Raw genomic sequence first — 115343 nt, forward strand, 5'->3', positions numbered from 1 at the left:
TCAGGTTGGCATAAGCTCCTTTTTCGTAGAACAAAGGCGTGTCGCCATCAAAAATGGATTGGTGCACGTGCATGCCGCTGCCGTTGTCTCCGAAAATAGGTTTTGGCATAAAAGTTGCTGTTTTACCATATTGACGAGCGGTATTGTGCACGATGTACTTGTAAACCAGCAGGTTGTCTGCGGTTTTCTTCAGTGTATCAAAACGGAAGTTGATTTCTGCCTGACCTGCAGTTGCCACTTCATGGTGATGACGTTCAACGCGAAGTCCAGCTTCGTTCAGAAGACGACACATTTCGCTGCGGATGTCCTGCTGTGTATCGACAGGAGCTACCGGAACATAACCGCCTTTCACTCGAACCTTAAAGCCCAGGTTGCCCCCATCTTCCTTACGGTTGGTGTTCCAGGCTCCTTCTTCGGACTCCACATAGTAGCTGGAGCTGTTCATGCCGCTTTCGTAACGGACATCATCGAACAAGAAAAACTCGGATTCCGGTGCGAAGAATGCAGCTGTTCCCACGCCGCTGTCCTGCAGAAACTGTTCGGCACGATCAGCGATACAGCGTGGATCACGCTCGTAAGCTTCACCGTCCGGTGTTTGAATATTGCTCATGATATTTAATGTAGGATGCGCGGTAAATGGATCCACATAGCAGGATTCCGGATCCGGCATCATAACCATGTCTGATTCTTCGATTCCGCGGAAGCCCGGAATGGACGATCCGTCAAAAGCTACACCGTTAACGAATGTTTCGCTGTCCACTTCAGATGCCGGCAGGGTAATATGGTGCACCCGACCCGACAAATCAACAAAACGGAAATCCACCCACTCAATGTTATGCTCTTCAATCGTTTTTAACACGTTTTCTACCGACATGTCTCTTCCTCCCAATACCCGAACATTAGGCTATGAATACCTTATGAATGTTCATGATTTTTCGTTATCTTTTCAGCTATTATATTCCGTCATTACGTACAGCGTCAATACTCATGTCAGGTATTTTTCTGCATTTGTGTTATATAACATAACATATGGACTATCTTGCTACTCCGACAAAAAAAGACTTCTTTCGCATCCGAAAGAAGTCCTCTTATTCGCCAATCAAATGGTTTTTCAATTCGATAAAAGTGTCGGTTTATGCTTATACTCGGGCAAATTCCGAAGCCGGTGCTTTGGAAGTGTTGAAGCTCTTACCGACAATCGGAGCCAGTTTCTCCAGGTCTTTAAGCAGGGCAGCGAACTGGTCCGGGAAAAGGGATTGCACACCATCACCGGTCATGGAATTATCCGGATCTGTATGCATCTCGATAATGAGTCCATCGGCTCCTGCTGCCACAGAAGCTTTCGACATTGGCTCCACCAGCTCACGGCGTCCTGTGCCATGACTTGGATCCGAGATGACCGGCAGATGGCTCAACTGCTGCAGCACCGGAATGGCTGACAGATCAAGAGTATTACGTGTGTACGACTCGAATGTTCGTATTCCCCGCTCACAGAGCATTACATTTGGATTCCCTCCTGCCAAAATGTACTCCGCAGCGTTCAGAAATTCATCATACGTGGAACTGAATCCCCGTTTTAACAGCACCGGCTTGCCGCATGTTCCCAGCTTGCGCAGCAGATCAAAGTTCTGCATATTGCGTGTCCCCACCTGAAGAATATCTGCGTACTCCGCACAAATGTCTACATATTCCGGTGTCATGACTTCTGTGATGGTGAGCAGTCCATGCTTCTGACCCGCCTCAGCCATCATAATCAGACCTTCCACACCAACCCCTTGGAAGCTGTATGGTCCTGTCCGCGGTTTGAAAGCTCCACCACGCAGCACCTGTCCGCCTGCCGCTTTAACCAGTTTGGCGATCTCATCTATCTGCTCTGCGGATTCTACCGCACATGGACCGCCCATCACGACGAGATTCCCTCCTCCGATCCGGGTGCCCTTGATATCAATAATCGTATCGTCAGGATGAAAATCCCGGCTTGCCAGCTTGTAGGATTTCGATATCTTGACGACATTCTCAACACCCTTCATCTGACGCAGATGTTCTGCCAGTTTTGGATTCACACTGCCGATCAGACCAATGACAGTCCGGTCAGCACCTTTTGAGATGTGCGCCTGCAGTCCTTCTTTCTCGATCTCGGCAATTATTAGAGCCTTCTGCTCCTCTGGAATTTGATTTGATGTGATAACGATCATGTGTATCCCTCTTTCCTTCTCATTTTGTGCAATCTAAACTTTCGCGCTTAAGCGCTTGTACGCTTTTAAGCTTTTATGCTTTTAATCGTTAAAGTAACTATACGAAAAAAAACTCTGTTCGTCAAGCCCAAATGAAATTGAGCCGCGACAGAGCATAAAGTTATTCAGCAATTACGCATTTCAATTACGCATTGAAGCTTTGTAATCTGCTATAAGCGTTATCTTTCTTTTACAGGATTTCTCTTCACACAAGGGATCAAAATGGATACTGTTGTACCGATGCCCGGCCGGCTGAATACCGTGACACCATATGGTGAGCCATAATGCAGGTGAATCCGTTGATCTACATTGCGAATACCATAGCCTGCGTTTTCCAGCTCTCCTGCACGCAGGGGTGTGCGGATTTTTCCTGGAGGAAAACCGACTCCATCATCGATAATTCTGAATTCCACCCCTTCCGGCGTTACGGCACCGGTAACCCGGATATGAATGCGGTCCCCAGTCCACGCATGTTCCAGCACATTTTCAATAAACGGCTGCAGGATCAATTTCACACTTTCATACTTTACGATTTCCGGAGAAATATCATAATTGACCTGCATGCGTTCACCATACTTGGTTTTCTGAATATCAATGTAGGCCTGAGCCTGTTCCAGCTCATTCAGCAGAGGGATCACGTTCCGCCCCTCATTCAGGGAAAGGCGGTAAAACTTCGCCAAATCCAATACCATACGCTGAAGCTTGTCCAATTCTCCGAATTTGGCCAGACGACTGATCGAGGACAGCGTATTATATAGAAAATGAGGGTTGATCTGGGCATGCAGGGAATCCAGTTCAGCCTGTTTTTTCTGCAGATCCGCAAAATACACCTCCTGAATCAGCCTGCCGATATTGGCCCCCATTTCATTAAGCGCCTGCGCGATTTTGACAAACTCATCGTTTCCTTTAAAGTAGATGCGCTTATGGAACTCTCCTTCCTGGAAAGAGTCCACCACCTTGACGATCTTATACACCCGTCTCCCGAAATAGCGTGACACGATAATACTCATGAATAAAATAACGACAATGCATGCCAGGCAGATCAAGAGCGTAAGATTGCGTACTTTCACGGAATTCTGCTCCAGCAGATTCGCAGGAACGACCGCGACCAGCTCCATGTCCAGCCCCTGCAGACCTTCCCGGATGACAAGATCCTTATGTTTGCCTCCGTCTCCTGTCTCCCCGGGCGTTGTTAACGGCCCCGACACTAACGGCAGGCCTTCGTTCTCCGCACTGGAGGAAATGATGATTCCGCCGTCCGGATCGGAAATACGGATCGTGGTTCCATCCCCTATTTTTTGAAAATCCACACTGTCAAATAAATCATGTAAGGATACCGTCACCCTCATAAATCCGATTTCATCATGCGGTACCTGAATTCCACCGATATCCACCAGTCGCCGCAGCAAAGAAATCCTGCCGTACTCCACATCATCCTCGACCTGCTTCCACTGCATGGTGGTTCCATAGACTTCCTGTTCGGGATAGCTGCGGTACCACTCTTTGCCGGTCAGCCGGTGATACTGATAAATATCATATAACCTGGATTTGGTCGCCAGCGGGTCTGTTCCCTCGTATATATTGTAGGTCTCCCGAAACGTGGTGTTCTTCAGATAAACAGACAGCCACATCCGCCGGTTAGCCGTTTCCACGGCCGTCTGGAATTTCGGGAACAGTACGTTCTGTGTTGCTTCGTAGCTGGCCCAGCCTTCCTCATAATGACGAAGCGTGCGTGCCAGCATATCATCAAAATACAGCATATCCGAGATGCGTTTGGTATCCTCCAGCTTGAAGGCGATGTTGTTCTTCATTTGGGACAATGTCCCCTGAATGATGCTGCGTGTCTGATCACGAATGGACTTCACATACACCTGATTGGCCAGATTGCCGACCAGCATAACCGGAATGACGATAAAAATACAGTATGACAGCATCAGCTTGAATCCAAAAGGAAGCCGGATCCCGTTCATGAATGTCTTCTCCTGTATTCCAGTGGTGTCATGCCATACGTCTCCTTGAACTGTCTGCTGAAATACGGTAAATACTGATAACCGCTTTGGGCGGCAATCTCATATATTTTCATTTTTGTGCCGGTCAGCAAGCTTTTTGCTTTCTCCATCTTCAAGCCGATCACATAATCACTGAAATTCTGGCCGGTTTCTTCTTTAAACAGAACACCAAGATAGTTCGGTGAAAACGAAAAGCGGTTGGCCACATCCCGGAGGGTAACGCTTTCGTGAAGCCGCTGCGTGACATCTTCAATGATTTCGTGGATCAGACGGCCATTCTTGGATATTTTGCGGTTATGAAGCTGCTCCGATATTTCAAACACCTTGCGCCGCAGCCAGGAAAAAATCTCATCCATCGTTTCGAATTGAAGCAGCACATCCAGCTTGGTAAACGTGAGGCCCAGCATGTTAAACAGATCCTCCTGCATCGTATGAAGATGCTCATCCAGCTTTAACAAGATATAGATGGAAAAGTTACGGACGGTGAACTTCGAACGCATGCCCGACACCAAATGAAACATCTCTTCCAGCTCATCATGGATGGAAACCAGATCATAGCTGGTCATGGCCTGCAGCAGGGCATCCAGGCGAATGTCCAGTGTCTCCGCATTTTGCATATCTTCACGGGGAACTTCACTGAAAGAAATCCACCTCCCCTTCCCCTGAAACATTTTATGTTCCAGCGCTGCAGCCGCCTGCTCATAAGAGAAATGGAGCTCTTCCAGTCGATAAGCCGGGTTCCCTGCACCTACCGTGACCGTGAACGGAAACTCCGCCTGAAGCTGCTGAAGCAGCTCCGAAGTATCTTCACGCCCGGTTTCGGCATTCAGCAGCAGTGCAGTACGCTGGTGGTTGATTTTGCAAAAATGATGCAGCCCTTCTTCCAGCAGCAGGGTTTGCAGCCGTGCATGATAACGGTCGATCCACTCACGCTTCTCGCTTTCTCCAACATGATGAAGATGAACGGCTGCATCATCCAGCTCAAAGATCGCGGCACAGACAGGCCATTCAATTTCCTGGAAACGATATTCTTTATTCAGCACATCGCGAGGTACCGATGGATATGGGTTCTCCAGCAGCTGCAGCAAATATTGATGCTTCACCATTGGAATGATTTTCTGATAGGCCTGTTCCGTTTCCTCTCGCTGCCGAAGATGATCCAGCTTTTGCTTCACTTTATTCAAGGCTTCGATCAGCTCATGGTCATCCATCGGTTTCAGGACATAACTGCAGGCATCCAGTGCCATGGCCTGTTTCACATAACTGAAATCCTGGTATCCGCTTACAAATATAATTTGAAGATTCTCCTGGAGCGCTAATCCCTTTTGCGCCAGCTCCAGGCCCGACATATTCGGCATCCGGATGTCTGACACGAGAACATGAACAGGTTCCCGCTCCAGCACCTCACAGGCTGAAAACCCGTTATTCACGGTATCCACAACGGTCATTCCCAGCTCTTCCCACGGGATAAACTGTTTCATGCCTTCAAGATCCAATATTTCATCGTCCGCCAGCAATACTTTATACACGGAAGTCCCCCCGGAAAAAACCCAAAGGTATACTGCCAGATGGCAGTATACCCTGATGGTTTATGAGTGTATTTAATTGCCCTGCATTTTCTGCAGATTTTCCTGCCACTTTACCGTTTTATATTCCAGCAGCTTGCTGTAGCCCGCTGACTGCGCATCATTCTCCGCCTTGTCGAGAATCGCATTGACCTCGGCGTCATTTTTTGCATACAGCGCTTTCGCTCTGGACTCCAGGAAGATATCTTCTACACGCTGACGGATAATCCCTTCTTCACTGTCAGGCATCGGATCCAGATTGATGAACGGTGTGCCGTCTCCCTGCGTTTTCCATGTAATTTCATACTGCCAGTGTGTCGCCCAGTTCCGCTGTTCAACCGGCAGTGTACTTTCGAATTTGGCTTTGGCTTGGTCGACATATACGGTGTTGCCGTTCCAGATGAGGTTGATCGTAGCATTCTGCAGCTCTACGAGACCTTCTGCATCGGACGTATATTTATCTGTGAATTTCGGTGTTTTTCCATCTTCCTCTACACCATCCCAGTATCCGCCCTCAGGTCCCCACATCATGATCCGCTGACCTTCCGGTCCTGTATACCAATCCAGGAATGCAAAGATCGCTTCAGGATCCTTCGCAGCCTTGGTGATTACACTGACATTCCAGCCAAGCTGCGTATAAGTTCCCGCCATAATTTTGCTAGGGTCAAGTCCTGGTTTGTGGATAGGCATTACCATGAAGTATCCTGCATCCGGATCGTTTTCACTCAGCTGGATGTGGCCGAGCTGTCCCAATTCAGTAGGGCTTGCGGAGGCCAGTACCGCCACACGGCCGGATACTACCTTTTCTTTCACCTGATCGGCTGTCTGTGTCATCGCATCCTGAGACATCAGCTTCTCTCTGAACAGCTTGGCAGCATACTGCATGGATTCCCGGTAAGCCGGATCTGTAAAAATGGAATTCAGCTTGTCACCCTCAGGTACACCGCGGATGCCAACATAGCTGTTCAGCACATCTTCACCAAATGCGGTGTACAGTACGTTCAGTCCCTGGCCGTCTTTAGCCAAATGAGGCTCAAACGGAACCACATTCGGGTATTTCTCCTTCACCATGCTGAGATAATTGTACATATCTTCGGTTGTCTCCAGCTTAGGAGAACCCAGTTCCGTATAAATTTTCTTGTTCACAACATATCCGGCATTACCGTTTGGCTGGCTGGTGTACCAGTTCGGGAATTGATACAGCTTGCCGTCTTCCGAGCGCAGCAGATTGATCCCGGCTTCGCCCAGCCATTCTTTCAAGTTCGGATATTTATCGAGATAATCATCAAATGGAACCAGCATGCCGGCTTGACGAAGCTTCTCTACATCCGGTCCACGTTCCATCCACATCACATCCGGCAGGGAGCCTGAGGCGATCATTGTGTTTAATTTCTGGGCTGCATTGCCGCCGCTGTGTACAGGGGTGATGTTGACCTTTTTATTTTCTTTAATCCACTTGCTGGACTCATCTGCACCCCAGTTGGGCATGGTGTACCAGTCATAGTTGCCATAGAAGGAAAAATCCAACTGCTTTTCACCTAAAACAAACTGACTGCTGGTGCTTTCACCTGCTTTTCCGTCATCCCCGGGCTTTTCAGGGTCGGCTGTACTGCCGGAACCGCCAGATCCGCCGGAGCATCCCGTCAGCATCAGAACACCTGCAAGCAGGACAGTAAGGGAGGATCTCCAAACTTTTTTTCTAAGCATTGTATTAATCCCCTTTCGATATTTCAGCATGATATATGTGGAGGCCGCAAAGGGCCTTCGACATCGGTTTCGCGCGAGTGCCGCCGCAGTCTACTCTTTCAAAGAGCCGACCAGAACACCTTTTACAAAATACTTTTGTACAAATGGATACACCAGAATAATTGGCAGGGTAGCAATCATCATCGTCGCCATAGAAAGCGATTTGGAGGATACGGTCTGCATTTTTGCCAGCTGGCCTTGAGCGGCCGAATCCAGGTTGGCCATCTGATCAGAAACGATATTGGTATTCAGGATTTGCTTCAGCATGGTCTGAATCGGCAGGAGGTTCTCATTGTTAATATAAATACTCGGCAGGAACCAGTCATTCCAGTGTCCGACCGCGGTAAACAGGGACAAAGTTGCAATGACGGGACCGGACAGCGGCAGAATAATGCGAAAGAATGTGCCCCAGTTGCCGCAGCCGTCGATTTTGGCCGATTCTTCAAGTCCTGCCGGCAGTCCGCTGAAAAAGGTACGGAAGATGATCATATTCCACACACTGATGAGTCCAGGAATGATGAACACCCAGAAGGAATCCATCAGGCCCAATCCCCGAATCAGCAGGAAGCTTGGAATCAGGCCGCCGCTGAAATACATGGTGATGATACACATAATCATGTAATATTTGCGGCCGATCAGTTCGCGCTTCGTCATCCCGTATGCGAACAGCGACGTCGTCACGATCGACAGGAACGTACCGATGACAGTACGAAGCACTGAGATGTAAAAACCGTTTAGAAGCCGGGTATCATTCAAGACGACGCCATAGTTTTCCAGTGTGAATTCCCGCGGCCAGAAGGTGATCCCACCCAGTGCCGTGTCCGAACCGGTATTAAAGGAAATGACGGCCGAATTCCAAAAAGGATAAAATGTTGTAAAAGCAAGTAATGTCAGAAAAATATAGATAAAAACAACCATAATTTTATCGCCATACCCTAACCGAACCACATGCATCCGCTCCTTTCACTAGAGTGAGGTCTCCTACCATAAGCTGTTGCCGGATCGGCGGGCGATATAATTGGCGATCGTCAGCAGTCCTACACTAATTACCGCTTTAAATAATCCTACTGCTGTTGCATAAGAAAAGCGGGTATTCTGAATTCCGATTCGGTAAACATACGTATCAATGACATCCGACACTTCCCTCAGAACCGGATTGACACCCAGCAGGAGGATATCCTCAAATCCGGCTGTCAGCAGATTGCCGATGGCCAGGATCATAAAGATGACCACGACAGGCATGATGGATGGCAGCGTAATCGTAAAAATCTGCCTGAATTTGCTTGCACCGTCCATATCCGCCGCTTCATACATATGGGGATCCACCCCGGCAATGGCGGCCAGATAGACAATGGAACCAAAACCGATTTCCTTCCATACGCCTGTCGTTACGAGAATGGTCCAGAAATACTCCGGAATAGAGAGGAACCCCAGCGGCTCGTCAATGAGCGATAGCTTCTGCATCAGGATGTTGAGGCTTCCGTTGTCTGTGGACAGCATGGACATCACGAATCCCGCAACGATTACCCAGGAGAGAAAGTGAGGTAAATAGCTGACCGTCTGTACAATTCGCTTAAAGGCCATTCCCCGAATCTCATTCAGCATCAGAGCTAACAGAATCGGTGCCGGAAATCCGATCAGAAATTTCAGCAGGCTGATCACGATCGTATTTCTCATCACCGTATAAAATTCAGGGGATTCAAAAAACATCTTAAAATGCTTCAAACCCACCCAAGGGCTCTCTGCCATTCCCCCGAAGATGTTGTAGTCCTGGAAAGCCATGAGCACCCCGTACATCGGGATGTAGCTGAAGACAAAGATCATCGCCAGTGCCGGCAGAACCATCAGCTGGATGTCCCACTGTCTCGCAAAGCGTGTAATCAAGCTGCCTGATTTTTTCGGCTTGGCGGCAGGTTTGGATTCAACCGAAATTTGTGACATAACCACCCTCCCTTGCTGAACAAGAATTATCTCTGTTTTGATAACTTCATTGTATCGAAGGAGGCTTTTCCAAACCATTTGCCTGAGCAACGAAAAATGATACTATTCAACCAAAATTAAAACGCTTTCAATTACAATTTAAGAAAAAGCATCAAAAGTGAGATGCCAAAAGACGCTCCGCGTACGAAACGTTCCTCCCCTCGCTGTTCCCCCCCCAAATCAAAAAGGTCGAAGACAGCGACTCCTATTGGAGAGTCTGCCTTCGACCTTTTATATGCCTTATAAATGCCAAATGACGTGATACTTTTATCCGCTCGTCGTGCCGGACTTGGACTTTACCGGCGGAAGCAGCTTGCTCATCTTGACCGTCCGTTTGATCTCCCATGTCTCCGGCTGATCGTGTTCGTATTGTTCCAGATACGATATCACTTCCTTGGTAATCGGCGTCGGTGTTGATGCGCCCGAAGTGACGGCGACCTTGCCAATACCCTCCAGCCATTCCCGCTTCAGCTCAGTAATATCACTGATCCGGTGAGACGGAACGCCAGCGATTTCCTCCGACACCTGAGCCAGGCGATTGGAGTTATTGCTGCGCGGATCACCTACAACGATGACGAGATCCGCCTGACCAGCCTGTTCCGCTACCGCTTCCTGTCTTACCTGGGTAGCGAGACAGATCTCATTATGAATTTCTGCTCCCGGAAATTTCTCCAGCAGCCGTTTCATAATGTCCTTAATATCCCACTGGCTCATCGTCGTCTGATTGGTGATGATGATCCGTTCTGCGGAAATATGCAGTTTCTCAATCTCTTCCATCTTCTCAATCAGATGAACATGCTCCGGAGCGACACCGATGGCACCCTCCGGCTCAGGATGATTCTTCTTGCCGATATAAATGACCTCATATCCGTCCGCCACCTTCTCGCGAATGAGATCATGCGTTTTGGTTACATCCGGACAAGTTGCATCCAGTGTTGTAAGTCCTTTGTCCCTGGCCAGTTTGCGAACTTCCGGCGAAACCCCATGGGCCGTAAAAATGACAGTGCCCTGCTCTACCTGGTTCAAAATCTCCATCCGGTTCGGTCCGTCCAGTGTGATGATGCCTTCATCTTCAAACGATTGTGTAACATGACTGTTATGCACAATCATGCCCAATATATAGATAGGCCGGGGAAGATCCAGATTCTGCGCCGCTTGACGAGCCAGCACCATCGCATCCACGACGCCGTAACAATAACCTCGCGGCGATATTTTGATCACTTCCATGGTCCTCACCTGCTTTCTGTCGACTTAATGACACTCCCTTGTATTATACCGTTATTCCAGCGGCGGGGCAAAGATGGCTGGCAGCCACACAATAAACGTACTGCCCTCCCCAAGCTTGGTAACGACCTCCACCGAGCCTTCATGAACATCGATGATCCATTTGGCAATAGATAGTCCAAGTCCGGTGCCCTCCGTCGCCCCGCGGGACTGATCAGCACGGTAAAAGCGCTCGAATATATGCGGTACTTCATCCTTCGCCATGCCGATTCCCGTATCTGCGATACGAATGCCGACCTGTCCCCGGTACAGGATCACATCCAGACGGACCTCACCATCAGGAGTATACTTAAAGGCGTTTTCGATGAAAATGAACAGCATTTGCTGTAAATAATCACGGTTTCCTTCCACGTAAACACCATTGAGTGATGAGAGATCGCCCGGCAGCCACGCTGCTGTCTTCGGGAGGAATTGGGCTTTGCGGATGACCTCGCCGAGCAGCGGCTCCAGCGCAACGGGAAGCTTCTCGAAGGTCTGCCCCGTATCTGCTCTCGCTAATGAAAGCATATCCGCTACCAAGCGTGTCATCCTTTTGGCTTCGTCGGAAATATCGCCGACCGCCTCAGCGGACATCTCGCGAATGGTATGCTCATCCAGGTCCGGCCGCTCCGATGGCGGTGAAGTCCAGATTTTGTGCAGCAGATCCACATTCCCGCGAATTGTCGTCAGCGGCGTCCGGAGCTCATGGGAGGCATCCGATACGAATCTTCGCTGTGCAGCATAAGCATCCTCAAGCTCCTTGTAGAAGTTTTCCGTTCTCGACAGCATGCCGTTAAATGTATCGATGAGCCTACCTATTTCGTCTTGGGGGCCATCATATTCTATACGGACGCTGAGATCCGTGCCCTTCTGAATCAGATTCGCAGCATCCGCTACCTTCTCGATCGGCTTCATGGATTTTCTGGCCAGAAACAGCCCCAGGGTCGAAGCAATGATCAGCGTTGCCAACGTTCCCATAATTAGAATTGACTGCAGGCGATCCAGCGTCTTTTCTGCGGTACCAGTGTAAGCTCCTACCTGAAGCCATCCATATACCTGACCTGTTTTCTGGGCGAATACATAGTCCTGATAGACCAAAAAGGGATTTCCACCTACACTAATTGTTTTAAATCCGCGGTAGCTTTCACTGATCTCAAAAGAGGGAACCTCGAATTCCAACCCCCGGAGTTTCATATTATCAGACCGCCAGGTTTTTTGATTATGGTACGTATATGACTGCACATAAAAGTCCGCTTCTTCCATACGTTGTGCCGATGAGCGGTCCGGTGTAAACCCCAGACTACCGTCTTCATTGATGGATTGAACAGGTCGAATTTTATTGTACTGCTGCTGAATGCGGGATTTCAGTTCATCATACGTATACAAATGCACAAATCCGTAGACAGCCAGGCTGAACGCAAGCAAAGTAATGCATAAAATACCGGAGTACCACGCCGTAAGCCGCCAGCGGATCGACATATCAGCGTTCTCCTCTAAGGATGTAACCTGCTCCGCGAATCGTCTGAATCAGTCGCTTGCCTCCGTGCTCTTCTGTCTTCTGCCGCAGCATCGCAATATATACCTCAAGCACATTGGATTCTCCGCTGTAGTCGTACCCCCAGATCTTGTCCATGATCAGGTCACGGGACAGGACCCGTTTCGGGTTGAGCAGAAACAGATGCAGCAGCTCGAACTCCTTGGCCGTCAGCTCCAGCCGGCTCCCATCCCTCACGACTTCTCTTGCATCCACGTCCATGGTTAAATCCTCGAAGGTCAGCTTCTGGCTGTTATGTTCCTCACCATTATTGCGGCGAAGAAGTACCCGGACTCTCGCCAAGAGCTCCTCCAGGGCAAAGGGTTTGACCAGATAATCGTCTGCTCCTGTATCAAGTCCCTTCACACGATTTTCAAGCTCATCCTTCGCGGTAAGCATCAGGACCGGTATCCGGCTGCCGCCTTCTCTCAGCCGCCGCAGTGCTTCAAATCCATCCACATGAGGCATCATGACGTCTAGAATGACAACATCCGGTTCCTCGTTCAGAATCATCTTCAAGCCTTCCGCTCCGTTAGATGCTGTATGTACTTCATAACCTTCAAAGGCCAGTCCTCTGCGAAGCATCGAAATAATCTTCTCATCATCATCTACAATCAAAATACGTGAACGCATCATCCATCACCTCTGCATTTGTTCATGATTCACTCTCATTATATCTATCCATTCACAAACAGCACAAGCGGAAGGGAGCTGTCCCTTCCGCTTGTCTTTGACTGCTGATTACTGCTGCTCTGTCAAATCAAAATCGTTCCGGTCTCCAATGGTCACAGGCAGATCCAGGGTATTGCCATTACGGACCACATTCAGCGTGATTTTATCGCCGACCTTCTTGGACTGAATATATTCAATCAATTCAGCTGCCGTTGCGAATTTTTGACCCTCTGCGCCTATAATGATATCGTACTGACGCAGATCGGCTTCATATGCCGGGGAACGAAATACGACGCTGCTGACATACGAACCTTCTGTAACATCTGTACCCAGCTGCTGGGATACCTGAGGGGTCAGGGTCCCAAGGCTGGCACCGATGAATGGTATCGGCTCTTTCGGCACTTCCTTGTTATTCTTCAGATAATCCAGCACTTCATTGATCGTCTTCGCCGGGATCGCAAAACCGATACCTTGAGCCTCTGCACTAACTGCCACATTCATCCCGATGACTTCGCCTTTCAGGTTAAGCAGCGGGCCCCCGGAGTTACCAGGATTAATAGATGCATCTGTCTGCAGAAGATGCTCATAGTTCCGGTCAGCCTGACCATTCTGTCCGGAAATATCAATTTGACGTTCTTTAGAGCTCAATACACCGGCTGTTACTGTGTGGTCAAAACCGTGAGGATTACCGATGGCAACCAGCCATTCGCCCACTTCCAGGCTGTCGGAATCACCGAGCGCTACCATTGGAAAGTCATTATCGCCTTCAATTTTCAGTACGGCCAGATCAAGCTCATAGCTGGATCCTAAAAGCTTGGCTTCATACGGCTTTTTTGTGCCTTGTACGGTAACTTGAATGACATCCGCTCCATTGATGACATGTTCATTCGTCAGAATGTAGCCAGACTTGTCAAAAATAAATCCTGATCCGATACCGGATGGCTGCAGCTGCGAGGAATCTGCACTGCCACCGCTGTTTCCGCGATTGCTGCCATTTCCTTGAGGTCCGGACCCATCACCAAAAAAGTAACGGAAGATATCATCATCCATACTCCGGCTGCCCTGTCTTTGACTGCCGCTGCTGTTCACCAGGGTTTCAATCAAAACCACTGCAGGACTCGCATTGTCTACTACAGAAGCCACGTCACCCGGGTCAGTAGGAATCTGCGCTGCAGCCGTAGAAGCGCTGCCGTCATTGTTCGCTGGTGCTACGGCTGGAGCCACATCATTACTGGCAGCCTGAGAACTCATCGGCTGCTCCGGAGTGAACAGGTTCGTACGGTCAGCCGCAAACATACTCCCTGTAATAAATACCATACCTGCGAGGAATGAGAGAAGCACCGTCTTCACAGAACTTCTTGGCTTCCGGCTGTAATTCCAATTCCCTTTCCCTTTGGAACTGGACGAGCGCTCAGGATAATTTCCTCCATCCTTGGCATCACTGCCCTGGGAACGTGTAGTTCCGGAATAAGCGGAGGAAGGAACCGGCTTTACCGGCTCAGGGGCCGTAACTTCAACCTCCTGGGGGTTACGGCGTACATAATGACTGCTCTGGTTGTCTTCTTTTTTCTCGTCATCTAATGATTTAAAAGGTCCGTAGGAATAGTAGGAAGATGAATTAGAGGCGGGATCTGATTGCTGCTCATGCTCATGATTCGACTCATGATTCCGTTCGTTATTCCGTTCTGGGTTCAGCTCGTCTTCATTGTGTCCGAACCGGTTTCTTTGATCGTCCATGACTTTACCTCCTATGAAATCACCGCCTTGGAAGCGGTGGCTGTGTTATTAACTGTTCTTATTGTGTACTATAAACCTTAATAACACCTTAAAAACAATTAAAAGGAAGATAAAACATGCTCACGAATCAAAAGATCGTAGAATCGCGGTTTTACGCCTTAACCCACCCTTTCCGGTGGGCAAAGATGGCAAGCTGGGTCCGGTCATCGAGCTCACATTTCATCAGCAGGTTGCTGACATGCGTTTTCACGGTTTTGATGCTGATATGCAGCTCTTCACCAATCTCCTTGTTGTTTTTACCCTCAGCGATCAGGAGCAATACTTCCTTCTCTCTTTCGGTTAATCCCGCCTGATCGTCCTGCACCATATGCTGGCGGATTCCCCGGGTCAGCGCTTCCGAAACCTCTTTTGTCATCACAGGCATCCCCCGGCAGGCACCCTGCAGGGCATAAATCAGCTCATCGGCAGACACGGTCTTCAGCACATAGCTTACCGCTCCTGCCTCGATACATTCCATGACCCTTTCATCTTCCAGAAAGCTGGTCAGAATCACAATCTTCTGATCAGGAAACTCTGACATGACAGCACGGGTCGATTCGGCACCGTTCATCACAGGCATCATCAGATCCATAAGGATGAGGTCCGGAAGGTCTTCTGGTTCCCTGCTGCGCAGAAATTCCAGGGCCTCCATTCCATTCGCCGCCTCACCGATCACTTCAAATGAAGGTTCGAGTGACAGGTATGTTTTAAGGCCCATCCGCACCATATCATGGTCATCAACGAGCAGTATTTTCACAGCTTTCATCTTAATAATCCTCCTTCAGGATCAGCATCATGATTTTCCTCAAAAAGAGGGATATGTACCCTTACGGTGGTGCCAGCACCGCGGCGGCTGATGATATTAACCTGGCCTCCAAGCTTGTCGGCCCGCTCTCGCATCGTGCTCAAACCATATGAACCGTGCTTTTGGATGCCTTCATCAAACCCTTGGCCGTCATCACTGATACTGAGCACCACCCGCTTCTGTTCTTCCCGAAGTGAGAGACTGATGAGTCCTGCTCCTGCATGCTTCACGATATTGGCCACCGCTTCCTGTATAATGAGGAACAGCTGATGTTCAATTGCATCGGATACACCGTCATGAAGCTCCACATCCTTGATCCCTTTCAGCCCGTTCTGCCGGCAATAATCCGGAAACCAGCGTTCCAGCGCTTCCGAAAGGGTTTTACCCTCCAGCTCAACCGGGCGAAGCTGGGCAATCAGTGCCCTCATCTGCTTCTGGGCAGTATGGGACATCGAAACAAGCTGCTCCAGAACCACCTCTCCCTGCTCCGGATTTTTCTTCAGCATACCCGACAAGGATGATGCCGACATATGTATGGCAAACAGCTGCTGGCTCACGGTGTCATGCAGATCCCTGGCCATCCGGCGCCGTTCTTCCAACACAGCGGCTTCGGCTGCAAATTCCTTCTCCAGCACTTCCTGCTCTCCCAGACGCTGAAGAAGCTTCATCTTTTTCTCGATCGCTTCCGTCATCCCGTTGAATTCCGAATACACACCGGCAAAAGACTCATCCTCCGCCTTCGGCATCCGCACCGTCAGGTTTCCTTTTGCGACTTGGAGCATATTCAGATGGAGCAGATCGAGCGGGCGCTGAATCCGCTGTGCCGCAATATATCCGGCAATGCCGGTAAACAGAAGGATACCGGCTGTGTAAACCCACCACAGCCGGTTATCTTGAATGGTCAGGTATCCGCCTTCGCTTGCAGCATAGAGGAAAAGGGCAACAACGACTCCAATTGTGAGGAAGTACATCATAATGACCCATTTGGTATTTTTGAGAAAACTCATATCCTTTAACCTACCTTATTCACTTTGACATCACCGATGAACACACTGACGTTAATCCGGATTTTCTTGCCGGCTTCCCTGAAGTCCGGACTTTCCAGACCTGCGCTGCTCATAAATCCGCTTCTTTCCTGGCCGAGGACAGACATATCACCAATAAACGAACTGGTCGATACATGGACGCCGACATCCAGATCATTAGGCACAAAAATTTTGACGTCTCCAATAAAAGCAGAAATATTAATCTTGGTTTCTCCATACGGGATCTGGGCACGGGTTAAATCCAGCACGGTATCTCCGATGAATTGGGATACATTTGTCGGCTTCAGTGCAAAATAATCTTTCCCGAAATGCACATCTCCGATAAAAACCGATTTATTCATCGTATTCCCGCGGCTGTTCTCCCCATCATGCATATGACCTTTCCAATGGCTATGGCTGCTGTTCACGTGTGAAGGCGGCTCCAGCTCACGGTTCTCATCCTCCCATGCCGTACTCTCGGTCTTGGTACCAAACCTTTGCTCAAATACCTCATCCAGCGATGATTCCAGCTTTCCTGGTTTGGGAGCCGGCGGTGGTGTTTGAAAGTGCTCATCCCGATGATCCTCATAATCCATATAGCCAGACTCTGAAGGTTCATTATGACGGCTCTGTTTCGGTTTGAAAATAACATACAGTCCGCAGCAGATCAACACAGCCGGTACCGCCAGCTTGATCATGTCCCCGAGCGAAAACCAGAACAGGTTCAGGTTGCGTCCTAGAAAGAACACACCAATCATGAGCGGAATAAGCGACCCGAAAAAAGCCCCTCCGTTTCTCGTATTACTCATCATTCCCTGTAAACCCGCCCAGATTAGAATCACCGGCCAAAATGTAGAAATCAGGGTGCCCAGACTAATATTCAAAAACCCCAATTCATTCAGTATGAAAAAAGCTCCGATTCCGATCAGCAGCATCCCTGCCGACAGCTGATTCCATGTTTTTCTACTCATTATTCATCCCAAGCCTTTCTGTATCTTTCTTATGTACTCAGTTTATATCAGGTACATCTTGTGTAACAGCTTCGGCGGAATGATTATGATCTCGGTCCAGAGACTGATCTTCTGTAAAATAAAGGGTGTTCCAATACAAAAAAACTGTCCCGGACAGATTTCTCTGCGCAAGGACAGTCTCTTGATGAAACATCATATGATGCTGATGCTTAGCGGTTAGTTTTGTTGGTGTTGTTTTGACCCAGCTCGGCAAACTCCGCATCAAACTTCTCGTTTGGTGTTTTGAAGTTTTCCTGTACTTTTTGTGCACCTTGTTGGGACACTTTTGTGCTGAGGTTTTCTTGACCGAACTCCTCATTGAATTTCTCGTTTGGCGTTTGGAAGTTCTCCTGCACTTTTTTCTTGTTAGCCATTTCCTGTTCACCTCCCTGTGTTCTACATACCTCATCCTCTTCAGGGACTGCTCCCCGAGAGATAGTATGTGATGGACAGGCCGGCATTATTCGAAGCGAGAAATGACGTTTTGTCTATATCGCTTTTTCCAGCACGGACGATGGAAGATAACGGTAGGTAGCGATCGCTTCTCCAACCCGGTTCAGCATCTCTTTGGTACATTGACCAGATCCTCGGCGGATGACCTGTACCTCCACCTCTTTTTTGCCCCATTCTTTAAACACCTGCTGGGTTGTAGCAAAGTAAAGATCGATCTTGGAACCTTTAATGGCGGAGCCGGTATCTGCGACGATCCCATAGCCATATCCCGGAATATACAAGATACTGCCCAGAGGAAATACACTTGGATCTGCGGCAATGGTTGATACCGTGTCCCTGTCGCGCTGAACCTTCACACCGGAAAAGGTAATGCCGTACTGGGGATGTCCCGGTCTTTTGCCTGTGGATTCATAGCCAGCCGTATATCCGGTTGCCATCACTTTCATGGTTGAAAGCACCTGATCTTCCCTGGGGGCTGATACCGGCACCGAAGGATCATTAACCGGCTCTTCCGGGCGTTCTTCCTGAAGCGCATTCTGATTTTCGGCGTCAAGCTGCACCAAATATGGTTCAAGCTCTCTCATGCCGACAGGCTGAAATGCATATAACCGTGAAACTTCAAAGAAGTAGCTGCCCTCAACGATCTCTTCCGAAGTCTCTGAACGAGTATCGTCAGGACGGGAATAAGCTGTCGTATTTATGACGCTGTACGAATCAGACGAGATGGAAATCCATCTCGATGCCTCAACATGCCCGGCATGTCCAGCAATGCTCCCGATTAACAGTACGCTGCAGACAAAAAAGAAAAACCTCTGCCATGTTTTCCATTCATTCATGTGAATACCTCCCCCTTACTAGCGAGGGTTCCCACACAAAAGCTGAAATATACATTCATGACAGAGGTACAATATAAACTGAAGTTAAAAGTTTCCGTTCTGGATGGCTGCGGTGGCAAGTGTTCTTACGAACGCTGTTGTAATTAAACGGATCGGGACGTCATTTCCTCCCGCAGCCTGCCGATCACTTCATCCAGCGGTTGAGCACCCAGATCGCCTTCTCCGCGCTTGCGCACCGAGACAGCTCCTGCATTCTTCTCATTCTCACCAACGATGAACATATACGGAATTTTCTCCAGCTGGGCTTCACGAATTTTGTAACCCAGCTTTTCATTCCGCAGATCTGCATCGACAGACAATCCGGCAAGCTGCAGCTTGTCAGTCACTTCCTTGGCGTAGTCATCAAACGCAGTTGATACCGGAATGACCTTCACCCCAACCGGAGACAGCCACAACGGAAGTGCACCCGCAAAATTTTCAAGCAGGAATGCAGTGAAACGCTCCATGGTGCCGAGAATTCCGCGGTGAATAACGACGGGACGGTGCTTCTGTCCATCTTCGCCGACATACTCCAGCTCAAACCGCTCTGGAAGGAGGAAGTCCAGCTGCACAGTCGACAAAGTTTCTTCCTTGCCCAGTGCCGTTTTCACCTGAACGTCCAGCTTTGGTCCGTAGAATGCGGCTTCGCCATCTGCTTCGTAGAACGGCATATCCAGGCTTTCCACAACTTCACGCAGCATGCGCTGGGACATCTCCCACATCTCATCATTCTGGAAATATTTCTCGGTATCCTGTGGATCACGGTATGATAGACGGAAACGGTAATCATGGATGCCGAAGTCTTTATATACGGTCATGATCAGCTGGATGACACGGGCGAATTCTTCCTTGATCTGGTCCGGACGGCAGAAGATATGCGAATCGTTCAGTGTCATGGCACGAACGCGGTGCAGGCCGGTCAGGGCCCCGGACATCTCATAACGGTGCTGCATCCCCAGCTCTGCAATCCGTACTGGCAGATCACGGTAGCTGTGCATACTGCTCTTATACACCATCATATGATGCGGGCAGTTCATCGGACGAAGAACCAGTTCTTCATTGTCCATGACCATTTTTGGAAACATATCTTCTTGATAATGCTCCCAGTGGCCGGAGGTTTTATAAAGCTCTACATTACCAAGCACTGGAGTGTACACATGCTGGTAGCCGAGACGCTCTTCCATATCCACAATATACCGTTCCAGGGTGCGGCGCAGCTTCGCTCCGTTCGGCAGCCAGATCGGCAGGCCTTGACCTACCAGCTGGGAGAACGTGAACATTTCCAGCTCTTTGCCGAGCTTGCGGTGATCGCGTTTCTTCGCCTCTTCAAGCAGACGAAGATGCTCATCCAGCTGGGCTTTTTTGATAAACGCTGTTCCATATACACGCTGAAGCATTTTATTCTTGCTGTCTCCGCGCCAGTAAGCTCCGGCCACATTCATCAGCTTGAACACTTTAATTTTGCTTGTTGAAGGAAGATGCGGTCCGCGGCACAGGTCAAAAAATTCACCCTGCTCATAGATCGTAATCACACTATCTTCAGGCAGTGCCTCGATGAGTTCAACCTTGTAGGGATCTCCCAAGTCGCCGAAGATGGACAGCGCCTCTTGGCGGCTGACTTCCTTACGGACGATCGGCAGGTTCTCGTTGACAATCCGCTCCATTTCCTTCTCGATCTTCTGAAGATCCTCCGGATTCAGTGCTTCTTCCAGATCCATATCATAATAGAATCCGTCTTCAATGACCGGACCGACACCCAGCTTAACAGACTTCTCGCCAAAGAGTCGTTTGGTTGCCTGAGCCAGCAAATGCGCGGTGCTGTGACGCATGACTTCCAGTCCTTCAGGTGAGTCAAGGGTCACAATTTCCACCAAAGCGCCTTCTTCAAGCGGGGTCGCCAGATCGACGACGATCCCGTTTAACTTGCCGGCAGCAGCGTTCTTGCGCAGTCCGCTGCTAATGGAAGTCGCCACATCTTCGATGCTGCTTCCTTCTGCATATTCCCGGACCGAACCGTCCGGCAGTTTAATCCCGATAGCCATACTGCATTCCTCCATAAAAGTGGTGTGGGCTCTCTAAAGAACGAGCCAAAACTTGCTTCACGTCTTCCATCACTTTTGCAGGACAACAGAAAAAACCCGTCCCGCAAAGGGACGAGTACTGTACTCGTGGTTCCACCCTAGTTCAATCCATCCGGTTAACGGATGAGATCCTTCATTGGCATGATGTAACGGTCATGAACCGGCGCAGCCTACTTTCACCAGGACACACAGAGTGGGCATGGTGGTTCGACAACACAGCTACAAAGGGGTAAATCTGCAGTGTCACCGGAGGAAATTGCAGCCTTGTTTCCTCTCTCTGAGCGGTGCGGAAATCTGCCTAGATTCATGTCTTTGTCCAAGCTTTTAACATAACGTGATTAACAGTTATTATAATCCGGGCTTGCGGATACCGTCAAGATACTGCTGCCCATACCTCCGAGAAAGTGACTGCACTCCGCGCAGCAGCAGCAAATTTCTGCCCGCTGATCAAAGATGTGCGATAGTGTCAGGATGACCGGAAGCTCCGGCTCACGGGTATGAATGACCATTTTCGCAGGAGAGACGGAAATCAGCGTACTGACGACCATATCCTCAATTTGCATATCCTGATCGATTTTCTCCATCACCAACTCATCATGTTCATGTTTTTCTATCGGCTTCAGGTTCCCGTCCAGCAGGATGAAATCCTCCCCGCCTTTATGAATGACATGAACGAGCGGCATCAACGGCTCTTGAAAATAAACAAAGTATTTCAAAAGGCTCACAAACTCTTCGTACTGCTGATCCAGCATAAATTCATCCACCGCATATTCGGCCATTTCCCGCAGTTCCTGCTTATATCCATGCATGCGGAATGTCATCCATCCATCCAAATTCAGCTCAGAGCTTTCGATGAAACATGCTGCGATGCTGTCCGTCAGCTCTTTCCTCCGGCGCCTATGGAACTCAGCTGAAGCACCGTCTTCCTTCTCAAGCAGAAGAAGAAACCACTGCAGCACACGCTCCAGCTCCTCTTCATCCTGAAATTGAAACTCCGCAACAAGCAGCCTGGCTGCAAGCTCCTGTTCCTTCTCCTCCATAATGTAAGCTGCCACGGCTTCTGATATTTCATGACGCAGCAGTTCCGGGGTAACTCCCCAGGACGTTAAAGGCAGTTTACCGGAGCAAGTCCACACTATCCGGTCTCCAGAAGCGCTGAATTTAAATTTCAACGGCTTACACCTTTTATGTAGCTCCTTCTGCTTGTCTGACAGAATGCGATGAAAACACTCTTGCTCACTGCGTGTTTGTGTGTTGACCGTTATGCTGAACAGCTCCATGGAATCGCTCCTTTCGGGTTCCCTGTTTCAGTATATGGGAAGCTCGAAGGGGATATACGGAACTGCTTTTTGGAAAAAGAAGTTAGACTACGATGAAGCTGCGATGTATCTGTCAAAATCACTTGTCTTGCGCAAATTTCCGATCCCTGGTGCTGTAGAGCAAGCATATGATTTAATTGGCTATTCATGGTGAATAGACTGAAGTAAAAGTTACCTTTCTCGGTTGCTGCGATGGCAAGTGTTCTTCCGACCGCTGTTGCCTCCAAAATGCTTGGAATTATAATCTATGGTGGCATTTTGGAGGCAAAGCATATGCTTCCGATGCTAGCTTTCCTTTGGAAAGCTTTTAAGCGGACGCTACCTTCTTTATAATCTTGGGGTGGCTATGCACGAAGCAGCGGAGGGGACGAACCGATTACGGACAAGCGGAGCGGTCGCCTTTGTGGTCTAATTTCTACATTAAACAAAAATTCATTCAGGAAATTAGAGCGCAAGAGCGATGGGAGGAACGATTCGTACCTGCAGCGTCTAAGCAGCAAAAAGGCCGCCCCTCAAGATCCAATATCTTTTGGGACAGCCCCAGCTTCAAAAGAAACTTAATTTTGCATCACGAAGTCACGGTCGATCGACGTATTGTCTTCAAACACACGCAAAATATCATAGCGCGTATTACGCTGTGCCGGGATTCGTCCGGCTTCGCGAATCATTTGCAGGATCATTTCGATGTTTACTTTATATACAGCTCCTGCAGCCGAAACCACGTTCTCTTCCATCATGGTGCTGCCAAAATCATTACAGCCATAGGACAGTGACAGCTTGCCAATTTCAGGACCCATGGTTACCCAAGATGACTGAAGATTCGGTACATTGTCAATGGCCAGACGACCGATCGCAACCGTCTTAAGGTAGGCTTCAGGCGTCTCCCGCTCCCTCTTCAGGTTGGTGTTATCCGGCTGGAATGTAAACGGAATAAAGGCAAGAAATCCTTTGGAATCCCATCCGTTCTGAATGCACTCATCCTGAGCGTCACGAACCCGGTGAAGATGAAGCGCGCGCTCCTCCATCGTTTCTCCCAAACCGATGACCATGGTGGCGGTCGTGTTCATGCCAAGCTTGTGGGCCGTCTGCATAACGTCCATCCACTGGCGCCAGCTGCCCTTGAGCCTGCTTACTTTGGAACGGATGCGGTCATCCAGAATTTCTGCACCTCCGCCCGGCAGTGAATCCAGGCCAGCGTCACGAAGCGCTCTGACCACTTCTTCCAGCGGCAGGCCGGATACCTCAACCATCTTCATAATCTCCGCCGGTGAGAAGCTGTGCATCGTAATATTCGGGAAACGCTGCTTGATTTTGCGCAGTAAATCGGTATAGTAGCTGAACGGAAGGTTGGGGTTGGTTCCCCCTTGCATCAAAATTTCCGTGCCCATCACATCTTCGGTCTCCTGAATTTTCTGAAGGATGGTTTCATCTGACAGCACGTATCCTTCCTCATGGCCCGGTCTGCGGTAAAATGCGCAGAACCGGCAGTACACATCACACACATTCGTATAGTTAACATTTCGCCCGATCACAAACGTGGTGACAGGATCCGGAAAAAGTCTTTTTGTCATAACGTCGGCTGCATGACCGATTTTTTCAATTTCTTCACTTTCAAACAGCCTTACCGTGTCTTCCACCTGAAGACGCTCTCCCCGCAGCGCTTTATCCAGAATAGAGTCAACTGTACTCATATGTAGGTCCTCCCTTATTCCAATTGAAACTGATCATATCATCATCTAGAAATAACATTGCAACTCCATCGTACCACATCAAGGCATCAAAAACGACATCCCGTCACCATACCGGAATGCCGTTTATGTCATATTTATGGACGTGCTGCCAGCGCCTGATCCAGATCCGCAATCAGATCATCGATATCCTCGAGACCGACGGAGAAGCGAAGAAGTCCATCTGTAATTCCACGCTCGTGGCGCACTTTTTCACCCATGGCTGCATGTGACATCATCGCCGGGTAGGACAGGATGCTCTCTACAGCGCCCAGACTTACAGCGACCAGCGGCAGCTTCACGGCGTTCAGCACTTCTTTTGCACGCTGTCCTGAACCCACATCAAAAGAAACAACCGCACCATATCCACTGCTCTGCTTCTCATGAATTTCGCGACCCGGATGGTGCAGAAGCCCGGGATAATATACGCCCTCAATATCGCTGCGTCCGCTCAGCCAGGCAGCCAGCTTCGCCGCACTCTGTTCACTGTGAGCCATGCGGGCACCCAGGGTCTTCATACCGCGCATTAACAGCCAGGAGTCCTGGACACCCAGAACGGTACCCAGCCCGTTCTGAAGCTGCTTTAAGGCATCACCCAGTTCCTTGGTCCGGGCCACCGCGAGGCCTGCCAGCACATCGCTGTGTCCACCCAGAAATTTCGTCGCACTATGAAGCACAATATCGACACCGAGTTCAATCGGACGCTGATAGAGCGGCGTCATGAACGTATTGTCCAGGATCGTCAGCAGTTCCTTCTCCCGTGCCCATTCACATACTCCGCCAATGTCCGTGATTTTCAGGGTCGGATTGGACGGGGTTTCCATATAAACCGCTTTGGTATTGGCTTTATAAGCCGATTTGACCTGGTCCAGATCGGTCATATCTACAAATGTGCATTCCATGCCCATCCGGTTCAATATGCTTGTCAGCAGACGATATGTACCGCCATATACATCCTCAGTCACAATGATATGATCGCCCGAAGACAGAAGCATAAATGTGCTCGAAATGGCTGCCATGCCGGAGGCATAAGCGAATCCTCTTATCCCGCCTTCAAGAAGGGCGATATAATCCTCCAGCACCTGACGGGTCGGGTTGCCGGAGCGAGAATAGTCATGCAAGGGCGGGTTGAATACATCTTCATGGTGAAAGGTGGACGCCTGGTACAGCGGCACACTGGAAGCACCGGTCGCTTTGTCAATTTCGCCGCCGAAATGAAGCAGACGGGTCTCAAATTTCAGATTGTCTTCACTCATGATGACTGACCTCCTTCAATCTCCGCAGCGGCAGCCGCGAGCGCCTGATCCAGGTCAGCAATCAAATCCTCTTCATGCTCAATACCTACAGAAAAGCGCAGCAGGCGTTCATCTACACCAATGGCATCCCGGATCTCCAGTGGAATATCCGCATGAGTTTGTACGGCCGGATACGTCATGAGCGATTCCACACCGCCAAGGCTCTCCGCAAACGCGATCAGCTTGATATGGCGCAGGATCGGCTCCACATAGCGGGCATCTTTCAATTTGAATGAGAATATCCCCGTGTTGCCGCTGGACTGCTTAGATTGGATATCATAGCCGGGATGATCCGGCAAGCCCGGATAGAACACCTGGTCCACCGCAGGATGCTCTTTCAGAAAAGCAGCGACAGCTGTAGCATTGCTTTCATGACGCTCCATCCGCAGGGCAAGTGTCTTCATGCCGCGCATCAATTGATAGGAATCGGACGGACTGAGCACCGCACCGATCGAATTGTGCAGAAAAGCGATCTTCTCGGAAAGCTCCTGGCCTTTGGTGACGATCAATCCTGCCAGTACATCATTGTGTCCGCCCAGATATTTCGTCGCACTGTGTACGACCAGATCCGCCCCCAGCTCAATCGGACGCTGGAAGAACGGTGTCAGCAGCGTATTGTCAACGATGGACAGCAAACCGTGATGGTGAGCCCATGTGCTGACAGCCTCGATATCGGTGATCATCATCAGAGGATTGGTCGGCGTCTCGATAAATACTGCCTTCGTATTCGGCTTGCGGGACTGCTCCAGGGCATCCAGATCATTCGTATCCACATAGGTCGCACTGACACCGAAACGTGACAATATCGTTTCCAGCAGCCGGTAAGTTCCCCCATAAAGATCAAGAGATACGATCAGATGATCCCCCTGGCTGAACAGGGCGAATACGGTTTGCAGTGCTGCCATGCCGGAACTGCAGGCAAAGCCTGCATCCCCGGATTCCAGACGTGCGGCAGCCTCTTCCAATACCTGTCTCGTCGGATTTTTCGTTCTGATATAGTCAAAGCCGGTGCTCTGTCCCAGCTTCGGGTGACGGAACGCTGTCGCTTGGTATATCGGATAATTAATAGCACCTGTGACCGGCTCCTCTACGGATCCAATCTGGGCAAGACGGCTTTCAATTCGAAGTTTATGGTTCTCCATTATTCTCTAATTGCTCCTCTCCTGGTACCTTGTATTATGCTGCATGTCTTAAGTCTGCGGTCCAATATCATAAGGTGTCGCTTGATATACATAGTAGTTCAGCCAGTTTGAGAATAATAAATTGGCATGAGCCCGCCAGATGGCCGGCGGCTGCCTTGAAGGATCGTCTGCGGGATAATAATGCCGGGGAAGATCCACATCCATCCCTTTCGACGCATCCCGCTCATATTCCCAGCGCAGGGTGTCTGCATCATACTCCGAATGGCCAGTCACAAAAATTTGCCGTCCGTCCTTGGAGGCAACGAGATAGATGCCTGCTTCCTCGGATTCTGACAGAATCTCAAGATCGGACGATTTCAGGATATCTTCCCGGCGCACTTCGGTATGACGTGAATGCGGTGCATGAAACACCTCATCAAATCCGCGCAGCAGCTGAACAGGTGAATCGCTGATCGTATGTGGAAACACGCCAAAACATTTTTGCGGCAGACTATGTTTCGGCACCCCGTAATGATAATAAAGCCCTGCTTGTGAAGCCCAACAGATATGCAGTGTGGAAGTCACGTTATCCTTGCTCCACTCAAAAATCTCAGTCAGCTCTTGCCAATAATTCACGGCTTCAAAATCCATTTGCTCGACCGGCGCGCCGGTAATAATCAACCCGTCAAATCGGCGGTGCTTCACTTCATCAAACGTTTTATAGAAAGCCTCCAGATGCTCGGCAGATGTGTTCTTCGATGTATGAGATCCTGGATGCAGAAGCACGACGTCTACCTGCAGCGGGGAGTTCCCGATAAGACGCAGCAGCTGTGTTTCGGTCGTTTCCTTGGTAGGCATGAGGTTTAAAATGGCGATCCGCAGCGGCCGTATGTCCTGTTGAAAGGCATGGCTTTCATCCATGACAAAAATATTTTCTCCTGACAGTACTTCCTTGGCTGGCAGGGAATCTGGGATTTTAATCGGCATAATAGGTTCCTCCTTTAAAAAAATAAACAAAAAGACCCTTCTCAAAGACTGAGAAAGGTCATGTGTACGTGTACATATACGTATGCTATGATTCTCTCTCATCTGTCAGACTGCAGTGGATCGTATTAAAGATCACTATACATTCTGCAAGAATTAGCACCGTGCGATACTGCCGCCGGTTGCCGGGTTTCATCGGGCTAGTCCCTCCACCTGCTCTTGATAAGATTGACGCAATATGAAATTTTCATTCTATTCCTGATACTTACTTTAAATCATTCCCTTTTTCCCGTCAAGACGCTTTTGGGCGGAATGCTGTGAACCATTTCATATAATATTCATACCCTGTACACATAGGGCTTCATCCCAAGAATTCAGCCTTGAAAGGTCATAACCCCGGCGTTATACTAGACAAGTGCTAAATTCGATACATGAAAGAGGTGACATGAAAAATGGACGGTGACCCGGGCCATAAGTTGGAAGTCAGTGATGCAAAACCGCATAGGATTGGGATCAGCTTACCGGCCGGGGATGCCGTTATTTTTCATGTTTCTCTTTAACATACCCCGCTGTAAGCTGATACCTGTGCCTTGTTCAATGACCGCTGCAGAAGCGGTTTCGTGAAAAGGAGTGATATCAGATGAAAATCCGGATGGTTAACGAAGGGGTTTTTACTCCTGTCGAGGATATCCAAACCACACTTACAGCACCTGCTGAAGGCTTCTACTGGATCGACGCCGATCTTGAGGATCTGGCCGAGCTTCAGCCATTATTTTCCCTCCATGATCTGGCTGTCGAAGACTGCCTGACCGAGGAAGAACAGCGCCCCAAGATTGAAATTTATGAAAGCCATTATTTTATTGTAGTAAACAGTATCCGGTTTGATGATGAAGAGATCTTTATGCGGGCACTGAATATATTCCTGGGAAGACATTTTATCATTACAGTAACGAAACAGAAAATCAACGAGCTGCGTGCCATCAAACCTCTTCTTTGGGAAGAAGAGGTGGGTACGCCTGACAAATTTCTATATATTCTGATTGACCTTGTCACAGACAATTACTTCACAGTAGGTGACAGGATCGAAGTTCGTATCGAACAGTTAGAGGAAGACATCCTCATGCGTACCAAGAAATCACATCTGAATGAAATTGTCGGTCTGCGGAGTGAAATTTTATGGCTCAAACGGGTGCTGGGTCCTCAAAAAGACGTGATTCATACCCTCAATAAGAAAGACCTTCGGCTTATCGATGACCAGCTGCAGAAGTACTTTAGCGACATTTATGAAAATGCTGTAAAAATCTCAGAGATTTTCGAAACCTACCGCGACCTCATGGGCAACTTGCGTGAAGCTTATCAATCCAGTATCGCTATACGTGCGAACGAAACCATGAGTATCTTTACCGTCATCACCACCATCTTTATGCCGCTGACCGTTATTACAGGAATCTATGGTATGAACTTCGACTTTATGCCAGAGCTGCACTGGAAATATTCCTATTATGTCGTGCTGGGTGTCATGGTGTTTGTCGGTTTCGGCATGTATTATTTGTTTCGGAAAAAAGAATGGCTGTAGCACGAACTTAAACGGGTGCCCTTATCTCATACAGAGAAGGCACCCGTTTTTGTCATATGTCGATCTGCCGCTGGTTACACCGCCTGCTTCTGCTCCCCTTGCTCCCGGCGAAACCGGATCCGGATCAGCCGAAGCCGCTCATACAGCTCTTCCTGTGCAGCTTCTACTGCAGTTTCTCCGCCATATACCCGCTGCAGCACCGGTTTGAGGAAGGTATCCCCCAGTTCCTCGTACGACTGCCAGATGCTGTTCTGCTCACTTTCCGGCATGTTCACAAGCTCGCTTTGGATCAGCACCTCCGTGTCGTATCCTTCCTTCTCCAGGTCTTCAAGTGCTTCCACCACCGCGCGGCGTGTAAGCCCGGTCCTGCTGCTTAATTCTTCAATGCTCAGCCCTTCGGAAATTCCGGCAAGCAGCAGCCGGCTCATTCTGTAATGCTCCAGCTCCTGTTTGTACTTCTGTTCCTTTTGTTTATACTGCCACGTCATGAATTCTTCTTCCCCCAGAACGCGATCCACCCAATCCAGAGGAAACTGAAAGCTTCTCGTGACTTTTCCGGTCAGCTCCAGCCATTCTTCTCCGTGCTCCTCTGCTTTGCTGCTCCCGATCCCTGGCAGCTGCAGCAGCTCTTCCCGGGTATGCGGGACAAATGCACTGATCATCCGCAGCACGCGGTTGCTGGCAATAAAGTACGGAGCCTTTCTTCCGGCGGCTGCCTTCTTTCTTCGCCAGGAACACAGCTCGCTGTACAAATCATCCGAGCTATGCAGCTCACTGTAGCACTGCAGCTTCAGCGCATGCTGATTCCGTCCCTTTATTTCATCACTCTCGTGAAATACCCCCTCGATCACCGGCCGGTAGCCCGCTCCCAGCTTCTGAGCCAATCCATGACGGTATACACACAGCAATTCCTGCCAGGATCCGCCCTCATACCATGATTCGTCCTGCAGATCGCCCTCTTCTCCCGTCTCCCGCCATCCCAGCTGCCAGATTCCCTCTTCTTCGCCGATCCATACCTGTGCTGCTCCGCCGTCGCCGCTTCCTGTCCGGCTCATCTGATTCATAAATACAATCTGCATATCCCTTGGCCTCCTGCCATCCATCATTTCAGCATAACGCAAAAAAAAAGCACCCTTCTTCGCCTTGGCGCAAGAAAGGTGCTTCCCTATCATTTCACGTTATCCTGTTACTCCCTATCATATCCATAATTTGTAACGAGGTCAATCCATTTTGTCATAAACTATATAGGATGACTATTTTACGTTATAATGATTCGGTAAACTATCATCAGGGAGTGATTAAATCCATGAAGTCTGATAACCGTCAGCTTGATTTTTTATCCGACAGCACCGAATCCACCTCTACCCGTTTCGTCACTTTTATCGGACCATCCCTGAAGCGCTTTGACCTGGCCGTCACTTCAACCGAAAGCTTTTATGGCAAAAAAATTGTGACAGACCTGCAGTTTGGACGATCCGCTATTCTTGCAGATGATGATTTAGAGGAAGAAGGCTACCTGGAACGGACATTCAGGCTGGAACCCGAGGAAGCCGACGATCTTCGCAATTTTCTGGGTATGGTGCTCGGCAGTCCACACTTTACAGACTAATCCGGCTCACCATATCTACTAATACCGTTTACAGCGCCTGCCTGATGACCGATTTGTAATACAGAACGGACAGCAGACCAAAGATCGAATAAAGCGCAGCATATAACAGCATGACCATGATCATCGGTGTCCACAGCTCGGTACCAAAGAAGAACCAGCCGGATCGGACCGCGAAATAACTGTGGACCAGGCCGACCACCAGAGGAATGCCGAAATTCAATACCTGCTTCAACTGAATGCCTGCAAGCAGATCTCCCCGTGTGTAGCCCAGCTTCCGGAGAATGGTATAATTCGGCTTCTCTTCCTCACTCTCATCCATCTGCTTAAAATATAGAATGCATCCGGAAGTAATGAGAAATGCCAGCCCCAGAAAAGCGACGATAAACATAATTAGTCCCATGTTGTTTCTTTGATCAGAAATGAGATCCTGCTGAGACATGTAGTCATTTCGGCTTGCAAAGCCCAGTTCTGCAAAAACTTCATTTGCTTCCTTCAAGGCATTGGAGTCGGAAATATCTATGCCGCCATAAAAGGAGGACTTCTTCTGAATGTCCGGATTTATATCCTGCTTCAGCTGCTCATAGACCGTCTTATCAACGATGGCTGTCGGCAGCCCTCCATTCGTGAAATAGAAGGACACGACGGATTCGCTCCGGCTCCCCGTTAAGGAAAGATCCACATCGCCCCCAGCCATTTTAAATTTAAGCTCACCTTTCTCTTTCAATCCCATAAACTCACTGAGTATACTGCTCGAGCCTGTAAATATGGTCTCTTTCGGGTCGACATCGACATCAGGCAGGGCAGCCTCACTGACTACGGAAATCATCATACTGTTCTTGTCCTGCTGCGATGATGCCAGCTTCGCACTTATAATGTCCGATGCATCGACATCCACCTGTATTACTTCCCTGACTACCTCACGATAAGAAATGCCCTGCTGCTCAAGCTTCTGCAGAAAGGCTTGAAGATCTCCTTCTTCTGTGATCGAAAAATGGTTCGGCACCTGCTGCACTGCAGATTTTTCAGCAGAATAATACGAGATGTAGCTCAGCGACAGGAGGCCGATGGCCAGTGCCGAAACCGTAGTGATGACGGTCAGCAGCAGCGCGTTCGATTTCATTCGGAACATGATGGAGGAAAGCGAGAGTACCCCTTTTAAAGAAAGGTAGCCGCCCTTTTTCCGGCGAATGAGATTGAAGATAAAGCTGACGGAGGCTTTATAGAATAGATAGGTTCCAAGTATAACAGAGCCCAGAATCGCGATCATGACGAGGAACAGCTCATTCATATCCGTGAAATCACCGCTGAACAGCCGGGTCGATAAATAATACCCCAGCACGATCAGAGCGATCCCAAGCAGTCCGATGACCATCTCACCTATCGAAACCTTTTTAACTCTGGACTCTGAGACTGACATGGTCCGGAACAGGGACAGAATGCTTTGACGTTTGATAAAGATCCAGTTCATCAGCATAATCATCATATAGATCACGGCGAAGACGATGACGGTCTGTATTAAAGCTTCTGGGGAAAAGGACAGGACTGCTTGAGCCTCCACCTCCGTAATCTTGAACAAGACCATCGTAATAAGACGGGAGGCTGAAAAGCCTGCAAAAATCCCGGCGATCATGGATCCAAAATAGAGAATCAGATTCTCACACGTCAGGATCCCGAAGATCTTCCCTTTGGTCAGGCCGATCAGCTGAAACAGCCCGATCTCCTTGCTGCGCCGCTTGATAAATATCGTATTGGCATACAGCAGAAAAATAGATACGATCGCGACCAGCAGCACGGATGCCGCTCCTATGGCGGCCCCGCCTCTACTCGAGCTTTCGACCTCGTTCAAAGCAGGATCATACTGCAGGGTAACAAAAGCGAAATACAGCGCTACACTGAAAATAAGTGCAAATACGTAGAGATAATAGTTCCTCAGATTTTTTTTCAGATTACGATAGATCAAGTGGGACAGCTTCATGACCGCACACCACCCAGCACACCTTGTGTTCTCATAATATCGTTAAAGAAATCCTCCCTGGATTGATCTCCCTTATTCAGCTGTGTATACATCTGGCCATCCTTGATGAATACGACGCGGGAGCAGTAGCTTGCTGCCACCGGATCATGCGTAACCATGATGATGGTAGATGTCAGCTTATGATTCAGTTCACTGAGCTTGTTCAGCAGATCTGAAGCAGATTTGGAGTCCAGTGCGCCTGTCGGCTCGTCGGCAAAGATAATGCTGGGATCATGAATAAAAGCTCTCGCTGCAGACGTCCGCTGCTTCTGGCCGCCTGAAATTTCATTCGGATATTTGTGCTGCAGCTCAGCAATGCCGAGCTCCTCGGCCACACGACGGAATTTTTCATCGGCTTCTTTTTTCGATACCTTCTTGATGGAAAGCGGAAGCAGAATATTCTCCTTTACTGTCAATGTATCCAGCAGATTATATTCCTGAAATATAAATCCCAGATGATGTTTGCGGAACTCGGCCAATTCCTTCTCCTTCATAGAGGTAAACTCTTTACCTTCAATGCGGATGTTTCCGCGGCTAACCTTGTCGATGGATGAGAGCACATTGAGCAGTGTCGTTTTTCCGGAGCCCGAGGCGCCCATGATGCTCACAAATTCCCCTTTTTCCACATGAAAATCAATAGCTTTGAGTACTTCCTGTTTATTCAACTTACTGCCATAGGTTTTATAAATTTTACTGGCTTCAAGAATATTCAAGATCATTCACTCCTTTGTATAAAACCATCATAACGGACAATGCTGCCGCGTTCCTTCGATTCTCATAACAAAACCAAAAAGCATGTGACATTTTCGTCACACGCCCTGAATATGATGGAATGAATTTTTGGCCGGGAATGTCAAAGTGAAGGCAGTGCCTTCTCCTGGAGTGGACTTTACGTCGATGTTGATGTGCAGGGGCTGAGCCGCTTTCGATACGAGATATAGTCCCATACCTGTAGAGGCGTGGTTCTGATGGTCCAGTGTAGAAGTAAAGCCACGCTCGAATATTCTTGGCAGGTCTCTTGCCGGAATCCCGCGTCCGTGATCACGAATTTCCAATACCGTCCTTTCGCCCACGCAGCGGCTTTGAATCACAATGTCACTCTCTTGGCTGTACTTGACTGCATTCGTGAGCAGCTGCCTGATCATAAATCCAAGCCATTTGGCATCGGTAAGCACCTGCTGGGCATCCAGCGACAACTCAAATCCAATCCCTTTTTGCATACACCAGGACTGCAGGGATTTAATTTCACCGTGAATGATGAATGTCAGACTGGCGGACTCAATATAGAGATCATTGCTCATAAAAGGAAGGCGCTTCTGATGCAGCTGCTGGTCCAGCAGAAGGTGGATACGGAGCCATTCATAGTTCAGTGCGCCTTTCAGCTTTTCATCTTCTACCCGCCCGATCATCAGCTGCATGGTGGTCAGCGGAGTTTTCACTTCGTGAATCCAGGACAGCAGATCGTCTTTTTCCAGCTCCAGCGCCGTCATTCGCTCCGACGACTCCCGGGTAAATGCTTCCGCCATGTCCTTTACTGTTTTATCAACGATTGCTTCAAAGGGAGACCCCGCTTCCGGTAATGCCTCTGCACCTTCTGCTGTATCCCAGGACTCCAGCTGTTTGTAGAATCCTGTTTCCACATGGTAACGCCAGATCAGAAAGCCTGCAAAGAGCAGACTGGACAAGAAAATCATATACACCAGTGACCCCAGCGGAACCGTAGTGTCCAGATAGGCAATGAGCAAAGTAAACAACTGCAGCAGTACAAAAAAAGCGATCCAGCTTTTTTTCTCTCTCAGATATTTCTTGGCCATGCTATACCTCTTCTACGGCCATATAACCCTGACCTACCTTGGTTTCAATAAAAGCATCCAGCCCCAAAGGCTCCAGCTTCTTGCGAAGGCGGTTCAGATTCACGGTCAGCGTATTATCACTGACAAAATGTTCGTTGTCCCACAGGCTTTCGATCAGCTTCTCCCGGGAAACAATGGTATTCTTCCGCTCCATGAGCAGCTTGAGGATCAGCATTTCATTTTTGGTGAGCTCAGCCGTGCCGGAAGAGGAGGATATCATATTCTTCCCATACTCAATGGCCGCGCCCTGCCAAGTCCGAATCTCAGTCTGTTCGGTGCTGTAATTGTACACGCGGCGCAGGATCGCCTGAATTTTGGCAATCAGCACATCAAAATGAAAAGGCTTCTGCACAAAATCATCTGCACCAAGCTGCATCGACATGACCATATCGGTGGGGTGATCTCTGGACGACAGGAATAAAATCGGGACATTGGAACAGGAGCGGATCATCCGGCACCAGTGAAAGCCATCGAATTTCGGCAGTTGAATATCAATAATGACCAAATCCGGCTTGACGGCTGAAAACTGCTCCATTACGGCTCCAAAATTCTCAATCCCATGCACTTCATAAGACCATTGGGTCAGCCGCTCCTGCACTTCATTGAAAAGGGCCATATCATCTTCGATGAACAGAATTTTAAATATGTTCTTCAACAGAAAACCACCTCTCACGGAAAAAGGTGCCGCCACAGGTTTATAAACCATGGGGACACCTCCTATGTATGGTGCTTGCGGCTTTCGAGATCACTCTTTCTACCGCAATTTGCAAAGCCAGGGTCAGGCTTCTTCTGCTGCCAGCTTACCAAGCGCAAGGGCACCGCACAGGCCGGCATTATCACCGAGTTGAGGCGGCACGATATATTGTTCAATGCCTTCGCTCAGGCTCGGATGCGGCACATAACCGTTCAAGAGCTCCTGCAGTTTGGTGCGAACAAGCGGGAACAGCTGCGGCTGCTTCATAACACCGCCGCCCATAACAATGCGCTGTGGTGAAAGAATGAGCACATAGTTCATCAGCGCCTGAGCCAGGTAATACGCCTCCATGTCCCACGCGGGATGATCCGGTGTCAGCTCCGCACCGGCTGTGCCCCAGCGTTTACCGAGCGATGGACCGGCAGCAAGTCCTTCCAGACAGTCCTTGTGATAAGGACAGGTTCCTTCGTACTTGTCATCAGGGTGCCGGCGTACCAGGATATGACCCATTTCAGGATGGGACAAGCCGTGTACCAGCTTTCCGCCAACAACCGCTCCCGCGCCAACCCCTGTTCCGATCGTAATATACAGGCAGCTATCGAGCCCTTGAGCCGCACCCAGCGTATATTCTCCCAATGCTGCTCCGTTCACATCTGTATCAAAACCTACAGGCACGTCAAAACGTCCTTTCAATGCGTTGACCACATTGAAATTGCTCCAGTAAGGTTTCGGTGTCGTTGTAATTGAACCGTATGTAGGACTTCCAATGACAGGATCAATCGGACCGAAGAAACCCGCACCAATCGCTTCTACGCCTTTGCCCTCAAAAAATTGAAACACCTGAGCCATGGTCTCCTCAGGCGTCGTGGTCGGAAAGCTGGTACGTTCAATAACAGTACCATCCTCCGTACCGATTCCGCATACAAATTTTGTGCCTCCTGCTTCAATTGCTCCCAGTTTCATTCAGCTCATCCTCTCTCTTGTTGTTTCTTGAGACTCGCTGCTCACAGTACGGCTGCGGCTCCCATTAAATGACTCAGGCTCTTCATCTCCAGCTCTTCCAGCTTGGCATGCACGGTATCCAGATTAATCTCCAGTGCGCATAGATGGATCTCGCATTCCAGCGGAACCTCGCAGTGTATCTCGGCCAAGCTGCGTGACAAGTGAAGCATGTCCAGATCGCTTTCAATCTTGGTTCGCACTCCTTTGGCGAGAGACTCCATATTATTCAGAATACCTTCAATGGTTTCATACTGCTGAATCAGCTTCACTGCTGTCTTCTCGCCGATCCCGCGCACACCGGGATAATTGTCGCTTGTATCCCCCATGAGCCCTTTAACATCAATGATCTGGCGCGGTGTCAGACCTTTTTCCTCATACAGGGTTTCCGGCGTATACTTCATATAATTGCCATGACCTTTTTTCATAATGATAACGGATGTGCGTTCACTAACCAGCTGAAGCAGATCATGGTCTCCCGAGAGAACCATCACATCCATCTGCTGACTGAAGCGGCAGGCCAAGGTTCCAATACAGTCATCGGCCTCAAAACCCTCCACGCCCAGGTTCGGGATTCCCAAGCATTCTGTAACTTCACGAACTAGTGAAAACTGCGGCACCAGGTCAAGAGGGGCTTCGGCACGATTACCTTTATAGGCTGCAAACTGGTCACTTCGGAAGGTTTTTGAAGGCATATCCCAGCAGCATGCCACATGTGTAGGCTGAAACTGATCTATAGCATCCCATAAATATCTAAGAAAACCGTATACGGCATTGGTAGGCAGTCCCGCTTTAGTTCTGCGGATGTAGCCGCTCGCTGCCGTGGCATAATAGGCACGGAACAGAAGAGCCATACCATCAACAAGCATCAGGGACGGTTGCGGCGGTTGATTCATGATTGACATTCCCTCCTGTCTCATTTTAAATACAGCTCTTCTATTATAGCATATTCCGCATTTTCATAGTGCAGGCGGTGGACATTTAAGCTTTCCAGTTCTCAGCAAATACATCTTCCTTAAAGCCAACGGTCACACTTGATCCATCCGTAACCACGGGACGCTTGATCAGCATGCCGTTAGAGGAAAGCAGCTGGATTTTCTCATCCTCTGTCATATCACCAAGTTTATCTTTCAGATTCATCTGCTTATATACCTCACCGCTGGTATTGAAAAATTTCTTGATATCCAGGCCGCTTTTTGCAATCAAATCTGATAGTTCTGCCGGGGTTGGCGGCTCTTCCTTGATGTGACGGAGCGTCAGATCATGTCCTTCCTGCTGAAGCCATTTCACCGCTTTCTTACATGTGCCGCAGGCAGGGTAGTGATACACTTGTAACTGACTCATACTGCACTCTCCTTAAAATAATTATGCGAGATTCTGATTCTGCAGCCACTCCCTCAAATGACTCATGTCCGAGGGCAGGGGCGCTTCAAATGTCATCGATCGGTTCAATATAGGATGGAACAGCGTCAGCCGCTCTGCATGCAGAGCCTGACGCTGAATATGTGCATCTATGTCCATAACGCTATCAGCATACTCAGCATGCTGCAGCGTCTGGCTGTACATCTTGTCACCTATCAGGGCATGTCCCAAGTGACTCATGTGCACCCGGATCTGATGTGTTCTTCCGGTTTCCAGCTTCAGCTCCACCAGAGAAGCCAAGGAATCATACGTTTCCCGCACACGATATCGGGTCAATGACGGGTAACCTGACGGGGTCACGATCCGGCGGTGGGTATCCACAGGATCCCGGTCAATCGGCAGATCTATATCACCGGAAGCCGGTAAAGGAATGCCGTGCACGAGTGCTAAGTACCGCTTGTCCACAACACCTGCAATCATCTGCTCGGAAATGTGCTGATGGATATACGGATTCTTCGCGATACAAAGTACACCGCTGGTTTCCTGATCAAGCCGATGCACCGCTCTGAACCGGTATTTCCATCCCTGAGCTGCCCAGTAATAGACCACCCCGTTGGCCAGCGTGTCTGTGTAATGGCCGTGAGTAGGATGAACAACACTGCCTGCGGGTTTATTCAATACCAGCAGATGCTCGTCTTCAAACAAGATTGGCAAATCCATCGGCTGCGGCAAAATATCCTCCGAAGTTTCCTGCTCCATGCGAATGTCGACGATGTCTCCTTGCTTCACCTTCACGCTGATATAAACCCTGCTGCCGTTCAGATGGATACCCTGCTCCGTCATTTTTAAGCGGGAGAGCAGCTTTCGGGATACGCCCATCCGCTTCTGGAGGATTGTCTTCAGCAGCATCCCGTCATCCTCTTCCTGTACGGTATAGGTAATAGGAGAGTAATACTGTGTCATAAACCGATTACCTGAACACTTTACCGCTGCGAACATATTCCACATCCGGCACACCACTGCGGACATTTGATGTTCTCGCTGTGACAAACAAATAATCCGAGAGACGGTTTAAATATCGGGTAACTTCGCTGTTAATTTCGGTTGTACGCGCGAGAGACACCGTCAACCGCTCCGCACGCCGGCACACTGTACGGCAAATATGCAAAGCAGATGCAAGCTGGCTTCCGCCCGGCAGAATAAATCGCTCCAGCGGCGGATTTTCCTCTTCAAAGTCATCCATCCATTTCTCCAGCCGTTCCACCAGTGCTGCACTTACTTTATAAGACTCCTCTTTCGGTCTGGCGTAAGCCAGATCGGATCCGCAGTCGAATAATTCATGCTGAATTTCAACTAGCTGCCCCGCCAGCTCCTCCCACTTCATTTCCTGGGCGAGAAAAACGGCCTGACCGAAAAAACTGTTCAGTTCATCAATTGTGCCATATGCTTCAATACGAAGATCATCCTTAGGGACCCGGCCGCCGATAATTGAAGTTTCGCCTGAATCTCCGGTTCTGGTATACACTTTCATTCTGTAAACCTCCATTAAGCGTTCCTCTATCCCTCACCCGGGAGGTCCGGAACGACATGCATTATGGTCCCACTATAACATATCTTTGCTTTCAGATGAATGATGGCATTGCATCCCCGTTATGGACGCAAAGAAGACCCCGAGGGATCGGGGTCTTCTTGTCTCAGCCAACCTTTACTTCTTCCTGGGCTGGGCTCTCATATATTCGTTGATCTTCAAATCTAGGAGACTGCTGATTTCGATCACTATTTCAGAAGTAAATGACTGTTCCTGTAGAAATATCTGTTCCATCTTCCGGCGGAGCTGATGAATTTCTTCTTCCAGGGAAATGTCCTGCGGAGCCGATTTCGCATGTTCAACGGTCCATTTATCATGATCCGAATGTTCAGCCGCAAATTCACCGTTGTATGGCGATAAATCGTAATCACAGAACATATGCTTCCCCTCCTTGGAATAGTTTAATTCTCTCCCGAAATAAAATTATATCATAGTTCCTAGTAATGAAAAGCAATTTTTTTGCTAATTCAAGGAAAAGGAAGAACATTCTTCTTATGAAGTCAATTTTTCAACGAATTTGCCCATACGGTCCAGCGCTTCATCCAGCTGTGCGATGGAAGTCGCATAGGAACAACGGATAAACCCTTCGCCCCCTTGACCGAATGCGGAACCAGGGACGGCAGCAACCTTGGCTTCTGTAAGCAGCCGCTGTGCGAATTCATCCGATGTCAGCCCTGTAGATTTGATACTTGGGAAAGCATAAAATGCTCCCTGCGGTTCATGGCACTCCAGTCCGATATCACACAGCCCCTGAACGATCAGACGTCGGCGCTGATTATAGGAATCGACCATCCGGTCCTTTTCACCCAGACCGTTCTTCAACGCCTCCAGCGCTGCCACCTGGCCCATAGCAGGTGCACACATCACTGTATATTGATGGATTTTTAACATGGCGCTGATGAGATCGGGATGAGCACAGGCATAGCCCATACGCCAGCCAGTCATCGCAAATGCCTTGGAAAAACCGCTGACGAGAATCGTCCGGTCCTTCATGCCTGGCATATAAGGAAAGCTGACATGTTTACCGTCATAGGTCAGCTCGGCATAGATTTCATCAGAGATGACGATCAGATCATGGCGTTCCACCACTTCCGCAATCGGAAGCCAATCCTCATACGTCATCGTAGCTCCTGTCGGGTTGCTCGGATAACACAGAATCAAAATTTTGGACTTGGGTGTAATCTTCGCTTCCAGTGCTTCTGCAGTCAGCTTGAAATGATGCTCAGCCGTTGTTTCAATGCCTACCGGAACCCCCCCGGTAATCGAGGTGATCGGCGAATAGGAGATATAGCACGGTTCAGGCACCAGAATTTCATCGCCTGGCTGGATCAGAGCCCGCAGAGCGAGATCAATCGCTTCACTGCCCCCCACGGTGACCAATATTTCATCCTTGGGATCATAAGATACCTGGAAGCTGCTGCTCAAATAACGGGAGATTTCCTCTCTCAGTTCCGGCATACCCGCATTTGATGTATATCCGGTAAACCCGCGTTCCAAAGAATATACGCAAGCTTCCCGAACATGCCAAGGTGTTACAAAATCGGGCTCACCTACGCCCAATGTAATGATGTCCTTGTTTCCGCTGACCAGATCAAAAAACTTGCGAATTCCCGAAGGCTGAATATCTCTGACACTCGGAGCCAGATAGGAGCTCATGGACTTCTTGTTGTTATCGGTAAGACGATCCTGGTTCACTATCATATACACTCTTCCTTTACGGCGAGATCAGGAGACGATTGTCTTCTTGACGTTCTTCGAATATAATCCCGTCTTGTTTATATTTTTTAAGAATAAAATTCGTTTTGGTCGATAGGACCGATTCAATCGGAGATAGTTTCTCGGATACAAAGTTAGCTACTTCCCTCAGGCTCCGGCCTTCCACTTCAACCAGCAGATCATAAGCACCGGACATCAGATATACCGATTTGACCTGAGGGAATAAATAGATGCGTTCCGCAATTCCTTCAAAGCCTCTCCCGCGTTCAGGTGTAATCTGTACTTCGATCTGTGCATACACCTTTTCTTCTTCTACCTTACCCCAATTCACGACAGTCGCGTATTTCACAATCACATGATCCTTCTCCAGCTGCGTGATGGCCTCCTTCACATCTTCTTCACCCACACCCAGCAGGGTCGACAAAAGAGCAGGAGTCCTTCTCGCATCCTCTTTTAACAGGTCAAGCACCTTTAATTTAAATTCGCTTAATTCTTCCATTGTTGAATCCTCCAGCGCTGATTTCAGGCAAGACGGCCAAAAGCCGGGTTCCCCGTAAAGAGATTAATACCTATATTACAATAATTTTCGCCCTCTGTGCAAAGAAAAAACCGATGGCAGCAGGCAAACGCCTGGAGCCATCGGTTGTGCATCTGCTTCGCAAGTCAGCCAGCTGGGTACAATTGACTAATGACCCGGCTGGACGTTGGTTGGGTGCTCGGAAGTATTCGGGATATGTGAATAGGACTCAATTCCCGAAGTCTTCTGAGCCGTAAACTCACGTGTTTTCTGACTGGTCTTCTGCATCTCATTCAGCTGCTTATCCACATCGGCTTTCATGGCGTAAGGAACTGCAGCCGGATACTGCTTCTGTTTTTCAATCAGCTGGTACATTTCACCCTGCATCTTCAGCGTCTCAGACGCCAAATCTGTAAACATACGGCGGATTGAAGGGCAGGATGCTTCTGTGGTCGCTGTCGTGTACTCGCGTGAAGCACGTTTTAATTCATTCAGAATGCTGTTCAGCAAATCCTCTTCCGGCAGGAAGGTACTCCCGTTTTGAGATGCCATCATATGAGGTTCCTCCTTATTCATGTTGTTCAAGTTTAATGAGATGGTTGTGCCAAATTTTGATGGCTCTGCAGTGATTGGACGAGTGTATCCATATGATGCTCATGCTTGTGCATGAAACCGATCAGCGCCTGCTGGACTGCAGGATTGGACACCGATGCTGCAGTAGCTGCACAATGCTTGGCGAGCGAGCTTTCATTGGAAATACAGTCCACGATATAGTCAAGTTCTTTGGAAGTCAGCGGCTGCATTTGTGAATTGTACATCATTTGATTTCCCCCTTCCGGTTTAGGTGACTTGCATAGTATGGCTAGAACCGGCTTACTCTATGTGACTAAAATGTTCTCTTGTATGAGAACCTGTTCATCAGGTAAATCCTTTAATTTATATTAACGAGAGAAGGTGGCAGCATGAAGCTGACCGGAGGTCCCAACCCTTGGGCATCACAAACGACAGAGGAATATGCATCCTATCCGGTGCTGGAAGGCAGCAAGTCATGCGACGTTCTTGTGATCGGCGGCGGAATCAGTGGTGCACTGGTTTCTTATATTTTGAGTAAACAAGGCACAGATGTCATATTGTTGGAAAAAAATACAGTCGGCAGCGGAAGTACTTCCGCCAGCACCGGTCTGCTGCAATTTATGAATGACGATTCCCTGACAGATCTCATCGGTCGGTTTGGCGAGGAGAGAGCCAGTAAATTTTACAGCTTGTGCGCACAGGCCGTGGACCGCCTTGCTTCCGTTGCCGCAGAGCTTCCGGATGACATCGGATTCCGCCGCCGGAGCAGCATGTACTATGCCAGCACCGAACAGGATGTTCAGATGCTGCGTACGGAGTATGACAATCTGATCCGTTACGGCTTTGATGTCGAGTTCTGGGATCAGAAGCAGATCAGTGCCCGGTTTCCATTCTCTAAACCTGCCGCACTTTACAGCCGTAAGGATGCCGAGGTTAATCCTTATCATATGGTGAAGGCACTGCTGGCCCGCAGTCATGCCGAGCATGGACTTCAAATTTATGAGCACAGTAAAGTTACAGGCGTAGACTATGTAAACGCCGGCGCTGTTGCATTGACCGAAAACGGTGAGATCAAAGCCAAAACTGTCATCTGGGCTATGGGTTACGAAACCCAGGACTGGAAACAGGACGAGGCAGCTGTGCTGGAGTACTCCTATGCCATCATGACACCTCCTGTTCCCGATTTATCTTCCTGGCATGAGCAGGCCATGATCTGGGAGACGGAAAGACCATACCTATATTTAAGAACCACACCCGATAACCGGATTATAGCCGGCGGCCTGGATGAACCCTTGTCAAAAGGCGGGCTGACCGCAGACATTACAACCGCTCGCAGCCAGCAGCTGCTGGATGAAGTGCGGGCACTCTTTCCAGGGTTAGGAGATATTACTGCTGAATACAGCTGGTCCGGCATCTTCGGCTCAACCCGGGACGGCATGCCGCTGATCGGCCGCCATCCCGAGTTCCCAAACAGCTACTTTATTGAAGGTTATGGAGGCAATGGAACGGTGTACAGCATGATTGCTGCAGATCTGATGGCTCAGGCCGTATCGGGACATGAACCGGAAGAGCTGTCGTGGTTCCCCCTGACACGTTCGCATTTCAAAGACACCGCTATATAAAATGAGGTTACCAACTACACACAGGTCCACTTCGATTGAGAACCATCTTCCGATCGCTGTTATCCCCGGATTTTTTGTATATATCTCTATAAGGGTAAATTCGGGGATGGCGTTTGCTTCCGACGTAAGCTTTCCGAAGGAAAGCTTTGAGGCGACCGCTTCGCTTCTCCAGATTGGTTCTCAATCTGCGTTAAACATGTAAATTTTATATTCAAACTCTATAGTTGATATTAAAAAAATGTTTCTATAAATTTTATTACGTTCATTTTATGTATATTAAAATCAAAAAAAGCTAGTTCCTGCACTCCACAGGAACTAGCTTTTTTAAGTTCTATACTTCAACGGAACAAAAGATAACCCTTCTTTAGCGGAGGTGACAAGTGATTCTGGAGAAGCGACAGCGGCCGCCTTTGCCTCCAAAATGCTACCGAAGTTTATAATTCAAGCATTTTGGAGGCAACAGCGGTCGGAAGAACACTTGCCATCGCAGCTACCGGAATGGTTACTTTTAGCTTCCGTTTATGATGATTCCGTCAATCCCTTGATCAGACGCTGGCGGTCATCGTCACATAGCGTATACTGTACCTGAAAACAGCCGGAGCAGACATAGACTTGATATTGAAATGGCGGCTTCAGCAGCGGAGCCTGGAGATGCGGTGGATGAACCGGATTGAAACCTTCTCCTGTCACCACCTGCTGTCCTGCCAGGAGCATATATTCCTTACAGTGCATGCATTCCGGCACTTCTTCCTGATGATCCAATGCTTTCTCGACGGATTCCTCATAGGCCATCAGGTCATAGTCTTCTCCGTACTGCTCCAATACCTCAACACCCGGATCCCGAGTCTTTTCTCCTCCCCAGAACGGCTGGTTCAGACCCGCTGGATCTTGAAATATATCGGAAGAATCCTCATCAGGATCAGGCAATTCATCTCCCACTACATCTTCATCTTCTTCATCGTCAAGCCCCACACTGATGGTGCGATATCCCTTTAACTCGTTCTCACAATGCGGGCAGTGTTCTTCAGGTCCGATCTCTTCATCCCACACGATCTCGCTTTGACACCAGGGACATATAGTCGGTTCTGTCACAAGTATTCATCCTTTCCAAATGGACCCGTGGCGTACGACGGTTTCCATGCCTTTAATTCATCATCAAGTATACAATACCCGACACCATAAAAATCAAGGCGGCGGCGAACAGCACACGAGGTAAATATTTCATCCTTCAAGGTCCTCCAATCAGATTATACTGGCCCCGATCACATAAGAAAGGGACACCGTAATGATCATTACGATCAGCCCGACTGCCCGGTTATCCTTGCCAATCTCTTCATCTACAGAAAAAACAGGTGTCATAAATTCCACCATGAGATAAGCAGCCAGCAGCAGAATAAAACCGATAAACGACCACTTCATCATGCCGTACACCGTCGTATTGTGTTCAATACAAAAACGGATAATGTTGCAGATGCCGAAGATTTTCCCGCCGGTTACCATCGCAACAGAAACATTCCCTTTTCGGATTTCGTCCCAGCATTTATATTTCGTAACCCACTCAAAGCACGATAAAAAAACAATTAACGCTAAAATGGCAACCGAGAAATAGCCCACCAGTGCACCCACAGGGTGATCCAGCATTGCATCAATGGCTTCCATCATCCAGAGGCTTCCTCCCCGTCATTCATGTACTCCCCGAGGAAGTACATTCGTCGTAATGCATTCATCCAGTTGTATACGGTTCAAAAGACAGCAAGGTTCCATTTTAGTACATTTCATCATTATTTCAGTTCTGCGATCGTGACCCCGTTACCGCCTTCGCCGTAATTTCCAAGACGGTAGCTTTTCACATGCCGATGCTTTCTCAAGTACTCCTGAATGCCGGTACGTAAAATACCTGTGCCTTTGCCGTGAATGATGTATACCTGGCCCAGATTGCCCAAAAAGGCTTCGTCGATAAACCGGTCTACCGCGATCAGTGCTTCCTCCAGGTTTTCGCCTCTCAAATCCAGCTCGCTCCGTGTGTTAGCATCACGTGTACGCTTTAGAACGGTTGCTGTACGCTGCTGTGGTTTGGATGCAGAGGACTTGGGAGAAGAAACAAGCTCCAGATCATCCAGAGATACCTTCATTTTCATGATGCCGAGCTGAACAAGCGCCTCTTTCGTACCTGCCAATTCTACAACATGCCCCTTCTGGTTCAAGCTGTACACCATGACCTCATCTCCCGCGCCAATGCTGCGTTTCTCGCTCGCGCTGCGCTTTCCAGCTGTCTTTTTCTTTTGCTCAGGTTCTGCTTCATCCAGCCGCTTTCGAGCAGCAATCAATTTGTGTTCCTTGACAGAGGCTCCTTCTTCTTGGGCAAGCTTACGCAGATCAGATATGATATCTTCCGCTTCGGAACGAGCCTTGTCCACCAGCTTCTTGGCTTCCAGACGCGCTTTATCCACCAGCTTGTCACGCTGTTCTTCCAGTTTCGCCAGCTCACGGTCATGACGGGAGCGCAGGTCCTCCATTTCCTTTCGGACGGATTCCGCCTTTTCTCGTTCGACTTCAGCTTCATGCCGGTTCTCCTCGAGGGAAGCAATCATATGCTCAATACGCTGATCTTCTTCCTTCACCTCTCCGCGTGCAAACTCCAGGATACCTCCCTGAAGCCCAAGCCGTTCTGCAATCGCAAATGCGTTGCTTCGTCCTGGTACACCCACCAGCAGCCGGTATGTCGGACTCAGTGTAGTGATATCAAACTCCATGCTTGCATTGATCAGCCCTTTACGTTCATAAGCATAGGCTTTCAATTCAGAATAGTGTGTCGTGGCAATCATCCGGCAGCCTGTCCGGTGGATATGCTCCAGAATGGCAATCGCCAGGGCTGACCCCTCGGCAGGATCGGTACCGGCACCCACTTCGTCCAGAAGCACCAAACTTTTCGGTGTCATGCTGCCCAAAATTCGAATAATGTTCGTCATGTGGCTGGAGAACGTACTTAAGCTCTGCTCTATGCTCTGCTCATCACCGATATCTGCATAAATAGCATCAAACACGCACATTTGACTGCCTTCCTCAGCCGGAATAAACAGACCTGACATCGCCATCAGATTCAGCAGTCCGATCGTTTTCAAGGTAACCGTCTTGCCCCCTGTATTTGGTCCTGTCACGATGATGGATGTGTAGGTGTTGCCCAGTTCCACATTTAAGGGAACGACCTGGTCTGCCGGAATGAGCGGATGACGGCCTTTTTTGAGCTTCAGATATCCGCGGTCATTCATGCGAGGCAGGGTGGATTTGGTTACATGAGCCAGACGGGCTTTGGCAAAAATAAAGTCCAGCTGTCCGCAGACATCCACATCATAAGAAAGCAGCTCCTCCTGCTCACCCACCAGAGCGGTCAGCTTTTGCAGGATGATTTCAATTTCGCGTTCTTCCTTCATTCGGGTCTCGCGCAGCTTGTTATTCATAGCCACAATGGATTCCGGTTCAATAAACAAGGTGGCTCCGGATCCGGACTGGTCATGTACAATACCGCCGAAATAGGAACGATACTCTGCTTTAACCGGAATAACAAACCGGTCGCCCCGAATGGTGATCAACTGATCCTGCAGCATTTTTGCTACAGATTGTGAGCGTATCATGGCATCCAGTTTCTCACGGATTCTTACTTCTCCTCCGCGAAGCTCACGCCGGATTTGAGACAGCTCTGAACTTGCTGAATCCATAACCTCTGCGCTGTCATCGATACATGCTTTAATGGCGTCTTCCAAAGGCTTCTGTTCCGAGATCAGCTCGCTGAGGTGGAACAGGATTTCTATAGGCTCGTCTTCGTGAATTTGTGCCAGAAACCTCTTCAAGCGCCGTGAACCGAATGTGGTGTTCGCCACCGCAAGCAGTTCATGCGGATTCAGCGTCCCGCCGATCCGGGCTCTTTTCAGGGCATCATTGATATCTGTAATTCCGCGAAAGGGCGGGCTTCCCTTCAACCGGTCTACCGTGTACGCCTGATCTGTGGCTGAAAGAAGATGCTTGACGTCCTCCAGGGAAACATTCGGAAGCAGCTGCTCCGCTGCTTTTCTGCCCATCGTCGTTTGAGTATATCCAGCAAGTGTATTTAAAATTTTTCTATATTCCAATGTGTGTAATATCTTGTCGTCCAAGAAGTCACAACTCCTCTCGTTCATGCTTTATTATTATATCGAAGAACGCACATTTCCGCTATTTCCAGGCTTCTTTACCGTGAAAACCTTCCACTCATATCTCCCCACACTCCAGAGCAAAATAACTAACGGCTGATCAGTTTAGAAAAAAGGAGGATGTATCGTCTTGTCCATTCTCGGGCATGTTGTACGTTTTATCGTTTCTGCCCTGGTTTTGTGGATTGTCGGGTGGATTGTTCCACAGTTTAGTGTTGGCGGATTCGGCAGTGCTCTGGTGCTGGCTCTCGTGATCGCTCTGCTCGGCTGGGTGATTGAAAGTGTTTTTAAAACCCGGGTAACTCCGTTTGGACGCGGCATTGTCGGATTTCTGGTGAGCGCATTGGTTATATATCTGTCATCTTTCATTGTGAACGGTGTACAGGTAACGATCCTGGGTGCGCTTCTTGCTGCTCTGGTTATCGGCATCATTGACCTGTTTATCCCGCTTGCTGCACCTTTTGATCAGAAAAGACACGAAAGAACCTAGATAAAGTCAGCCGGCCGCCTTGGGTCTCTATGCTTCATGCAGAATGGAGCTGGCCGGCTTCTTTGCTGTTGAGCAACTCTCTCTGTGATGTTCACCAATTCTACATAATGAAATAGAGGCACAATCACTAGTTTTGCGTTATTATAGATACGACCCATTTTACAAATATTGATAGGAGAGATGGATAGTATGAAAAAATCGCTCGCTTTAGTTGTATCCCTTATGCTGCTTTTCGTTCTGGCAGCATGCGGCGAAGATAATAACAGCGCTTCACCTGAAAGCGGCACAGGCGTAACCGAAACGGGTGTAGCACCGGAAGCTGAGCTCGTCATCAGCGCTACGGACTTCAAATTTGATCAGCAGGAATACACGTTGAAAAAAGGTGTCCCTGTAGAGATTCAATTCAAGAATGAGCAAGGCAACCATGGTGTCATGATCCCGGCCCTGGGTGTACAGCTCGACCGCAACAAAAATTCCGTAGTAGTGACCCCGGACAAAGCCGGTGAGTTTGAAATGTCCTGCTCGATCATGTGCGGACCCGGCCACTCTAAAATGACATCCAAGCTGATTGTGGAGGAATAATCTCCTCACCAGCACAAAAACCTCCAGCTGTTACGATGGATTCCATCGAAGCTGGGGGTTTTCTGTATGCCCATCTTTAAATGTCAGGGAGCTGACCGAAAGATCAGGGTCAGCCCTGATCCTGTTCGATCAGCTCGATCCATTCATTATACTCTACCTGCAGCTTGGCATATTCATCCTGCAGTTTCCGGTGTTCTTCCTCCAGCTTGGCCGTGCGCTCATTGTGAATCTCCTGCTGGGTTTGGAGCAGACGGTACTGGTGAACGGTAACTTCATACTGTTCACCCAGCTCGGAAAGCTGCTGGGATACTTCCTTGTTCTCTACTTCAAGCTGCTCCTGCGCTTGTTTAGAGGAAGCGATCTGCTGCCGCCATGCTCCCAGCTCTTCGGTCAGCTGCTCTTCCTGCTGTTCCCACTGCTCCCTGGCCTGAGAGATAACTTCATACTTTTCCTGCCACTGCCTAATTTCTTCTTCAGCCCTTTGGAGCTTGTCTCCCAGATGGTGTTCGCGTCCTTCATGGTCCGCCGAGGTCTTGCGAAGCTGCTCCAGCTGCAGAGATACGGTATCGTATTCTTCTTCCAGCATTTCATACAGCTTCCGTGTTTCTTCTTCCTGAGCATGTGCTTCTGCTCTGGCTTTCTCCACCTGTTCAAGCTGGAGCTGAATATCCTGCAATTCCTGCTCCGCTGTATGACGGCCTGATCCTTGCCGTTCCAGTTCTTCCTTCAGGGTGCTGATCTCTTCACGGATCCGAAGCACTTCCTCTTCATGAGCATCTGATGATTCCATTGCCTGTGACATCCGATGCTCCATATTCCGAAGCTCTTCTTTCCGTTCCTCGGCAAGACTCTTCCAGGTTTCCAGTTCATTTACGGTCTGCTCCAGGTCTTCATGGAGCTTCCTTGAATGTTCATTACCGTCCGCCACCAGGCGCTGCAGACGCCGGCGTTCCTCTTCCGACTTCACCGCTTCCTGCTTCAAGCGGTCTCTTTCCTGGATCAGCTGCTCTGTTTGATTCCTAGCTGCATGGATCTGACTCTTCACCGACTGAAGCTCTTTAGAAGCCGCCTCCAGGTCGGTGCGGGTCTTCTCCAGATTTCGCTTCAGACCGTTGTTCTCCTCTTTCAAAGAAGAAAGTTCCTTCTCACTGTGTTCAGCAAGGGATTGAAACCTTTGTGCAGAGCTTTTCTGCTCAGACAGTTTCTTCTCCAGCGTTTGAACTGCAGTTATATGCCGGGCTTCCTGTTCGGAAGTTGACTGCTTGTGCTGCTTCTCCATCCCCTGTACCGTCTGGCTGTGCTCTGTCTTCAGCTTCTGAACAGCCTCATCATGCTTTTGCTGCATTTCGTGCTCTGCATGGGTATGGCCTGCTTCCAACTCCTGAATTTTCTCGGAGTAGGTTTTCTCCATCTCAAGCAGGGTACGGGACTGACCCTCTTCCAGCTGTTCGACATTCCCGGTGTGCTCCAGCTCCATCAGTTCCACAGTTTCCGCGTGCTCCTGTTTCATGCGTTCCACGGTTTCGGTGTACTCCTGCTTCATCTTCGTGAGCGTTTGTGCATGATTCTCTTTCAGCTGATGGATCTCTTTCTGATAGCGCTGCTCCAGTCCCTCCAGGGCCTGAGCATGTTTCTGTTCCAGACCTTTGATCATTTCGGCCTGCTTCTGCTCAGACTGCTGAATTTGGCGCTTGTATCCGGTCTCCGTCTGTTCAGAAGTTTGCTTATGGTTTTTCTGGATCGTCTGAAGCTGCTGTTCATGCTGACGCTTCAGATCATCTACAGTCTGCTTATGCTTCTTCTCCCATTCCTGGGTTTTACGATTCAGCTGGTCCTGCAAACTCTGTTTCTCTTTCAAAAGCTCAGCCGCACGCTGTGATTCTTTCTGCAGCAGCTCTTTACTGCGCTGTGTCTCGGCAGTCAGGTTATCCTTAACCGCTGCCAGCTCAGATGCCAGCTCGCTTTGCTCCTTCAGCTGTCCTTCCAGACTGCCTGTCTGTTCTTCAAAACGCTGCTGCTGCTCCAGAAGAACATTCTGAATACGGGCCACTTCAGAACGGAGCTCGCTCCGCTCTGAAGTCAGGAGCTTTACTTCATGCTGGAATTGCTGCATCTGAACGGCTTCCTCGGCCATTTGTACAGCAGCCAGGACGGCAATGCGAGGGGTATCCAAACGGGAATGATTTTTGGAAATCGATCGCATTCTCTCATCTACATAATTGGCAACTTGTTTCATGTAATCATTGCTGCTGCCCATAAGTTTATAGGAAGTGCCGTAGATTTCTACGGTAACACGATTTCGGTCAGGTGTAGTCACAGTTGTGCCCTCCTTGTATGGTGTGTTGATTCTAAGATGTCTTCTTGCGGTCATTACGCTTCTCACTATTATATATGATTATATCGAAGAACGCCTGTCGAGACGAACTTACCGTTCATTGACCGCATCAAAGCATGTATGTTGTCGTGAAAAAGTCCCTTTTCACGTGGAATAGATTACGTAAAGAAAAACCGCATCGAATGGTAATTCGATGCGGCTTCATATAATTCCTGCTATTTTCTTAATTCTGCGCCAAAAGATTGCTCCAGGGCCTGTACGGCTTGATCTACCGCAATTCCGACCTCTTCATCGGTCAGTGTACGTTCCTGGTGCCGGAAGGTGAGCGATACGGCAACACTCTTCTTTCCTTCGCCAAGCTTGCTTCCTGTAAATACATCAAACACCTGTACCTTCTTCAGCAGATCACCTGCATGCTCACGGATGGATGCAGTTAATTCACCAGCCTCCACCGCTTCATTTACTACAATGGCCAGATCACGTTCCATACCGGGGAACCTCGGCAGATCCTGGTATGCCACGCTGCTGTCAGTCAGCTCATACAAAGGATCTAGGAGCAGCTCGGCCACATACGTGTCTTCCACATCCTGTTCCTGCTGCAGCTGAGGATGAACCTGGCCGAGTGTACCCAGTTTAACCTGACCGCTATCCAGATTAACATAGACGGATGCTGAACGGCCCGGGTGGAAATCCGCCGGCTGATCGGCCTTATACTCCACGGTGCTTGGGGCAATCCCCAAATATTGAAAGATGGATTCAACAGCACCTTTGAGATCGAAGAAGTCGGCCTTCTCCGGCTGCACATTCCACTGCTTGCTGCCGCGTCGGCCGCTCAGCAGCATACCGAGTACAGGCTGTTCCTTCGGCTGAATCGTCAGCTGCTCCTCATTGCTGTGAAAAAGGTTGCCAATCTCGAACAAAGCTAGGTCGGGCTGTTTACGGTTCGTATTGTAGGATGCAATATCAAGCAGCTGCGGGATCAGGCTGGTACGCAGCACGCTGCGATCCTCACTCATCGGCATCGCGAGCCGGACTTGATTACTTTCACCTGCAAGGGAAGCAAACTTTTCCGCCTGACGTGGATGAATGAACGAATAGCCCAAAACTTCCTGCCATCCCCCATGGGTTAACAAACGGCGCAGGGCACGACGGATCAGCTGTGGCTTGCTAAGCGTACCCGGTGTCGTTTTTCCTTGAATGGCGGTTGTTGGAATATTGTCGTACCCGTAGAGACGGGCAATCTCTTCAAGCAGATCCACATCCAGCGTAATATCACCGCGGCGGGTAGGAACCTCCACTTCAATCAGGCCTTCGCCAGCGTCACCACAAGAGAAGTGCAGACGTGCAAACAGGGTTTTCACTTCAAGCTGGGAAAGATCGGTTCCCAGTATGCGGTTAACCTTGGGCAGAGACAGCGTGATGATCTTCTTCTCAGCTTCTGCTGAACCAGCCTGCACAATGCCCTCATGGACCGTACCCCCTGCATATTCAGATATCAGGCCTGCCGCCCGATTCAGGGCAGGAATGACAGCAGCCGGATCGACTTCCTTCTCAAAGCGGGAGCTGGCTTCTGAGCGGAGACCCAGCTGCCTGGAAGTTTTGCGTACCGTTCCTCCATCAAATTTTGCCGATTCCAGAACAATGTTTACGGTTTGGTCCGTGACCTCGGAATCCAGACCGCCCATAACACCTGCGAGTGCAGCCGGTCCATTCTCTGCAGCGATAATCAGCATATGCGGCTCCAGGTTTCGCTCCTGTCCGTCCAGTGTTACCATTTTTTCTCCTTCACGGGCTAAACGGACCGTCAAGCTGCCTCCCGGAAGACGGTCTGCGTCAAAAGCGTGAAGAGGCTGTCCATATTCCAGCATACAGTAGTTCGTAATATCGACGATATTATTGATAGGTCTAACGCCGGCCGCTATCAGACGGTTCTGGATCCACAGCGGTGAGGATTCAATCCGCACACCGGTAATATAGCGGGCGCTGTAGTGAGAACACTGCTCTTCCGCTGCAATGGATACCGAAATATAATTTGATGCCGAGTCGCTCACTTCTACCAGACTTTCCTCCGGTTTCGGAAGCGTTAGCTCCCGGCCGAGAATGGCGCTGACTTCATAAGCCGTGCCCAGCATGCTGAGACAGTCCGAGCGGTTTGGTGTAAGATCCAGTTCCAGAACCTCGTCATTCAAACCAAGCACATCTGTAACCGGCACACCGATTTCTGTATTCTCAGGCAGAACGAGGATGCCCTCCTGCAGCTCTTTGGGCAGCAGCTTGTCGTTCATTCCCAGCTCTTTGGCAGAACAGATCATACCTTGGGATACCACACCGCGAAGCTTCGCTTTTTTGATATCCAGTCCTCCTGGCAGCTTCGCACCAACCATAGCAACAGGAACAATCTGTCCGGCATCCACGTTTTTTGCTCCGCAAACGATTTGCAAATCCTCGCCTTGACCTGCATCCACTGTACATACATTCAGTTTATCGGCATCGGGATGTTTTTCCTTATGTTTTACATATCCGGTAACGACATGGTGAACGCCCTGATTTCGATTTTCGATAATGTCGATTTCGATACCAGCCGATGTAATGCGTTCAGCCAGCTCTTTTGCCGTGATGCCTTCCAGAGAAATATATTGGGACAACCATTCGGTTGATACTCTCATAAGTATTTCACTTCCTTTTCAGATATCGGTTAGATCCGTGCAAATTGTTTCAGGAATGACAAATCATTGTTGTAGAAATGGCGGATATCATCCACACCATACTTCAACATCGCGATCCGCTCCACACCCATGCCGAATGCAAATCCGCTGCAGCTTTCAGCATCGTATCCGCCCATCTCCAGCACCTTTGGATGCACCATGCCGCAGCCCAAAATTTCAAGCCAGCCTGTCTGTTTGCATACCCGGCAGCCGCTGCCGCCGCATTTTACACAAGACACATCGACTTCTGCACTGGGCTCTGTGAACGGAAAAAAGCTCGGACGAAGCCGAATCTGCGTATTCACGCCGAACATTTCACGCACGAACTGCAGCAGCGTACCTTTCAGGTCACTCATTCGTATGCCTTCACCGATCACCAAACCTTCGATCTGATGGAATTGGAAAGAGTGTGTAGCATCATCATCATCCCGGCGGAATACTCGTCCAGGGCAGATGATTTTGACCGGGGTTTCACCTTTCATCGCAAGCATCGTGCGTGCCTGCACCGGAGAGGTTTGTGTCCGCATCAGCAGATCGTCTGTCAAATAGAAAGAATCCTGCATATCCCGGGCCGGATGATTCTTCGGCAGGTTCAATGCTTCAAAGTTGAAATAATCGGTCTCTACCTCCGGTCCTTCAGCTACACGGTAACCGAGACCGATAAAAATATCTTCAATATCCTGAATCACACGGCTGAGCGGATGAACAGAGCCCTGTGTAAGCGGCCGGCCCGGCAGGGTTACATCTACCTTTTCAGCACGAAGACGTTCTTCCGTCTCCTTGCGCTGGAACTCTTCCTGCTTTGAAGTAATGACTTCTTCAATCGCACCGCGAACTTCGTTACCTACCTGGCCGATGATCGGACGCTCTTCCGCACTAAGTCCGCCCATCCCTCTCAAAATCTCGGTCAAAGCCCCTTTTTTGCCTAAATATTTAACGCGAAGATCATTCAGGGCTGCGGGATCCGCAACCTCCTGAAGCTGACCCAGCGCCTCTGCTTTCAATGCCATCAATTTGTCTTTCATAGCTTCAAACGCCTCCTTGCATAATGTAATGAACAGCTTCTGTATACAGCCAACAAAAAAAGGCCTTTTCTCCCGTAAGGGACGAAAAGACCGTGGTACCACCCTTGTTAACCTATGCCGCATGGACTGTAGGTCCACTGCAAACACAAGGTTCACTCTAAACCGACGTAACGAGTCGGTACACGTTATCTCCTAATGTCCTGCCCTGTTCACAGGTGTTCAGAGAACTGCTCCGGAGCGAACTTCGGCAGCCTGATTCCATAAAGACACTCTCAATCTAACGGTGTCTCCTCCCTGTACAGAAGCACTGCTTACTCTTCTCCATCCATGCATTTTCATAATATGAACAAATGATCTTGTATCATTATATTCATTATTGACCGAGATGACAAGATCATACGCTGTAAATCATGTTCTTAGGCTGTACAGCTTGCCTACTCCTGCCCCAAGCTTTGGAGTTCTTCGCGGAGAGCCCGAATTTCCCTGATCACTTCATCTTCCAGTCCCATCTCCCCGGGTTCTACATACAGAAGTTCCTGAATCCGGTACTCAAGTTCCATCCTGCGGTTCTCCTGATCTGTATCCTCCCGAATGACGCCCCTTCTCGCTGCATACTCTTCTTCCTCCTGCACGCTGCCTTCGAACCAGACGGGCGGGCCGTCCGGATTTAATGTTAATAATCGATTGGCCACCTTTCGGACAAGGTACCGGTCATGCGATACGAGGATAACGGCTCCCGGAAAAGCCCCCAGCACTTCTTCAATCACTTCCCTTGTATCCACATCCAAATAGTTAGTTGGTTCATCCAGAACGAGCAAATGGGCCCCGCTGAAATACAGCTTCAAAAATGCAGCCCTGCATCGCTCTCCCATACTCAAATTTTTGATCTTCTTAAACACGTCATCCCGACTGAACAGAAAGCTGCCCAGCAGCGTCCGGGCCCGGCTCTGGGTCATATCCGGAAGCCCCAGTAGACTGTCCAGCAGGCTCGTTTCGGGATCCAGGTTATCGAGCTCTTGGGAGAAATATCCGATATTTAGTGCCGGATGAGTAACAATTCTTCCTTGCGAAGGGTGCAGCATCCCCATAAGCAGCTTTAACAGCGTGGTCTTTCCGGTCCCGTTCGGCCCCCGGACCGCCAGCCGGTCTCCGCGATTCACCTGTAGATCCAGATCCTCAAACAGTACGCGGTGCCCGTAACCAAACGTCATTCCCTCTGCACGCAGAAGGGTTAGGGCGCCAAACTCCTCTGCGGTAAGCTTCATATTCAATCGGCGCGGATCCTTCGGCTTTCGAACGGCTTCCGCTTCCAGACGCTCCAATGCCTTTTCTTTTGCATGATATCGCGAGATGTTCTTCTTGGCCTTGGCTTTATAAAAGCTGGCCGTGATTTTCACATCATGGTCTCCCGCTGAGCTGTGCGCTTTATGGAACCACTCCCTGTAATTTCGAATCGACTCCTCCAGCGCCTTCCGGGCCAGCTCCTGCTTTCGGTACAGGCCCTCCTGTTCCCGCCGTTCCCTTTCCTTCTCTTCCCGGTAACGTGTATATCCGCCCATGTACCGCCGTGCTCCTTCTTGAGTCAGCTCACATACCGAGGTTGCAGTACGGTCGATAAACTCACGGTCATGGGATACGAAAAGCACGGTTCCCTTGTAGGAGGACAGCCAATTCTCAAGCCACTGCAGACTTTCTCCGTCCAAGTGATTCGTCGGCTCATCCAGCAGCAGAAATTTCGGCTTAGATACAAGTAATGATGCCAGCATCGCCTTTGTTTTCTGGCCTCCACTCAAGTTCCGGAACGGAATGTCCCACAGATCCGGGCCAATGCCCATTTGGGTCAGGTATTTTTCGAGATCCGTTTCCCATACAAAACCGCCTTCGTTCTCATAGGCATCCAGCAGCTGCCCATATTTCTCAAGGAGCTGTTCACCTGCTGCACCATCTTCAGGCTTCATGTTCTGCTCCATTTCTTGAAGCTTCATCTTCAGACCCCAGCGTGATTCACTGCTGCTTCTTCCGGCCGCTTCTATGACAGGTTCAGCCTTCCATAGCGGCTCCTGTTTGAGCCACCCCCATTCCGACCGGGAAAGATGTACATCGATTTGGCCTGCTGCCAGCTCTTTTTCACCGGTGATGACGGAAAGTAGTGTCGATTTGCCGCAGCCATTCCGGCCAAGCAGTGCAATTCGCTCTCCTGCCGCCACATCAAGGCCGACCTGTTCAAACAAAATCCTTCCATCCCATTCAACTTGAATATCCTTTGCCGTTAAAATCATGGTCATATTTCATCATCCTTTTCTATCGTAAAATCCACGAAAAAAGCCGCAGACGACAGTCTGCGGCGGATGAGCGGAAATATATGGCGGATTTCCTGTAACCATGATTGATTTCAAGTCCAATAGAGAGACCGCATCGAGGTCCCATTCACAGCTAAAGCTTATCTCTATCAGAATGCAAGTTAAATCATCAACCCCATGTTCAGGCACACCAAATCTTCCCCTCTACCGCCGTAGAGAAAGCCTCTGCTATCACTTCTACAGTGTTCGCTTTGCTTTAGAAAGACAGGTGTTCTTACTTCATCGGATGACGTTACCTCACATTCCTAGAATGAATTTCTTCCTCATTATACCAGAAGCTGTTCCCCAATGCCAAGTGCTAGAGCTTTTCGCCAGTAATGACCAGCTGTTCCAATATCAAAGATCGCAAGTCCCATCGGATTGAAAAAGACCGTTTCCTGCTGACCTGCCTGATTCAGCAGTCCGCGGCAGACGGCATCTGCCAGTGTGCCGACATCCTTTTTTTGAAGATCATGCTGTAAATGAAGCTGCTCTATATCTGTATTTTCCCGGCACACTTCATCCCAATCATCTACAATCAGGGTCTTTAAATGAGCTACGCTCTCCGGAAGATAATCCCTTAAAGATACTCCAAGCAGCAGCATGCCATCCCTCGGCTTCTCATCAATATACCTTTGGGAAGACACCGTACAGGTAGCCAGAATATTCACATGGTGATAGACCTCTCTCCAATCCTGCGCCACCACCGTTTTTGAACGAAGGTGATCTGGCACTGTGGAAAGCTCCACTCCCCTCAGATCATACAGGTAGATCTTATGAAGCTTCTCTCCCAGCAGAGCCGCACACATGTCCAGATGCAGCCGGCCGATGGGTCCCCAACCAATGATACCTAGGCTTATCTGTTCCGGCTGTCGTGCCTCCATAAAGGCCTGAACCATTAGTCCGCTGACCGCAGCGGTCCGCAGACCGCTAAGCAGACCGCTGTTAAAAAAGGCAAGCGGCTGGCCTGTGTCGGTGTCATTCAGTATGACTGTATTGTGTGCACGTGGAAGTCCTTTGAGATAATTCTCCGGGAAACTCGCGATCCATTTGATTCCAGCCAGCTCCGTGCTGCCGCCAACATAAGCAGGCATGGCAATAATCCGGTTCTGAGGCTCTCTAAACCGCAGGTATGGCTTGATAGGATGGACACAGTCTCCGGCATCATCAGTATAAAGAACGCCCCTGACGGTCTCCGTCAGAGTATGCCAATCCGTTCCGATCTTCCGGATGTGATCATCATTCAAATACAGCATTATGAATCCTCCCCCTGCAAACGGGGATTAAAGCCAAGCACCCGCTGCACCCATTCGTCACTATACACCGTATCCAGATACCTTTCCCCGCGGTCAGGCAGGATAGCGCAGCAAACGGCATTTTGAGGAATAGCGCCTTTCATCCGCAGGATCGATGTAATCACACCACCGGATGAAGCACCCGCCATAATGGCCTCTTTCCCAATCAACAAACGGCATCCTTCCACACAGTCACGGTCCGAGACATATTGAACAGCATCTGCCATATCCGGACGGAATAATCCGGGTACCAGAGCCGCACCCAGGCCCGGAAACTGCCGCGCACCCTTAGCCCCGCCAAAAATCACGCTTCCCGCTGCATCTACAGCAATCACCTTGGTGTTCCATTTGCGGGCCTTAATATAATCCGCACAGCCACGGATCGTACCACAGGAACTGACACCGACGAATAAATAGTCGATATGTCCCAAGGCATCTCCAATTTCCTTCATGGTCATCTCCGTATGGGCCAGGCTGTTATCCAAATTGCCGTATTGATTGGTCCAATAAGCATTCGGAATTTGAGCCACCAGCTCCCGGACTCTGGAAATTCGTGCAGGCAAAAATTCCCCTGTCGCAGGATCCGGCTGCGATACCAGTTCGATCTCACCATGGTAGCTTCGAATAATCCGCTTGTGCTGCTCGGTTGTCCGGGGATCTACCACACAGATAAAGCGAAGTCCTAATGAACGGCACAGCTGTGCCAGGCTAATAGCCAAATTACCTGAGCTGGATTCAATTATAACGCTGTTCTCTGTAACTTCCCCGCGACGAATCGCTTCTCTAAGCAGATACAGCGCAGGCCGGTCCTTCGCACTGCCGCCGGGATTCATTCCCTCCAGCTTGGCATAAACCTTAAACGGTTCATCATAAAAAATCCGGGATAATCTGACTAACGGCGTACCGCCGATGGTATCTGCAATTCCACCCTCCAGTTTCATCTACGATCCCTCGATTTTGTCATAATAGATTTTTTTCTGTTTGACACTGCTTCGCTGGGATTCATCTTCAAAATCTCCCTGCTCTACTGTGATCCTCCCGATAATTCCCGAGCGCACCATTGCACCGATTTCAGGGATCCGTTCCTCAAGCTCCGCACGAACGGCTTGCAGGACAGACTCTGAAATATCGTGCTGTTCCAAAGCGACAGCCTGATGGGAACGGTATACCTTCACCTTCAGTCCCTGGAGATCCATGTGAACACGGACACTCACCTGCCCAAGGTGGCGGTATACAACATCCTCAATATCGTAAATGCTGATTTTCTCCCCATGCTTCAAATCCGGTCCAATCCGCTTGACAATACTCTGGAAGCTCATCTGTTTCCTGCCGTTCACAATAATCGGACGCAGATCCCGAACCACATCATACGTAACATATCGGATGGCAGGAAAAGCTTCTCTTACCGTAGAGGTTAATACAAGAATTTGTTCTCCGTCAGGCAGTGCCTCGATGCCTTCGCCAAGTTCTTCTGTTCCTATTCCTTCGGCGGTTAATCCCTCAGTCAGCAGATAACGTCCATGTTCGTGGGAGAAATAGGCCATCGTCCCAATCTCAATAGAGCCGTACGTATCGGTGATGGATGCTGCAGAAATATTCAGCTGTTCAGCTGCTCTGGCGATCCAGCCTGCCGGAGCAATTTCACCCACCAGAATGACATGCCGGATACCGTAAGCAGACGGATCAGGTGATGCAAGCAGAATCCGCTCCAAAATGGAAGGCATGGTGTACAAGACATCCGGCTGGAAACGGTGGAGCTTCTCTAAGTGCTGCTCAATCGGTAGCTTGAATGAAATGGACTCTGCTTCCATACCAAGCTGTCGGAACACATCAACGGCAGTCGCTTCTGCGTGACCTGTACCCATATCTGCAAGAGCCCTGCGATAATGACCTGAACCCAAAATATGCCGATATACATCCAGTTTGATTCTCACATACTCCTCTTCGTCAGACGGTGTATAATAGATCGATTTTCGCCGGCCTGAACTCGTACCGGAAGTACGATACTCGAAACATCCGCTCACCTTTCCAAGCGGGTTATCAGCCGTGTAGTAATGCGTCTCTAACACGCCGGAGGTAACGAGAGGGAGCCGGGAAAGCCTGAGATTTTCTTTTTCCAAATCCACACCCGCCCACCGGGTATACCAGGGACAGCCTGGGGCGACTTTAGCAATCGCTTGTTTAAGTTCTTCAGGCGAAATCACTGCGGATCCTCCCTTCTTTGACGAGACTCTTTTGCCGTTTCCAAATCAGCATATGCGAGATGCCGGTGCTCCGTTTGGTACAGCAGACCAAGTTGAAGCTGTCTAACGGCTCCAGACCAGCCCTGCATGCCAATGTCCCAAGGTTTAATAAGATGCTTTCTCCTCGTTCCAGTAGGCTTGGGACCACACCACCCCTCCTCTACAGCCATATAATAGACTGCTAGGACTACAGCAACCTGCGAGGAAGGATGGATATTACCTTGGCCAATAAGCCTTTAGGCGGAAAGATGAACAAGACAACTTTAATGCGCGGTAATCGCATGCTTGCAAGCCATATCCCGCAAACCAGACGCTTGAAACGTTCTGTGTTCTACAACATGCTTCATCGTTACGGCATGGTTTATGTCAAACCGGATCGGGGGTCACAAGGCAAAGGAGTTATCCGTGTAGAACGGCTGAGACGCGGCTACCGATATCAGTACGGCACGGGTGTGCATACCTTCAGAAACTTCAACAGACTGTACAGATCCTTAAGCAGATACTTCAGCCTCAGACCGTATCTTGTTCAGCGGGGGATCCACGTACTGCGGTACAATGGACGCCCGTTTGATTTTCGGGTGATGATTCAACGGAATCCCAGCCGGAGATGGGAATGCACAGGTACTTTCGGACGTCTGGCCCATCCGAGAAAGGCAGTGACGAACGGCAGCCAAGGCGGCACGATCTATGCTCCCTCCGTGCTGCTTCGTCCGTTTGCTGGAAGACGGTGGACACCTCGACTGCTGCGTAACATGAACCGAATGGCTCATGTTACCGCTGCGCGGCTGAGTGCAAGAAAGTCCTCGCTGAATGAGCTGGGGCTCGACATCTGTTTTGACCGAAGACTTAAACCATGGATTCTGGAAGTGAACACCGTACCAGACCCTAAACCGTTTATGCTGCTGTCCAACCGCCGCATTATTCGCAAGATTGTGGCCTACGGGCGTGCATATGGCAGACACTATAACCTGAAGGTAACTAAAGCCCGAAGGGCATAAGATACGCTGTTCTTGTGCTGCCTCTAACCAAAAACAGGCCCGCCGATGGAATCGGCGGGCCTTTAACGGCAAAAAGAAAAGCCCTTGATATTTCAAGGGCCTTTCAGTAAAGCGGGTGATGGGAATCGAACCCACGCTACCAGCTTGGAAGGCTGGAGTTCTACCATTGAACTACACCCGCATAATATACAATCGGGACGACACGATTTGAACATGCGACCCCCTGGTCCCAAACCAGGTGCTCTACCAAGCTGAGCTACGTCCCGTTAGCAAAAATGCTGTCTTAACGACAAAAATAAATATACCATGCACATGAAAGGAATGCAACAGATTTTTTAAGGAAGATCATTCCAAAGCAAAACCCTGACCGCATTGCGCGGATCAGGGTCTCTTAGATGTTGATGATTTACTTATCGAATGTTACTTCCGGTGTGGTCAGCTTGTCGTAAAAATCAACGGATTTGTCCTTATCTGCAGAAGCACGAAGCGCCATCGCAGAACGAGGATGCTCATCCAAAGTCCCCGTAATCATATAAGGAATAATGTAGCCCCACTCCTCTTTCTCACGAACAGGAATCATGAAGCGCTCAATGATATCAAGCACGGGACGAAGCTGATACTTCGTACCCTTCAGATGAGTGACCAGCAGTTCTGTCGGGCAGTTGCCAGCCGCACGGCCCATTCCATATACCGAAGCATCCAGCAGTTCAACACCCAGCTCTGCGGCAACGAGTGTATTGGAGAACGCCAGCTGCATATTATTGTGGGTATGCACACCCAGACGCTTGTTCGGAAGATGGGTTTTAAACTTGTTCACCAGGTAATCAATATCTTTATGGTCCAGACTGCCATAGGAGTCCACAATATACACGAAGTCTACGACACTGTCCTTAATCATTTCAAAAGCTTCGAGCAGCTCGTTCTCCATAACATTGGATAAAGCCATAATGTTGATTGTCGTCTCATACCCGCGGTCATGGAAGGTTTGAACCAGATCAAGTGCTTTGTCTACATCCTTGATGTAGCAGGCAACCCGGATCAGATCCAGCATGCTTTCTTCACGCGGCATAATGTCATCCACTTCAACACGGCCAATATCCACCAGTGCCGACAGTTTAGTTTTTCCTTTCTGTGGAATCACTTCGCGAAGGAAGTCATCATCCAGAAAACGCCAAGGTCCTGCCTGGTCTGCTCCTTTAAGCAGTTTTGGTGAGTTTTTATACCCGATTTCCATATATTCCACGCCTGCCTCATTCAGGCCGGCATATAGATTTTGAACAAATTCCACGCTGAAATCCCAGTTGTTTACCAGTCCGCCATCACGGATGGTACAATCTACAATTTTGGTATGACTACTTTTCATCCAAGCTAAACTCCCTTCACCCCGGTTTTTCTCTCCATCATACTTGAACGCCTTGCGAAAAGTAAAGAAAAAAAGTCCGCAGATCGCGGACCTTCTCCTTTGCAGGCTATATTAGCTGCTTTACATTTCCTGAGTCCGAATCCATTCCGTAATCGTACGGACCATGACGCCGGTTCCTCCTTTGGGATTTACTCCTCGCTCTTTGGACATATAGGCAGTTCCGGCGATATCCAGATGAATCCATGGAAGACCATCCGCAAATGTCCCAATAAATAACCCTCCGGTAATGGCACCTGCCATTCGGCCTGTAGAATTTTTTACATCTGCCACGTCGCTTTTCAGCATTTCCCAATATTCCGGATAGGAAGGCAAAGGCCATACTTTTTCCCCGGCTCTGCGGGAAGAAGAGATCAGCTCCTGCATAAATACATCATCATTCGTTACTGCTCCTGTCGCTACATCGCCCAAAGCTACGCCTACTGCTCCTGTCAATGTCGCTACATCAATGATGCGGTTTGCTCCAAGCTCTTTCGCGTAAGACATCCCGTCTGCCAGGACCACTCTTCCTTCCGCATCCGTATTTAGTACCTCGATGGTGCGGCCGCTCATGGTGGTTACAATATCACCCGGTTTAAATGCTCTGCCGTCAGGCATGTTCTCTGCCGATGGCACGACCATCACAACATTGACCTTGGGACGCAGCTGCCCCAGCGCCTCCATGACGCCCAGAACGGCTGCAGAACCGCCCATATCACAGATCATCTCTTCCATACCCGGAGCTCTTTTCAGCGACACACCGCCTGTATCAAACGTAATTCCTTTTCCAACCAGCCCGATGACGTCCTCCCAATGATCCGTTCCCTGGTATTTGATCACAATCATCCGGGGAGGGTTTACGCTGCCTTTGCCCACGGCCAGAACCCCGCCCATCCCTTTCTGCTCCATCATATGCTCATCCAGGATTTCAGTCTCCATCCCGTGACGTTCTGCGAGTGCGGAAGCCGCCGAGGCCAGCGCATCTGGGGTTAGTCTGTTACCAGGCAGGTTGACCAAATCACGGGCAAGTATAACTGCATCCCCTGTTGCCTGTCCCCAGCCGGCTCCCTCCTCCCATGCTGCGTTAAACCCTGACTCATGTACAGAGCTGTCAACGATATAGATCACCTCTTGCAGCTGCTTTTTGTCCGCCCCGTCTCTTTTGTACTCTTTAGCCCGATAAGCTCCCAGCACAAATCCTTCACAAAGGGCTTGTGCACAGACACGAACATCCTGCTCCAAGGTAAATTGCTGCATAGTGGACGGAATATCCATAGATAGACTCTGGGCTCCAATTTTGATTGCTGCCTTTGCAGCTTGGGCTGCGATCAAACGGAGTTCTTCGGATGACATCGGTCCATCTGTTCTCCCCATCAGTATGTAGGTTGTCAGGGAGTCTGCCGTTTGAAGCGGCAGGATATAGCTTTTGCCCGGAGCGGCTGTAAAGAGCCCTTTGTCCATCAAATTTCTTATTACCGGGTCCAATGCTGCACTTACCCCGCCATCCTGAATATCCTTTTTGCCCACCAGCAGCACATGTGCATCACTACTTGATTCATTCCATTGTTCTTTAGTCTGTAATGTCCATCTCATTGCTGTCCCTCCATCTTGTCTTACATCGATTTATAGAATGATTATAGAACGACCATTACCCGTTTCTGCTTACTTCGCAACATGAATGAGTGGAAGCGTTATCATAAAGGTTGTCCCGGCACCGACCTGGCTTTCCACACCAATTGTACCTCCGTGGTTTCGGATAATCCGGTAACTAACCGATAAACCTAGACCCGTACCACCCTCTTTTGTTGTAAAAAAAGGATTGAAAAGATGATTCAGTGTATGCTGATCCATGCCGCCTCCATTGTCGGAAATTGTGATATTGACCTGTTCTCCAATCCGGCTGGCGCTGATCTCAATACGCCCCTGTCCATCATGATCATGTTTGCCGTCAATCGCATCCAGTGCATTTTTAACCAGATTTAATATCACCTGCTTGATCTGCTTCACATCCACAGAAATACTGCAGGCTTCCTCCACTTCACCAGCGCGCAGTTCAATCTGACACCCCTTCATCAGAGCTTCGCTTTCAGTAAGAAGCACAACCTCCTTCAGGAGGGAGCGTACAGGAATAAGTGTGGTTTGAGGTGCTGAGGGCTTCGATGAATTCAGAAATTCGTAGATAATATCATTCGCGCGATCAATTTCCATCAAAATAATTCGGACATACTCGTCCTTTCCCAAATGGATCAAATGAGGCCGAAGGAGTTGAATAAATCCCCGAATCGAGGTGAGCGGGTTACGTATTTCATGAGCGATCGAAGCTGAAATTTTCCCTAACATCGCCAGTTTGTCATTTTGGTATGCCGTTTGTTCGATTTGTTTGAACTCCGACACATCTTTTACACTGATGAGAAAATCACCTTCCATCTGATCGCCGTAAGTCATAGTAATGAGCCAGGATCGTCCGTACTCGTCCACTAGTTCATGAAATTTCTTCCGGTGGAAGACTGTCTCTCTGAAAATCCGTATAATTTTCTTCTTTTTGAAGCGTGTAATTCCCGGGTGGCGCAGCAGCTGAGTCAGCGTACAACCCGTTACGGATTTCCGGGGTACTCCCAGCAGCCTGGACATCTGAACATTAACAAAAGCCAGAACCCCATCGCTGTCAAAGAGGATGATCCCGCTGTCCAGATTCTCTAAAATGTTCTCGTACTTGTTTCTCACAAGCTGCTTATGATGAACAAGCCGCATATCCTGCAGCCCGGCTCGATGGATTTCACTCAGCAAGACGGCTCCCCCCTTTCTCCTTAAGATGAAATCGCCGAAACATTAAGGACATGGCAACAAAGAATGGACATTCCATGAACAGAGAGCAGAACCTCCCAGTACATTGGTATTTTCTCCATGATAGTCATGTTGTGGAAGAAACGTCAATCGGAGATACTGTCGAAATAGATCAGATGCTAAAAAAACCTAGCAGACTCAGCTGGATCTTTTTATCCTGCTAAGGAATAATGTCAAATTGTAAAAAGCAGCTGTTCATTATAAATCTCCACAAAAAAAGCCCCAGGCAGGGGCTTGGTAATGTTATGCTTTCTGCTGAAGCTGCACTCTACGCTGACTCATGACTGCAAGCCGCCGCTTTAATTCTCTCTGCCACTTCTCATCATCCATCCACTTAGCGACCGCTAGGAGATCCAGGGACATGTCAATCTGACTCTGAACAACTTCTAGGGCATCTTCGGATTCCCGATTGACCACATTCTCAAAAATAGTCTCTTCATCTTCCATTACATAATCCTGAAAATCCACATGAGAAGCACCGTCTCCGTGTGCGTATTCGGCTAATATCTCGTATTCATTCTCTACACGATGATGCACTTCTACACGGTGGCATACCGGACAAAATAACAGGGGAACATTATGCACCTGGGTCCGATAATGTTTCAAAGAACCTTTTGTACCCACCATACTAGCTCCACAGCAAAAACTCATATTGTCCACCCTCCCCTGTCTCTATTCATTCACATGTTTTGATAATTGTATTCGCTTTCACGCTCTATGATTCCTTCAATTTTGCATCGAATTGTTAATTTTGAGTCTTTTGTCCCGGATTTATTATTAAAGTACTACTTATTTATCTTTATTATTCAAAGTGCTTGTATATATATCAACCGTCAATTCAAGAAGTTAAACATATAACGGAAACGAAAAAGCTCCCGTTCCCTGCATCGGTCTGCAGGGAGTGAGAGCTTCCAGTTTTAACAAAATTCAGTCTTACAGGTTTGTGTCGCCTGGCTTCCAGTTCATTGCACACAATCCGCCGGATTGCAGGGCTTGAAGAACACGAAGCGTCTCTTCTACACTGCGGCCCACGTCATTGTGGTTCACGACTTGATACTTCAGTTCGCCTTCTGGATCGATGATAAACAGGCCGCGCAAAGCTACCCCTTCTTCTTCGATCAGAACGCCATAATCACGAGCAACATTCTTTGTGATATCGGAAGCCAGCGGGAAGTTCAAAGTACCCAGTCCGCTTGCATCCTTGGAAGCATTAATCCAAGCTTTATGACTGTGAACAGAATCTACGCTTACGCCCAGAACTTCAGTGTCCAAAGTTTTAAATTGATCATATGCATCGCTCAAAGCTGTAATTTCAGTTGGACAAACAAACGTGAAATCCAGCGGATAGAAGAAGAATACCAGCCACTTGCCGCGGTAGTCGGACAGGCTGACCTTACCAAAATCTTTGCCGTCTCCGGATACAGTTTCCATTGTAAAATCCGGTGCTGCTTTACCAACTAAACGTTCTGCCATGCTTGATTTCCTCCTTAAGGTACATAAGCAAAATACTTATATATCGTAGAATTATGTTCCGGTGAACATTTCCTCTATGATGTTATCATCGGGGCTTGGCAAAGTCAAGATTGTAGACATTATTTTTTTATAATAATTATAATTAAGCGTTTTTATTAAGATTTCCGAATGGCTTTCGCGATCAGATCGCCCATTTCCGTTGTGCTGAGTGCCTTGCTCTTATCTGCTGCGATATCGGATGTACGGTGTCCTGCATCCAGAACCTCAGCTACTGCACGTTCAATTGCATCCGCTGCTTCAGCATAACCGAAGGTCAGTCGATACATCAGGGCTACAGATAATATGGTTGCAATCGGATTCGCCAGACCTTGTCCTGCAATATCAGGTGCAGATCCGTGAACCGGCTCGTACAATCCATAGCTGCCTTCACCCATCGATGCTGATGCCAGCATACCAATGGATCCTGTCAGCATAGCCGCCTCATCACTCAAAATATCTCCAAACATGTTCTCCGTGACAATGACGTCAAAGCTGGACGGACGGCGCAGCAGCTGCATCGCACAGTTATCGACCAGCACATGCTCAAGTTCAATATCCGGATATTCCGGAGCAATTCTGTTCACCGTTTCACGCCACAGACGGGAAGTTTCAAGCACGTTAGCTTTATCTACGGAAGCCAGTTTCTTACGGCGTTTGCCGGCAATTTCGAAAGCTTGGCGCACGATACGCTCTACTTCAGACACATTGTATACACAAGTATCTACAGCTTCTTCGCCTCCAGCACCTTCGCGTCTAAATTTCTCACCGAAGTATATACCGCCAGTAAGCTCACGAACAACCATCAAATCTGTACCTTCCAGAACTTCCGGCTTCAGCGTAGAGGCATCTTTAAGGCAGTCAAAGATCACGGCAGGACGCAGGTTGGAGAACAATCCAAGCTCCTTACGGATGCCGAGCAATCCGGTCTCCGGACGAAGTTCTTTCGAATTATTGTCCCATTTCGGGCCGCCTACAGCCCCTAACAGTACAGCATCTGCACTTTTGCAGACCTGCAGGGTTTCCTCCGGAAGCGGAGTCCCTTTCTCATCAATAGCAATGCCGCCGAACAGCGCATGTTCCATTGTAAAGGAATAACCGAATACCTCTTCGGTAACTTTGATAATTTTCTGTGCTTCAGCCACAACCTCCGGACCGATTCCGTCACCGGATATTACTGCTATTTTTTTCGTTTCAGACATTCTTATTCCACTCCTTCATTATGTACATCGTCCGCTATCATTCTAATTATTGTTGTAACATACCTGATCCAATATGACCAAGATATAGAATCTATGAACTTTATAAGATTTACCTATAACTCGACCATGCCGCACAACATTTGCTTAGATGAACAACCTTCACTACAATAGAAGAGGCAGGACTTACCAAAAATGATAAGGAGTTGATTGTAATCATGCAGTATGCTTCCCTAGGTAAATCAGGTATGAAAGTAAGCCGGTTGTGTTTGGGCACGATGAACTTCGGACCGGAAACCGATGAACAGGAATCTTTCCGCATTATGGATGCCGCTGTGGATGCGGGTATTAACTTCTTTGATACGGCCAATGTGTATGGCTGGGGCGAAAACTCCGGATTAACAGAGAGCATTATTGGCAGATGGTTTAAACAAGGCGGCGGGCGGCGTGAAAAAGTCGTGCTGGCTACTAAAATGTACGGTTCCATGAGTGATCCTCTGGACGGTCCCAATGACCAGGCAGGCCTCTCTTCGTATAAAGTCCGGCGTCATCTTGACGCTTCACTAAAGCGCTTGCAAACTGATCACATCGAGCTGTATCAAATGCATCACAGTGACTTATCCGTGACCTGGGACGAAATGTGGGGCGCTTTTGAGGTAGGGATCGCTCAAGGAAAGATCGGGTATGTCGGTTCAAGTAACTTTGCCGGCTGGCAGATTGCTGCCGCACAGGCGGAAGCGAAGAACAGACATTTTCTCGGACTGATATCCGAACAGCATAAATACAGTCTGAACTGCCGGCTGCCAGAGCTTGAAGTGCTCCCTGCAGCACAGCATTTCGGGCTGGGTGTCATTCCTTGGAGTCCGCTGGATGGCGGACTGCTCGGACGCAATGCCCTGAAGAAAATAGAGGGGACACGAAGCGGCGGAAACAGTGATCGTATCGAAAAGCACCGTCAGCAGCTGGAGCAGTTCGCTTCGCTGTGCCAGGAGCTGGGTGAACCACAGGATGTCGTTGCCCTGGCTTGGGTTGCCTCCAATCCGGCAGTGACCGCTCCGATTATCGGACCTCGTACCCTGGAACAGCTGGAAGGATCTCTTCGCTGCCTGGAAGTAACGATGGACGAGTCTGTCATGAAACGACTTGATGAAATCTTCCCTGGGCCGGGCGGAAGTGCTCCTAAGGCATACGCCTGGTAAGCACAAATCTCTAGACTGGAATCTTTATTACCGCATAAAAAAGGAGGTGCTGCCGTTCATTGGCAGCACCTCCTTCTTATGTGTATTTACAGTGTAACACGATCGCGTTTCCCAAACGTCTTGCGCTTCTCGATCAACTGGTTCACGGCATCCACATATGCCCGGGCACTGGCTTCAAGAATGTCTGTGCTCAGTCCGCGTCCTTGTGCACTCACATCATTCTGTGTCAGCAGCACATGAACTTCTCCTTGGGCATCCTTGCCTTGGGATACTGATTTAATCGAGTAGTCCGACAAGGTGACTTCTTCAGATGTCACTTTGTCGATCGCGTTATAGATGGCATCAACAGAACCGTTGCCTTCCGCCTCTTCCTCAATCGTTCCGCTATCGGTTTCCACAGTTACACGCGCGGTTGGCGTCGCTTCATTACCGAAGGTCACGAACATCGTTTTGAGGCGAAACACTTCCGGCGTATCAACGAGCTTCTCTTCCAGCAGCGCAAGAAGATCTTCATCCGAAACTTCTTTCTTCTTGTCAGCAAGCACCTTGAATTTCACAAAAGCCTCATTCACCTGTACTTCGCTGAGCTCATACCCTAATTCAAGCAGCTTCTCGCGAAACGCATGGCGTCCGGAATGTTTCCCGAGTACCAGCTTGCTCTCCTTCAGGCCGATAGATTCCGGAGTCATAATCTCATAGGTGGTTTTCTCTTTCAGCATCCCATCCTGATGAATGCCCGATTCATGAGCAAACGCATTCGCACCTACAACGGCTTTGTTGCCAGGCACTACCATACCGGTCAGTTTGCTCACCAGACGGCTGGAACGCGCAATCTCAGTAAGTACTAATCCGGTTTTGGCCTGGAAGAAGTCCTGACGGGTTTCCAGAGCCATCGCCACTTCCTCGATAGCTGTGTTGCCCGCACGCTCGCCGATGCCATTCACGGTTCCTTCGATTTGATCCGCCCCGTTCAGAATGGCGGCCAGCGTGTTCGCTGTAGCCATTCCCAGGTCATTATGACAGTGGGCACTGAGCTGCACCTTTTCAATATCAGGCACATTTTCTTTCAAATACTTGAAGATCGCTCCATATTCTGCCGGGTTCAAGTAACCTACTGTATCAGGAATATTGACCACCTTCGCGCCTTCGCGCACGGCCATACCGACCACTTCGGCCATAAAGTCGAGCTCTGTCCGGCCAGCATCCTCCAGCGAGAACTCGATCTTGGAAAAATACTTTTTCGCGTATCGAATAGCAGCCTGAGCGGTTTCCAGTACCTGCTCCTTCTCCATCCGAAGCTTAAACTTGCGATGAATGGGTGAAGTGGCCAGAAACACATGAATACACGGATCCTGTGCACCTTGGAGAGCTTCGCGGACCGCATCGATATCATGTTCTCTGGAACGGGATAAACCGATCACTGTGACGTCCTTTACAGCTCTTGCTACGGCATTCACCGCGGCAAGGTCTCCTGGCGAAGCTGCCGGAAAGCCTGCCTCCATGCGATCGATTCCCAGCCTTTCCAGCTGGTGGGCAATTTCTACCTTCTCGCGGGTGTTCAGGTTTACGCCGGGTGACTGCTCTCCATCCCGCAGCGTTGTGTCAAAAACATAAATCTTACGCATGCTGACACCTCCTTGAAGTTCTTTGGCTTGATATAGTTCCGGCGGCAGGAACCATAAGGTCCCTAACCGCCGGAGTGTGAATATTTAATTCAGTATACGCTCTTACTTCTTGATCCAATGCATCATTTCGCGCAGCTGTGAACCGACAACCTCTACTGGATGCTCGGATTCGTTACGACGGGTAGCCGTCAGGAAAGCGCGGTTGGATTGATTCTCCAGAATGAAGTCACGTGCGAACTTACCTTGCTGAATATCGGACAATACTTCTTTCATCGCTTTCTTCGTTTCGTCCGTTACAATGCGAGGTCCAGTTACATAGTCACCGTACTCGGCTGTGTTACTGATGGAGTCACGCATGGAAGCAAGACCACCCTCATAGATCATATCCACGATCAGCTTCAGTTCATGCAGACACTCGAAGTAGGCCATTTCAGGTGCATATCCAGCTTCGGTCAATGTTTCAAATCCTGCTTTAATCAAAGCGGAAACCCCGCCGCACAGTACAGCCTGCTCACCGAACAGATCGGTTTCGGTTTCTTCACGGAACGAAGTTTCAATAACGCCTGCACGAGTACAGCCGATCCCTTTAGCATAAGCAAGACCGATAGCTTTAGCTTGTCCAGTAGCATCTTTTTCGATTGCGATCAAACCCGGAACGCCGAAGCCTTCCACATATGTACGGCGTACCATGTGGCCCGGAGATTTAGGAGCAACCAGCAGTACATCATTTTCTTTTGGAGCCACGATTTGTCCAAAATGAACGTTGAAACCGTGGGAGAACATCAGTGCAGCACCTTTTTTCAGGTTAGGCTCGATGTCGTTCTTGTATACAGAAGCTTGTGTTTCATCCGGCATGAGGATTTGAACAACGTCTGCCTGCTGAACAGCTTCTGCTACAGACAGTACTTCGAATCCATCGTTCTTTGCGTTATCAAAAGATTTACCTTCACGAAGTCCGATAACGACACGGAGTCCGCTGTCACGAAGGTTCTGAGCCTGGGCATGGCCCTGGCTGCCATAACCGATCACTGCGATCGTCTTGTCTTTCAGTACATTCAGTTCTGCGTCTTGCTCATAGTAAGTCGTAATTGCCATTGTATAAATCCTCCTTTGATATAAAGCCCCTTCATGAATGAGCGGGTATTTCAAAAGGCCGATGCGATCTGTGGGCCATGACCTTTTCAAACACCCGCTCAGCATGCGGGTACCTGACGTTCCATACTACCTGAAGTTATAAAATATGAGCCTTAGGCGTTTCCGCGGATCATGGCGGTTACACCAGTCCGGGACAGCTCCTGAATGCCGTATGGCTTCAGAAGTTCGATTATAGCATCAATTTTGCCGGTATCTCCAACCGATTGTACCATCATGCTTGAAGCTCCAATGTCAACAACGGAAGCGCGGAAGGTCTCAACGACACCCAATATTTCCGGTCTCGCTGAAGGCTCGGCCTTTACTTTAATCAGGGCGAGTTCTCTGGCTACCATCGGCTTGGAACTGAGGTTAATGACTTTGATCACATCGATCAGCTTGTACAGCTGCTTCTCGATCTGCTCCAGTGTGGTGTCATTTCCTGTCGTCACGATAACCATCCGGGACAACCCGGCTTCTTCCGACTGTCCCACTGTAATACTTTCAATATTAAAGCCTCTGCGTCCAAACAGTCCGGAGACCCGCTGGAGGACACCGGGCTGATCATTAACAAGTACGGCAATAGTACGTTTATAATCACTCATGTTACGCATCCCCCATCAGCATTTGGTCAATCGTGGACCCTTGCGTTACCATCGGATACACGTTCTCGCCCTTCTCCACTACAAAGTCGATGAGGACAGGTCCAGGTGTATCCATCGCTTCTGCCCAAGCGCTGCGGGCTTCTTCTTTGGTCGTTGCACGAAGTCCCTTGACGCCATAAGCTTCTGCCAGCTTGACGAAATCCGGGCTGCCGGCCAGGTCAATGTGGCTGTATCGATTCTCGTAAATCAATTCCTGCCACTGGCGGACCATACCGAGAACCTGGTTATTGATGACGACAATTTTCACAGGAATGTTATTGATCGCGCAGATCGCCAGCTCCTGGGAGCACATCTGCATCCCGCCGTCTCCGTTAACCGATATGACCAGGCGGTCTGGATTGGCTGTCTGGGCACCGATCGCAGCCGGGAAACCGAATCCCATCGTTCCAAGCCCACCGGAGGTGATCCATGAACGCGGCTGATTGAACTTGTAGTATTGGGCAGCCCACATCTGATGCTGTCCTACATCCGTCGTTACAATCGCTTCGCCTTTGGTGGTTTCGTTCAGCATCTCGATAACCCACTGCGGTTTCAGCACTTCTTCGGAATCAGTATATCTGTAAGGATATTCAGCCTTCCATTTAGTCACCTGATCTCTCCAAGCATCCGCCTTTCCAGCCTTCGGTGCACTCGGGATCAGCATTTCAAGAACGGTTTTCACATCTCCCACGATCGGGATGTCAGTAGGAACGTTCTTGCCGATCTCTGCAGGATCAATATCGATATGAACGATCTTGGCATGCGGTGCAAAACCGTCTAACTTCCCGGTTACCCGGTCATCGAACCTGGCACCGATATTGATCAGCAGATCGCTTTGCTGGATAGCATGATTGGACGTGTACGTTCCATGCATCCCAGGCATTCCTGTCCACAGGTCATGGCCGCTTGGGAAAGCACCGAGTCCCAGCAGTGTAGTCGTGATGGGAATCTGGGTCTGATTTACAAATTCGAACAAAGCTTCATGGGCACCGGAGTAGATAACACCGCCGCCGGCAAGAATTAATGGACGCTCGGCATCCTCAATCGCCCGGCAAAGCTTATCCAGCTGCAGACGATTTGGAACCGTCCGCGGATTGTAGCCTCGAAGCTGAACGCCTGCGGCCGGCTGGAACAGTTCCTTCGCCGCTGAAACATCCTTCGGTATATCGATCAGGACAGGACCTTTACGGCCGGTAGAAGCGATATGAAAGGCTTCGTGGATGACCCGAGGCAAATCCTTAACATCACGCACCAGGTAGCTGTGCTTCGTAATCGGCATCGTAATCCCGGTAATATCCGCTTCTTGAAAAGCATCTGTTCCGATCAGAGTTGTTGCTACATTACCCGTAATAACGACCATAGGCACCGAGTCCATGTAGGCCGTTGCAATTCCTGTCACCAGATTCGTTGCACCAGGACCTGATGTGGCAATACATACGCCGACTTTGCCGCTGGCCCGTGCATATCCGTCTGCCGCATGAATCGCACCTTGCTCATGCCGTGTCAGGACGTGCTTGAAATCCTCAAATCCGTACATGGCGTCGTAGATATATAATACTGCCCCGCCGGGGTAGCCAAAGACACATTCGACACCTTCCAAAAGAAGGCTCCGAAGCAGAATTTCCGATCCGGTAATCACTTCGGGCTTCATCCATTTCTCTCGTAATTGCTCTGTAGACCGCACTTCTGGAGTTTGCGCGCTCATCAGTCATCCTCCTCTCAAACATTGCCTATCTTGGCATTAAAGCAACAAAAAAACCTTTCATCCCACACTGCGGAATATGACCGCGTGAGGGACGAAAGGTTTAGCTTCCGTGGTACCACCCATATTTGCTCTACATCTCGCAATGCAAAGCCTCAGCAGGTATGAAGAACTCAAAAAGAGGCCTTCAATATCTGAAGTTCGTAACGTGAACTAAACGATTTCCCCTAATAGACGCTAACCCTTTAATACACTGAAGTCAAGGATTAACATTTTTCAGGAAAACAGCTCCGAGGTGAGCTCGTATAAAAGGGGTTTTGGTGGAGGTTGCAGCTGATCCGTCCACTCTCTGAGCAAAAGAGCCCTTTAAACTTCGTCCTCATCATTGCAGATAGAAATTATTTCGTTAAAATGTTTAGAAACATTATATGATTCATTGATTCAAGAAGTCAACCATTTTATTTTACTTGCTGCGTCAGCTTTAGCATTTCAGACGTTTTTTATACAGCTTTCTTCGCCGGACACCCCTCTTTAAGCTGCTGCATACAATAATGCATTCATCTTTAATGGCAGTGAAGGGAGGAGCCGCGATGATTCGCTACCGCCGGCCCGGACTGGATGATCCCGTCATCCTTCAGCTCATCGAAACCCAGCTTGTCCCTCTTTCCACGCTCAGTCCAATGGAATTGGACAGCATTCGGAAGGAGATGCCGGCCCGATTAAGGCGAGGGGTAACGCTGATCGCATCAAACGGTGCCGAGGATGCACCTGTGGGTTTTATACATTTCATGATGCACGGTGAGTTGGTGTATATTGATATGCTGGCCGTTGCACCCGCTGTACAGCGAAAGCGCTGGGGAGCCTCCCTGATGGCTCAAGCAGAAGTTTTCGCCCGTTCTCGCGGATGCACCCGGGCCAAAGTGATGGTGGATTCCAGCAATAAGAAAGGGTTGTTGTTTTACCGGAAACTGGGCTATAACACGCTGCGGTTCATTACAACAAATCATTGTTTTGAAATGGAGAAGCTGTTGTTATAACACTTACCAGAAAAACCCGCCGTAAGGAGGGTAGCCGCCGAAACCAGGTCCGTAACCGGGTCCGAATCCAGGTCCGAATCCAGGTCCATATCCAGGTCCGTATCCTCCGCCAAACCCATACGGTCCGTAGGCAAAAGGAGCCGTACCGATGGCCAGCAGATCGAACAGTACAAGAGGAGCCAGAGCTTTGGTTTTCACACGTTTACCTTTTATTCCTTCCAGGATCAGCCGGTCTCCCGAAATTCTGATAAGCTTGCCTTTGACTACGGATCCGTCTTTTTTATAAGCGATAATCTGTTTGCCCACATATTTATTTGCCTCGTGCTTACTTACAGGCTTATGCATGTTATCCCTCCTCGGGTAATATAAATCCAGTCTATTCCTGCGAGAAGGGGCTTGCTTGTTCCATCGCCCTGTAAAAGGCAATACAGGCTGATGTAGATTAAATTACGAAAAAAACCGCTCCGGATCCGGAGCGGTTTTTTATATAAGGGCTATAAATTAAGCATTCATTTTTTCTTTGGCTACAGAAGCCAAAGAGTTGAATGCATTCAGATCGTTCACAGCCAGGTCAGCCAGCATTTTGCGGTTAATATCCACGCCTGCAAGCTTCAAACCAAACATCAATTTGCTGTAGGACAGGCCATTTTGGCGAGCAGCCGCGTTGATACGAACGATCCACAGTCTGCGGAAGTTACGTTTCGTCTGACGACGGTCACGGTATGCGTATACCAGGGATTTCATAACCTGTTCTTTAGCTGTTTTAAAAATACGGTGTTTAGAACCGAAATAACCTTTTGCCAATTTCAATACTTTTTTATGTCTGCGACGAACCACAAAGCCGCCTTTAACTCGTGCCATATTTAAGAACCTCCCAATGAATGTTGTTTACTATTTCAGATTAGCCAGACCTTGCTTCAAACGCTTTACATCACCAGGTGCCATAACCGGACTGGTACCGAGAACGCGCTTCGCACGCTTGGATTTGTGGGACAGCAGGTGGTTTTTGTAAGCTTTATAGCGTTTTACTTTACCTGTACCTGTAATTTTGAAGCGGCCTTTCAGGCTGCTGTGTGTTTTCATTTTAGGCATTGTACTTCTTCCTCCTCTGAATGTCTCTTAGGCTTTAGGAGCCAAGATCATGATCATGCTGCGGCCTTCCAGCTTCGGCTGGCGCTCTACGACGCAGAGCTCGGCCACTTCCGTTTTCACGCGCTCGAGAATCTTCTGGCCAATGTTGGCATGCGTGATTTCACGGCCGCGGAAACGAACGGAACATTTCACCTTGTCGCCTTCATTTAAGAATTTCACGACATTGCGAAGCTTGGTCTGATAATCATGCTCCTCAATATTCGCACGGAACCACACTTCCTTCAGATCTACAATCTTCTGATTCTTGCGCGCTTCCTTCTCTTTCTTCTGCTGCTCATAGCGGAATTTACCATAATCCATGATGCGGCAGACCGGCGGTTTTGCTTGAGGGGCTACGTTGACCAAATCAAGATTAAGGTCGATCGCCATCTGCAGCGCTTCCCGGATCGGTTTGATTCCGATTTGTTCACCTTCTGCGCCAACCAAACGTACTTCTCTCGCCCGAATTTCGTCGTTGATCATATGTTCCTTACTAATGTTTCTCCACCTCCGATTGTTTACAAAGAATAATACTTGTCATAAGACAAAAATAAAGGGATGTCGGTTTATCTACCGGCATCCCAATTGATACACATTTTAATGTGAACACGAATGTTCTCAAGTTATTGTGATCATACCAGCCAACCTTTGTCGGACAGGTGAGAAGCGCCGCTTCTGCTTGTAATCAGTATTCTGTTTAGCACACTAGAATAGTCTACCACGGCTGAAAGGGCGTTGTCAACAGTAAAACTAAAACTACAGCTTATCCCTGTTTGCTCTGTACTTCCTCCAGGCGTACCACACGGGTATGCTGGGTGTGGCTCCACTGCTTGTTGTTTTGTGTAAAGAACGCATATACGGTAATCGGATACCAGGAAAGCAGGTAAACCGGAAACAGCACCAGGTATGCATACACTTTTTTGAAGGTAACCTTCTCCAGAATCAACGCCATCAGGAAGGTGAAGATATTTGCGGCGATTGCTGTGAAGCTTAGCCATACCGGCAGTTTACCATACAGATTGGCAATGTTCGGTCCTTCAAAGAAGGCTGTGTCGATAAAGAGCACTGCGGTGAGAATAAAAGTCAGCAGGACGATATATACGTTGGCTCCGTACAGAGCAAGGTCCAGCTTGACGAGACTGCGTTCCTTGAACGCCCGCCACAGCAATGGGAAGAAGTATCTTCTCGCCACCGTGAAATGGCCCTGCATCCACCGCAGACGCTGTCTGGCCGAGGCCTTGAATGTCAGAGGCTTCTCGTCAAACACTTTAGCGTCATAATTGAACCTCGGATTCACCCCGCGCATGACACTGCGCATCGTGAACTCCAAATCCTCAACCAGGCTGGTTGCTCCCCATCCAATCTCTTTAAGCAGATTGGTTTCAAAGCACATCCCCGTACCGCCCAGAAAGTTCGCCATGTTCAAATTGTGACGGGAATTCTGCCACAGGCGGTTGATATACCAGTAAGAAACGCCGTAAGCAGCGGTAATCCAGGAATCTTCCGGATTTTTCGTATCGATGTAACCTTGGATGACCTTCGCACCAGAACAGAGGTCGTTATTCATCTCTGTAAGGAATTCAGGATCCGCCAGGTTGTCGGCATCAAACATGACAACAGCATCAAACTGCCGCGGCATAGCCCACAGTTCCTTCAGCATCCACTCAATGGCATAACCCTTACCGCGTAAATTCTGATTACTGCGGACACAAGCATGCATTCCGTGACTGCGAACAATGTCAGCTGTCTTATCTGTGCAGTTATCGCAGATAACAAACACTTCGTACAGTTCCTTTGGATAATTCAGCTGTTTCAGGTTTTCCATCAGCGCTCCAACGACTTGTTCCTCATTGTGCGCTGCCACCAATACGGCGAATGATTTAGTCGGTTCGTATTGTTTCTTTTTCTTTTTCTTGTAAAGACCAAAAATAGAGAATGCAAACTGGTACACACCAATCGCAGCAAGCAAAACTTGAAGCGCGATAAAAATGGCGTCTGTCATAATTCTCTGCTACCCCCTTTTTCTACCCTGAGAATATTTTTTTATTATCTCTGTTCTTTGTTGAAGCTTATGACCCTGTCTTCTTTTGTTTGCATGAGCTGCTGTGGTTGCCATACGTCATATCGATTTTCCACACTTTACAGTACTTTGTCAAAAGCGCCAAAACCTCTAATTCACGATATTTCCCGTCAAAAAGGGCTTTGCGTGCTTTCAGCAGGCCACCAAGCTTTCATTCAGGCAGCATTAGTTTCTATTTTCATCTGTTTTCTTACTTTTTATTTCACCGGCACATTATTTTTCTTTAAGAAAGTTGTCCGCCCCTTTTCTTTAAACGCATGATGGGGTCAAAAAGTTTACCTTTTTAACTCATAGGGTTCAAATTTTTATAAACTTTTTGCTGCTCATTTGAATCATTGTAGCTATAACTTTTGTCCAAGTCAAAAGACTCCCGGCCCTTCTTTACGCCAAATTTCGCGCATCTGCCCAAGTCCAGCGAATCAAAACATACTGTTTTCTCAAGTTTCCTGTTAACTAAAACCGGCCACAAAACGAGACTAAAGTCCCCGCTCACAAGATATAAATCCCGGTAAAAGCATTTACATGTGAATTTCTTCGCGATCAAGGGTATTTTATAGAGAACAGGCATCCAACACGGAAATATCAAATATCATCATACTGCAGCGGGACAGGTGAACGAACGTGGCTAAACAAAGAGTTTTGCTGTTATCAGAAGGATTTGGCGCTGGCCATACGCAAGCGGCTTATGCACTCTCGAGCAGTTTGCGTCAGCTGTCACCTGACATTCAGACCCGGGTTATGGAGCTGGGCAGCTTTCTCAATCCCAAGGTAGCTCCCCTGATTATTTCTGCCTACCGGAAGACACTGGCTTCACAGCCTCGGCTGATTGGTTATATGTACCGGCATCAAAAATCGTTTAACCGTTTCACAACACTGGCTCTTCACCGCATTTTTTATACGAGCACCCGCGATGTGGTGAGACAGCTCAAACCGGATATCATCGTATGTACGCATTTCATCCCTAATGCGGTCATATCGCGGTTGAAACGGCTTGGTCTTACAGTCCCCCTATGCACCGTTATTACAGATTATGATGCCCATGATACTTGGATCAGCCCGGAAGTGGACCGCTACTTTGTATCAACTCCCGAGGTCAAACGGAAGCTTCAAGGACGAGGTGTGTCCCAAGCGAAAATTCAGGTTACTGGCATTCCGATCCACCCGGATTTTTGGAAAAGGCCCGGTAAAGATGACATACGGCGTCAGTTCGGGTTATCTTCTCTCCCCACGGTTTTGGTTATGGGAGGCGGATGGGGATTGATGAACGACCAGGTTGTCCATGAATACCTGACCCGGTGGGCGGACAAGATCCAGATTATTTTTTGCCTGGGCAGCAATGATGAAGCCCGGCGGAAAATGGAGTCCAAAATGTGTTTTAAACATGCGAATGTTCATATATTGGGCTTTAGCCATGAGGTCGACAAGCTGATGGAAGTATCCGATCTCTTAATTACAAAACCTGGCGGCATGACCTGCACTGAGGGTCTTGCCAAAGGCATTCCCATGCTGTTTCATCATCCGCTGCCAGGACAGGAAGAGGAGAACTTTCAATATTTTACGGCTCAAGGCCTGGGAGAGCCAATTACTTCTCTCGAAGTGCTGGGAATCTGGATGAACCGGCTTCTCCACGAATATGATCAGGTGCTCCGGCAGCGGACTGAAAATTTGAATGCCATCCATAAATATCATCCGATGGAAAGTGCAGTGAGCATTATCGAAATGCTGCAGCAGCGAATGCAACACCTGTAGGTATACCTGAGAGAACCTGCGTCGGGTGCATCCATAAAAAAAAGCAGCTCGCCCGATCTTCGAGGGGAGAGCCGCTTTTCTACTATTATAATGGAAGCGCTTTATACACCATACTTCTTCAGACGGTCTCTGCGGTATTCCTCCAAAGCAGCTTCGCCTATGATGACTTCACAGCGATGGATATTCATTCCTTGTCCGACAAATTTGGATTCATATTCCGTCATTACGAATTGTTCATTGACTCCATCCCGATGGAGATCCAATGAAATGTTAGTCATCTGTAACCCATAGTCGGCAAATGAATTCAACGAGAATTCAAACAGGCTGACAGAATCTGTCTTGAAATGAATCTGCCCTTGATCGTTTAGAATCTTCTTATACATGTCCAGAAACCTGGGGTGTGTGAGCCGCCGCCGACCGTGCTTTGTCTTCGGCCAAGGATCACTGAAGTTCAGGTAGATCCGCTCAATTTCTCCCTGCTCAAATACTTCTTCCACATTCTCGATGTTCATCAGCGCAAGCTTCAGATTCGGCGGGGTTTCCACCTCTTCTTCCGCCCAGGCGATGCGTCCTTTTTCACTCGCACGACGAATCAGCTCGTCGTACATATCGACACCAATAAAATTGATTTCCTGATTACCGTAGCTCATTTGGCTGATAAACTGCCCTTTTCCCATACCGAATTCTACATGAATGGGCTGATCATTACCAAACAAAGAAGCCCACTTTCCTTTATATTGCCGGGGATCGAGAACGACCATATCCTCCTGCTGTTCCAGGCTTTCCCGTATCCCTTTTCTTCCGCGTAAACGCATGATATACCTCCGAACATTGGCTAAAATTAAACTGTCACTGGAGATATTGTGACGAAGTTAGCTCTAAATGTAAAGATAAAAAAACAAATAAGCATGAAAAAGAAGGAGGCACGCCTCTCTCTGCAATAACAGATCAAGGGTTCCTCCCTCTTTTATATTTGGAATTGGGGTTCCGCGATTGTTAGACTGTGGCTAATGTGTCTCATTGGGAGATACAAAATCAAATGTTTTCTCAAAAGCTGCCCTGATTTTGCGCTGAGCCGTTGACTTCACCTTTGAGTTTTCATTAAATTCTACACCTGTCAGAGCCAATGCTTCATCCGGAGTAAGTTCCACAGAGATTTTATTCTTACTTGGGTATTTGACGGACGCTGAATTCATTCTAATCACCTCTTCGGTATCATTATATCCACGATGCCGATCACTTATGAGATAATATGTTAAAAAAATTTCAGCTTATGACTACTTTTTACCCATCAGCAGCATAGACGAAACGTGTATTCTTCCTAAAATATATCAAATTATTCAGCTCATGATCAAGTACAGCATTAAATGATTCTTAGCACCTGATTTTTTGTTACAATAGACTGGAATTGAGACTGAAATTGCTGAATGGGATTGAACAGCATGTTCCATATTAAAACCAATTAAGGAGAGCCCATGCACACACCAACATCTTCTGTCCCACAGCTGTGGGGCGATAAACGATTTCATACATGGAATTACGAAATGCGTCATGAATTTCAGGAAAAAGTGCTTAAAGTAATGATCGATGCCGGTTTCACCTGCCCTAACCGTGACGGTTCTATCGCAAAAGGCGGATGCACTTTTTGCAGTGCTCGCGGATCCGGAGATTTTGCCGGGCGCCGCCGGGACGATCTGGTTACTCAGTTTAACACGATCCGGGACAGGCAGCTGCTGAAATGGCCAAATGCTAAATATATCGGATATTTTCAGGCATACACGAATACATATGCACCCGTGGATGAGCTTCGGGAGTGCTATGAGCTTATATTAAAGCAGCCGGGGGTGGTTGGCTTTTCCATTGCGACACGCCCGGACTGTCTGCCTGATGATGTCGTACAATATCTCGCAGAACTGAACGAACGAACCTATTTGTGGGTTGAAATGGGACTACAGACCATTCATAATTCCACATCGGATCTCATTAACCGTGCTCATGATACGGAATGTTATCTGGAGGCAGTGGAGAAGCTTCGCAAGCATAACATCCGTGTATGCTCCCACATCATTTACGGACTGCCGCAGGAAGATCATGACATGATGCTGGCGACCGGCCGCGCTGTTTCAAAGATGGATGTACAGGGGATTAAGATTCATCTGCTTCACCTGATGCGCAAAACGCCGATGGTCAAACAATACGAAGCCGGACTGCTTCGATTCCTGGACCAGGATGAGTATATCAAGCTCATCGTGGATACACTTCAGTTTCTGCCCCCGGAAATGATTGTACACCGCTTGACGGGGGATGCTCCCCGTGACCTTCTGATTGGTCCAATGTGGAGTCTGAGAAAGTGGGAAGTGCTCAATGGCATTGATGCAGAGCTAAAGAGGCGGGATACATGGCAGGGTAAACTATGGAGGTCGAGCTGATGGGATTTTTGTCTGTTCTTAGCTTTGCACATAAACTGGTCACAGAGCGCCTTGCGCCGGGAGGCATTGCTATCGACGCTACTGCAGGTACAGGAGCCGATACGCTGTTTCTGGCTCAGAAGGCTGGCCGCAGCGGGAAAGTATTCGCTTTTGACATTCAGGAACAGGCGCTTTCAATCACACAGGAGCGTCTTGCCAAGGCCGGAACCGAGCCGCTCGCAGAAGTAAAGCTTGTACACAGCAGCCATGCTGGCATGAATGACATTATTCCCGCCTCCGTTCACGGCAAAATATCGGCCATCATGTTCAATCTGGGATATTTGCCGGCCGAAGGTGCGGATAAAGAACTCATTACCTCACCGGCCAGCACACTGCCAGCACTGGACACCGCGCTTGAACTCCTGGCTCCCGGAGGAGTCATTACAATCGTCGTATACCCCGGACATCCCGGTGGCGATCAGGAAGCCAGGGCTGTGGAAGAATGGTGTTCCTCCCTTTCCCCTCTTCAGGCTCAAACGGTGATGTACCGTGGACTGCAAAGAAGCGAGGCTCCCTATCTTATTGCAATCGAACGAAAAAAGCCGTTATGATAGAGTGACATGCCTTCTTCCCGAAGAGGGCTTAACAACTATGGTGAAAGGTAGATGATAACATCATGACAAAACCGTATCCGCTTTTATTTCAACCGGAATTCAAAGAACGTGTATGGGGTGGCCGGGCCCTGGAGCAATTCGGATTGAATCTGCCTGAAGGCCATATTGGCGAGGGATGGATGATTGCCGATCATCCCAATGGCACAACTACGGTCGTAAACGGAGAGCTGGCCGGCAAGGGACTGGATCAGATCCGGGAACAGCTGGGCCGGGACTGGTTTGGCAGCAAGGGATTTTCCGAGAAGAATGGACGCTTCCCTCTCCTGATCAAACTTCTGGACTGCAATGATGACTTGTCTGTACAGGTACACCCTACGGATGATTACCAAGGCCTCCCGGAAGGAGAGCTGGGCAAGACTGAAATGTGGTATGTGCTGGATGCAAAGCCGGATGCTAAAATTATTTACGGGCTGAAGGAAGGCGTTAACCGGGAACAGCTCAAGGACGCCCTCGAGAACGGCACTGTGATGGATACCCTCCAGGTTGTGCCTGTTCAAACCGGCGATACATTCTACATACCGGCTGGTACTGTTCATGCGCTTTGTGCAGGTGTGGTTGTTGCAGAAATTCAGCAAAATTCGGACACCACGTACCGTATCTACGACTACAACCGTCCTGGCCTTGATGGGAAACCGCGTGAACTGCATGTTGAGGATTCCCTGAATGTGACCGCGTATGAAGGGTCTGGAGCCACGACCATGAACACAGATCATGCTGCAGCTGGCGAATGGCTTGAGCTTGCAGCCTCGCCTTATTTTATTGTTGAAAAAGGGGTTCTGAACGGTTCCTGGGATCTGAGCACCTCGCCGGACAGCTTCACGATTCTCGTCACCTGTGAAGGATCAGGCAGCTTGAAGTGGGACGGGGGCTCTCAGGATTTCACTTCCGGACAGTGCTTCCTGCTGCCCGCAAATCTCGGTTCTTACAGTTTGGAAGGAAACGGCACCGTTCTTCGTTCTTATCTCCTATCATAAAATGCTGGCTATATAGCATGAATTAAAGATAAAACCTTTCTATAGCGGAGGTGACAAGTGATTCTGGAGAAGCGGCAGCGTCCGCCTAAAAGCTTTCCAAAGGAAAGCTAGCATCGGAAGCATATGCTTTGTCTCCAAAATGCTACCTCATATGATATTTCTAGCATTTTGGAGGCAACAGCGGTCGTAAGAACACTTGCCATCGCAGCCATGCAGAATGGTAACTCTTAATTCAGTTTATATAGAAACGTAAAGGAAACTCATCCGTACGTGGAGGTGGCCAAAACCGATGCAGACCGATCGCTTTCATATGCTGGGCAATGATGGTAAAAATATTTTTGTGCAGGAATGGGCTCCTGAGACAGATAGTGCACCTGTCAAAGCGGTGCTCCAGATCGCTCACGGGATGTGTGAAACCGGTGAACGTTATGCAGAACTGGCTTCCCTGCTGACAGCGCATGGATATGCCGTCTATGTCAATGACCACCGGGGACACGGCCAGACAGCAGGACGTCCGGAAGCACTGGGCGATGCCGGAGAGAACGGTTTCGATAGAATCATCGAAGATCTGCTGCTGCTTTCAGAAGTGATCCGGGATCGGCATCCTCATGTACCGCTGTTTCTGCTTGGTCATAGTATGGGGTCTTTCCTCACCCAGAAAATCATGTGCCTGACCGAGGGCCGGCGTTATGACGGATTTATTCTGTCAGGCTCGAACGGTCCCCGCAGTATGCTGTCCCTCGGACAGCGATTGGCCTCTGCACAAGCGAGAATGCAGGGTGAAATCCACCGCAGCCTGCTGATGAACACGATCGTGTTCGGCCCCTACAATAAAGGTTTCGGCATGCGGACTCCTTTTGACTGGCTCTCCAGCGATCCGGAGGAAGTGGACCGGTATATGAACGATCCGTATTGCGGGCAAATATGTACCACACGCTTCTTCCGTGACTTCTTTACCCTGCTGAGGCAGATTCACCATTCGAATCTGTTGAAGGGACTGGTCACAGACAAACCAATCTACATTTTTTCGGGAGAAAAAGATCCAGTGGGTATGCGCGGTAAAGGAGTACGCAAGCTGATTCAGCTGTATCAGGAACGCGGTGTCAGCGATTTGGAATACCGGCTGTACCCGGACGGGCGCCATGAAATGCTGCATGAAGTGAATCGGCACGAAGTAGCCGGCCATATTCTCCAATGGCTGGACCGTCAAGCCTCCCGTCTGATCGGGGATTCTCCACGGATGACCTCATAAATCGAAAACGCCTGCCTATCCGAACAAGGATGGGCAGGCGTTTTTTCTTGCTATGCTGCTGAATTATCGTTAGATCGCTTTGGTATAGTATTTCGGCTTTCCATCTGGTAATTGCTGATACAGCACCACCAGCAGGGTTCGACGTGATGAAGATTCATCTTCCCAAACGTCGCTTCCGGCAGCAACCAAACTTTTTTGGGACGTCACAGCTTCAAGATCAAATGGCAGAACTTCAATCATGGCGTGCTTCTGCAGTTCACGCTCCGTGATGCCAAGTGATGCAAAATCGCCGCTGAAGCCGCTGGCCTGCTCCACAACCTGTTTCATGTGACTGGACCATTCTTCTTTATTCTGAGTGAAATTCCACCAAATTTTGCGGGGCTTAAATTTATGTCCCAGGAAATAATCGAATTTCATCAATCCCTGTACCACATCCATTTGCGGTGTTCCCCGATGCTCCAGGAATGAACTCAGTCTTGTGAACAGATCTTCCAGCTGGTGGCCGATTTTCTGCCACCCCTGCCCTTCCCAGTAATCACCGAATTCCTGAAAGAAATCAAATGGTGAAGGAAATACATTCGACATCAGATACTCCAGCGTATGGTCCATCCGGTGAGCATTCCAGTACTTCTCAAGCACGTCCTCAAGCCTTTTCAGACGGACTATATCTGTAAAAGGCATGACATCGCTGCTTAACATTTCATACGGGGCATGATCCATGTACGTATAGTTGTATTTTGCCGCATCGATCCGAAGACCCGTACCACGAAGCATTTTAAGGAATCCCAGCTGCAGCTCCTCTGGACCGAGTGCGAACACATCATTAAACGTTTTGCGGAACGTGTCGTAATCTTCCAGCGGCAGGCCGGCGATCAGATCCAGATGCTGGTCAATTTTACCGCTTTCCTTGATCTTGGTAACCGTACGTGTCAGCTTGGAGAAGTTCTGTCTTCGTTTGACCAGTTCATTGGTGGGGTCATTGGTCGACTGAACGCCGATTTCAAAACGAAAAATACCTGGAGGTGCATGCTCTGCCAAGTAATCCAGTACCTCAGGGCGCATAATATCCGCCGTAATTTCGAACTGGAATACACAGCCGCGATGGTTCTCAATAAGAAAACGAAACATTTCGAGGGCATAATCCCTTTTGATATTAAAGGTACGGTCTACAAATTTGATCAGCTTTGCTCCGTTATCGATCAGATAAATGATATCCGATTTCGTACGCTCAATATCATAATAACGAACGCCCACTTCGATGCTGGAAAGGCAGAATTGGCAGTTAAACGGGCAGCCGCGGCTGGTCTCGAAATAGACGACCCGATTGGCAAGGCTCGGAATATCCTCTGCAAAACGGTGCGGAGAAGGCAGCTCTTTCAGCTCTGCCTTGGGGCGCGGAGGATTGATGACCACCTCTTCCCCTTTCCGGTAGGCCGTTCCGTATACGAAATGATACTTCTGCTCCCCTTCCATCTCTTTCAGGAGGTGGTTCAGAGTTTCCTCCCCTTCACCCATAATAATAAAATCGACATGATGCAGCCGCTCCATCCAGTACTTCGTGTCATAGGAGACCTCAGGTCCACCCAGTATGACCTTAACCTCTGGCATGACTTTTTTCACAATATCAATCACTCTGATCGTTTCTTCGATGTTCCAGATATAGCACGAGAAACCGATCACATCCGGCTTGCGCTGGAACAGATCTGAGACAATATTCATCACAGGATCCTTGATGGTATACTCGGTCAATTCAATATCAAAATCCTTTTCGCTGTATGCTTTGAGGCAGCGTATAGCGAGTGAGGTATGGATGTATTTGGCGTTCAATGTGGACAAAATGACTTTCATGGTTCACGACCTTCACTTGTTTTAATATTCTTCCGGACCGGCATCGCCGCTCTGATTCTGGAAAAATTCCAGAAAAGGCCTGCCATACTTGCGGAATTTCACTTCCCCGACCCCTTTGACATGCAGCATATCATGCTCCGTCTGCGGGCAGGCCACGCTCATCTCACGCAGTGTCGCATCATTAAAAATGATATATGACGGCACATGTTCCCGGCTGGCCAGTTCACGGCGGATCAGCCTCAGCTGTTCAAACACGGTTTCGTTTACAGCCGATGGCGATACATCTCTCGTATTTCGGCGCTGGGAGGATGATGCTTTGGCCGGACGCGGCACCCTTTGCGCTACTTGACGCTGTCCTCGAAGTACCTCACCGGCTGCACTCTGCAGTCTGACTACCGGGTATTGTCCCTCAGAAAGCGCCAGGTACCCCTCCGAGATCAGCACATTGATCGTTTCGGCAATTTCTTTTTCTGTTCTGCCATTCATGACACCGTACGTAGGCAGCCGGTCAAATCCATATTCCAGCACTTTTTTGGCCCGTGACCCCTTTAATACGGAGGCTACCATCGATACACCGAAACGCTCCCTCATCCGGTGAATACACGAGAAAATTTTCTGGGCATCTACTGTGATGTCCACCTGTTCCCGATCATCCGTGCATGAGCTGCAGGTGCCGCAGGGCTCATCATGATGTTCTTCCCCGAAGTAGTCCAGCATCGCGTTCCGCAGACATTTGGTCGTATAGCAATAATCAATCATGTGCTGCAGCTTGCGGTAGTCATTATGCTTGCGTTCCCCATCCTGGGGATTCTGTTCAATCAGAAACTTCTGGGTCATGATATCCTGTGCGCTGAACAGCAGCAGACACTGACTCGGCTCACCATCCCGTCCGGCACGGCCGGCTTCCTGGATATAGGATTCCATATTTTTCGGCATATTATAGTGGATAACATACCGGACATTCGATTTGTCGATCCCCATACCAAAAGCATTCGTTGCTACAATGACACGTATATCATCATATAAAAAAGCCTCCTGGCTGGTTGCCCGCTCATCATCGCTCATGCCTGCATGATAACGGCCGGCGGCGAGGCCTCTCAATTGAAGCCGCTGGCACAGATCATCCACTTCTTTGCGGGTTGCGGCATAAATAATGCCAGATTCATGGGTATGCGATGCCGCATAATCCAGTACATATTCTTTCTTATTCTCACCGCGCAGGACCGACATGTGGAGATTGTCCCGCCCCAAGCCGGTGACAAATACCTGAGGGTCCTGGAGACGGAGCAGGCGCTGCATATCTTCCATAACCTCCGGCGTAGCCGTTGCGGTAAAAGCAGCGAGAATCGGGCGGTTCGCAAGTCCCCTCACAAACGGTGCCACCGACAAGTAGCTTGTTCTGAAATCATGTCCCCATTGGGAGACACAGTGCGCTTCATCTACTGCTACACAGGAGATATCAAGCTGTGCCATTTCATCCCGGAACCAATCGAGCTCCAGCCGCTCGGGTGCCACATACAGCAGCTTCAGTTCGCCGCCTCTGGCTGCGCGGATTCGATCATTCACTTCCCGGCCGCTTAAGGTACTGTTGATGTAAGCCGCCGAAATCCCCGCGGTCTGCAGGGCATCTACCTGGTCCTTCATCAGGGAGATCAGCGGTGATACGACAAGTGTCAGTCCCTGATACATCAAGGCGGGAATCTGGTAGCAGATCGATTTTCCTCCGCCGGTTGGCATGATCCCCAGTGTATCCCGGCCTTCCAGCAGACTTGCTACGATTTTCTTTTGGCCGTCCCGAAAGTCGGGGTACCCGTAATATTTTTGCAAGAATTGTTTTGCTGTATGAAAATCCATCGGCTCCTGGCGGTTTACTTGTTCTATATTAATCAAATTACCAAACTCCTTCTATTCGCCTTTGGTTCATCCATTTCATATATCTTGTCCTTTAAGTTTACCGGGCTTTGGCAAGATGGGCAACCAAGAAGCAGGCTGAAACCGTAAATATCTTAAGCAGCTTAAAATGACAATGATACAGCTGAAAAGCTGAAGTGTGATGTGCAAAACATACTTTGCCTGGCTTTTCTACTTTGATACACTGTTACCATATAGATTAGCAAGAAGCTTATTTAAATTTCACAGACTGCAGAGGAATGTATTTATATGGAAACTCAATCCTTACGAGACCGAGCCGAACATATCATAGCGGTAGAAAAAGCCATAACTTATATGAAACTTCATCTGGAAGAGTCTCTGACCCTTGACCAGATTGCATCAGTGGCCGGCTACAGCTCTTTTCATTTCACGAGAATCTTCAAACACACAACTGGCATCTCTGTACGCCGCTACCTTTCCGCATTAAGGATCGAAGCCGGCAAAACTAAACTGCTGAATGCCCCCTCCACCACCGTCCGCTTGTTGCAGCACATCGGCTTTAGCAGCGTCGGTACCTTTCAGACACGATTTAAATCTTACGTCGGCCTCACACCTCAAAAGTTCAAAAATCTTGCTCACACTCTGTTCCGCTATGTCCAGCAGCATAAGGAAACAGCCTTCACTGAAGAAGACAACGGCTCTGAAGGATGCTCTGTGATACGCTGCCATATCCAGGCACCAGCATACTTTCAAGGTATTGTCTTTGTCGGCCTGTTTCCAAGACCCATTCCTGACGAACGTCCGGCTGCCGGTAACGTTACGGCTTTCTCTAATTCTGAGAAGGTATGCACAATTAAGACTTCAAAACCAGGATCCTATTATGTTCTTGCAGCAGGAATTCCCTGGAGCCTTAATCCGAAAGATTATTTTCTGCTTCACCAGTCGCTCCGGGCTAAATCTCCCAAGGCAATCGATATAAAACAGCCGTCTAATATAGAGATGGAACTCAACCTTAGGGAGGCACTTCCTACGGATCCACCAATCGTGATTAATCTGCCGCTGCTGCTATTTGAACGCGACTCTGTGAACAAAAAAAGCAAACTAGAAGAATTTTAACAGCTGGAACTAAGCTATACTCTGTTTATATAAAATTATTTACTAGATAAACGGAAAGCAGGGATATTGAAATGGACATTACACAAGAGATATGGATTCATGCTGACTTGGAACTGGTATGGAAAGCGTGGACTAAAGAGGACCGAATTACAGAATGGTTTGCCCCGGCAGCTCGTATCGAGCCACGCAGTGGAGGCGCATTCGAGCTCTTTTTTAACCCGGCGGATCCTACTGTGATGAGTACTAAAGGCTGCATTATTCTTTCTTATGAAGCACCGCATAAACTGGTATTCCAGTGGAAGGGACCCGATCCTTTTGCCACAATTATGAATCGAACAGAGTCTTTAACATTGGTTCAAGTGTCTCTGAACCCCACGGACAGCGGTACGCACGTTGTGCTGGTACATACCGGCTGGGGAATTACCGAAGAGTGGGTGCAAGCTCGACAGTGGCATGTCCAGGCTTGGGAGCAAATGCTCGACAGTTTGAAATCCAGCATAGAATCCGGCAGCGGAAAATTGTGCTGCCAGTGACAAAGCAAGTCAGAGTGATCCACATTCAGGCTGAAATGATTTCTGGATAAGTCGACTGGGCGTCTACGAATATTTTAGAAGAAAGTTAAATTCTTCTCGAAAACGGGTAAAACATGTGCATAGTCTGTTTTGCCATGCCTACTCAGCATGGGTAAAGCATGGCCTGCAGCAGACTAAGAATTCATCTCCTTGGAAAACCTACCTGGAACAGCTATGGATTCTACAAACTTGATGTTGAAGGGGAAAATAGCCATGAAACCTATTTCCGAAGAACGCATTACCCTCCACGGGTTTAATAATTTGACAAAATCGCTCAGCTTCAATATGTACGATATCTGTTACACAAAAACCAAAGAAGAACGCGAGGCCTACATCGAATATATTGATGAGCAGTACAACGCGGACCGCCTTACGAAAATACTGACCCATGTCGCCGATATTATCGGAGCCCATGTACTGAATGTTGCCAAGCAGGACTATGTCCCGCAGGGCGCGAGCGTGACGGTTCTCGTATCCGAGGGCCCGATTGTAGAAGTGCCCGAAGAATCCTACGAGGAATCTCCCGGCCCGCTGCCTGACAATGTGGTTCTCCAGTTGGACAAAAGCCATATTACCGTGCATACGTATCCGGAATATCATCCACATGAAGGCATAAGCACCTTCCGGGCCGATATCGATGTCTCAACCTGTGGGGAGATTTCTCCCCTCAAAGCGCTTAATTATCTTATTCATTCATTTGACACGGATATCATGGCCATTGATTACCGGATTCGCGGCTTCACGCGTGACATCAACGGCCACAAGCTGTTCATCGATCATGATATCAGCTCCATCCAGAACTATATTCCGGACGAAGCTCAGGAATTGTACGATATGATCGACGTCAATGTATATCAAGAAAACATTTTTCATACCAAATGCAAATTAAAGCAGTTTGATCTCGATAATTACCTGTTCGGATACACCAAAGACAAGCTTTCCACCCGTGAGCAGGAGGAAATTACCCAACGATTGAAGATGGAGATGGATGAGATCTATTATGCCAAAAATATCGACCGCGTTTGATCAGGCGGTTATGCAGCCCGCTTCCGATAATGGAAGCGGGTTTTTCATGCCCGCAGGAAGAAAAGTCTGATTTTTACTATAAAAGAACGGTTTCTTCCCTATCTTCTCTTTTATTCGTCACCTACAATAAAATTGATTTCACAATAAATACCTTTTCGAGGGGAGGGTTGTAAAAACCCGATATTGTAAGCGTATACTAAAATTTAGAGAGGAAGATTTTAATGAAGAAAAATCGCACTCCTTGGTCTCGCAGATGGCTGTCAGCCGCCCTCGTGCTCCCGGTTTTACTTGGAGGTAACAGCTTATTCCTGATACCGGATGTTTCGGCAGCATCGCAGCCTGGGACTAAATCTGGAAAACCCGACAAACTTCAACTGGAATATCTGGATCGGGGCCTGGTCTCCGCTTCACGACCGGATGGTATATTCCTCAGCTGGCGGCTTCTGGCCGGCGAAGTCACCGGCTATGGGAATCAAGGTCTCACGGGTCCCGATTTCTATGTTTACCGGGATGGCGTGAAGATTGCCGAGGTCAAGGACAGCACCAATTTCCTGGATTCCAGCGGAACAACGAAGTCTGTTTACACGGTTTCCGCGGTTACCCGAGGCATAGAGAGCGACCGGAGCAAGCCGTCCGTTCCATGGTCTTCCAATTACTATGATCTCAAGCTGAAGAAACCGGACGACGGAGTTACGCCGGCAGGAGAAAGCTATACCTATGCAGCGAATGATGTCAGTGTCGGAGATGTGGATGGTGACGGCCGGTACGAGTATTTTGTCAAATGGGAGCCCTCCAACTCTAAGGACGTTTCCCAGGTTGGCTACACCGGAAAAACGTACATTGACTGCTACACCTGGGAAGGAAATCTGCTCTACCGGATTGATCTGGGAGTCAACATTCGTTCCGGTGCCCATTACACGCAGTTTATGGTCTATGATTTTGACGGAGACGGAAAAGCAGAAATGATGTTCAAGACGGCGCCAGGCACCAAGATTATCCGTTACAATGCTTCTGGCAACATCGTGTCTGAAAATTATATTACACTGCTCCCTGAAGATAAAAAAGCCGGGTACTCCAATGAGGATGACTACCGTCTCAGCTCGGAGGATTATTACGATCATATTGTAAATATGTTTATGAACTGGCATGCACAGGAGGAAGTGATCAGCGGTCAGTGGCCCGCAACGCTTGAAGAAAGCTTCGGCATAGATCCGAAATACAGCTACCCCCTCTCACGCCGTGATGCTGAAAGCCTGGCAGATTACTTCATGGATACTTATGCTCCGGCACGCAGTGATCGAAACAAACTTCGGGCATTTGAAGGTTTTATTGTCAAGGGTCCCGAATATTTGAGCGTCTTTGAAGGGGCTACCGGAAGAGAACTGGAAACGATTCGTTATAAACCGGGGCGTGAAGATGACGGCCTCCGCTGGGGTGACTATGCGATGAGCCGCATTGAACCCGGCAACCGCGTAGACCGCTTCCTGGCCACCGTTGCCTATCTGGACGGCAAACAGCCTTATGCTGTATTTGCACGAGGGTACTACACCCGTTCTACCCTGGCTTCTTACAGCTGGGACGGCAAGCACTTGAAAGAGTACTGGTATGTAGATTCCGGCTGGACACCTATGACCAATCCGTTTAATGACGGACCTCACGGACGGGACGGTACCGATCCGGAGTTTGGCACACTGACCACCCAAGGCGCTCACTCCCTTTCTACGTCTGATGTAGATGGAGACGGGAAGCATGAGATTGTGTACGGGTCCGCCACGATTGATCACGACGGGACCCTGCTGTACAGCTCCATGGACGTGATGCCGCCGAATAGTGCGATACCGGGACAAACTGCACGTTTGGGTCACGGAGATGCCATGCATGTCACCGATATCGACCCCAACCGTCCTGGCCTTGAAATTTTTATGGTTCATGAAGGGGGAAGCTATGCTCCCTACGGTTACAGCCTGCGGGATGCAGCCACTGGAGAAGTTATTTATGGCGGATACACCGGCAAGGATACCGGACGCGGTATGATCGGGGATATTGATCCGTCCATTCCAGGCATGGAGACATGGGCGGTCAGTTTGATGACTGCGGATGGAAAAACGCTTTCCTCCCGGATGCCTGGCACGAACATGAATATTAAATGGGCGGCAGATATGACGACCCAGATTGTGAACGGCAGCCTGGACTCCATACCGACCATCGATGACTTCAAGCGAGGCACCCTGCTGCGGGCTGAAGGCACACGAACGAACAATCATACCAAAGGAACACCGGCCATTGTGGCCGATCTGTTCGGAGACTGGCGGGAAGAACTCGTGGTCCGTACGGCAGACAGCTCCGCGTTACGTATTTATCTCAGCACAGAGATTACGAATCGCAAAATGTATACCCTTATGCATGATCCACAGTATCGTGCTGAAATTGCCCGGCAAAATACTTCCTACAACCAGCCGGCATATACCGGGTTTTACCTGGCGTCAGATACCGACTGGTCCAAGGTTCCCGTACCGTCGTACTGGACTCCTGGCCTGACGACCGTTCTGCAGGCACAGCTCGAAGGATACGCGGCAGCTGGTGAACTGGGAGGTCCGCTGCTCAAGCAGCTGGATAACGCATACCGACAGGCTCTGCACCATATGGAGAAAGGATCAGCTCATCAGGCACTTCACTTTCTGAACCGCATGCTCATTCTCCTGGAGCAGACCAAAAAGCCGGATCAGCTGTCTCCAGCCGCTAAATTAAATTTGTCTCAGTCTGTCTCTGCACTGGTCGATGAGTGGGAGTCCAGAAACGATTAATCAAGGGGGCGGCATTCCCCGAGGGTGGAAAGTGAACGAAAACATCGGTAAAATAAGATAACGATACAGACTTCATTGACCGGGGAGTGCCGTCATGTTTCACCCTACTATTTTTGATAACCTGAAAGTGGCCTTGGAAAATATCATCTATGATCTTGATAATCTGGACAGCCAGGTCCTTGTGACCGGCAGAGAAGATATTCTCAACATGGCCGATATGTCCCGCAGCATCTCCATCATGTTTGAGCCCGTCCCTGCTGAAGGGATCTCTGCAGAAGTATGTCTTCAGGCATCTTTAAAAGATCTGGCGGCAGAACTGCTGGAAACTCCGGGCGAAGAACCGGGATGTCACCTCACACTGCGGTTTTATATACAGATCTGCGAAGAAAAGCAGACCTGCAGTGCCATTGAGAAGCTTTTGTACGACATATGGAATCTCCATCTCCCGCCCGTTCAGATCCTGAGTCATCATTTCGGAGATGCTCCCGGCATTGTTAACAACAAGATTGAAATTGCTTTTCCGCAGCAGATTAACGAGAATAATATGTCGGATCTGCCGGACATGGTTGAGCATATGTTAATAACCATAAAGAAGCTTGCTCCTTTTTCCAAAGCATAAATTCAAATTAAATGAAAATGAGGTATCCCGTGAGACTAAGCGTCTTTTCAGGATACCTCTTCTGCTTACGTTATATCATGCAAAAATGAATCTGTCAGACTGCTGAAGCCTCCACCAATCTAACCCGGATACCTGATGGGTCCGTAACATACACCGTCCCATCCCGCTTTTCCAGGGGCAGGCCGAAAGCCTGAACCCGTTCTATTACTTTAAACAGCTCCGCAGTATCCGGCATAATCACCGTGAAATCATTCATGCCTGCCGCGTCTGCCGGTGTATTCGGTACGCCGAGGCCGGCCCAGGTATTCAGTCCGATATGATGGTGATACTGCCCTGCTGCAATAAACAGAGCCGCTCCTCCATAATGGGCCGTGATCTCAAAACCAAGAATATCACAGTAAAAATGCCGCGCCTGAACAAGATCAGAAACGTGGAAATGCACATGGCCGATAACGGTTTCCGCAGGCAGACCGCGCCACTCCAAATTCTGTGAAGCTGCGAGCAGGCCGTCCACATCGACAGGATCTGTAGCCATTTGCACCTCTCCATTGTCAGACCACTTCCAAGTTTCTCTCGGACGATCTGCATAGATCTCAATACCGTTGTTATCCGGATCACTGATGTACAGTGCTTCGCTGACCAGGTGATCGCCCTGACCTACAGCAATCCGGTGTTTGGACAAATTACGCACGACCAGACCCAGAGTGGAACGGTCTGGGACGAGAATGGCAAAATGATATAACCCTGCGGCAGAACGTTCAGGCTGTACCTGGAGTCCCTCCACAGCTTCCAATATTACAAGCGGCGTCGTACCGTCCGCTGAAAGTTGAGCCACATTCCCCTCTTGCTTCAACAATTTCAAACCGACAACCTCGGTATAGAATGCAACGGAAGTGTCAAGATCCCGAATCCGGAGACTGACTTCTCCCAGTCTTGTCGATGGATGCAATACTGCTGTCATGATTCTCACTCCTTTAAATTAATCTCTATCTTTAGATTACTTTATTATATTTACTGAAAAAAATAAAGTCAATGACCAAATAATAAGACCGGGTTTAAAATCCCGGTCTGCATGTATTTGAGCATTCGTCTATGTTGTTTAAAACATTGGGAACACATATCTGATCAGGAAGTACAGCAATCCGAAGAAAATGATAAGGTATGCTGCATATTTGATAAATGTAGATGCTACCAGACTGTTGTCATTACGTTCCTCAACATTGCGTGTTTCCACCTCGACGTTCTCATGACGGTTACGGGATTCCATCATTACTACCTCCCCTTTTCACCTGCGGTGCAGGTCATGTGTAATAGCTGCTTGCTTATTCTTACACACACCTGCGTGGCTTGAACCAGCATATGGAGGACAATCTGCCACCCTCATAAAATCCCGATCAAGACAGGAAGCAGCACAAAGGAAGCCAATGTTGTCCACAAGATGCATTTTGAGACCAGTCTTGGTGCAGCATCGTACTGCTCGGCAAGAATAACCGCATTCACCGCTGCTGGCATAGCAGATAGAATCAATATGACAGCAAACAAAGTGCCATCTACAGAGAGAAGCGCCAGCAGCAGCCAGGCGGTCAGAGGAGCAATGATCATGCGCATCGTCATACCTGACCAAAAACCGCGGGCGCTTACCGGTGATGCTTCTGCCCCTTCTCTTGTTCCGATCATCTGTGCTCCTAAAATGACCAGGGCCAGCGGCGCATAAGCAGCCGATAACATGGAAATGCCTGTCTCGAGCGCATCCGGCAGCGTACTTTCCGTGATTCGAATGAGTACGGCTAATAACGCCGCATAGATGGAGGGCAGCATAAAGATCGACTTCACCGCCTGTACCGCCGAGAAATGAGATCTTGCCGCCAAGTACACCCCAAACGTATTGATAATAATAATTTGAATGATGACATATACAGAAGCATTATCCAGCCCTGCCTGACCGAACGCCAGCAGCACCAAAGGCAGGCCGTAATTGACACTATTCGTAAACAACGTGGTCAGCGCCAGACCCGCCTGTTCTGGCTGTGAGAGTTTCAAGAGCCTGCCAGCAGCCAGGCACAACAGCCACAGTACCACAATATTCAGGATACAAAAAGCTGCAGTGACCATGACATCGGCAGAAGTAATCTCCGCCTTAGCCAATGTTTCAAAAATAAGTGCAGGACTCATGATATAAAGAGATACGGTGGACAGCGGCCTGGTTTCCATACCCCTGAACCGCTTCAGCAGCGCGCCGGCGATCACAGGAAGGGAAATGGGAAGAAATACGCTGTACAGCGTGGACAAAAAAGATGTCAGCAGAGTCATCAGACAGAACGTCCTACGATCACCAGGTCACGTCTGATTCCGTCCAGCTCGGCGACCCCCGGCAGCAATCCCCACTGCTGGAATCCAAATTTACGGAGCAGCTTCAAGCTCGGCTCATTATGACCGAACACGAATCCTACGAGATTGCTGATCCCAAGGTCAGGACACACATCCAGTGCTTTTTGTATCATGATGCTGCCTGCTCCTGTTCCCCGGTAACCTTCATGAACATAGATGCTAATCTCCACGGTTCCGTTGTACGCAGGCCGCCCGTAAAAGGACTGGAAGCTCATCCATGCCGCGATGTTATCCCCGTTCCTCATGACCCACAATGGACGATGCGCCCGGTCATGCTCTTCAAACCAGCGCATTCTGCTCTCCGGCGTGACGGGATCCAGATCCGCAGTAACCATCCGGCCGGAAATGGTGGAATTATAAATGTCTACGATGGCCGGGAGATCCTCCACAGCCGCGAATTCGATTGGGTATAAAGTCGTCATGAAACATTCCTCCGTTAATATCAGCTTGCCAAGACATACTTATTTTAACGGAGGTAAAATAAAAAAGCTTTATTTTTATCTCGGCGCCCTGGCCTTTATTTTACAAATGTATTTTTCACTCGCTTGGATCGAAGTAAGTAAGGAATCCAGATGGCACTGTAGAAGATAGTCCTGCCCACTACTTTTGATGAATGAGCAAGCTCCTCTTCAGTAATGAATGAAATTTGATTAATAACAGCATGATCCAGGATACCAGCCACCGCTCCCAGCACCATAAAGCCAATCATCGTCTTGGGAAAAGCCCGTTTCCTGCGGTAGAGCAAAAAGATAATGACTACTAATAATATGAGCTGAGATACCAGAACCAACAATTCAAACCAGATAAGAGGCATTAAGACCGGCTCATAATATATACTGGTTTCATCTGAAAAAAGCTTCAGCTCTTCTGACCCTAAAACAATAATGGTATTATTAAGTGCAAATGAAGATATAATGAGACTCAATAAAATGGATATCTGAACCAAAATCATCCATCCGCCAAGTCCCTTTGGTTTTTTCTTTTCGGCAGCCGGCGGTTGTGAGACCGGACCACTCTGCTGTGAATTGGTTAACTCCATTAATTTACCTCCTGAAATTATTCATATTTTCCTTAAATTACCTAGGCATTATTATAACATCTGATTACGATTGCGAAAAGGAGATGCTCTTCGATGAATGAAAAACTGAAGATCATTTGTAAGACCATGGAACAGCAAGCATGGGACACCGTCCTCATCACAAACCCTAAGCATATTTACTACCTGACCGGCTATGCCAGCGACCCTCATGAACGGTTTCTCGGATTAGTAATTCCTTCCGGAGAGGAGCCATTTCTCATCGTACCCGCCCTGGATGCAGAATCCGCATCGTCTTCCTCCCATGTTAGCAGAATTATCACTCATCAAGATACCGATCAGCCGTATGAAGTATTGTCCAGACATATCCACGGAAAGGTCGGTACGCTTGCACTGGAGAAAGGCCACCTGACTGTATCCCGATTCGAGCAGCTTCAGCACTTCCTGCAGTTTCAACAATGTGAAGATATCGGACCAATACTCCAGCGTATGCGAGTATGTAAATCATCCAGCGAGGTAGCTGTCTTAAAACAGGCTGTCCAGCTGGTGGAGCAGGTGCTGCGAGATGGATTGAAATCGGTCAAACCAGGTGTACAGGAAGTGGAACTGGTCGCGGAGCTGGAATATTTGATGAAAAAAGCAGGTGCACAAGGTCCCTCATTCGATACCATGGTTCTCACAGGAACGCAGACGGCGCTCCCGCATGGCGTACCTGGCAGCCGGCGGGTCCGTGAAGGAGATCTTCTGATGTTTGATCTTGGGGTATTTTATGGCGGATATGCGTCTGATATCACACGTACCTTTGCTGTCGGTGGCATCCCTCCTAAAGCGAAACACATATATGAGGCTGTACTGGCCGGTAATGAAGCCGCCATTTCAGCGGTCCGCCCAGGGGTAACGTACGGCTGCATCGACAGGGCCGCCCGCACTGTTATTGAACAGGCAGGCTATGGCCCGGCCTTCCTTCATCGTCTGGGACACGGCCTGGGACTGGATGTGCATGAATATCCATCTGTCCACGGTCTGAACGAGGATCTCATCCAAGCTGGTGCCGTATTCACCATTGAGCCTGGTATCTATATACCCGGCACCGGGGGCGTGCGAATCGAAGACGATGTTCTCGTTACAGAAGAAGGGGCCCTGGTGCTCACCACATTTCCAAAACAGCTGACCGTCATCGGTTAGCTCCCGACGATACAGCACAAAAAAGCGCGCAGGATATGATCAAACAGAACGGTTTGTCATACCTGCGCGCTTTTTTCAAGATTGCGTGATGGTTAGCTGTCTTTCTAACGTGCCCGCGCAGAGTCTTCTGCCGGTAGTACAGCTTTTAGTCATTGGATTTATGTTACGTGTGCATCAGATCGATTTCCTGATTCCGGTCTTTATACACGTCCGTATCCACCTGCTTCATTACTTTTCCGGTTACAAGCCCCGCCGTCATGGAATCATTCACATTCAGTGCAGTCCGGCCCATATCAATGAGCGGCTCTACGGAGATCAGAAGTCCAGCCAGCGCTACCGGCAGATTCATTGTCGAGAGAACAATCAGAGAGGCGAAGGTAGCTCCGCCGCCCACGCCAGCTACACCGAAGGAACTGATCATAACCACCACAATAAGGGTGAGAATAAATACCCAGTCTGTCGGGTCTTGCCCTGCAGAAGGTGCTATCATTACAGCCAGCATGGCCGGATAGATACCAGCACAGCCATTTTGACCCATCGTGGCACCAAAGGATGCTGATAGGTTGGCGATCCCCTCCTGAACACCCAGCTTTTTGTTCTGGGTCTGAACATTCAGCGGGATCGTTGCCGCACTGGAACGGGATGTGAAGGCAAACGTCAGCACCGGCAGTACTTTTCGCAAATAAATCACCGGATTGAACCCGAACACCATTAACAGCAGCAAATGGATGACGAACATGACAATAAGCGCTGTATAAGATGCGAGGACGAAATCGATGAGATCCAGAATGACCTGCAGGTCCGTTCCCGCAATGGTTTTGGCCATCAAAGCCAAAATTCCGTAAGGGGTGAGACGCAGCACAAGAGTAACAATTCTCATGACGATACCATATAAGGAGCGAATGATTTTGCGGAACATATCCGCCTGCTCCGGCTGTTTACGATCCAGTCCCAGCACTGCGACACCAATGAATGCGGAGAAAATAACTACTGCAATGGTGGAGGATCTGCGAGCCCCCGTCATATCAGCAAAAGGATTGGCAGGTACGAATTCCAGAATCTGTTCTGGCAGCGACTGATCCTGGACCTCACCCAAACGCTGCTCCAGAGCCGCCCCCTGTTCCTGCTCAGCGGCACCACCCTGAATATTTTCGGCTGATAAATTAAAGACATTCGCTGTTATAATACCGACAGATGCAGCAACCCCCGTCGTCAGAATCAGCACAGCAATGATGAGCCCGCTCATTTTCCCGAGATTGTTTCCACCCTTCAAGTTCATAATGGCAGAAATAATGGAGACCATAATCAGCGGAATGACCATCATTTGCAGTAAACGGACATATCCGAAACCTACGAGATTAAACCAGTCCGTCGATTTGGAAATCACATCGGAGTTTGCTGTGTACACAGCCTGTAAAATCACCCCGAAAACCACACCCAAAGCCAATCCGGCAAACACTCTTTTTGTAAAAGAGTAATGCTTTTTCTGCATCCAGAACAAAACACCGATCAAAATAAGCAGTACAACCACATTTAAAATGACCAAAAAGGTTTCCATCGTACCGACCATCCTCCTCTTATTATGTATGTGATCCTTAATATGACATAGCGGACACATCCCTTATGTAAACATTACCCTATGCTGGTGAATCGTATGCCATTATTTTGTTCATCAAGAACCTTATTTACTCCATCAATACAAAAAAAGACGGCTTACGCCGTCTTCTATTACTGTCTGACCAGCAGAACCTGAGGCAATCCGTTACACGGGTGAGGTACAATTGACGTATCCACACGAAAAATATCTCTCAGATTTTCTTCTGTCAGCATCTGAGCCGGGCTACCTTCACCAGCTGACTGATTTTCATGCAGCAGCAGCAGCTTATCGCAAAACTGGGATGCCAGGTTTAAATCATGCAGGACACTGATCACCGTGATTCCCGTCTCCTTGCGCCACGAAGCTACCATATTCATAAACTGCAGCTGATACCGGATATCCAGATAGGTGGTCGGTTCGTCCAGCAGCAGCAGTGAAGGCTCCTGAGCCATGACCTTTCCCAGAGCTGCACGCTGACGCTGACCGCCGCTTAATAGATCAACTGGACGATGCTGCAGTTCTCTGAGCTCCAGCTTGTCCATGATCGAATCCAGAAACGGTCCGGGATCGCGCTGTTCGCGTCCTCGCCAGTTTTGAAAAGGATACCGGCCCATTTCCAATACTTCACGCACCGTAAAATTGGTCTGCGGCAGGCCTTCCTGCTGCAGCACGGCTATTTTCCGTGCCAGCTCCTTCCGTCCGAAAGTCCTGATATTCCTGCCTTCCAGTTCCACGCGGCCTGAAGTAGGAGCTTCCACACCCGACAAAAGCTGCAGCAAAGTACTCTTCCCACTGCCGTTGGGACCGATAATTCCCCACCACTCTCCCGCTTTGACGTGCCAGCTCAGATCTTGGAGGGCCGGGTGATCATCATAATATTTGCTTACATGTTGAATGGTTATCACAAGCGGCCCTCCCTGCGCTGTTTTCGGCTGCGGTACAGCAGGTAAGCAAAGAACGGAGCGCCAATAAAGGCTGTAACGACACCGATCGGAATCTCACCGGGAGACAGAAGCGTTCTCGCTGCCGTATCACTCCACACCATGAACACCGCTCCGCCCAGCGCGGACAGCGGGATAATGATGCGGTAATCTGATCCGGTGATCAGACGAATCATATGAGGTACCACCAATCCTACAAAACCGATCACACCGGACACGGACACAGCAGCTGCGGTCAGCAGGGTGGCAACCACCAGCACACTCCATTTCAGCCGGTCGACATTCAATCCCATGTGAGAGGCTTGACGCTCCCCCAATGACAGCAGATTTAAAGCTCGGGAGCGGCTCCACAAATACACAAAACCGGCTGTTAAATAGGGCAGCAGTACAGCGATGTATGTCCAGCCTCTCATGCTCAGGCTGCCCATCGTCCAGAACAGAATATCATTCAGTGTATCCCTGGACATGATCGTCAAAAAGGAAACCACCGCACCGAGAAAAGATTGCATAACCACCCCGGCAAGGATCAATCCGTGTGTCGGAATTTTTCCGTTTTCCCGGGACAGCGCCAGCACGATCAGCAGAGTAATTGCTCCTGTTAGAAAAGCGACCAGCGGCAGGGTCCAGGCACCTGCAAAGGAGTACTGCAGTCCGTAAAATATAAGAACGGCTGCGCCCAGCGAAGAGCCTGATGCCACGCCCAGTGTAAAGGGATCCGCCAGCGGATTGCGAAGCACGCCTTGAAACGCAGCGCCGGCCACAGCCAGAGACGCTCCGACAAGCATGCCCAGCACAATACGCGGCAGACGGACTTTCATAATGATCTGCTCGGCGGAAGGCTCCCAGACGGTAGCGATGGAATTGCCAAGTCCCGGAATTTTCTGGAGCAGCATCGCTCCAATCTGCTTGACAGGCAGATGCACGGAGCCGATGGAAAGACTCACCACGAGACTCAGCAGCAGCAAAGCCAGCCCCGCTGCACCGTAACCTGCAAGCTTTTTACTCACGGTGTCATCAGATCCGGATAAATCGCTTTCGCTACTTCAACCAGCCCTTGCGTAACACGAGGTCCCGGGCGGCTGATCAGATTATCGTCAAGTTTGATCAATTGATCATTCTTCACCGCTTCCATCTGATCCCAGCCTGATCTCTCTTTAATAATTTGGTCCAGCGTCTTGTTGGACTCATCCATTACGTTGGCAGAATACAAAATCACGTCAGGATTCGCAGAGATTATGTTCTCTTCGCTAACCTCAAACCAGCCTTCTCCATCCCCAGCGGCATTAACGGCATTGCTGATGTTCAGCATTTCATCCAAATAAGTGCCCTTACCGACAGTCCAGCCTGGGGAAAACTCTACGTATACGGTTTTTTTATCTTCTTCTTTCAGGTCTTTTACCGCATTTTTGACAGAATCCAGCTCCTCCTGCATTTGAGCCACGATGTCCTGCGCTTCCGCCTGACGGTCCGTAATCTCACCGACAAGCTCGATATTGGTCATCACTTCCTCAATGGTCTTCGGATCGTTGACGAACAACTTAATGTCCAGATCGCGCAGCTTTTTGATATTATCCTCATTCATGGCCGCCGTGAAAACCACATCTGCACCGGAGGCTACGATTGCTTCTACATCCATCTCATATCCGCCCATTTTCGGCTTGGATTTTGCAGCTTCCGGGTAATCATCCACCTCGGATACGCCTACAATTTGCTCGTCCAGACCCAGTGCAAACAGTTTTTCTGTCTCGGATGGAGACAGGGATACTACCTTGGCTGGAGCTGCTTCAAATGTAATTTCTTCTCCTGTGGCATCTTTCACCGTCAGCGGATAACCCGTTTTGGAGCCCTCTTCCGCTTGACCGGAATCCGGTGTCTCGGTTTCTTCCTGCTGTACCGGTGCTGGTGCACTGTTCTTCGGTTCTGTTTCTGCTCCGCAGGCTGCCAGCGTCAAAGCCAACATCAGCATTGTGATAAATAGCGACCCTGATTTTAACATCTTGTTCATTGTTGTCTCTCTCCCTTTGTTTCTATAACTTGAGTGCATCGCTTGATCCATTACTTCATGACCGTCATCTGACAGTGTATAAGACCGACAAAAAACCCCTGACTCTTTTCACTGGAAGAATCAGGGGTTACGTTATTGGATTGATGACAGCCGCGGCTGTGAAGGTCAGGCCGCCGAGTATATGCACTGGCCCGCATCCTCTTCACGCGGTATCTCCAAACGTAATCCTTTCCTCGAAGGACCGTCAGATCATCACGCGGGCAGGTCTCCTGACTTACAGGTCATTCACAAACACTCCGCCTTCCCGCACCTTGTTCTCGTCAAGGCCAGTGGCATTATGGAGGTTCTTCCTGTTTCACAGTGGCGGGACCGTGCCGGATTCACACCGGCTTCCCTTTTAACCCGGATATCTCATGACAATATCATGTCCATCCGGGACCTCGCGTATATGGGGTATAGAAATATGATTGGGTTCCAAGCTTGCCTCTGTTGTGAATTATAGGGGATACCGCGATGCCTTACAAGCGTTAATTCTTACTCCACTGTTTTTGCTCTCCTGCCCGGTCATCGTTTACAATAGTTCATAGTTTAGACTCTAAAGAAAATTTACGGAGGCGTACACCATGCTGTTTATTGATAATCAGGGGATTCACGATCCCGCTATAAATCTCGCGATTGAGGAATATGCGCTGAAGCATCTGCCGATGAATGACAGCTATTTGCTCTTTTATATTAACCGGCCGTCCATCATTATCGGAAAGCACCAGAACACCATTGAGGAAATTAATCAGGAGTATGTCCGCGACCACGGCATCCAGGTCGTTCGTCGTTTGTCCGGTGGCGGTGCTGTTTATCACGATCTGGGCAACCTGAACTTCAGCTTTATTACCAAAGATGATGGACAATCTTTTCACAATTTCCTGAAATTCACCCAGCCTGTTATTGATTTTCTGCAAAAGATGGGGGTTCCTGCCGAGCTCAGCGGCCGCAACGACCTTCAGGTCGGGGAGAAAAAGATCTCCGGCAATGCCCAGTTCTCTACTCGGGGACGGATGTTCAGTCACGGCACGCTTATGTTTGATTTGAATCTCGATGACGTACAAGCCTCTTTGAACGCAAATCCGGAGAAATTCAAATCCAAAAGCACCAAATCCGTGCGCAGCCGGGTGGCTAACATCAAAGACCTGCTCGGCACCGATATGACCATTGAACAATTCCGTGGCGAACTGCTGCGATCCATCTTCGGCATGGAGCCGGACCAGGTACCGCAGTATACGCTGGAGGAGAAAGACTGGGAGATCATCCACCAAATCTCCAAAGAGCGTTATCAGAACTGGGACTGGAATGTGGGATTGTCTCCTGAAAGCAATGTGAAGCATGCCCGAAAGTTCCCGGTAGGCATTATTGATATCCGGATGGATATCAAGGACGGGCATATTGCAGAAATCAAAATTTACGGCGACTTCTTCGGTGTAGGAGATGTGGCAGATATCGAAGATACTCTCCGAGGGAAACGTTATGAGGAAATTGCGGTTCGTGAGGCACTGTCGGTCATTGACGTCAAGCACTACTTTGGCAACCTGGATCTCGAGGACCTAATCCATCTGATCTTTTTGGAAGATTAGGAGTCTATGTATGCATCACTACGAATGCGGATCATTCTTCCAATCACTGTTGTCCCCAGATTTAATTGAATTTTATTAACAACTGTTGAAATCCGGGGACAAAGGTATATGCTTTCGAAGCAGTTTTCCTTTGGAAAACTTTTAGGTGAACGCTTCGCTTCTCCAGAATGATTCCGCCTTCTCCGCCTGAAGAATAGTTCTTTAACTCCTCAGTCCGCAAGCTGGTTCCTGTACTCTGCAGAACCAGCTTGTTTGCTTTTGGCGTGCATAAAATTGCACCGTAGCATTGACTTTAGCCCGAGTCTTTCATTTCTATCTCACCGCGATAAATACATACCATAAGAGGACAAAGGTAAGCACCATACATACGGTTTCCACCATATTCCCCCATTTGGTTCCTGTACTCATCAGTTTCAGCTTGATGCGGAATTTCAAAGGCGGCAGTGGGCGTATGCCGCGGTTTGTCAGTGTATCGGCAGCCAGATGCAGTGCATAAGACAGCCCGCCTGCAATCCAGAGGCTCTCTCCTCCAGTTATATTCTGCGTTCCAAAATACAGCAGGCCGCCCCAACCTGCAACAGCATACAGACTATGCGTCAGTCCCCTGTGAGATACCAGGGAGCATATCATGAGTACACAGCCTGCTATGGTGCTCCAGGGACTAAAGCTGTGCCCAAACTGTACGAGCCCCAGTCCGATCATAAACATCACAATATGACGCAGCGTTCGTCCTGGCAAAAAAGACACGACAGCGATCAGCCCGCCAAGCGCCAAGTTCCATGGCGCATAAGCGGAACCGTAAAAATAAATAAACAATGCTCCTGCAACCAGACTCAGCTGCAGCAGCCGCAGCAGTCCCGTAGGAATCGCAGTTCGGACCAGGATCGAGTTCGGTTCGTCAATATCCGGAAGCAGTGAGCTGACTACAGCTACCGCTGCCGCAGGCAGGGTGACAGGAACACCAGCCAGCCCCATGACCGACAAAGTAACACCGGTGCTTATAATCAAATGGGCTTTTCCCATCATAATAACTTTCTTCCTTTCAAAGGCAGCTTGAACACACACGAATATACGTTCGATTTCTTCAGTATATCAACACCCTTTCCTTTTTGTCTACCCTTGTCCAGCTCGCCGGAATGGGATACAATTTGATCAATTGTGAAATAGAGACAAGATGGACAGGAGTTTACGGTTACAGATAAAGAGGAGGAGAAATCATCGTGACAGTTTACAAACTAATGGCAATTGATATTGACGATACGCTGATTAATGACGACAAAGAGGTTACACCCGGTGTACAGCAGGCTCTGGAACAAGCGGTGGCCCATGATGTCGTTGTGACTCTGGCGACCGGGCGTGCCTATGCGTCTGCTCAAAAAATTGCCCGTCAAACCGGTCTAAACGTACCGATTATTACGTACCAAGGTGCTCTTATTAAAAATCTGCTGGATGAAAAGGTGTTGTATGAGCGTTTTGTCCCTCTGGACGGAGCACGCAAGTTGTATGAATACTGTCTGGAGCACAATCTGCACCTGCAAACCTATATCGATGACAAGCTTTATGCACGGGAAGAGAATCAGAAATTGATTGATTACTGTACCTTGAACCGCACACCTTATTATGTAGAACCGGATTTCATTAAGGTGGTCAATCAACCGACCCCAAAAATGCTCATCATTGATGATCCCGACTATCTGGATGAACTCATTCCAGTGTTCCAGGAGATGGTGGGCGATCAAATGCATATTACCAAATCCAAGCCGCAGTTCCTGGAATTTATGCACAAGGAAGGCACCAAAGGTCATGCACTAACTTTCCTGGCAGATCACTTTGGCTGCTCCCTGGAGGAGACGATTGCGATCGGCGATTCGTGGAATGACCACGAAATGCTGGAATGTGCCGGACTGGGTGTTGCGATGGGCAATGCGATCGAGCCTTTGAAAGAGATCGCTGATTATGTAACGGCAAGCAATAATGAGGACGGCGTCAAACACGTCATCGAGAAGTTTGTGCTGAATAACTAATAAACGCACATTCTCCAAAAAGACACGGTACACGAAACAGGCCCCTTGGCTGCAAAGCCAATCGGGGCCTGTTTGTATACTGCTGCTATTCTAGCAGTGCTGTTGGTCTCCTCTTACAAAGCCGTTTCACTCTTATTTTTGCCAAGCAGCACCTTCATGCCGCCTTGGACCAGACTAACACCGCGGGGCAGAACCGGCGGCCTCGTCATGTCCACATCATGTGACATATGGGTATATATTGTACGTTTTGGTGATAACTCGGCCACGAGATCGGCAGCTTCCGTCATATCGTATACCGAGCGGGTGCTGAACTCTGCTTTCTCATAAACAAAGCTTGTTCCGAGCACCAAGAGGTCCAGGCCGTGAAGCGGCTTTTTCTCCTCTGTGTTGAGGTTGATGGAATCCGAGTTATACACCCACTTGAACCCCTCTTTCTCAAAACGGTATGCATAGGAATAGCCATTCTTTCCGTGGTTCACCTTCCACCCTTGAATGCTCCAGCCGCCCAAACTCAAGCCAGCATGTACCTCCTCCATCATCAGATGGTTCGACAGCCAAGGGTACTGGGATACAATCCGCTCCAGCACCTCAGCGGGTGCATATAATCGGCCTTTCGTACCCAGCCACCGGCAGGCATCTGCCCACTCCGGCAGGCCCCCGATATGATCAAAATGCGCATGGGTCACAAGAATATCCGGACTCTGCCGAAGTTCCTGCTGCTCCATCATCGTACGCCAGTCAGGACCGCAGTCAATCAGGAATGATCCTTCCCCGCCGCTGATCATCACCGACGACCGCAGCCTGCGGTTCTTACCTGATGTTCTCGCCTCCATGCATACTGCACAGCTGCAGTATACCCTCGGAACGCCCATCGCGTCCCCTGTACCAAGAAATGTTAATGTATCCAAAGCTGTTTCCATTTCATTTTATGCCCCTATCTGTATGCAGGTAATCAAAGTAAAACCGCCCGGCAAGCATGCCGGACGGCTGAATGTGACCGTTATAACTGCCGAAGCCGGCAATATGATTCCAGAAATTTATGCAAAGGATGGCTTCTGATCGTCAACAGATCCGCTGATCACCTTCACATATCTTTTGTCGGTTCCCTCAACAGATGGACCTATATATATTCCGCCATACCTCTGTCTCTTCACCTGGCGCTCCGACCGCTTCAAGCTTCCGGTACGCTTCTCCTCACTGCGGTTCATCCATTGTCCGCTGATCGGACCGGAGTGGCCTGTATTCTTGTTCCGGTTAATTCTGTTCATAGGACATCTCCTCCAACCAAATGTCTGATCGTACGAAGAAGCTCGCGGTTATGCTCAACGACTTCAGCCAGTTCAACCTCAGACAGTGTGACATGACCTGTGAAGTGAACGGATAAAACATCATTTTCACCTAAAGGATAACAGAAGACATAGACATCCGCAACTTCCTGTTGATGATAAAATGCCCATTTTCCGCTGCGATACACATCAAGAACGTAGATGGATTGACGGGACTCCGTATGTTCGGATGGAACGTCATCCTGAAATGAAAAAAAACGCCCTTTCCCTACATTACCCCCAATTTGAGCCAACCCTTCATTTCCGCGTTTTTTCCAGAATGCAGCACCTGTAACTCTGTACTCTCCACGTACAGGAGGAATGAGGGAATTGCGAACTGCTTCGCTCAGTGCATAATACTTTTCTGCCTGATCGCTCACATGCACATTACGGTTGTATTCCCAGAAGAAATGAAGCACACTCTGCTTGCGCCTGAGATCCCATTCCTTCTGCTGCAGCAGATCATCCGGGTGATCAAAGAAGGACAGCGCCTCCACCGCCCTTAGGATGTGCCCGCAGGCAACGTCTACGGCAGACTTGTCGTCCCCGTCGCTGCGCAGCTCATACTCCAGAAGGGTCAGCCCCTGCAAATCTGTCAGCAGATGGTACTCCTGCACTTCGATATCCTCGATGACTCTTCCGTCCGGCTCCACCTGCATGGGGATGATACAGAATACGCGTGACCTGCCAAGCCTTCCCCAAAACAATCCCATTTCAAACAACGTATTATCTCTTGTGATGAACACAGGCTTCCCGCGAATCAAAGCCACATCATCCGGCGAAAAAATAAACACTCCAAAGTCGCTTTGAACCAGCTGCCGTTCCAGTGCTTCCATCGTATACATGTTCGCTCCGAACGTTCCTCCGTACCATGGCGTGACCTGGACGCTTCGTCTCAGCTGTTCATGTACCGCACGTGCATAACGGATGGCTTCCCGTGAGGAGCCGATAAACAAATTCGGTTTGGTTGTGGTTTTTGGCACACCGTTACTCCCCTTGACGATATATTTAAGATTATTCCACAAGTATATCAAAGTGAACGGCTTTGTGGAAAATTTTAGATGTGACATTACGAATAAAGTTATAAATTACACACAGGTCCACTTCGATTGAGAACCATCTTCCGATCGCTGTTATCCCCGGATTTTTTTGAATTAATACTCACATCAGGGTAAACCCGGGGATAGTTCATGCTTCCGATGCTAGCTTTCCTTCGGAAAGCTTTAAGCCGACCACTCCGCTTCTCCAGATTGGTTCTCACTCTACGTTAACCGTGTTAATTTTATAATCAATCTTATATATAGAAAGCTCTCATGCTCACAGCTGCCGGATCCCTCCCATAAACAGCCAGGCTCCGGTATCCCGCTCCACGATTGCAAAGAAAAACGGACGGTTCACCGTCATCTCGATTGGTTTCTCCGGTGGTGCTGAACCAGCCATACCTATAGCTGTGACCGCAGCTGCCTCGGTTCCCTCTTCATTCACATCAACTACAGTCTTATGCAAGACCTGACTGATGAACAGCCCGCTTTCTTTCGTTATCCCACTAAAATCAGCCTGCCTGGGATCTGTCGCCTTCTCAAGACCCATTGCTTCCAGCGTATCTTCCAGTCTCACTGAGCCTTCTGCTTTAAACCTAGGCAGACCAAGCTTCACCGTCTCATAGGAATAATCGGTATCCCACAATGAAGCATCCTTCCACAGCAGTGTGTGCAGCTCTTCCAGAGATGAGGTTTCACTCGGCAAAATGACCAGCATATACATCCGGCCATCTCCGTATGGGAGCTTCACCGCCTGCCAGGCTTCACTTTCCTTGTAATCGTATCTGCGCTCCATTGTCATCATTGGTACTTCCTGTACCGATCCGTCCGCCTGCGTAAAAGACTCTTTTTTCGTGAATTCAGGATTAAACACATGCTCCCATCGGCCGTTAAAATAAATGGTATTCACCAGTGCTGCCGTCAGCCCTGGCGGATCCTGATACAGCTCCTTGATCATGCCGCCCGTCTGCTGATCTACCCACTTATTGATGTCTTTCACAAATGCATTCGACGCCAAATCTGCGCTGTACGCCTGGGCGTCGTAGAACTCTTTCAGGCGGTTGAGGTAATCCTCCTGCAGTGTAAATCCTTCCTGGATCCAGATGGAGTTCGCTGTATTGACCATTACGCCGCTTCCCCGTTCCAGCAGCAATCTAAGCTGGCTGTTTCCTTTATTAACCTGATCTTGCTCCATTCCGGTCCAGCCCAAAACCTTCTCCATTTCCGCCTTTGTCTCTCCTGCACTGCCATTGTAGGCTAATGCCAATGCTGCGGAAATGCTGTATGGAGACAGGATCACATTGTTTCCGGATTTCTGTTCCGTCTCCAGCTGCTGATAAAGCCGCAGTCCGAAGGCATTCTGGGCCTCCACGATGGATTTGTCGAGCATGGCAAGAACAGCCTCCCTCTCTTGTTGATCCAGAGGCTCGGCCTCAGACTGAGACTTTCCGGCAGAATGCCCGCACGACGTCAGCAGCAGGGTCATGCCTAAAGCGGCCAGGATCCATTTCCTTCTCATGCGCACTATAAACCCCCTCCGTTAAATACGTATCATCCTATTTTCGTACCATCATCTATGCCTCAGGATCGTGCACCGAGCCCATAAACAGCCAGGCTCCCGTATCCCGGTCTTCAATGGCAAAAAAGAACGGGCGGTCGGCAGTCATTTCAATCGGTTTTTCCGGCGGCGCGCCGCTCTCCTCCATCCCTACCGCGGTAACCGCAGCAGCTTCTGTCCCCTCCTCGTCAATATCGACGATCGCCTTATGCTTGACCTCACTGATAAAAAGTCCTTTGGATCCTGTCATGCCGCTGAAATCGGCTTTCATGGAATTTGTGGCTGTGCTCATACCGAGTGCTTTCATAACATCTATAAGTTCGAGTGTACTTTCCGCTTTAAATTTGGGCAGTCCCAGCTTGACGATCTCAAAGGTGTAATCCTTCTCCCATAGGGAAGGATCCTTCCACAGCTGCTCGTGCAGCTGCACAAGCGAAGAGGATTCCCGGGGCACAATTACAAGCATATGCATCCGGCCGTCTCCATAAGGAAGACGTACCGCCTGCCAATTCTCGCTCTCTTTGTAGCTGAATCCGTGTTCCATGTGCATCATCGGAACTTTTTTTAGAGATCCATCATCAAGTTTGAAATCTTGTTCAGATGTAAATTCCGGATCAAAAGTCTGCATCCAGCCTCCATTGAAATATATCGTATTGACCAGAGCAGCCACAATATCCGGAGGCTTCTCGTATAATTCCTTAATCATGCCGTCGGTCTGCTGCTCCACCCACTGATTGATGTCTTTCACAAATATCTCAGAGCTTAAGTCAGCGGTATGTGCTTCCGCCTTGTAAAAGTCCTGCAGCCTGGCGAGGTAATCCTCCTGCAGCGTATACTCCTGCTGGATCCAGATGGAGTTCGCCGTATTAAGCGTCACACCGCTCCCGCGTTCCAGCAGCAGTCTCAGCTGACTGTTTCCTTCATTGATCTCATCCATCGTTAATCCCGACCAGCCCAGCACCTGCTTCATTTCTTCTGAAGTCTCGCCTGCGCTGCCGTTATACGCCAGAGCCAAAGCTCCTGAAATGCTATAGGGGGATAGGAGCAGATTGCCGGACATGCTCTGTTCACCCGCGATCTGCTGATGAAGCTGAAGTCCAAAATTATTTTGTGCCTTTATGATGGATTTGTCGAGTTTGGTGAGGACAGCCTCCCTCTCCTTCTGATCCAGCGGTTTGGTTTGGACGGCAGGCTGCTGCGCCCCTCCTTCGCCGGGGCTGGAGGATCCGCATGCGCTTGTCAGCAGCGCCAGGCCCAGCAGGATGAAAAAGCATTTCTTGTTCATACGTTTTGAACCTCCTATATTAACAACGGGCTGGTTTCATATGTATCTCTGTTTCTATTATTAACGGGGTTTAGGGTATAAAAGTTACTTATGAATTGTAACCTTTATCCGTTTTCATGCGTCTGTTAGTCATCAGTACGATTAAGGAAAGGGGGTGCGGCTTGTGCGTATTGCGCTCATTCTGCTGACATTGGTGCTGGGTGCAGCTGCTGTTTACCCACTCAGTTACACCGGCGGCTCAATAGACCCTATCCGGATCCAAACACGTGTGGGCGATGAAAACCGCTACGAGTTCCACAAGGAAATTCAACAAGCTGTTGATATGGATTCTTTGAAGCAGATCCTGGAGGGCACATCATACAGAGCAGCTAAAATCGAGTGGCAGCATCCACCGAAATATCAATTAAACATTCAGTCTGAACAATATTATGTGTGGTATACGAATGGATACGCCGAGATCTACAAGCCGGACACCCATCTATACAGTAAGCTCGATCTGGAGACATCAGGGAAGCTGGGAGAGCTGATCCAATAGGATCCGATCCAGACCATTTGGCACGTAAAAGGGAATCTGGAACACAAATCGAAAAAACCAGCAGGCCTCAGCGCGTGATCCGCTCTATGGCCTGCTGGTTTTTTAAAATTTTATTCCCTTACGGATTTCCAGACAAATTCCTGCTTAAATTCCCGCCAGCACCTGATACCAGATCCCCCGCTTGGAATACAGCGTCTCACGGACGTGATCCCAGCCGCCCAGATACTGAATGTCGAACAGCCCCGGCGGCTCTGGAAACTGCTCCTTGGTCTCCTCCGACAATTCTTGCGCTACAGGCCGGAAGCCGTGCTGCACAAAGACCTCCTGAGCTTCTGCTGAGCGCAGATAGTCTATAAATGCTTCCGCCACATCCAGCGTACCTCGCTTGGCGGCATAGGTCTCTACGACAGCTGCCGGATTCTCGATCAGGATGGTATCATCCGGTATAACGATATCGTAATCCACCCCTTTGGCAATTCGGGCAAGAAGCTCGTTCTCATACGTGACAATCACATCTCCTACCCCGTATTCGAATGCGGCCATGGAGGCTCTCCCGCTTTTATCAAGAGACTCAATGTTGCGATGTACC

At 49.0% G+C, this 115343-nt stretch carries 105 protein-coding genes, 2 tRNA genes and 2 riboswitches (2 of these 109 cut by a window edge); of the genes, 22 read left to right on the plus strand and 85 right to left on the minus strand.

Annotation, left to right across the window (positions count from 1 at the left end):
* From glnA to metA, 22 genes are all read right to left on the minus strand, one after another.
* Nucleotides 1-874, minus strand: the 5' portion of a protein-coding gene (gene glnA, locus HII30_RS09605; protein WP_169504811.1) for a type I glutamate--ammonia ligase. The gene continues 551 nt to the left of window position 1, outside the view; the window shows 874 of its 1425 coding nt (coding positions 1-874); its start codon is at nucleotides 872-874; its stop codon lies beyond the left edge, outside the window.
* A gap of 265 nt (nucleotides 875-1139) precedes the next feature.
* Nucleotides 1140-2195, minus strand: a complete 1056-nt coding sequence (gene aroF, locus HII30_RS09610; protein ID WP_169504812.1) for a 3-deoxy-7-phosphoheptulonate synthase — start codon at nucleotides 2193-2195, stop codon at nucleotides 1140-1142.
* Nucleotides 2196-2413: 218 nt separating this feature from the next.
* On the minus strand, nucleotides 2414-4204 hold the full coding sequence (locus HII30_RS09615; protein WP_246246225.1) for a cache domain-containing sensor histidine kinase: 1791 nt from the start codon (nucleotides 4202-4204) through the stop codon (nucleotides 2414-2416).
* Entirely contained in the window at nucleotides 4201-5772 is a 1572-nt protein-coding gene (locus HII30_RS09620) for a response regulator (protein WP_169504813.1), read from the minus strand. The genes HII30_RS09615 and HII30_RS09620 overlap by 4 nt, the downstream gene beginning before the upstream one ends.
* A 72-nt stretch (nucleotides 5773-5844) precedes the next feature.
* Entirely contained in the window at nucleotides 5845-7515 is a 1671-nt protein-coding gene (locus HII30_RS09625) for an extracellular solute-binding protein (RefSeq protein ID WP_211184515.1), read from the minus strand.
* A gap of 90 nt (nucleotides 7516-7605) precedes the next feature.
* The gene (locus HII30_RS09630) at nucleotides 7606-8472 is read right to left on the minus strand and encodes a carbohydrate ABC transporter permease (protein ID WP_246246232.1); all 867 of its coding nucleotides are present in this window, start codon (nucleotides 8470-8472) and stop codon (nucleotides 7606-7608) included.
* A gap of 63 nt (nucleotides 8473-8535) precedes the next feature.
* On the minus strand, nucleotides 8536-9495 hold the full coding sequence (locus tag HII30_RS09635) for an ABC transporter permease (RefSeq protein ID WP_169504815.1): 960 nt from the start codon (nucleotides 9493-9495) through the stop codon (nucleotides 8536-8538).
* Between the two features lie 306 nt (nucleotides 9496-9801).
* On the minus strand, nucleotides 9802-10761 hold the full coding sequence (locus HII30_RS09640) for a 4-hydroxy-3-methylbut-2-enyl diphosphate reductase (protein ID WP_169504816.1): 960 nt from the start codon (nucleotides 10759-10761) through the stop codon (nucleotides 9802-9804).
* Between the two features lie 51 nt (nucleotides 10762-10812).
* Nucleotides 10813-12276, minus strand: coding sequence for a sensor histidine kinase (locus HII30_RS09645; protein ID WP_169504817.1), 1464 nt, complete (start codon nucleotides 12274-12276; stop codon nucleotides 10813-10815).
* A 1-nt stretch (nucleotide 12277) separates the two neighbouring features.
* The gene (locus tag HII30_RS09650) at nucleotides 12278-12964 is read right to left on the minus strand and encodes a response regulator transcription factor (RefSeq protein WP_169504917.1); all 687 of its coding nucleotides are present in this window, start codon (nucleotides 12962-12964) and stop codon (nucleotides 12278-12280) included.
* Nucleotides 12965-13072: 108 nt separating this feature from the next.
* Nucleotides 13073-14740: a S1C family serine protease gene (locus HII30_RS09655; protein WP_169504818.1), complete on the minus strand. Its 1668-nt coding sequence runs from the start codon at nucleotides 14738-14740 to the stop codon at nucleotides 13073-13075.
* A 151-nt stretch (nucleotides 14741-14891) separates the two neighbouring features.
* On the minus strand, nucleotides 14892-15545 hold the full coding sequence (locus HII30_RS09660) for a response regulator (RefSeq protein WP_169504819.1): 654 nt from the start codon (nucleotides 15543-15545) through the stop codon (nucleotides 14892-14894).
* Nucleotides 15542-16591 carry a sensor histidine kinase gene (locus HII30_RS09665; protein ID WP_169504820.1) on the minus strand — a complete coding sequence of 350 codons (1050 nt, stop codon included), beginning with the start codon at nucleotides 16589-16591 and terminating at the stop codon, nucleotides 15542-15544. Before HII30_RS09665 ends, HII30_RS09660 begins: the two co-directional genes overlap by 4 nt.
* Nucleotides 16592-16596: 5 nt before the next feature.
* A complete protein-coding gene (gene liaF / locus HII30_RS09670; RefSeq protein WP_169504821.1) occupies nucleotides 16597-17580 on the minus strand; it encodes a cell wall-active antibiotics response protein LiaF in 984 nt (327 codons plus the stop codon).
* 209 nt (nucleotides 17581-17789) lie between these two features.
* Nucleotides 17790-17993: a hypothetical protein gene (locus HII30_RS09675; RefSeq protein WP_169504822.1), complete on the minus strand. Its 204-nt coding sequence runs from the start codon at nucleotides 17991-17993 to the stop codon at nucleotides 17790-17792.
* Between the two features lie 114 nt (nucleotides 17994-18107).
* On the minus strand, nucleotides 18108-18656 hold the full coding sequence (locus tag HII30_RS09680) for a 3D domain-containing protein (protein WP_425495988.1): 549 nt from the start codon (nucleotides 18654-18656) through the stop codon (nucleotides 18108-18110).
* Between the two features lie 395 nt (nucleotides 18657-19051).
* Entirely contained in the window at nucleotides 19052-20989 is a 1938-nt protein-coding gene (gene thrS / locus HII30_RS09685; protein ID WP_169504824.1) for a threonine--tRNA ligase, read from the minus strand.
* 377 nt (nucleotides 20990-21366) lie between these two features.
* Entirely contained in the window at nucleotides 21367-22200 is an 834-nt protein-coding gene (locus HII30_RS09690; protein WP_246246226.1) for a putative sporulation protein YtxC, read from the minus strand.
* Nucleotides 22201-22904: 704 nt separating this feature from the next.
* On the minus strand, nucleotides 22905-24038 hold the full coding sequence (mqnC, locus tag HII30_RS09695) for a cyclic dehypoxanthinyl futalosine synthase (protein ID WP_169504826.1): 1134 nt from the start codon (nucleotides 24036-24038) through the stop codon (nucleotides 22905-22907).
* A gap of 134 nt (nucleotides 24039-24172) precedes the next feature.
* Nucleotides 24173-25330, minus strand: a complete 1158-nt coding sequence (locus HII30_RS09700; protein ID WP_169504827.1) for an aminotransferase class I/II-fold pyridoxal phosphate-dependent enzyme — start codon at nucleotides 25328-25330, stop codon at nucleotides 24173-24175.
* Nucleotides 25327-26511: a PLP-dependent transferase gene (locus tag HII30_RS09705; protein WP_169504828.1), complete on the minus strand. Its 1185-nt coding sequence runs from the start codon at nucleotides 26509-26511 to the stop codon at nucleotides 25327-25329. The genes HII30_RS09700 and HII30_RS09705 overlap by 4 nt, the downstream gene beginning before the upstream one ends.
* A 48-nt stretch (nucleotides 26512-26559) precedes the next feature.
* On the minus strand, nucleotides 26560-27477 hold the full coding sequence (metA, locus tag HII30_RS09710) for a homoserine O-acetyltransferase MetA (RefSeq protein WP_169504829.1): 918 nt from the start codon (nucleotides 27475-27477) through the stop codon (nucleotides 26560-26562).
* A 95-nt stretch (nucleotides 27478-27572) separates the two neighbouring features.
* Nucleotides 27573-27703, minus strand: a riboswitch (SAM riboswitch).
* Nucleotides 27704-28114: 411 nt separating this feature from the next.
* Between metA and corA the strand changes: the two genes are divergently transcribed.
* Nucleotides 28115-29050, plus strand: coding sequence for a magnesium/cobalt transporter CorA (corA, locus tag HII30_RS09715; protein ID WP_169504830.1), 936 nt, complete (start codon nucleotides 28115-28117; stop codon nucleotides 29048-29050).
* A 74-nt stretch (nucleotides 29051-29124) separates the two neighbouring features.
* On the opposite strand, the gene HII30_RS09720 is transcribed toward corA, so the two are convergent.
* Nucleotides 29125-30129: an HRDC domain-containing protein gene (locus HII30_RS09720; protein WP_169504831.1), complete on the minus strand. Its 1005-nt coding sequence runs from the start codon at nucleotides 30127-30129 to the stop codon at nucleotides 29125-29127.
* 227 nt (nucleotides 30130-30356) lie between these two features.
* Here HII30_RS09720 and HII30_RS09725 point away from each other — a divergent pair, with 227 nt between their 5' ends.
* The gene (locus HII30_RS09725; protein WP_169504832.1) at nucleotides 30357-30659 is read left to right on the plus strand and encodes a DUF3055 domain-containing protein; all 303 of its coding nucleotides are present in this window, start codon (nucleotides 30357-30359) and stop codon (nucleotides 30657-30659) included.
* Between the two features lie 28 nt (nucleotides 30660-30687).
* On the opposite strand, the gene HII30_RS09730 is transcribed toward HII30_RS09725, so the two are convergent.
* The 14 genes from HII30_RS09730 to HII30_RS09795 form a co-directional block, all read right to left on the minus strand.
* Nucleotides 30688-32634 carry an FtsX-like permease family protein gene (locus tag HII30_RS09730; protein WP_169504833.1) on the minus strand — a complete coding sequence of 649 codons (1947 nt, stop codon included), beginning with the start codon at nucleotides 32632-32634 and terminating at the stop codon, nucleotides 30688-30690.
* The gene (locus HII30_RS09735) at nucleotides 32631-33386 is read right to left on the minus strand and encodes an ABC transporter ATP-binding protein (protein WP_169504834.1); all 756 of its coding nucleotides are present in this window, start codon (nucleotides 33384-33386) and stop codon (nucleotides 32631-32633) included. The genes HII30_RS09730 and HII30_RS09735 overlap by 4 nt, the downstream gene beginning before the upstream one ends.
* A 96-nt stretch (nucleotides 33387-33482) precedes the next feature.
* Nucleotides 33483-34487 carry a sensor histidine kinase gene (locus HII30_RS09740; protein WP_169504835.1) on the minus strand — a complete coding sequence of 335 codons (1005 nt, stop codon included), beginning with the start codon at nucleotides 34485-34487 and terminating at the stop codon, nucleotides 33483-33485.
* Between the two features lies 1 nt (nucleotide 34488).
* The gene (locus tag HII30_RS09745) at nucleotides 34489-35172 is read right to left on the minus strand and encodes a response regulator (RefSeq protein ID WP_169504918.1); all 684 of its coding nucleotides are present in this window, start codon (nucleotides 35170-35172) and stop codon (nucleotides 34489-34491) included.
* Nucleotides 35173-35304: 132 nt separating this feature from the next.
* A complete protein-coding gene (locus HII30_RS09750) occupies nucleotides 35305-36183 on the minus strand; it encodes an ROK family protein (protein WP_169504836.1) in 879 nt (292 codons plus the stop codon).
* Nucleotides 36184-36224: 41 nt separating this feature from the next.
* Complete coding sequence (locus tag HII30_RS09755; protein WP_169504837.1) at nucleotides 36225-37115, minus strand: 5'-3' exonuclease; 891 nt, start codon at nucleotides 37113-37115, stop codon at nucleotides 36225-36227.
* 85 nt (nucleotides 37116-37200) lie between these two features.
* Nucleotides 37201-37563, minus strand: a complete 363-nt coding sequence (locus HII30_RS09760) for an arsenate reductase family protein (RefSeq protein ID WP_169504838.1) — start codon at nucleotides 37561-37563, stop codon at nucleotides 37201-37203.
* 21 nt (nucleotides 37564-37584) lie between these two features.
* Nucleotides 37585-38544, minus strand: a complete 960-nt coding sequence (locus tag HII30_RS09765) for an RluA family pseudouridine synthase (RefSeq protein WP_169504839.1) — start codon at nucleotides 38542-38544, stop codon at nucleotides 37585-37587.
* 7 nt (nucleotides 38545-38551) lie between these two features.
* On the minus strand, nucleotides 38552-39112 hold the full coding sequence (locus tag HII30_RS09770) for a cob(I)yrinic acid a,c-diamide adenosyltransferase (RefSeq protein ID WP_169504840.1): 561 nt from the start codon (nucleotides 39110-39112) through the stop codon (nucleotides 38552-38554).
* A 174-nt stretch (nucleotides 39113-39286) separates the two neighbouring features.
* On the minus strand, nucleotides 39287-39547 hold the full coding sequence (locus HII30_RS09775; RefSeq protein WP_169504841.1) for an aspartyl-phosphate phosphatase Spo0E family protein: 261 nt from the start codon (nucleotides 39545-39547) through the stop codon (nucleotides 39287-39289).
* A 114-nt stretch (nucleotides 39548-39661) separates the two neighbouring features.
* A complete protein-coding gene (locus HII30_RS09780; protein ID WP_169504842.1) occupies nucleotides 39662-40870 on the minus strand; it encodes an aminotransferase class I/II-fold pyridoxal phosphate-dependent enzyme in 1209 nt (402 codons plus the stop codon).
* A gap of 13 nt (nucleotides 40871-40883) precedes the next feature.
* Nucleotides 40884-41384, minus strand: coding sequence for an Lrp/AsnC family transcriptional regulator (locus tag HII30_RS09785; protein ID WP_169504843.1), 501 nt, complete (start codon nucleotides 41382-41384; stop codon nucleotides 40884-40886).
* Between the two features lie 186 nt (nucleotides 41385-41570).
* Nucleotides 41571-41957, minus strand: coding sequence for a spore coat protein (locus tag HII30_RS09790; protein WP_246246227.1), 387 nt, complete (start codon nucleotides 41955-41957; stop codon nucleotides 41571-41573).
* 32 nt (nucleotides 41958-41989) lie between these two features.
* Nucleotides 41990-42220: a hypothetical protein gene (locus HII30_RS09795; protein WP_169504844.1), complete on the minus strand. Its 231-nt coding sequence runs from the start codon at nucleotides 42218-42220 to the stop codon at nucleotides 41990-41992.
* 144 nt (nucleotides 42221-42364) lie between these two features.
* Between HII30_RS09795 and HII30_RS09800 the strand changes: the two genes are divergently transcribed.
* Nucleotides 42365-43597, plus strand: coding sequence for an NAD(P)/FAD-dependent oxidoreductase (locus HII30_RS09800; RefSeq protein ID WP_169504845.1), 1233 nt, complete (start codon nucleotides 42365-42367; stop codon nucleotides 43595-43597).
* 519 nt (nucleotides 43598-44116) lie between these two features.
* Here HII30_RS09800 and HII30_RS09805 read toward each other — a convergent pair.
* The 3 genes from HII30_RS09805 to HII30_RS09815 form a co-directional block, all read right to left on the minus strand.
* Entirely contained in the window at nucleotides 44117-44689 is a 573-nt protein-coding gene (locus tag HII30_RS09805; RefSeq protein WP_169504846.1) for a hypothetical protein, read from the minus strand.
* Between the two features lie 150 nt (nucleotides 44690-44839).
* The gene (locus HII30_RS09810; RefSeq protein WP_169504847.1) at nucleotides 44840-45259 is read right to left on the minus strand and encodes a DUF350 domain-containing protein; all 420 of its coding nucleotides are present in this window, start codon (nucleotides 45257-45259) and stop codon (nucleotides 44840-44842) included.
* A 119-nt stretch (nucleotides 45260-45378) separates the two neighbouring features.
* Nucleotides 45379-47748: an endonuclease MutS2 gene (locus tag HII30_RS09815; RefSeq protein ID WP_169504848.1), complete on the minus strand. Its 2370-nt coding sequence runs from the start codon at nucleotides 47746-47748 to the stop codon at nucleotides 45379-45381.
* Between the two features lie 166 nt (nucleotides 47749-47914).
* Here HII30_RS09815 and HII30_RS09820 point away from each other — a divergent pair, with 166 nt between their 5' ends.
* Complete coding sequence (locus HII30_RS09820) at nucleotides 47915-48274, plus strand: phage holin family protein (protein WP_169504849.1); 360 nt, start codon at nucleotides 47915-47917, stop codon at nucleotides 48272-48274.
* 189 nt (nucleotides 48275-48463) lie between these two features.
* On the plus strand, nucleotides 48464-48856 hold the full coding sequence (locus HII30_RS09825) for a cupredoxin domain-containing protein (RefSeq protein WP_169504850.1): 393 nt from the start codon (nucleotides 48464-48466) through the stop codon (nucleotides 48854-48856).
* Between the two features lie 109 nt (nucleotides 48857-48965).
* Here HII30_RS09825 and zapA read toward each other — a convergent pair whose 3' ends face one another.
* From zapA to HII30_RS09865, 8 genes are all read right to left on the minus strand, one after another.
* Nucleotides 48966-51173, minus strand: coding sequence for a cell division protein ZapA (zapA, locus tag HII30_RS09830; protein ID WP_169504851.1), 2208 nt, complete (start codon nucleotides 51171-51173; stop codon nucleotides 48966-48968).
* Nucleotides 51174-51406: 233 nt separating this feature from the next.
* Nucleotides 51407-53857, minus strand: a complete 2451-nt coding sequence (gene pheT, locus HII30_RS09835) for a phenylalanine--tRNA ligase subunit beta (RefSeq protein ID WP_169504852.1) — start codon at nucleotides 53855-53857, stop codon at nucleotides 51407-51409.
* Nucleotides 53858-53886: 29 nt separating this feature from the next.
* Nucleotides 53887-54921: a phenylalanine--tRNA ligase subunit alpha gene (gene pheS / locus HII30_RS09840; protein WP_169504853.1), complete on the minus strand. Its 1035-nt coding sequence runs from the start codon at nucleotides 54919-54921 to the stop codon at nucleotides 53887-53889.
* Between the two features lie 434 nt (nucleotides 54922-55355).
* Nucleotides 55356-57206, minus strand: coding sequence for a ribosomal protection-like ABC-F family protein (gene abc-f, locus HII30_RS09845; RefSeq protein WP_169504854.1), 1851 nt, complete (start codon nucleotides 57204-57206; stop codon nucleotides 55356-55358).
* A 341-nt stretch (nucleotides 57207-57547) separates the two neighbouring features.
* Nucleotides 57548-58516, minus strand: a complete 969-nt coding sequence (locus HII30_RS09850) for a 2,3-diaminopropionate biosynthesis protein SbnB (RefSeq protein ID WP_169504855.1) — start codon at nucleotides 58514-58516, stop codon at nucleotides 57548-57550.
* The gene (sbnA, locus tag HII30_RS09855; protein WP_169504856.1) at nucleotides 58516-59496 is read right to left on the minus strand and encodes a 2,3-diaminopropionate biosynthesis protein SbnA; all 981 of its coding nucleotides are present in this window, start codon (nucleotides 59494-59496) and stop codon (nucleotides 58516-58518) included. The genes HII30_RS09850 and sbnA overlap by 1 nt, the downstream gene beginning before the upstream one ends.
* On the minus strand, nucleotides 59497-60759 hold the full coding sequence (locus HII30_RS09860; protein WP_343045090.1) for a phenylacetate--CoA ligase family protein: 1263 nt from the start codon (nucleotides 60757-60759) through the stop codon (nucleotides 59497-59499).
* Nucleotides 60756-60968 (minus strand): hypothetical protein, encoded by a 213-nt coding sequence (locus HII30_RS09865; protein WP_169504857.1) that lies wholly within the window; start codon nucleotides 60966-60968, stop codon nucleotides 60756-60758. The genes HII30_RS09860 and HII30_RS09865 overlap by 4 nt, the downstream gene beginning before the upstream one ends.
* Nucleotides 60969-61019: 51 nt before the next feature.
* On the opposite strand from HII30_RS09865, the gene HII30_RS09870 reads away from it, so the two are divergent.
* Complete coding sequence (locus HII30_RS09870; RefSeq protein ID WP_246246228.1) at nucleotides 61020-61796, plus strand: YheC/YheD family protein; 777 nt, start codon at nucleotides 61020-61022, stop codon at nucleotides 61794-61796.
* Nucleotides 61797-61906: 110 nt separating this feature from the next.
* On the opposite strand, the gene HII30_RS09875 is transcribed toward HII30_RS09870, so the two are convergent.
* From HII30_RS09875 to leuB, 8 genes are all read right to left on the minus strand, one after another.
* Nucleotides 61907-61977: transfer RNA gene (locus tag HII30_RS09875), tRNA-Gly, on the minus strand.
* Nucleotides 61978-61988: 11 nt separating this feature from the next.
* Nucleotides 61989-62062: transfer RNA gene (locus HII30_RS09880), tRNA-Pro, on the minus strand.
* A gap of 140 nt (nucleotides 62063-62202) precedes the next feature.
* Nucleotides 62203-63159 (minus strand): aldolase catalytic domain-containing protein, encoded by a 957-nt coding sequence (locus tag HII30_RS09885; protein ID WP_169504859.1) that lies wholly within the window; start codon nucleotides 63157-63159, stop codon nucleotides 62203-62205.
* A 120-nt stretch (nucleotides 63160-63279) separates the two neighbouring features.
* Nucleotides 63280-64788: a leucyl aminopeptidase gene (locus tag HII30_RS09890; RefSeq protein WP_169504860.1), complete on the minus strand. Its 1509-nt coding sequence runs from the start codon at nucleotides 64786-64788 to the stop codon at nucleotides 63280-63282.
* 69 nt (nucleotides 64789-64857) lie between these two features.
* Entirely contained in the window at nucleotides 64858-65982 is a 1125-nt protein-coding gene (locus HII30_RS09895; protein WP_169504861.1) for an ATP-binding protein, read from the minus strand.
* A gap of 300 nt (nucleotides 65983-66282) precedes the next feature.
* On the minus strand, nucleotides 66283-66690 hold the full coding sequence (locus tag HII30_RS09900) for a hypothetical protein (protein WP_169504862.1): 408 nt from the start codon (nucleotides 66688-66690) through the stop codon (nucleotides 66283-66285).
* 282 nt (nucleotides 66691-66972) lie between these two features.
* A complete protein-coding gene (locus HII30_RS09905) occupies nucleotides 66973-67512 on the minus strand; it encodes a peroxiredoxin (RefSeq protein ID WP_169504863.1) in 540 nt (179 codons plus the stop codon).
* A gap of 155 nt (nucleotides 67513-67667) precedes the next feature.
* Complete coding sequence (gene leuB, locus HII30_RS09910; protein ID WP_169504864.1) at nucleotides 67668-68750, minus strand: 3-isopropylmalate dehydrogenase; 1083 nt, start codon at nucleotides 68748-68750, stop codon at nucleotides 67668-67670.
* Nucleotides 68751-68965: 215 nt separating this feature from the next.
* On the opposite strand from leuB, the gene HII30_RS09915 reads away from it, so the two are divergent.
* Nucleotides 68966-69946: an aldo/keto reductase gene (locus HII30_RS09915; protein WP_169504921.1), complete on the plus strand. Its 981-nt coding sequence runs from the start codon at nucleotides 68966-68968 to the stop codon at nucleotides 69944-69946.
* An 86-nt stretch (nucleotides 69947-70032) separates the two neighbouring features.
* Here HII30_RS09915 and HII30_RS09920 read toward each other — a convergent pair whose 3' ends face one another.
* From HII30_RS09920 to ilvB, 4 genes are all read right to left on the minus strand, one after another.
* Nucleotides 70033-71571, minus strand: coding sequence for a 2-isopropylmalate synthase (locus HII30_RS09920; protein WP_169504865.1), 1539 nt, complete (start codon nucleotides 71569-71571; stop codon nucleotides 70033-70035).
* A 102-nt stretch (nucleotides 71572-71673) separates the two neighbouring features.
* Complete coding sequence (gene ilvC / locus HII30_RS09925; protein ID WP_169504866.1) at nucleotides 71674-72666, minus strand: ketol-acid reductoisomerase; 993 nt, start codon at nucleotides 72664-72666, stop codon at nucleotides 71674-71676.
* A 152-nt stretch (nucleotides 72667-72818) separates the two neighbouring features.
* Complete coding sequence (gene ilvN / locus HII30_RS09930; protein ID WP_169504867.1) at nucleotides 72819-73307, minus strand: acetolactate synthase small subunit; 489 nt, start codon at nucleotides 73305-73307, stop codon at nucleotides 72819-72821.
* A 1-nt stretch (nucleotide 73308) separates the two neighbouring features.
* The gene (gene ilvB / locus HII30_RS09935; RefSeq protein ID WP_169504868.1) at nucleotides 73309-75051 is read right to left on the minus strand and encodes a biosynthetic-type acetolactate synthase large subunit; all 1743 of its coding nucleotides are present in this window, start codon (nucleotides 75049-75051) and stop codon (nucleotides 73309-73311) included.
* 587 nt (nucleotides 75052-75638) lie between these two features.
* Here ilvB and HII30_RS09940 point away from each other — a divergent pair.
* The gene (locus HII30_RS09940; protein ID WP_169504922.1) at nucleotides 75639-76085 is read left to right on the plus strand and encodes a GNAT family N-acetyltransferase; all 447 of its coding nucleotides are present in this window, start codon (nucleotides 75639-75641) and stop codon (nucleotides 76083-76085) included.
* A gap of 3 nt (nucleotides 76086-76088) precedes the next feature.
* Here HII30_RS09940 and HII30_RS09945 read toward each other — a convergent pair whose 3' ends face one another.
* The 5 genes from HII30_RS09945 to HII30_RS09965 all read right to left on the minus strand — a co-directional run bounded on the left by HII30_RS09945 (nucleotide 76089) and on the right by HII30_RS09965 (nucleotide 79218).
* Nucleotides 76089-76430 (minus strand): hypothetical protein, encoded by a 342-nt coding sequence (locus tag HII30_RS09945; RefSeq protein WP_169504869.1) that lies wholly within the window; start codon nucleotides 76428-76430, stop codon nucleotides 76089-76091.
* 156 nt (nucleotides 76431-76586) lie between these two features.
* Nucleotides 76587-76946 carry a 50S ribosomal protein L20 gene (gene rplT, locus HII30_RS09950; RefSeq protein WP_169504870.1) on the minus strand — a complete coding sequence of 120 codons (360 nt, stop codon included), beginning with the start codon at nucleotides 76944-76946 and terminating at the stop codon, nucleotides 76587-76589.
* Between the two features lie 30 nt (nucleotides 76947-76976).
* Nucleotides 76977-77177: a 50S ribosomal protein L35 gene (gene rpmI / locus HII30_RS09955; protein WP_046678638.1), complete on the minus strand. Its 201-nt coding sequence runs from the start codon at nucleotides 77175-77177 to the stop codon at nucleotides 76977-76979.
* Between the two features lie 27 nt (nucleotides 77178-77204).
* Nucleotides 77205-77699, minus strand: coding sequence for a translation initiation factor IF-3 (infC, locus tag HII30_RS09960; RefSeq protein WP_169504871.1), 495 nt, complete (start codon nucleotides 77697-77699; stop codon nucleotides 77205-77207).
* Between the two features lie 280 nt (nucleotides 77700-77979).
* On the minus strand, nucleotides 77980-79218 hold the full coding sequence (locus HII30_RS09965) for a glycosyltransferase family 2 protein (RefSeq protein ID WP_169504872.1): 1239 nt from the start codon (nucleotides 79216-79218) through the stop codon (nucleotides 77980-77982).
* Between the two features lie 699 nt (nucleotides 79219-79917).
* On the opposite strand from HII30_RS09965, the gene HII30_RS09970 reads away from it, so the two are divergent.
* Nucleotides 79918-81045, plus strand: coding sequence for an MGDG synthase family glycosyltransferase (locus tag HII30_RS09970; RefSeq protein ID WP_169504873.1), 1128 nt, complete (start codon nucleotides 79918-79920; stop codon nucleotides 81043-81045).
* Between the two features lie 101 nt (nucleotides 81046-81146).
* Here the strand turns inward: HII30_RS09970 and trmB are convergent, their stop codons facing one another.
* Both trmB and HII30_RS09980 read right to left on the minus strand, forming a co-directional pair.
* The gene (trmB, locus tag HII30_RS09975; RefSeq protein ID WP_169504874.1) at nucleotides 81147-81860 is read right to left on the minus strand and encodes a tRNA (guanosine(46)-N7)-methyltransferase TrmB; all 714 of its coding nucleotides are present in this window, start codon (nucleotides 81858-81860) and stop codon (nucleotides 81147-81149) included.
* A gap of 192 nt (nucleotides 81861-82052) precedes the next feature.
* Entirely contained in the window at nucleotides 82053-82241 is a 189-nt protein-coding gene (locus HII30_RS09980; protein WP_169504875.1) for a hypothetical protein, read from the minus strand.
* A gap of 279 nt (nucleotides 82242-82520) precedes the next feature.
* Here HII30_RS09980 and mnmL point away from each other — a divergent pair, with 279 nt between their 5' ends.
* From mnmL to HII30_RS10000, 4 genes are all read left to right on the plus strand, one after another.
* Entirely contained in the window at nucleotides 82521-83474 is a 954-nt protein-coding gene (gene mnmL, locus HII30_RS09985; RefSeq protein WP_169504876.1) for a tRNA modification radical SAM protein MnmL/YtqA, read from the plus strand.
* Nucleotides 83474-84064: a tRNA 5-(aminomethyl)-2-thiouridylate-methyltransferase MnmM gene (gene mnmM, locus HII30_RS09990; protein WP_169504877.1), complete on the plus strand. Its 591-nt coding sequence runs from the start codon at nucleotides 83474-83476 to the stop codon at nucleotides 84062-84064. Before mnmL ends, mnmM begins: the two co-directional genes overlap by 1 nt.
* A gap of 65 nt (nucleotides 84065-84129) precedes the next feature.
* Nucleotides 84130-85101 carry a type I phosphomannose isomerase catalytic subunit gene (locus HII30_RS09995; RefSeq protein WP_169504878.1) on the plus strand — a complete coding sequence of 324 codons (972 nt, stop codon included), beginning with the start codon at nucleotides 84130-84132 and terminating at the stop codon, nucleotides 85099-85101.
* 289 nt (nucleotides 85102-85390) lie between these two features.
* Nucleotides 85391-86353 (plus strand): alpha/beta hydrolase, encoded by a 963-nt coding sequence (locus HII30_RS10000; RefSeq protein WP_169504879.1) that lies wholly within the window; start codon nucleotides 85391-85393, stop codon nucleotides 86351-86353.
* A 69-nt stretch (nucleotides 86354-86422) separates the two neighbouring features.
* Here HII30_RS10000 and HII30_RS10005 read toward each other — a convergent pair whose 3' ends face one another.
* Nucleotides 86423-88201 carry a B12-binding domain-containing radical SAM protein gene (locus tag HII30_RS10005; RefSeq protein ID WP_169504880.1) on the minus strand — a complete coding sequence of 593 codons (1779 nt, stop codon included), beginning with the start codon at nucleotides 88199-88201 and terminating at the stop codon, nucleotides 86423-86425.
* 21 nt (nucleotides 88202-88222) lie between these two features.
* Nucleotides 88223-90055, minus strand: coding sequence for a DNA helicase RecQ (gene recQ / locus HII30_RS10010; protein ID WP_169504923.1), 1833 nt, complete (start codon nucleotides 90053-90055; stop codon nucleotides 88223-88225).
* 306 nt (nucleotides 90056-90361) lie between these two features.
* Here recQ and HII30_RS10015 point away from each other — a divergent pair, with 306 nt between their 5' ends.
* From HII30_RS10015 to HII30_RS10035, 5 genes are all read left to right on the plus strand, one after another.
* Nucleotides 90362-91189 (plus strand): AraC family transcriptional regulator, encoded by an 828-nt coding sequence (locus HII30_RS10015; protein WP_169504881.1) that lies wholly within the window; start codon nucleotides 90362-90364, stop codon nucleotides 91187-91189.
* Nucleotides 91190-91260: 71 nt separating this feature from the next.
* Nucleotides 91261-91722 carry an SRPBCC family protein gene (locus HII30_RS10020; protein ID WP_169504882.1) on the plus strand — a complete coding sequence of 154 codons (462 nt, stop codon included), beginning with the start codon at nucleotides 91261-91263 and terminating at the stop codon, nucleotides 91720-91722.
* 252 nt (nucleotides 91723-91974) lie between these two features.
* A complete protein-coding gene (gene speD, locus HII30_RS10025; RefSeq protein ID WP_169504883.1) occupies nucleotides 91975-92787 on the plus strand; it encodes an adenosylmethionine decarboxylase in 813 nt (270 codons plus the stop codon).
* A 221-nt stretch (nucleotides 92788-93008) separates the two neighbouring features.
* Nucleotides 93009-95591, plus strand: coding sequence for a rhamnogalacturonan lyase (locus HII30_RS10030; protein ID WP_169504884.1), 2583 nt, complete (start codon nucleotides 93009-93011; stop codon nucleotides 95589-95591).
* Nucleotides 95592-95685: 94 nt separating this feature from the next.
* Nucleotides 95686-96210, plus strand: a complete 525-nt coding sequence (locus HII30_RS10035; RefSeq protein ID WP_169504885.1) for a hypothetical protein — start codon at nucleotides 95686-95688, stop codon at nucleotides 96208-96210.
* A gap of 94 nt (nucleotides 96211-96304) precedes the next feature.
* Here HII30_RS10035 and HII30_RS10040 read toward each other — a convergent pair whose 3' ends face one another.
* The 5 genes from HII30_RS10040 to HII30_RS10060 form a co-directional block, all read right to left on the minus strand.
* Nucleotides 96305-97171, minus strand: coding sequence for a VOC family protein (locus HII30_RS10040; protein WP_169504886.1), 867 nt, complete (start codon nucleotides 97169-97171; stop codon nucleotides 96305-96307).
* Nucleotides 97172-97309: 138 nt separating this feature from the next.
* Nucleotides 97310-97477: a hypothetical protein gene (locus HII30_RS10045; protein ID WP_169504887.1), complete on the minus strand. Its 168-nt coding sequence runs from the start codon at nucleotides 97475-97477 to the stop codon at nucleotides 97310-97312.
* A gap of 113 nt (nucleotides 97478-97590) precedes the next feature.
* Nucleotides 97591-98514 carry an AEC family transporter gene (locus HII30_RS10050; protein ID WP_169504924.1) on the minus strand — a complete coding sequence of 308 codons (924 nt, stop codon included), beginning with the start codon at nucleotides 98512-98514 and terminating at the stop codon, nucleotides 97591-97593.
* A 5-nt stretch (nucleotides 98515-98519) separates the two neighbouring features.
* Nucleotides 98520-99020, minus strand: a complete 501-nt coding sequence (locus HII30_RS10055) for a GNAT family N-acetyltransferase (protein WP_169504888.1) — start codon at nucleotides 99018-99020, stop codon at nucleotides 98520-98522.
* A gap of 95 nt (nucleotides 99021-99115) precedes the next feature.
* Nucleotides 99116-99637: a DUF2569 domain-containing protein gene (locus HII30_RS10060; RefSeq protein ID WP_169504889.1), complete on the minus strand. Its 522-nt coding sequence runs from the start codon at nucleotides 99635-99637 to the stop codon at nucleotides 99116-99118.
* A gap of 93 nt (nucleotides 99638-99730) precedes the next feature.
* On the opposite strand from HII30_RS10060, the gene HII30_RS10065 reads away from it, so the two are divergent.
* Nucleotides 99731-100819, plus strand: coding sequence for a M24 family metallopeptidase (locus HII30_RS10065; protein WP_169504890.1), 1089 nt, complete (start codon nucleotides 99731-99733; stop codon nucleotides 100817-100819).
* Between the two features lie 163 nt (nucleotides 100820-100982).
* On the opposite strand, the gene HII30_RS10070 is transcribed toward HII30_RS10065, so the two are convergent.
* From HII30_RS10070 to HII30_RS10085, 4 genes are all read right to left on the minus strand, one after another.
* Entirely contained in the window at nucleotides 100983-102377 is a 1395-nt protein-coding gene (locus HII30_RS10070) for an L-cystine transporter (RefSeq protein ID WP_169504891.1), read from the minus strand.
* A 170-nt stretch (nucleotides 102378-102547) separates the two neighbouring features.
* Nucleotides 102548-103321, minus strand: a complete 774-nt coding sequence (locus tag HII30_RS10075) for an ATP-binding cassette domain-containing protein (protein ID WP_169504892.1) — start codon at nucleotides 103319-103321, stop codon at nucleotides 102548-102550.
* A complete protein-coding gene (locus HII30_RS10080; RefSeq protein ID WP_169504893.1) occupies nucleotides 103318-104364 on the minus strand; it encodes an iron chelate uptake ABC transporter family permease subunit in 1047 nt (348 codons plus the stop codon). The genes HII30_RS10075 and HII30_RS10080 overlap by 4 nt, the downstream gene beginning before the upstream one ends.
* Nucleotides 104361-105362 carry an ABC transporter substrate-binding protein gene (locus HII30_RS10085; protein ID WP_169504894.1) on the minus strand — a complete coding sequence of 334 codons (1002 nt, stop codon included), beginning with the start codon at nucleotides 105360-105362 and terminating at the stop codon, nucleotides 104361-104363. Before HII30_RS10085 ends, HII30_RS10080 begins: the two co-directional genes overlap by 4 nt.
* Nucleotides 105363-105605: 243 nt before the next feature.
* Nucleotides 105606-105821: riboswitch (cobalamin riboswitch) on the minus strand.
* Between the two features lie 164 nt (nucleotides 105822-105985).
* Between HII30_RS10085 and lplA the strand changes: the two genes are divergently transcribed.
* A complete protein-coding gene (gene lplA / locus HII30_RS10090) occupies nucleotides 105986-106987 on the plus strand; it encodes a lipoate--protein ligase (RefSeq protein WP_169504895.1) in 1002 nt (333 codons plus the stop codon).
* A 312-nt stretch (nucleotides 106988-107299) separates the two neighbouring features.
* Here lplA and HII30_RS10095 read toward each other — a convergent pair whose 3' ends face one another.
* Nucleotides 107300-108013: a metal-dependent hydrolase gene (locus HII30_RS10095; protein WP_169504896.1), complete on the minus strand. Its 714-nt coding sequence runs from the start codon at nucleotides 108011-108013 to the stop codon at nucleotides 107300-107302.
* A 194-nt stretch (nucleotides 108014-108207) separates the two neighbouring features.
* Between HII30_RS10095 and HII30_RS10100 the strand changes: the two genes are divergently transcribed.
* The gene (locus tag HII30_RS10100) at nucleotides 108208-109011 is read left to right on the plus strand and encodes a Cof-type HAD-IIB family hydrolase (protein WP_169504897.1); all 804 of its coding nucleotides are present in this window, start codon (nucleotides 108208-108210) and stop codon (nucleotides 109009-109011) included.
* A 113-nt stretch (nucleotides 109012-109124) separates the two neighbouring features.
* On the opposite strand, the gene HII30_RS10105 is transcribed toward HII30_RS10100, so the two are convergent.
* From HII30_RS10105 to HII30_RS10125, 5 genes are all read right to left on the minus strand, one after another.
* Nucleotides 109125-109919: an MBL fold metallo-hydrolase gene (locus HII30_RS10105; RefSeq protein ID WP_211184530.1), complete on the minus strand. Its 795-nt coding sequence runs from the start codon at nucleotides 109917-109919 to the stop codon at nucleotides 109125-109127.
* Nucleotides 109920-110048: 129 nt separating this feature from the next.
* Nucleotides 110049-110279, minus strand: coding sequence for a hypothetical protein (locus tag HII30_RS10110; protein WP_169504767.1), 231 nt, complete (start codon nucleotides 110277-110279; stop codon nucleotides 110049-110051).
* Nucleotides 110276-111319 (minus strand): TIR domain-containing protein, encoded by a 1044-nt coding sequence (locus tag HII30_RS10115; RefSeq protein WP_343045091.1) that lies wholly within the window; start codon nucleotides 111317-111319, stop codon nucleotides 110276-110278. The genes HII30_RS10110 and HII30_RS10115 overlap by 4 nt, the downstream gene beginning before the upstream one ends.
* A 334-nt stretch (nucleotides 111320-111653) precedes the next feature.
* Nucleotides 111654-112895 carry a serpin family protein gene (locus HII30_RS10120; RefSeq protein ID WP_169504900.1) on the minus strand — a complete coding sequence of 414 codons (1242 nt, stop codon included), beginning with the start codon at nucleotides 112893-112895 and terminating at the stop codon, nucleotides 111654-111656.
* A 55-nt stretch (nucleotides 112896-112950) separates the two neighbouring features.
* Nucleotides 112951-114219 carry a serpin family protein gene (locus tag HII30_RS10125; protein WP_169504901.1) on the minus strand — a complete coding sequence of 423 codons (1269 nt, stop codon included), beginning with the start codon at nucleotides 114217-114219 and terminating at the stop codon, nucleotides 112951-112953.
* Nucleotides 114220-114382: 163 nt separating this feature from the next.
* Between HII30_RS10125 and HII30_RS10130 the strand changes: the two genes are divergently transcribed.
* Nucleotides 114383-114754, plus strand: a complete 372-nt coding sequence (locus tag HII30_RS10130) for a hypothetical protein (protein WP_169504902.1) — start codon at nucleotides 114383-114385, stop codon at nucleotides 114752-114754.
* A gap of 144 nt (nucleotides 114755-114898) precedes the next feature.
* On the opposite strand, the gene HII30_RS10135 is transcribed toward HII30_RS10130, so the two are convergent.
* On the minus strand, nucleotides 114899-115343 hold the final stretch of the coding sequence (locus HII30_RS10135) for a sulfate ABC transporter substrate-binding protein (protein ID WP_169504925.1). Its footprint extends 584 nt past the window's final position; only the last 445 of its 1029 coding nucleotides appear in the window; its start codon lies off the right edge, out of view; its stop codon occupies nucleotides 114899-114901.

It is taken from the genome of Paenibacillus lemnae (assembly GCF_012933385.1).
GTDB classification, from domain to species: domain Bacteria; phylum Bacillota; class Bacilli; order Paenibacillales; family Paenibacillaceae; genus Paenibacillus_AQ; species Paenibacillus_AQ lemnae.

What these genes read in the sequence shown, in the direction of transcription:
- HII30_RS09885 (WP_169504859.1), bottom strand. Translation starts at nt 63,159, where the DNA reads ATGAAAAGTAGTCATACCAAAATTGTAGATTGTACCATCCGTGATGGC.
- HII30_RS10045 (WP_169504887.1), bottom strand. Translation starts at nt 97,477, where the DNA reads ATGGAATCCCGTAACCGTCATGAGAACGTCGAGGTGGAAACACGCAAT.
- trmB (WP_169504874.1), bottom strand. Translation starts at nt 81,860, where the DNA reads ATGCGTTTACGCGGAAGAAAAGGGATACGGGAAAGCCTGGAACAGCAG.
- HII30_RS09660 (WP_169504819.1), bottom strand. Translation starts at nt 15,545, where the DNA reads ATGAAAGCTGTGAAAATACTGCTCGTTGATGACCATGATATGGTGCGG.
- HII30_RS09725 (WP_169504832.1), top strand. Translation starts at nt 30,357, where the DNA reads ATGAAGTCTGATAACCGTCAGCTTGATTTTTTATCCGACAGCACCGAA.
- HII30_RS10055 (WP_169504888.1), bottom strand. Translation starts at nt 99,020, where the DNA reads ATGACGACTTTATACCCAATCGAATTCGCGGCTGTGGAGGATCTCCCG.
- mnmM (WP_169504877.1), top strand. Translation starts at nt 83,474, where the DNA reads ATGGGATTTTTGTCTGTTCTTAGCTTTGCACATAAACTGGTCACAGAG.
- liaF (WP_169504821.1), bottom strand. Translation starts at nt 17,580, where the DNA reads ATGAGTAGAAAAACATGGAATCAGCTGTCGGCAGGGATGCTGCTGATC.
- aroF (WP_169504812.1), bottom strand. Translation starts at nt 2,195, where the DNA reads ATGATCGTTATCACATCAAATCAAATTCCAGAGGAGCAGAAGGCTCTA.
- HII30_RS10060 (WP_169504889.1), bottom strand. Translation starts at nt 99,637, where the DNA reads ATGGAGTTAACCAATTCACAGCAGAGTGGTCCGGTCTCACAACCGCCG.
- HII30_RS10110 (WP_169504767.1), bottom strand. Translation starts at nt 110,279, where the DNA reads ATGAACAGAATTAACCGGAACAAGAATACAGGCCACTCCGGTCCGATC.
- HII30_RS09850 (WP_169504855.1), bottom strand. Translation starts at nt 58,516, where the DNA reads ATGCTGTATTTGAATGATGATCACATCCGGAAGATCGGAACGGATTGG.
- HII30_RS10040 (WP_169504886.1), bottom strand. Translation starts at nt 97,171, where the DNA reads ATGACAGCAGTATTGCATCCATCGACAAGACTGGGAGAAGTCAGTCTC.
- HII30_RS09980 (WP_169504875.1), bottom strand. Translation starts at nt 82,241, where the DNA reads ATGAATTCAGCGTCCGTCAAATACCCAAGTAAGAATAAAATCTCTGTG.
- mqnC (WP_169504826.1), bottom strand. Translation starts at nt 24,038, where the DNA reads ATGAGTACAGTTGACTCTATTCTGGATAAAGCGCTGCGGGGAGAGCGT.
- metA (WP_169504829.1), bottom strand. Translation starts at nt 27,477, where the DNA reads ATGCCGATTAAAATCCCAGATTCCCTGCCAGCCAAGGAAGTACTGTCA.
- HII30_RS10120 (WP_169504900.1), bottom strand. Translation starts at nt 112,895, where the DNA reads ATGAGAAGGAAATGGATCCTGGCCGCTTTAGGCATGACCCTGCTGCTG.
- HII30_RS09900 (WP_169504862.1), bottom strand. Translation starts at nt 66,690, where the DNA reads ATGAGTTTTTGCTGTGGAGCTAGTATGGTGGGTACAAAAGGTTCTTTG.
- HII30_RS09770 (WP_169504840.1), bottom strand. Translation starts at nt 39,112, where the DNA reads ATGAAAGTGTATACCAGAACCGGAGATTCAGGCGAAACTTCAATTATC.
- lplA (WP_169504895.1), top strand. Translation starts at nt 105,986, where the DNA reads ATGCTGTTTATTGATAATCAGGGGATTCACGATCCCGCTATAAATCTC.
- leuB (WP_169504864.1), bottom strand. Translation starts at nt 68,750, where the DNA reads ATGTCTGAAACGAAAAAAATAGCAGTAATATCCGGTGACGGAATCGGT.
- HII30_RS09755 (WP_169504837.1), bottom strand. Translation starts at nt 37,115, where the DNA reads ATGAATCAACCGCCGCAACCGTCCCTGATGCTTGTTGATGGTATGGCT.
- sbnA (WP_169504856.1), bottom strand. Translation starts at nt 59,496, where the DNA reads ATGAAACTGGAGGGTGGAATTGCAGATACCATCGGCGGTACGCCGTTA.
- HII30_RS10000 (WP_169504879.1), top strand. Translation starts at nt 85,391, where the DNA reads ATGCAGACCGATCGCTTTCATATGCTGGGCAATGATGGTAAAAATATT.
- HII30_RS10005 (WP_169504880.1), bottom strand. Translation starts at nt 88,201, where the DNA reads ATGAAAGTCATTTTGTCCACATTGAACGCCAAATACATCCATACCTCA.
- HII30_RS09765 (WP_169504839.1), bottom strand. Translation starts at nt 38,544, where the DNA reads ATGACACAGTATTACTCTCCTATTACCTATACCGTACAGGAAGAGGAT.
- HII30_RS09810 (WP_169504847.1), bottom strand. Translation starts at nt 45,259, where the DNA reads ATGATGGAAGCCATTGATGCAATGCTGGATCACCCTGTGGGTGCACTG.
- HII30_RS09705 (WP_169504828.1), bottom strand. Translation starts at nt 26,511, where the DNA reads ATGGAGAACCATAAACTTCGAATTGAAAGCCGTCTTGCCCAGATTGGA.
- HII30_RS10020 (WP_169504882.1), top strand. Translation starts at nt 91,261, where the DNA reads ATGGACATTACACAAGAGATATGGATTCATGCTGACTTGGAACTGGTA.
- HII30_RS09625 (WP_211184515.1), bottom strand. Translation starts at nt 7,515, where the DNA reads ATGCTTAGAAAAAAAGTTTGGAGATCCTCCCTTACTGTCCTGCTTGCA.
- infC (WP_169504871.1), bottom strand. Translation starts at nt 77,699, where the DNA reads ATGATCAACGACGAAATTCGGGCGAGAGAAGTACGTTTGGTTGGCGCA.
- speD (WP_169504883.1), top strand. Translation starts at nt 91,975, where the DNA reads ATGAAACCTATTTCCGAAGAACGCATTACCCTCCACGGGTTTAATAAT.
- ilvB (WP_169504868.1), bottom strand. Translation starts at nt 75,051, where the DNA reads ATGAGCGCGCAAACTCCAGAAGTGCGGTCTACAGAGCAATTACGAGAG.
- HII30_RS09890 (WP_169504860.1), bottom strand. Translation starts at nt 64,788, where the DNA reads ATGAGATGGACATTACAGACTAAAGAACAATGGAATGAATCAAGTAGT.
- HII30_RS09760 (WP_169504838.1), bottom strand. Translation starts at nt 37,563, where the DNA reads ATGAGTCAGTTACAAGTGTATCACTACCCTGCCTGCGGCACATGTAAG.
- HII30_RS09965 (WP_169504872.1), bottom strand. Translation starts at nt 79,218, where the DNA reads ATGACAGACGCCATTTTTATCGCGCTTCAAGTTTTGCTTGCTGCGATT.
- HII30_RS09680 (WP_425495988.1), bottom strand. Translation starts at nt 18,656, where the DNA reads ATGAGAGAGCTTGAACCATATTTGGTGCAGCTTGACGCCGAAAATCAG.
- HII30_RS09665 (WP_169504820.1), bottom strand. Translation starts at nt 16,591, where the DNA reads ATGAGTTTTCTCAAAAATACCAAATGGGTCATTATGATGTACTTCCTC.
- HII30_RS09995 (WP_169504878.1), top strand. Translation starts at nt 84,130, where the DNA reads ATGACAAAACCGTATCCGCTTTTATTTCAACCGGAATTCAAAGAACGT.
- HII30_RS10065 (WP_169504890.1), top strand. Translation starts at nt 99,731, where the DNA reads ATGAATGAAAAACTGAAGATCATTTGTAAGACCATGGAACAGCAAGCA.
- HII30_RS09940 (WP_169504922.1), top strand. Translation starts at nt 75,639, where the DNA reads ATGATTCGCTACCGCCGGCCCGGACTGGATGATCCCGTCATCCTTCAG.
- recQ (WP_169504923.1), bottom strand. Translation starts at nt 90,055, where the DNA reads ATGGATTTTCATACAGCAAAACAATTCTTGCAAAAATATTACGGGTAC.
- HII30_RS09920 (WP_169504865.1), bottom strand. Translation starts at nt 71,571, where the DNA reads ATGCGTAAGATTTATGTTTTTGACACAACGCTGCGGGATGGAGAGCAG.
- pheT (WP_169504852.1), bottom strand. Translation starts at nt 53,857, where the DNA reads ATGAGAGTATCAACCGAATGGTTGTCCCAATATATTTCTCTGGAAGGC.
- thrS (WP_169504824.1), bottom strand. Translation starts at nt 20,989, where the DNA reads ATGGCTATCGGGATTAAACTGCCGGACGGTTCGGTCCGGGAATATGCA.
- HII30_RS09675 (WP_169504822.1), bottom strand. Translation starts at nt 17,993, where the DNA reads ATGGCTAACAAGAAAAAAGTGCAGGAGAACTTCCAAACGCCAAACGAG.
- HII30_RS09790 (WP_246246227.1), bottom strand. Translation starts at nt 41,957, where the DNA reads ATGATGGCATCTCAAAACGGGAGTACCTTCCTGCCGGAAGAGGATTTG.
- HII30_RS09700 (WP_169504827.1), bottom strand. Translation starts at nt 25,330, where the DNA reads ATGAGTGAAGACAATCTGAAATTTGAGACCCGTCTGCTTCATTTCGGC.
- pheS (WP_169504853.1), bottom strand. Translation starts at nt 54,921, where the DNA reads ATGAAAGACAAATTGATGGCATTGAAAGCAGAGGCGCTGGGTCAGCTT.
- HII30_RS09865 (WP_169504857.1), bottom strand. Translation starts at nt 60,968, where the DNA reads ATGGCTGTAGAGGAGGGGTGGTGTGGTCCCAAGCCTACTGGAACGAGG.
- ilvN (WP_169504867.1), bottom strand. Translation starts at nt 73,307, where the DNA reads ATGAGTGATTATAAACGTACTATTGCCGTACTTGTTAATGATCAGCCC.
- HII30_RS10070 (WP_169504891.1), bottom strand. Translation starts at nt 102,377, where the DNA reads ATGGAAACCTTTTTGGTCATTTTAAATGTGGTTGTACTGCTTATTTTG.
- HII30_RS09750 (WP_169504836.1), bottom strand. Translation starts at nt 36,183, where the DNA reads ATGAAACTGGGAGCAATTGAAGCAGGAGGCACAAAATTTGTATGCGGA.
- HII30_RS09645 (WP_169504817.1), bottom strand. Translation starts at nt 12,276, where the DNA reads ATGTCGATCCGCTGGCGGCTTACGGCGTGGTACTCCGGTATTTTATGC.
- HII30_RS09795 (WP_169504844.1), bottom strand. Translation starts at nt 42,220, where the DNA reads ATGTACAATTCACAAATGCAGCCGCTGACTTCCAAAGAACTTGACTAT.
- HII30_RS10035 (WP_169504885.1), top strand. Translation starts at nt 95,686, where the DNA reads ATGTTTCACCCTACTATTTTTGATAACCTGAAAGTGGCCTTGGAAAAT.
- HII30_RS09650 (WP_169504917.1), bottom strand. Translation starts at nt 12,964, where the DNA reads ATGCGTTCACGTATTTTGATTGTAGATGATGATGAGAAGATTATTTCG.
- HII30_RS09640 (WP_169504816.1), bottom strand. Translation starts at nt 10,761, where the DNA reads ATGGAAGTGATCAAAATATCGCCGCGAGGTTATTGTTACGGCGTCGTG.
- rpmI (WP_046678638.1), bottom strand. Translation starts at nt 77,177, where the DNA reads ATGCCTAAAATGAAAACACACAGCAGCCTGAAAGGCCGCTTCAAAATT.
- HII30_RS09825 (WP_169504850.1), top strand. Translation starts at nt 48,464, where the DNA reads ATGAAAAAATCGCTCGCTTTAGTTGTATCCCTTATGCTGCTTTTCGTT.
- HII30_RS09800 (WP_169504845.1), top strand. Translation starts at nt 42,365, where the DNA reads ATGAAGCTGACCGGAGGTCCCAACCCTTGGGCATCACAAACGACAGAG.
- mnmL (WP_169504876.1), top strand. Translation starts at nt 82,521, where the DNA reads ATGCACACACCAACATCTTCTGTCCCACAGCTGTGGGGCGATAAACGA.
- HII30_RS10085 (WP_169504894.1), bottom strand. Translation starts at nt 105,362, where the DNA reads ATGAACAAGATGTTAAAATCAGGGTCGCTATTTATCACAATGCTGATG.
- abc-f (WP_169504854.1), bottom strand. Translation starts at nt 57,206, where the DNA reads ATGACCATGATTTTAACGGCAAAGGATATTCAAGTTGAATGGGATGGA.
- HII30_RS10095 (WP_169504896.1), bottom strand. Translation starts at nt 108,013, where the DNA reads ATGATGGGAAAAGCCCATTTGATTATAAGCACCGGTGTTACTTTGTCG.
- HII30_RS09635 (WP_169504815.1), bottom strand. Translation starts at nt 9,495, where the DNA reads ATGTCACAAATTTCGGTTGAATCCAAACCTGCCGCCAAGCCGAAAAAA.
- HII30_RS09720 (WP_169504831.1), bottom strand. Translation starts at nt 30,129, where the DNA reads ATGCAGATTGTATTTATGAATCAGATGAGCCGGACAGGAAGCGGCGAC.
- HII30_RS10015 (WP_169504881.1), top strand. Translation starts at nt 90,362, where the DNA reads ATGGAAACTCAATCCTTACGAGACCGAGCCGAACATATCATAGCGGTA.
- ilvC (WP_169504866.1), bottom strand. Translation starts at nt 72,666, where the DNA reads ATGGCAATTACGACTTACTATGAGCAAGACGCAGAACTGAATGTACTG.
- corA (WP_169504830.1), top strand. Translation starts at nt 28,115, where the DNA reads ATGAAAATCCGGATGGTTAACGAAGGGGTTTTTACTCCTGTCGAGGAT.
- HII30_RS09630 (WP_246246232.1), bottom strand. Translation starts at nt 8,472, where the DNA reads ATGGTTGTTTTTATCTATATTTTTCTGACATTACTTGCTTTTACAACA.
- HII30_RS09780 (WP_169504842.1), bottom strand. Translation starts at nt 40,870, where the DNA reads ATGATAGTGAACCAGGATCGTCTTACCGATAACAACAAGAAGTCCATG.
- HII30_RS09945 (WP_169504869.1), bottom strand. Translation starts at nt 76,430, where the DNA reads ATGCATAAGCCTGTAAGTAAGCACGAGGCAAATAAATATGTGGGCAAA.
- HII30_RS10125 (WP_169504901.1), bottom strand. Translation starts at nt 114,219, where the DNA reads ATGAACAAGAAATGCTTTTTCATCCTGCTGGGCCTGGCGCTGCTGACA.
- HII30_RS09615 (WP_246246225.1), bottom strand. Translation starts at nt 4,204, where the DNA reads ATGAACGGGATCCGGCTTCCTTTTGGATTCAAGCTGATGCTGTCATAC.
- HII30_RS09655 (WP_169504818.1), bottom strand. Translation starts at nt 14,740, where the DNA reads ATGGACGATCAAAGAAACCGGTTCGGACACAATGAAGACGAGCTGAAC.
- rplT (WP_169504870.1), bottom strand. Translation starts at nt 76,946, where the DNA reads ATGGCACGAGTTAAAGGCGGCTTTGTGGTTCGTCGCAGACATAAAAAA.
- HII30_RS10030 (WP_169504884.1), top strand. Translation starts at nt 93,009, where the DNA reads ATGAAGAAAAATCGCACTCCTTGGTCTCGCAGATGGCTGTCAGCCGCC.
- HII30_RS09905 (WP_169504863.1), bottom strand. Translation starts at nt 67,512, where the DNA reads ATGGCAGAACGTTTAGTTGGTAAAGCAGCACCGGATTTTACAATGGAA.
- HII30_RS09915 (WP_169504921.1), top strand. Translation starts at nt 68,966, where the DNA reads ATGCAGTATGCTTCCCTAGGTAAATCAGGTATGAAAGTAAGCCGGTTG.
- HII30_RS09785 (WP_169504843.1), bottom strand. Translation starts at nt 41,384, where the DNA reads ATGGAAGAATTAAGCGAATTTAAATTAAAGGTGCTTGACCTGTTAAAA.
- HII30_RS09775 (WP_169504841.1), bottom strand. Translation starts at nt 39,547, where the DNA reads ATGTTCTGTGATTACGATTTATCGCCATACAACGGTGAATTTGCGGCT.
- HII30_RS09740 (WP_169504835.1), bottom strand. Translation starts at nt 34,487, where the DNA reads ATGGCCAAGAAATATCTGAGAGAGAAAAAAAGCTGGATCGCTTTTTTT.
- HII30_RS09730 (WP_169504833.1), bottom strand. Translation starts at nt 32,634, where the DNA reads ATGAAGCTGTCCCACTTGATCTATCGTAATCTGAAAAAAAATCTGAGG.